The sequence below is a fragment of the Pseudomonas sp. GL_091 genome (genome assembly GCF_057837725.1).
The window spans coordinates 4,376,233-4,491,575 of sequence record NZ_CM174451.1 but is presented as its reverse complement, the minus strand read 5'-3'; the positions used below and the strand labels follow the sequence as shown (position 1 = coordinate 4,491,575).

The window sequence follows — 115,343 nt, the reverse complement described above, 5'->3', positions numbered from 1 at the left end:
CCGGCCGCTCCAATGGGCGGCCGGGAACTCACTGGACATTGCGTTCGATACGGAGGTGACGACGCAACTCCAAGCGGAGGTGCATCATGCTGCTCAAAAAATGTTTGTTGGCTCTGGCAATAGGCGGGGTCCTGTCGGCATCGACTGTTCTGGTGCCCGATTACATCGGTAGTTTCTCCAGCGTGTATGCCAAAGATGGCGGCAGCGGCGGAGGCGGAGGCGGCCACGGTGGTGGCGGCAGCGGCGGAGGCGGCGGTGGTCACGGTGGTGACGGCGGAGGCGGTCACGGCGGCGGCAGCGGCGGTGGCGGTGGCGGCAGCGGCGGTGGTGGCGGTGGAGGTCACGGTGGCGGCGGTGGCTCCGGCAGTGGAGGCTCCGGAGGCGGTGGTCACGGTGGTGACGGCGGAGGCGGTAACGGTGGTAGCGGCCATGGAGATGGCGGCGGTCATGGTGGTGCAGGCCATGGCGCTGACGGCCGTGGAGGCCCAGGGCGCGGCGACGCTGACCATGGTGGTATGGCCGGGAACAGAGGCCCGGGCAATGCGCATGACAACGACGATGACCATGGTGGAATGGTCGGGAACAGAGGCCCAGGCAATGCGCGTGACAACGACGACGCGCGTGACAACGACGATGACAACGACGCGGATAACGCCGCAGATGCAGCCAGGGAAGCCGCGGAAGATGCTGGTGATGCTGCAAGGGAAGCCGCAGAAGACGCCAGGGACGCTGCCAGGGAAGCCGCGGAAGACAGAGGCGCTGTCAGAAATGACGCTGATGTAGCCAGAGACGTGGCCAAGGCTGATGCAGATGCAGCCCGGGACGCCGCCAGAGCTAAGGCGGATGCAGCTCGGGATGCCGCCAGAGCTAAGGCGGATGCAGCCCGGGATGCCGCAAGAGCTGCTGGCGTACCGCGCGCAGATGCAGATGCAGCCAGAGACGCTGCCCGGGCCGCTGCGGATGCAGCCAGGGACGCCGCCAAGGCCGACGCAGATGCTGCCAGGGACGCAGCCAAAGCCAAGGCGAACGTAGACAGAGAGGCTGACAAAGCCAAGGCGAACGCAGCCAGAGAGGCTGACAAAGCCAAGGCGAACGCAGCCAGAGAGGCTGATAAAGCCAAGGCGAAGGCGGCCAGAGAGGCTGACGAAGCCAAGGCGGAGGCGGCCAGAGAGGCTAACGAAGCCAAGGCGGAGGCGGCCAGAGAGGACGTGGCGGACGCGCCAGACGCGCCGGATTTCGACGCGGTTGAGGTAGAGAACTAGGCCTGCACGTTCGGCAATGAACAAGTCAGGCATACCCGTCGATGACGTCCCGGGAGTTTGAAGGACGTATCGGCAATGAGTCGCAAGCCCTGAAGAGTCACGGGGCTTGCGACTTTTTTTCGACTTCGTGTCTTTGAAATTTCCTGCCGCAATATCGCTCATCCATGGTGGTTTGTGCGAAAGCCCGCGCGTTTACCTGAGGTTTTTGCACGAATCTTCACGGCTGCCGCTCGTATCATTTCACCCGGAAACCACGGTGAGCATTGCGATGACAAAAAACACAACGTTGTGGGACATCAGCCCCCCCTTGAGTACCGAGACACCGACTTGGCCCGGTGACACGCCTTTCCAGGAGGAGCGCGTCTGGACTTACGGTCCCGAGTGCCCGGTGAATGTCGGACGCATCATCCTGTCGCCCCATACCGGCGCCCACGTCGATGCACCGTTGCACTACAGCGCTGACGGCGCGGCGATTGGCGATGTCGGGTTGGATGTCTATATCGGGCCTTGCCGCGTTTTGCATTGTCTGGACAGCGGCGAGCTGGTGCACCCTGGGCAATTGGAAGGGCGTTTGCACGATGTGCCCGAGCGTGTGCTGCTGCGAACCTATCGACAAGCACCGCTGACGACCTGGGATTCGAACTTCACGGCGGTTGCCAAGGAAACCATCGACCTGTTGGCGAGCCTTGGCGTGCGCTTGATCGGCATCGATACACCGTCGCTGGACCCCCAGCAATCCAAGACCATGGATTCCCACGGCACCGTGGCCCGCCATCACATGGCGATTCTTGAAGGTATCGTGCTGGATGAGGTCCCGGAAGGCGATTATGAATTGATCGCCTTGCCGCTGCGGTTTGCTCATCTGGACGCCAGTCCGGTCAGGGCGATTTTGCGGCCGTTGAGTACTTCACAACGCGTATAGCCCATTCAACAGATCCGAAGGGGGCACCACTCAGGCGCCCCCTTCGGGTGAGCGGTGTCAGGCATTACTCTCGGTGAATTTTTCGTAGTACAGCTGCACGCTGTCCAGTGCCTGTGCCTGCAGCCAGGTCTTGATCGACTCCACCATCGGCGGCGGCCCGCAGACGTACATGTCGACCTGGTCATCGCGCAGTTCAGCGATGTCGAAGTGTTCGGCAATGTAGCCGCGCTTGCCAGTCCAGTGTGGCGACGGTTCGCTGACCACCTCGGTGTAGCGAAACCCGGGTATGCGCTGTTCATATGCTTTGATGCGCGCCTGTTCGCACAGGTCGGCCGCATCGCGCACTCCGTAGTACAAGTGCACGGGCTGCTCGCAGCCGCGCTCGGCGAGTTCGTCGAGCATGCCCAGCAATGCCGAAAGACCGGTGCCACCGGCCACCAGGATCAGTGGCCTGGCGACGTGTCGCAGATAAAAAGCCCCCAGCGGTGCCTCCAAGGCGATTTCGTCGCCCACCTGGCAGCGTTCGCGGATGTAGTTGCTCATCACCCCGTCGGGAAGCAGGCGAATCAGGAATTGCAGCTCATTACTGACGCTCGGCCGATTGGCGAACGAGTAGGAACGCTTGTTCTCGGTCCCCGGAATCGACAGCCGGGCGTATTGTCCTGGCAGATAATCCAGCGACTGGCCCGCATTGCCCAGGTTCAGATGCAGGATCGCCGTGCTGGCCGACACCTGCTTGACATCGGTGACGGTTGCCCTGAGTTGATCGGGGCCGGCGGCGTTGCACAGGCTGGACGCGAAGTCGAAATAGAACGCGGCGTCGGATTTGACCCGTGTCTGGCAGGTGAGCATTTTGCGTTGTTGCAGGTCCTGGCTGGAGAGGGCTTCCTCATCCACATAGTCCTGGCTGTAATCGCCTGACTCGCAACGCCCCTGGCAGGTTCCGCAGACGCCTTCGCGGCAATCCAGGGGAATGTTGATGCCATTGCGCAGGGCGGCGTCGAGCAGAATTTCGTTGGGTTGCACGGGAAAGAACAGCGTTTTGCCGTCGGCAAAGCTGAACGCGACCTTATGGTTCATGCCCCGGTCTCCTTGGATTCACAGGTGGTAGAAATCGAGTACCGAGTTGATGGTGTCGTTGAGCAGCAACACGTGCTTGCGGGTGATCAGCCAACTATCGACGTGGGGCGTGAGGTGATAGGTCGCGCGGCCATAAAACTGCTCGGATGTCGCCAGGCGGTAGTACAGCGTGTGCCAGTTCAGGCGTACCTCCAGCTCGCCGTTTGCAAGGGCGCCGATCCGCACGTTGCTGATCTGATGCAGGGTGCGCGGCATCGGCGTCGAGGACGCGGACTTGCCGGTGCGCAGGCGGAACACGCGGTCTTCCAGGCCTGAACGGTTGGGGTAATAGATCAGCGACATTTCGCGCTTGGGGTCGCGGGTGTAGACGTGTTCGGAGTCCCATTGCGGCAAGTGGAACTCGCTGTACTCGGCGAACAGCTGGATGTAGGCATCCCAGTCCTGGGCGTCGCACAGTTCGGATTTGCGATAGAAAAACTGTTCGATCTGGTACTGCAATTGCGCATTCATCATTGCACCTCACGGAGTTTCAGGGATTTCGCGTCCAGGCCATCGAGCAGGAATTTCTGCCAGTTGCTGTGCTGATTGACGTAAAGCCCTTCGTGGGTGAATTCAGTGCCGGTCATGGCCGGGGCAATGCCGATCGCCTCGCTGTTGGGCGTGGCGCCGCTGGCCCAGCGGTGACTGCCGCGGGAGATGTCGCTCCAGCGCTCAAGGCGCGCCTGGAAACCACGCTGGGCTTCACGGAACTCCACCAGGTCATCCGGTGTGCCCAGGCCCGAGACGTTGAAGAAGTCCTCGAACTGGCGAATGCGGTTTTCGCGGTCGGCATCCGACTCGTTCTTGACCCCCAGGCACTGGCTGATGATTTCGGTCTTGTTCCACGCCACCGGACGGATGATGCGCAGTTGCGAGCTGATCTGATCGAGGAAAAACAGGCTCGGATAGATGTTCAGGTTGCGCAGGCGATGCATCATCCATTCGGCCTTTTGCTGGCCGTGTTCTTCGATCAGGCGCGGCATGATGGTCGCGTAGCCGGAGCGTACCGACGGGTTTGGCATGTCGCTGAACAACAGGCTGTGGCCGTTATCGAACGCGAACCAGCCGTCATCGGTATTGGCGTCGCCGGCGCCGAGCTTGCTGTAGTCGAGGGTGCCGCTGGCGGCGGTGCCGTTCTCGCTGTTGACGTGCTGGCGATGCTGCACCGTGGCCACATAGTTGTAGTGGACGGTGCTGACGTGATAACCGTCGAGGCCGTTTTCGTTTTGCAGTTTCCAGTTGCCGTCGTAGGTGTACGCCGACTTGCCGGGCAGCACTTCCAGCTCACCAGTCGGCGACTGGGCGACCATCATGTCGAAGAACACTTTGGCGTCGCCGAGGAAGTCTTCCAGGCTGTTGTCGGCCTGCACATCAAGGCTGATGAACACGAATCCCTTGTAGCTCTGGATGCGGGCTTTTTTCAGGCCGCGGGTGGCTTTGTCGAAGCCTTCCGGGTACTCGCCCGGTGCCTTGACCTTGACCAGGCGGCCATCGCTTTTGTAGCACCAGGCATGGAAGGGGCAGGTGAAGGTCGACTGGTTGCCCTTGCCGACGCGGGTCAGCGTCGTGCCGCGATGCTGACAGGCATTGATCAGTGCATTGAGCTTACCGTCACCGTCGCGGGTGATGATCATCGGCTGGCGGCCGGCGCGCATAGTCACGAAGTCGTGGTTGTTGGCCAGCTCGCTTTCGTGGCAGGCGTAGATCCAGTTCTTCTCGAAGATCAGTTCCATTTCCAGATCGAACAGCTGTGGTTCGGTGAAAATGTCCCGGGCGATGCGGAATACGCCTTCTGCAGGGCGGAAGTCCAGGCAGCTTTCGATAAACGTTTTCCATTGCTCGACGTTTTTTTCGCCACTCATGGTATGCACCTTTTTTTATTGGGCTAATCGGTGTGTTTATTAGAGAAGCGAGGAGGGGCGACGGTCTATCCGCTTAGTTGGCGAAGGCAGTCCATAAAGTTTGGGGGTAACACTCAGGGGGCGGGCTGGGCAGCGAATACCCAGCGGCCATGCAGCAGGCGATAAACGGCTGCTGCGGGTGGTGAGAATCAGATACTGTTCAAGCAGGCGTTGAATACCTATTGATGGCATTTTCCGGCTCGCGTTATCCACTTAATCGGCGATTGCTATCCACTGGGTCAGCGCCGTCGTCTTGTGGCTTTAAACTTGCCTTCGCAAGCCAGATACGCGCCATCAGAGCGCGCCGAAAAAAACCTTGAGTGCACCCTGATGAGCAGCAAAGTGGACCCGCAGTTTCGCGACATTCGTGTCGACAGCGATGACCTGGAGGCCGCCAGAAGCTGGATGTCCGGTATCTGCGGACCCCATCGGCTGGTGAGCGCGAACCCCGAACGGATCCGTTTTCATCACAACGCCAACATGTTCAAGTCGATGGCCACCACCCTGGGCACTATCGAATACGGTACCGATGTCACCATCGATATCGAGGACGCCGAACACTTCAGCAGCTACAGCCTGAGCTTGCCGCTGGTGGGTGAACAGGAGCTGAGCAAGGCTGGCAGCGTGGTCAGGTCCGACCGTGATCAAGGGGTCATCATTTCCCCCAATGAACACCAGCTGCTGGCGATTTCCGGTGACTGTCGCAAGGTTCAGGTGGTGATTACCCGAGTGGCGATGAGCGAGGCTCTGGAGGGGATGCTGCAACGGCCTCTGGATTCGCCGCTGCGCTTCGAACCGATGATGGATGCGATCGATGGGCCATCGGCGTCGTGGTGGCGCATGGCGCGTTACTTCATCGACGAGATGGAACGCAGCAGTGAACTCTTCGAGCAGGTGGCTTTCACCCGGGACATTGAAAGCTCGCTGATCAAAGGCTTGATCCTTGCCCAGCCAAACAACTACTCGCAGGAACTGCGGGACGCGCTGGGGGTGAAGTTGCCGCACTACCTGGTCAGGGCCCGGCAATACATTCACGACAACGCCCGGGAAGCGCTGCATCTGGAGGACATCGAAGCCGCTGCCGGCGTTTCGCGCTTCAAGTTGTTCGACGCGTTCAAGAAGTACTTCGCCCTGTCGCCGATGGCCTACCTGAAAAAGTATCGCTTGAACGCCGTCCGCCAGGAGATTCTCGAGCACGGCACGGCACGCAGTATTTCCGGGATAGCCATGGGCTGGGGGTTCATGCACCTGGGCCGTTTTTCCACCGAGTACCGCAAGCTGTTCGACGAAACCCCGAGCATGACCTTGCAGCGCAACGAAGCCCGGCGCCAGCAGGGACTTTGACGGGACGCCGCGGCCTTACTTGCGCACCACCAGATCAAGCAATTGCTCGCGCTCCTTGATTTTCTGCAGGACGATTTCCGAACGTATATCGGTGACGCCGGCGGTGCGGTTGAGGTGATTGACGATGAAATCCGAGAAGTGCTTGAGGTTGCGGGCCTGGACCCGCAACACATAGTTGCTCGCCCCGGTAACGACATACGCGGTGACCACCTCCGGCCACTGCTGCACCTTCTTGATGAAGGTCTCGTGCCAGTCCTCGACGTCCTGTCGCAACGACACATGGACGATGGCTTCCAGCTCAATGCCCAGCCGCTCGGCATTCAGCACCGCGCGATAGCCGGTGATGATCCCTTCGCTTTCCAGCAGGCGTAAACGTCGCAGACAAGCCGAGGGAGACAAGGCGACTTTCTCCGCCAATTCCTGATTGCTGATACGGCCATCCTGTTGCAATTGATGCAGGATTCTCAGGTCTGTCGAGTCAAGATTCATGGTTTGAATAAATCCGCGTTTATTGGGGTTTGCTTCGAATATTCTGCGAAATAACTACTACATGACTGGTTACTTTGCACGAAAATTCTTCAAGGGTTCGTTCATTATCTCTCCATCGAAAGGCAAGTGAATCGCCTTGAATCAGGGCGCCTGAACCGGCTGATGCAACCTGCCCGGATGGCGTCGCATAACAAAAAACAGGACACCCGATGACGACAAGAAACAGTTGCCTGGCGCTTGATGCCCAGGACGCGCTGGCGCCCCTGCGCCAGCAATTTGCGCTCCCCGAAGGGATTATCTATCTCGATGGCAATTCCCTGGGCGCGCGGCCGGTCGCTGCATTGGCGCGGGCGCAAGCGGTGGTCGCCGAGGAATGGGGCAATGGCTTGATCCGCAGCTGGAACAGCGCAGGCTGGTGCGAGCTGTCCGAGCGTTTGGGCAATCGCCTGGCGGGTTTGATCGGTGCGGGGGAGGGTGAAGTGGTGGTGACCGATACCACCTCGATCAACCTGTTCAAAGTGCTGAGCGCTGCCTTGCGCGTACAGGCTACAAGGTCGCCGCAGCGGCGAGTGATCGTCAGCGAGTCGAGCAATTTCCCCACCGACCTGTACATCGCCGAAGGCCTCGCGCAAATGCTGCAACAGGGGTACACCCTGCGTCTGGTCGACAGTCCTGAAGCTTTGCCGCAAGCGATTGACCAGGACACGGCAGTGGTCATGCTCACCCACGTCAATTATAAGACCGGCTACATGCACGACATGCAGGCCTTGACCGCGCTGACCCACGAATGTGGCGCGCTGGCCATCTGGGACCTGGCCCATTCCGCCGGCGCGGTACCGGTTGACCTGCACCAGGCGGGTGCCGACTACGCCATCGGCTGCACCTACAAGTACCTCAATGGCGGGCCAGGCTCGCAAGCATTTGTCTGGGTTTCGCCACAGTTGTGCGATCTGGTGCCGCAGCCCTTGTCCGGCTGGTTCGGCCATTCGCGCCAATTCGCCATGGAGTCGCATTACGAGCCGTGCAGCGGCATCGCCCGCTACCTGTGCGGCACCCAACCGATTACCTCATTGGCGATGGTCGAGTGCGGCCTGGATGTGTTCGCCCAGACCGACATGACCAGTTTGCGCCGCAAATCCCTGGCCCTGACGGACTTGTTCATCGAATTGGTCGAGCAGCGTTGCGCAGCTCATGAACTGAAGTTGATCACACCGCGTGAGCACGCCAAACGTGGCAGCCACGTCAGCTTCGAACACCCTGAAGGTTATGCGGTGATCCAGGCCCTGATCGAGCGGGGTGTGATTGGTGACTACCGCGAGCCGCGCATCATGCGTTTCGGTTTCACCCCGCTGTACACGACCTTCACCGAAGTCTGGGATGCGGTACAGATCCTCGGCGAGATCCTTGACCGGAACACCTGGTCGCAAGCGCAATTCCAGGTTCGCCACAGCGTGACCTGAACCCTCACACATCCGATTCCTGCCGCAGGATTTTCTCCGCGGCAGGGCTTCGGCCGCCGGCAATAACCAGTTCTGCAATCACAATAATAAGGAGCACGCAGAATGAAACTGTCCCTCTGGCCTGCCTTGCCGCTCGCCATCTCCAGTTGCCTTGGCCAAATGGCCTGTGCCGCTTCTGACAACGGATTTGTCGAAGACAGCAGCCTGACCCTGACTAACCGTAACTTCTATTTTTACCGCAATAACCTCAACAACCCGGGCGGCCAGAACTACCGGGACGAGTGGGCCCACGGGATCATGCTCGATTACCGCTCCGGCTACACCCAGGGAACCGTGGGTTTCGGGGTCGATGCCTATGCGCAGTTGGGTCTCAAGCTCGACAGTGGCAAGGGACGCACGGGCACGGGTTTGCTGCCGGTCGATTCCGATGGCCGTCCCGAGGATGAGTACTCCGAAGCGGGTGGCGCGGTGAAGGCGCGGATTTCGCAGACCGAGCTCAAGTACGGCAACCTGACCCCACTCAACCCGGTATTCGGCACCGGCAATGCGCGACTGTTCACCAGCGTTGCCACCGGCTTTCAGCTGACCAGCAATGAACTCAAGGCATTGCAACTGGACATTGGTCACTTCACCGCCGGCAACGACAGTAACTCGACCAATGCCAATGGCGCGCTTAAAGCGCTGTACGCCGGCGTGGAAACCCGCAGCGTCGATTATCTGGGCGGCAGTTACGCCCTGAGCGATCAACTGAGTGTCAGCCTGTATGGTTCGCAGTTCACCGACATCTGGCGCCAGTACTACGGCAATGCCAACTACACCTATGCCCTTGGTGAAGGCCAGTCGCTGAACCTGGATTTCAATCTCTACCGCACCAACGACAGCGGCCAGAGCCTGGCCGGCAAGATCGACAACACCACCTGGTCGCTGTCCACCGCGTACAGGTTCGGTGCCCATCGAGTGACCCTGGCGTACCAGCGGGTCGATGGCGATGAGCCGTTCGATTACCTGGGGTTCGATCAGCAACCGGGCACCTCGATCTTTCTCGCCAACTCGATTCAGGTCCTCGACTTCAACGCCCCCAACGAACGCTCCTGGCAACTGCGTTATGACCTGGACATGGCGCCTTTCGGCGTACCGGGCCTGAGCTTCATGTCGCGTTACGTCAGTGGTGACCACATCGATGACAGCCATTACGACGGCGGCCCCAATGGCGCCTATGGACGTTACGGCGATGACGGCAAGCGCTGGGAGCGCGACCTCGAGGCGCGCTATGTCGTGCAGTCGGGCAAGGCCAGGGACCTTTCAATACGCGTGCGTCAGGCCAGTGTGCGTTCCACCGCGCAGGTCGCCCGTGCCGACACCACCGACAACAACGAAGTGCGGGTGATCATCGAGTATCCACTGAGTATTTTCTGATCCGTGTCCTGCTGTGCGTGGCTGATCCCCACCGTTAAACCTACGACGTGCTCTTCAAGAAAGACAAAATCCAGAGGACATAAAAATGACCGATAACTCCGGTTTCGAAACGATATCCAAGCGTGAACACGGCCTGCGGCGTCAGCTGACGTCGGGGCAGATGAGCATGATCGCCATTGGCGGTGCAATCGGCACCGGGCTGTTCATGGGCAGCGCCTATGCCATCGGCTATGCCGGGCCGAGCGTGTTGCTCAGCTACGCCATCGGCGCAATCATCACCTTGCTGCTGATGGGCTGCCTGGCGGAAATGACCGTGGCCCATTCGACCTCGGGTTCGTTCGGTGCCTACGCCGAATTTTATGTCAGCCCGCTGGCCGGGTTCCTGGTGCGCTATGCCTATTGGGCGGCGATTGTGCTGGCGGTGGGCACGGAAGTGACGGCGGTGGCGATGTACATGAAGTACTGGTTTGCCAACGTGCCGGAGTGGATATGGATCCTCTCGTTCTCCAGCGTGCTGATCGTGCTCAATGCCATCAGCGTGAAGACCTTCGGCACCTTCGAGTACTGGTTCTCGACCATCAAGATCGGCGCGATTGTCGGCTTCATCATCCTGGCGGTGTATGTGGTGTTCGGTTCCGGCAATCCGCAATACGGCGTGCACAATTACACCGCTCACGGCGGTTTCTTCCCCAATGGTCTGCAAGGGATGTGGATAGCGGTGATCGTGTCGATCTTCAGCTACCTGAGCGTGGAGATGATCGCGGTGGCCGCCGGTGAGGCGAAAGACCCGGAACAAGCAGTGAAGAAAGCCTTTCGCGGGACTATCGTGCGCCTGGTGGTGTTCTACCTGCTGACCCTGGCGTTGATGCTGGCGATCGTGCCCTGGGTCCAGGCTGGCCATGCCCAGAGCCCGTTCGTCACGGTGATGCAAGCCATCGGCATTCCCGGCGCCACCGGCGTGATGAATTTCGTCATCCTGATTGCGGCGTTGTCAGCGATGAACAGCCAGTTGTACATCACCACGCGCATGATGTTCAGCCTGTCTCGTGCCGGTTACGCGCCAAAGTCGATGGGTGTGTTGAGCAAGACCGGGATCCCGCTGAACGCGCTGTTGCTCTCCAGCTCGGGTATCGCCCTGGCGACCTTGCTCAACATCCTGTACCCGGAAAGTTCGTTCACCCTGATGATGGCGATCTCGATGTTCGGCGCGATCTTTACCTGGTTCATGATCTTCCTCACGCACTTCTGTTTCCGTCGTTTTCACGAACGCAATGGCAACCGCAAACTGTCGTTCCGCATGCGCCTGTTCCCCTACAGCACATTGCTGGGGCTAGTACTGATGGGGGCGGTGATGATCACGACCTACTTCACTGAAGCCTTCAAGATGACCCTGGTATTCGGTGTGCCATTCCTGCTGGTGCTGTCGATTGTCTACGGTATTTTCTTCAGGAAAACCAGGGCGGTCACGGCGCTGAGTGCACAGCCCAAGCTATAGCCTGAAGGTCGTGCCGGGGCGGTGAAGTTCAGTCAGGTCGATGCCTGGGCAATGCCCGGAACCTGACGATGCGTCGCCCCGGGCTCGATCAGGTTTCGGATTGATACTCGGGTTGTTGTTGATTTTTCAGGGTGCATTTCAATGGCGGGTGTTGGCCGATTTCGGCCTGTCCCGACGGGACGTAATCGACCCAATATAGCTGCCCGTCAGGATCATTCTATGGTGTGAGCAATCCCAGTTCATGGGCTTCACGGCTGACGCTCATCTTTTCGTCAGCGAGTACGGGTGGGGGGGGCGCGTATCTAACCACGCAAGGTGTGTTGGGTACCCGCCGAAGAGGCGCGGGCTACTCGCTGCGCACGCTCTCAGTGTCAGGTGTTCGTATGTACGGGGCGCTGTATGTGCAGCACCAACCGGTCGATCTGCGGCACCAGCAGATTGGCGGCTAGCACGGCGAAGCAGAGACCATCGGCATAAAGCCCGAATTCGCGAATCAATTCAGTCAGCGCGCCAATGGCCGCGCCGAAGAGGATGCGACCGGCGCGTGTATCGGGACTGGTGACCGGATCGGTGGCGATGAAGAAGGCGGTGAAGAGATAGCCACCGAGACTGAGGCTGTACAGGCTTTCCTGTAGGCTATGGCCGGCTGCCATGCACAGCAATGCTGTGCTCGCGAGCATCGCCAGCGGAATCTCGATTCGGATCACCCGCAGGACTGCCAGTATCAAACCGCCGGCAATGTAGCCGTACCCCGACAGATTGGGGGTGATCAGTGTGAACTGGTTCTTGGCCAACTGAGTGGCGCCGGCGAACGCATCGAGGTTAAGGCGTGGCGCCAGCTGCAACTGTTGTAGAAGAACCGCCTTGGCGTCCAGGGTGAGAGTCCAGGGGGCATAGTTCGAAGGCGCTGGGTACAATTGCTGGTAGAAGCAGATAGCGATGATCCCCAGGCCAACCATGGCGGGGTTGAGGCGGTTGCGACCCAGGCCTCCACTGCCGTGTTTACACAGTGCGAGCGCGGCAAAACTGGCCAGGGCGATCATCCACAGCGGCACCAGCAGCGGCAATGCCCGAGCCAGTATCAGGCCTAGCACCAGCCAGCTCAGGTCGCTCAAACCCTCGCGGACATTACGTCCGCGCAGGCGCAGCAGGCCGGCTTCGAAGCCCAGGGCGAGCAGCACGCACCAGAAGGTCTGCAACCAGACCACGATGCCAAATTGCCAGGCGTACAGGGCGGTGCCCGGCAGGAGACACAGGCTGACCAACAGCATCATTGTGCGCAGTTGTCGGTGTGCGGTAGGACGGAGTATCAGGCTCATGCACGTAGCTCCGTCTTGCTCTGGCGGAAACGTTCGCGCAGCGGCAGATTGCTCGGGCAGGTGCTGCTGCAGCTGCCGCATTCGATACAGGCATCCAATCGCAGTTCCTGCAGGCTGGCCTTGTCAAGGCGTTCGGCAGCAGCGTAGAGATCCAGCGGTCTGAGCGACATCGGGCAGACATCCACACAGCGCGTACAGCGAATGCAACTGCCTGCGGGCTGAGGTGCCGGCAAGTAGCGCTCGGCGCCGAATATCAGGCAACTACTGGTCTTGCTGATGACGGCAGTGGGGTCCGGTAACGGCTGTCCCATCATCGGCCCGCCGACCTGGGTCAACTGGCCTTCGGGGGCCGCACCAGCAACTGCGCGCAGTGCGCTGACCGGGTAACCCACCGGCACCAGGACATTCCCGGGGCGCTCGCAGTCCCCGGTCAGCGTCAGCACGCGTCTTACCAGTGGTTCGCCGTGGAAGATGGCCCGGCCCAGTGCGTAGAGCGTCGCGACATTCAGCGCCAGTACGCCGATATCGGCGGGCAGGGTCCCTGGCGCCAGGTTGCGGCCACTAAGGCTCTTGATCATCAACGGCTGCCCCCCTGCCGGGTAACGCGCCGGTAGCGGACATATCTCGACCCGGGTGCGCGCCTGGCGAGCGGCGGCGCGTAACGCGGCCATCGCCTGAGGTTTGTTGGTTTCGATACCGAAGCGGGTCAGCGTTATCCCCATCAGTGCGGCGACATAGTCGGCGGCCTCGATCAGCGCCTCGGCACGTTCGCGCATGAGACGGTCATCGCAGGTAAGGAAGGGCTCGCATTCGGCACCGTTGATCAGCAGAAGATCGGGTTGCTGGGCGCCGGCCAGCTTGAGGGCCGTCGGGAAACCCGCCCCACCAAGGCCGACTATGCCCATCTGCAATGCTCGTTCGACCAGCGCCTCGGACGTTTGCGGTAGCCCCGGCACTGGGCATTCGATCCACTCATCCAGACCATCTGCGTTCAGAATGACGGCCATGACCGGCTCGGCCGAGTCGGCCGCGAAGGCGAGATCAATCCGTTCCACGATGCCGGAGGTGCTGGCATGCACCCAAGGGGTGTTGTCATCGCCAATACCGATCACCTCGCCCTTGCGCACATGCTGTCCCGGCTGCACGCAAGGCTGGACAGACCGGCGACCCCGCTCGAGCGGAATCGCCAGCTGTATGTTTTCGACCGCGACCGGGGCAACCGGCGTGGCGTTGGATAATTCTTTGTAGCCCCTGAGCTCGATCCCTCCGTGCCAACTACGCTGTGAGTGTGAGGCGATGGCCAGCAGGCTGCGCCAGAAGGGTTTCTGTTGCGGCTGACGCTGGGCGCGGACGCGGCTCTGCATGCGTTCGACGCTCTGCAGCGAATGGCTAGACATTTTCTGTCCTCCAATTTTTTGGCAAAAAACACCCCTATGCGCTAATGCACATAATGTTTTTTTTGCTTCCGGGACGTGGAGCGGAAAGGGAGGGGGACAATTGATCACCCGCGGAACTCAGAGTGCCGAATGGAGGTTTTGTTCATTTTTTGATCAGGCTTGCTGATGGACGGTTGGTCATCCCGTGCGGGAGCGTGGGAGCGGTCAGGCAGTGATCGGGGCGGGTAGCGCCAACGTGCGGGGCGTGCCGGGCGCTATTTCCGGCAATGCAGCTTTAATCTCTTGTAAGCAGTGGTGCCCGCAGCTTGGGTAAAAAAGCGCGCCGCGAAGGGGCAGCCGGGATCAGAGAGGTGTTGATTGATGCGCGTAAGCCTGCTGGTGATGCTGTTGACGTTGCTGTATGGCTGTGGCGAACGGATCGAGCGCGTTTCCGGACCGACCATGGGGAGCACTTATTCGATCCAGTACGTACCCGCCGCGCAGACGCCCGACTCGCAGCGAGTAAAGGCCGAAGTCGAGACGATACTCGGGGAGCTCGACCAGCAGTTTTCCAACTGGCGCGGCGACTCCGTGGTTTCCCGCTTCAACGATCTGCCGGCCGGCGCCTGTCAGGCGTTGCCGGAAGATATGCATCGCTTGCTGGCGTACGGTGAGTTTCTGTTCCGCGAGAGTGGTGGGGCTTTCGACCTGACGGTGCAGCCATTGATGAACCTCTGGGGCTTCGGTCCGCAGTCACGGGGGGAGCACTTGCCGGATGCTAGCGCGCTGGCACGGGAGCGGGCACGGGTAGGGCATCAGCACTTGCGCCTGGATGGCGAAAAGCTGTGCAAGGATGTGGCGGCGCAACTGGATTTCGACAGCATGGTCGCCGGCTATGCGGTGGATCGGGTCGGCGATAGGCTTTCGGCCCTGGGTATCCAGGCCTATCTGGTCGAGATCACCGGCGAACTCAAGGCGGTCGGCCGCAAGCCGGATGGCTCGCCCTGGCGCATCGCCCTGGAGGTGCCGAGCGGCGGACGCGAGCAGCAAGTGGAGCGCGCCATTGCACTGGATGGCTACAGCGTTTCCACCTCCGGCGATTATCGCAACTATTTCGAGGAAGGTGGCCAGCGCTATTCGCACACCTTCGATCCACGTGTAGGCAGGCCGGTGAAGCACGCGCTGGCGGCAGTGACGGTGGTCGACCCTTCGGGGCTGCATGCCGATGGCTTGTCTACGCTGTTGATGGTGCTCGGCCCGGAGGAAGGCTATGCCTTCGCCGAGCGGCATGACCTCGCTGCCTATTTCATCATGCGCCAGGGGCAGGGTTTCGTTGCCCGGGCGACGCCGCGATTCGAGTCGTTGTTTCCTGGGCAGGGCAAGACGAAGCAGTAGTTGAAGGAAGCCTCGCCTACCGGTCGACCAAGCGCTAATGCGCAGCGCTTCGCGGAGCGACCAGGATGGTGTCCACTTGAATAGGTGGACACCATCTTTTAGCTTGGCGGGGCCAGTGCAGACGGGATGCCCGGACGGTTACACTGATGAGGCCGGTATCACGGGTAGAAGATCTGGGGGCTTTCAGACGTTGTCGAACTGAATCGCCCCTGTTTCGTAGACACAACGGAATGGCTGTTTTTGGCCGATTACTGCCTATCGCAGAAGGGCTGCAGCCGACCGATTGTTGCCAGTCACGATCTATCCAAGTTGACTCCTTACAAAATCAGTTCGTTGCGTTCGTCTGCTGTTTACCAATCTGTCTGACCTGCAAGTGTCCTTCCTGCAATGAAACCGAACGTCATACCCGGCCCGAGGGTGATGCCACCACTGGGGTAGTAACCGTTCATGATGCTGTTCATGTCATTGCCCACGGCGAGCAATCCTGGAATCGGTGCTTCATCGTTGTCCAGTACCCGGGCACAGGCATCAGTCTTCAGTCCGGCGAAAGTACCGAGGCTGCCGGGAACCAGCTTCACGGCATAGAAAGGTCCCTGGCGCAGGCTGCCAAGGGAGGGGTTGGGACCATGGAGGGCTTCCCCCTGGTTTTTGTTGTACAGCGACTCACCGCGCCCAAATTCCGGATCGCAGCCTTTCTCTGCAAACTGATTGAAAGTATTGACCGTGGTTTCCAGTTGCGGGGCATCAATCCCGCACTGGCGTGCCAGTCCTGCCAGGGTCGCGTCCTTGAACAGATAGCCCCTGCGAACGTAGGACGCTGTCGGAAATGGAAAGGGTCTGGACCAGCCAAGGCCATAGCGCCGCTGGGCACGGTGGTCGCAAATCAGCCACGACACTGGGGGTTCTGCCGGTCCGCAGGCATCGAACAGTGCACACATATAGTCATGGTAGGAGTCAGCCTCGTTGACGAAGCGCCGACCATCCTGGCGTACCGCGAGAAAGCCCGGTTTCGCTCGCTCCATCAAATGTGGAAAGCCACTGAAGCCACCGTCCTCCCGCGACACGCGAGAGACCGGTGCCCACGCAGCGGCATGCGGCAGGTCGGATGCAATGCGAGCCCCGACGCTTTCACCCAGCCGCAGCCCATCGCCGGTATTGCCCTTGGGAGCAGCGCTCAAGTGACCGTTGCCATCAGGCGCATGGGCGAAGTGGCGGGCGATACGCTGCCGGTCATGGGGAAAACCGCCGCAAGCCAGCACCACACCCCGTCCCGCACGGATCTCGACCATGCGGCCGGCGCGTTCGATACGCGCGCCGACTACACGCTGATCTTCATGCAGCAGCTCATGTACCGGCGTATCGGTCAGCAGCCGGACGTTGCGATCCAGCGCGCTTTTCAGCAGTCGGGCGACCAGTGCATTGCCGTTCACCAGATGCATGCCCCGGCCGTGGCAGATCAGGTCACGGGCATGGCGCAGCAGGCGTTTGCCGGCGTACAGCATTGATCGTGCAGATCGGGTCGCATTGAGAAAATGATTGAGGTCGGCGCCACCGGCAATGCCCATGCCGGCGAGGCTGATGATGTCCAGCGGACGCCGCAGTTTTTTGATCCACGGCCCCAGGCGACGACCATCGAATGGCAGCGCGCAGACCGAGCGACCGCCTCTGGCGAAGCCTTCGCTGGCGTGAAAGTCAGGCATCTTGCTACCGGAAAAAAACCGCACTTCGGTATGGTGCTGAAAAAACTCGACCATCTTCGGGCCGTGTTCAAGGAACGTCTCCATGCGTGGGTCGAGCACATCGCTGTGCAGTTCATGACGCAGGTAGGTTCGCGCTTGTTCCAGTTCTTCAACGATCCCTTCGGCGACGGCCAACGGGTTGCGGGGAATCCACAGCCAGCCGCCGGACCAGGCGCTGGTGCCACCTAATACAGGTTCTTTTTCCACCACAATGACATTGAGGCCAAGCTCGGCGCAGGTTACGGCAGTCGCCAGGCCCGAAGCGCCGGAACCGATGACCAGGACATCACAGATAAGAGGGTCGACGTTCATCGACGGCAGGGCGCTCATGGCGACCTCCATAATTGTTTTTATCGGCGGTGCTGGCCGCTCCCCGATGGAAGCGGCGCAACGGGACAACGGTTATTTCAACGGTGAAAAATCGGTTGGGCGCAGCAGGCGTGATTCCAGGGTCACCACGGCGTCGAGTTCCTTATTCTGCCGGGCAAAGTCCTGCCAGCGCGGATCGGCGGCCATGGCATCGCGCCGGGCCATGCGATCGTCGAGGCTGGTGTAGGCCCAGATGTGCACCACCTGGTTGACCTCGCCGATTTCAGTGGTGAAGAAGCCGACCAGGTTGCCCAGGTGTTCCTGTTGCACGGCCAGCGCCGCGCTTTTGTACAGGCTCAGCCAGTCGCCGAGGCGGGTCGGTTTAATCGTGTAGGTGCGCAGTTCGTAATACATGCGGTTCTCCAGTGCGGGGTTCTTGAGTGGTGCTGTGGTCGAGGCGGGCGGCGATATCACTGGCGGCGAGGTAGCCGAATGTGATGCCCGGGCCGAGCGTGATGCCGGGGCCGGGGTAGGTGCCGTCCATGATTGAATTCATTTCGTTGCCGGCGGCGTACAAGCTAGGGATTGGTGCGCCGCTGCGGTCCAGGACATTGGCCTGGGCGTTGGTGACCAGCCCACGGGCGGAACCGAGGTCACCGGTAAACAGGCGAACGGCATAAAACGGCGCCTTGTGCAGCGGTTTCAGGCACGGGTTGGGACCGTGCTGCGGGTCGCCCATGTAGCGGTTGTAGGCGCTGCTGCCTTTGCCGAATTGATGATCGACGCCTTGGGCGGCATCGGCGTTGAATTGCTTCAGGGTCTGCTGCAGAGTCGTGGCGTCGATGCCCGCGATGAGGGCCAGTTCGTCGAGGCTATCTGCGCGCAACAGATAGCCGGCGTCGATCAATGCGCTGTTGTCGACCGGTCGCGGGCGGGCCAGGCCCATGCCGTAGCGGTTCAAGGCTTCGCTGTCACAGATCAGCCAGCAGGGCGCATTGGCGCCGCCGTTGGCGAACATGCCTTCGACAAAGCAGTGGTAGGAATCCGACTCATTGACGAAGCGCCGCCCGGCGCGGTTGACCGCGATCACGCCGGGTTTGGCGCGGTCGGTCACCAGATGCGGAAAGCGCTCGACGCTGCCGTCGGCCTTGTGCAACACCGAGACCGGCGCCCAGAAAAAGTTCGCCGAAAGGTTGTCGCCAATGGCGGCGTTGACCGAGGCGGCCAGCCGTTGTCCGTCACCGACGTTGGCGGGCGGCGACATGCTCCAGTGCTCCGACTCGCTGGCTGGCCGCTGTTCTGCGGCGTTTGCGCCGGCGGCAAAACCACCCATGGACAACACCACGCCACCCCGGGCGAACACCTTGCGGGTGTGTCCGCGCCAAGTGATCTGCACGCCTTTGATCGAACCCTGCTCAATCAGCAGCGCCTCGGGCGTCGCTTGCAGCCACACATCGACGCCATTGGCGAACGCGGTGGTGGCCAGCCGCGCGATCAAGGCATTGCCCACGGTCAGGCGGGTGCCGCGTGGATGGTTGAGACGGTCGACGGCATAGCGGCCCATCAGTCTCAGGCAGTGCCAGAGAGACTTCGGCGAGCGCTTGAAGCTGAGGAAGTGCTGGATGTCGACACGATTGACCATCATGCCGCCGAACAGCAGCATGCCGTCCGGTGGCCGTTTCAGGTCTTTGAAGTGTTCACCGAGCTTGCGCCCGTCGTACTCGTCGATTTCCAGTGCGCGGCCGGCCTGGGTGCCACCGGGCAAGTCCGGGTAATAGTCAGGCGACAGCGGCCGCAGGCTGTATTTGAGTTCGCTGTGGGTCTCCAGATAACGCAGGGCTTCGCGGCCGTTGTCGATGAAGGCATCGATCAACGCCGGGTTATAACCGGCGCCGATCACTTCCTTGAGATAGCGGCGCATCTGTTCGGCGCTCAACTGATGCCCGGCGGCCCGGGCCTGATCGGTGTCGTGCAGCCAGACCGCGCCGCCGGAGATCGCCGAGGTGCCGCCGAAGGCTTCGGTCTTTTCCACCAGCAAGACCTTGAGGCCGCGGCAACTGGCAGTCACCGCGGCGGCGAAACCGGCGGCGCCGCTGCCGAGGACGATAACGTCGTAGCCTGATTCGGCATCGGCGGGCTGGGTAGTCGTCATGTTCATTGTCTATCGCCTGTTGTGGACATGGCCGCAAGATCAGATCTGTAGCGGTGTCACGCCCATGAAGTGGCCGAGGTTGCCCAGTTGTGCCAAGGCCATTTCCGGCCCGGTCTGGATCGCGCAACCCCGGTGTCGGGCGAAGGCGAGAAACGGCGTCACGGCCGGCGAAGTCACGACATCGGCGACCAGCGTCGACCCTTGCAGGGTTTGCATCAGAGCTAGCGGCAACGGCATCGGGCCGTCATCGTTGGTGGCACCCATGCCCACCGGCGAGGCGTTGACGATCAAGTCGAAGTGTTCGAGCGAGGTGGGGTCGGTGCTGATCACGATCTCGGGAAAAGCCCCGCACAACAGTTCTCCAAGTACCTCGACACGCTCCGCGCTCAAGTCACTGATGACCAGATGACTGACCCCGGCCTGACACAGCGAGTAAGCAATCGCGCTGCCGACACCGCCGGTGCCGATCACCAGCGCCTGTTTGTCTTGCGGGATGAATCCCTGCTGGCGCGCAGCGCTCAGAAAGCCTTCACCGTCGACGATATCGCCGACCAGCCGGCCGTCGTTCTCGCGTCGGATCACATTGACCGAGCCCAGCGCTGCCGAGCGCTCGCTAAGGCCGTCGAGGCGACCGGCCAGCAGCTGTTTGTAGGGAACGGTGACTACGCAACCACGCAGGTTTTGCCAGCCGCGCAGGGTCTCAATGAAGTTCTGCAGGGCATTCGGCGCCAGGTCGATGGCCAGCATGGCAACGTTTTGCTGCTGGTCGGCGAACCAGCGATTGAAGTTTTCCGGTGATTTCACCTGGGCAACCGGTGAGCCGACGATGGCGACCAGTTCAGTCGAACCCTGAATCATTGTGATGTACCCGCTTATTGGCTGTGTTGTGCAGCCGATACTGCAAGCGTGGCGTGGGGTGAACAATCAAACGTAGGGGTGTTTACGTTGATAATCGCATCAATACTGCGATAATCGCACTCTTATCGGAAATCAGGCGCGAAACGATGAAGCAACCCACTATCCATCAACGGGATTTGATCGTCGGCCTGCAAAAGGGCTTGGCGCTGTTGCAGTTGTTTTCCCAGGAGCACCCGCGCCTGAGCGTGCCCGATGCGGCGCGCATGACCGGCATGACCCAGAGCGCCACGCGGCGTTTTTTGCTGACGCTGGTGCATGACGACTTCGCGCAGACCGATGGCCGCGATTACTGGTTGACCGCCAAGACCTTGCGCATCGGCCAGGCCTACGTCGATTCGGCGGTGTTGCCGCGCATGCTGCGACCGATCGTCGAACAGGTGGCTCGAACAACTCAAGAGCACGTATCGGTAGGCGTTCGCGATGGTGATGACATCGTGCATATAGTGCGCAGCCGCTACAGCCATATAACGTCGATGTCGATCCGCCCCGGCTCACGGGTGCCGATGTATTGTACGGGCAGCGGTCGCCTCTGGCTGGCGAGCCTCTCGGCGGATGCGCTCGACACCTATTTCGCCCGCAACCCACCACGGGCCATTACGCCTTACACCCTCACCGATGAAACACAGATCCGCAGCGAAGTCGCCTTGGCGGCGCAGCGTGGCTACGTGCTGGTGGATCAGGAATACGAAGTGGGCATGCGGGTTTTGAGTGTGCCGTTGATTGATCGGGCAGGGCAGTTGCAGGCGGCCTTGACGCTGACGACGCATGCGTCGCGCATGACCATCGAGGAAATGCGCGAGCGTTATCTGTCCGCATTGTATGAAGGTCAGGCATTGCTACGGCCAATCATGACACTCTAAGCGCTGGGTATTAGCATTACCTGCCGACGTTGGGTCGACATTTCCACAGAGCAATTTGGGCTGGATTTCTGCCATTCATGAAGGGCCGCAATTGGCCGATTCTGTTGAAAAAGTCGGATTTTCAGCTCACCTGAGCTCAGGCACGACCACCACCGGAGAACCTACTCACCACATTGAGTGGTTTCTCGGCCCTTCGTTGAGCTTTGTAGCTCGGTTATTGGGTTAGTTTGAGGTTTTTTGCTTCGTGCAGGCGCACCTATCCCGTAGAAGGTGGCCCTTGAGATGCAAGTTTGGCCAGACGTCGCAGGTTCTGTACCGCGGCCGCCAGCGTGAACTCATCGGACGCGCCACTCATGCCACGTAGTCGCAAGCGATCCAGTTTCAGGATGCGCTTGAGGTGGGCAAACAACATTTCGACCTTCTTACGTTCGTGGCGAGAACGCACGTACTCCGGCGTCGCCGCGATGCGTCGAGCCTCATCACGAGCGGCTTCATGGACGCTGCGGACGATCTTGCGAATCGAAGTGTTCGGGCAGCACTTGGCTTTCATCGGACATGTCGCGCAGTCGGTCTGTCTGGATCGGAAGATGATGGTGTTGGCTTTTGTGACGTGCGAACGCTCGTTCTTGAAGGCTCGCCATTCGCTGCGTAATACGTTGCCGGCTGGGCAGCGGTATTCCTCAGCCTCTTCATTCCAGTGGAAATCGTTACTCGAAAAGCTGTCGTTCTTGCGCTCAGTTTTGTCCCACACCGGCACATGCGGTTCGATGTCTTTTTCCTCCACCATCCAGGCCAGCATCGGCGCTGTGCCGTAAGCGGTGTCGCCAATGAGGCGCTCTGGCTTGATGTCGAACTGCGCTTCGACCCGATTAATCATCGTCTTGGTGCTCTCGACTTTTGCGGTTCGATGAGCCGGTGTGGGTTCCACATCCATGATCACGCCGTGCTCGGTATCGATCAGATAATTCGTGGAGTAAGCGTAGAAAGCTGGGCCGCCTGGAGCCGCGGTCCAGCGAGCCTGAGGATCCGTCAGCGACAGGCGCTTCGGTAGCGTTTCGGCCAAAGCCTCTTCATCGAGGCCTTCAAGGTACTCACGCACGGCGCGGGTGCTCAGGGCCGGATCGCTCCAGTTGATCGGTTCATCACCCGGTACGCCGCGCTGCCGACTCGCATCCGCTTTGATGATGCTGGCGTCCACGGCAAAGCCTTCGCCTTTAACCAGGCCGGCGTCCATGCAGCGACGCAGCACTTCATTGAACAACCAGCGAAACAGCTCACTGTCCCGAAAGCGGCCGTGTCGATTTTTGGAAAAGGTCGAGTGGTTGGGGACTTCATCTTCAAGGCTCAACCGGCAGAACCAGCGATACGCCAGGTTCAAATGGGCCTCTTCGCACAACCGCCGCTCGGAGCGAATGCCGTAGCAATAGCCCACGATCAGCATGCGGATCATCAGTTCAGGATCAATCGACGGACGCCCAATCGGGCTATAAAAATCGGCGAGGTAATGGCGCAGGTCGTTCAGATCAAGACACCGATCAATGCTGCGCAGAAGGTGATTGGCGGGAATGTGATCTTCAAGGTTGAACGAGTAAAACAGCCGCTCCTGCCCACTCGATAACTGTCCCATCATGCTGCGTGCTTCCCTGCTGGCCAATGCAGAGATTTTGCCGCAGGCCAGACAGGGGAGCTACTTTTTCAACAGAATCGGCCGGTTGCTGCCTGTCAACATTCAGCTAACCCCCATTGGCAAGTCGTGCCTATCGCTCGCCATCCGATTCCCAGCGCATGGTTTGCAATAACCTATTGCGAGAGCCTGGTCACCACCGATTGGAATGAAGTGGTGCGTCCCACTGTGGCCCTATGCAGGAGACTGGTGGGGTAGATCGGGTTCTTGATAGATCTGGAAAAAATCGGCGAATGACCTGCGCTGGAATTTCGGGACAAGGTCAGACTGCGGCAACACGCCGGGCATGTTGTTGCAGTCCTCAGTCGCCTGTGGAAAGCCCATGCTTGTGTGCGTAGGCGTACAGATCTACGCGGTTCGTCAGGCCCAGCTTGCTGTAGATCGATGTCAAATGGTTGCGTAGCGTGTGCTCGCTGATGTGCAGCTTCTCGGCCACCAACTTGCCGGGGGCAGAGGGGTCACTGGCCAGCGATGCAATGGTTTGCTGCTCGCGGCGCGTCAGCTTGGCGATTTTTTGTTGCTCCGGGTCTATATCGCGCTCGGTTTTCCTGCGCGCCAGTTCAAGGAAGATACGGCTGGTCGCATTGCGGTCAATCCAGAGTTCGCCTTCATGCACTTTTTCTATGGCTTTGAGCAATGTTGAAGCGGATGCCGACTCCCGCTTATCCACCACGCCACGTGCGCCCGCCAGCACCGCACTGTCATGCAGCGCCACGTCGCTCGACCCTGTCACTACCAGAATCTTGGCTTTGGTCCGGCTGTGCAGGTCGGCCAGCGACTCGATACAGTCCTCGCTGTCCAGGTCCAATACCACCACATCCGGCGCGTATTGGTGCAGCGAATGCAGGTATTGCGCCACCGACGCCACCGAACCCGCCAGCATCAACCTCGGTTGAGCGCTTTCCACCAGACGCTCAAGGCCCCAGGCCACGAGCGGTAGAGCTACTAACAGGACTTGAATTGGCATGCGGGTCGCTGCCTCTTTAGGCGGGTTGTGTTAGCTGATCATGATAGCAATCGTTGCAGCCTGTAGCTTTTTTCTATAGCGCTTCAGGCACCCCCTCCCATGACATTTGTCCCGTAAAGCCCTGTTTTCATGGGTGATTGACTCCCAGAAAAAAGGGATAGCGCTCCCATGTAAAAAACAGCGGTCGTTTTTAGACTGCAGCCATGAAAGACGCACACCGAATTGAGCCCCGTGAACAAGTCACCCTGTCGCTGCAACTGATCGGCGGGGGCAACGGTGTCACCCGTGACATCAGCGCCTCCGGTTTGTATTTCGAAACCGATAGTGAGCTGCAGGTGGGTAGTTTGATTGACTTCGAGATTGAGCTCGACACTCCCGGCGGCCCCATGAAGTTCAAGGCTCAAGGACAAATTGTGCGCATTGAGCCACAAGGCGGCAGGACCGGGGCGGGCGTGAAGCTGCTGGCCAGCCGGCTGGTGCCGGTGGAATGAGGTTTTCGTGGGTTGAGGAAGAAGCGGCTTGTGGCTGTTAGCGGCCCACGGCGGTTTTTTGCTCAGGGTGACATTCTTGGGAGAAAGACATGGCTAGCACTACAACTACCAGCGGCGGAACCGTTACCTCGTTTTCCAACACGCCGCAGGCGAAGGATGACATCTTCACCACCACTGAAAATCTGTTGGGGGTCGTGTATTGGGACGTCATGTCCAATGACCTCGGTGGCAACGCGAAGACACTCTGGTCACTCGACAACGCGGACAGTCTTTCTACTGCCACCAAGACTTATGCTCCGGCCGACCTCCTGACCCAGGATACGGCGAGGGCTGAGGCGACGAGTTCTGACACCAGCTTGAATGGTGCAAAGATCTGGATCACCTCGGACGGTAAGGTCGGCTACGACGCCGCTACTTTTTCAGATGCTTTCAAGGCACAACTCCAGGCGCTTGCTACGGGCGAGCTCCTGACGGACAGCTTTACCTATGCGATTCGTCTCGGCAACGGAACGCTCAGTTGGGCCACCGCGACAGTGCAGTTTTCGGGCGAGAATGATGGTGTGACGATCAGCCTCGGTGCGCAGGCCGGCACGGTGACCGAAGACGCCAACACCACTGCGAGCACGACCGATTCGCTAACGGCCAGCGGCACGATTACCTTCAACGACGTCGACCTGAGCGACACGCACATGGCGACGTTCGCGCCGGCGGGTGGCAACGCTACTCATCTTGGTACGTTCGTGCTCTCGCCGGTAAGCGAAGCCGCGAACGTGGTCAACGGTTCGGTGCAATGGACGTACAACCTGAACAATGCGGCGGCGCAGTACCTGGCCCAGGGACAGACAGTCACCGAAACTTACCTGGTCACCATCAGCGATGGTCATGGTTCGTCGGTAACGCAGAATGTGACCATTACCATCACCGGCACCAATGACGCGCCGACGGTGACGGCGGCGGAGGTCGAAAGCGGGGCGGTGACCGAAGACGGCACCCCGCTGGCCAGCGGCAGCTTCGCCTTCGGCGACGTGGACCTGGCCGATGACGCCCATGTGGCCAGCGTGAGCGCGCCGTCCGGTGCGCTGGGTACGCTGGTGGCCCATGTCAGCGACGAGAGCACCGGCGACGCGGCGGGCAGCGTGGGCTGGACCTATACGCTGAGCAACAGCGCGGCGCAGTACCTGGCCGCGGGCCAGACCAAGACCGAAGTGTTCACAGTGACACTGACCGACGACGTCGGGGCGGCGGTGACCAAGAATGTGACGATCACCCTGACCGGGACCAATGACGCGCCGACGGTGACGGCGGCAGAAGTCGAAAGCGGGGCGGTGACCGAAGACAGCACCACGGTGGCCAGCGGCAGCTTCGCCTTCGGCGACGTGGACCTGGCCGATGACGCCCATGTGGCCAGCGTGAGCGCGCCGGCCGGTGCGCTGGGTACGCTGGTGGCCCATGTCAGCGACGAGAGCACCGGCGACGCGGCGGGCAGCGTGGGCTGGACCTATACGTTGAACAACAGCGCGGCGCAGTACCTGGCCGCGGGCCAGATCAAGACCGAAGTGTTCACGGTGACGCTGACCGACGATTTCGGGGCGGCGGTGACTAAGAATGTGACGATCACCCTGACCGGCACCAATGACGCGCCGACGGTGACGGCGGCAGAAATCGAAAGCGGGGCGGTGACCGAAGACGGCACCCCGGTGGCCAGCGGCAGCTTCGCCTTCGGCGACGTGGACCTGGCCGATGACGCCCATGTGGCCAGCGTGAGCGCGCCATCCGGTGCGCTGGGTTCGCTGGTGGCCCATGTCAGCGACGAGAGCACCGGCGACGCAGCGGGCAGCGTGGGCTGGACCTATACGCTGAACAACAGCGCGGCGCAGTACCTGGCCGCGGGCCAGACCAAGACCGAAGTGTTCACGGTGACGCTGACCGACGACGTCGGGGCGGCGGTGACCAAGAATGTGACCATCACCCTGACCGGGACCAATGACGCGCCGACGGTGACGGCGGCAGAACTCGAAAGCGGTGCGGTGACCGAAGACGGCACCCCGGTGGCCAGCGGCAGCTTCGCCTTCGGCGACGTGGACCTGGCCGATGACGCCCATGTGGCCAGCGTGAGCGCGCCGTCCGGTGCGCTGGGTACGCTGGTGGCCACTGTCAGCGACGAGAGCACCGGCGACGCGGCGGGCAGCGTGGGTTGGACCTATACGCTGAACAACAGCGCGGCGCAGTACCTGGCCGCGGGCCAGACCAAGACCGAAGTGTTCACGGTGACGCTGACCGACGACGTCGGGGCGGCGGTGACCAAGAATGTGACCATCACCCTGACCGGGACCAATGACGCGCCGACGGTGACGGCGGCAGAACTCGAAAGCGGTGCGGTGACCGAAGACGGCACCCCGGTGGCCAGCGGCAGCTTCGCCTTCGGCGACGTGGACCTGGCCGATGACGCCCATGTGGCCAGCGTGAGCGCGCCGTCCGGTGCGCTGGGTACGCTGGTGGCCACTGTCAGCGACGAGAGCACCGGCGACGCGGCGGGCAGCGTGGGCTGGACCTATACGCTGAACAACAGCGCGGCGCAGTACCTGGCCGAGGGCCAGACCAAGACCGAAGTGTTCACAGTGACGCTGACCGACGATTTCGGGGCGGCGGTGACCAAGAATGTGACCATCACCCTGACCGGCACCAACGACCAACCGACGCTGACGATTGGCGACACGACCGGGGCGATGAACGAAGGCAACGGCGCAGCCACGCTGAGCGACAGCGGCGCACTGAGCTTCGCCGACCTGGACGTCAACGACGCGGTGACGGTCAGCCAGACCGCCAACCACGACCTCGTCTGGAGCGGCGGCACCCTCGGTGCGGCGCAGGCCGCCGCGCTGGTCGCTGGCTTCTCGGTCGATCAGGCCGGCTGGACCTACAGCAGCAACCAGAACCTGGACTTCCTGAGCGCCGGTGAAACCATCAGCTTCTCCTACACCGTGGTGGCCACCGACGACAGCGGTACGGGCAACGCGACCTCGGCACCGCAGATGGTGACGATCACCCTGACCGGCACCAATGACGCGCCAGTGCTCAGTTTCGCGACAGGCAATGATGCCGGCGCGGTGCAGGAAGACACCACGCTCAGCGTGACTGGCCAGTTCAGCTCGGCCGACATCGATCACGACGCCACGGCGACCTGGACCATCAATGGCTCGTCAACCGGCATCTACGGCGCGATCGCCGTGGACAACACCGGCCAGTGGATCTACACGCTGGCCAATGGCAGCGATGGGGTCGCCAGTGCGGTGCAGTCGCTGCAGGCGGGCGAGAGTCATGATGACGTATTTACGGTGCAGGTCAGCGACGGCCTGGGCGGCGTGGACACCCAGCTGGTGACCATCACCATTACCGGCACCAACGACGCGCCGACGGTGACGGCGGCGGAAGTCGAAAGCGGTGCGGTGACTGAAGACGGCACCACAGTGGCCGGCGGCAGCTTCGCCTTTGGCGACGTGGACCTGGCCGATGACGCCCATGTGGCCAGCGTGAGCGCGCCGTCCGGTGCGCTGGGTACGCTGGTGGCCACTGTCAGTGACGAGAGCACGGGTGACGCCGCAGGCAGCGTGGGCTGGACCTATACGCTGAACAACAGTGCGGCGCAGTACCTGGCCGAGGGCCAGACCAAGACCGAAGTGTTCACAGTGACGCTGACCGACGACTTTGGGGCGGCGGTGACCAAGAATGTGACAATCACCCTGACCGGCACCAACGACCAGCCAACGCTGACGATTGGCGACACGACTGGGGCGATGAACGAAGGCAACGGCGCAGCCACGCTGAGCGACAGCGGCGCACTGAGTTTCGCCGATCTGGACGTCAACGACGCGGTGACGGTCAGCCAGAGTGCCAACCACGATATCGCCTGGAGCGGCGGCACCCTCGGTTCGGCGCAGGCCGCCGCGCTGGTGGCCGGTTTCTCGGTCGATCAGGCCGGCTGGACCTACAGCAGCAGCGAGAACCTGGACTTCCTGAGCGCCGGTGAAACCATCAGCTTCTCCTACACCGTGGTGGCCAGCGACGACAGCGGCGCGGGCAACGCGACTTCGGCGACGCAGACCGTCACCATCTCCATCACCGGCAGCAACGACGCGCCCGTGCTCAGCTTCGCGACGGGCAATGCTGCCGGCGCGGTGCAGGAAGACACCACGCTCAGCGTGACTGGCCAGTTCAGCTCGGCCGACATCGACCACGATGCCACGGCGACCTGGACCATCAATGGCTCGTCCACCGGCACCTACGGCGCGATCGCCGTGGACACCACCGGCCAGTGGACCTACACGCTGGCCAATGGCACCGATGGCGTTGCCAGTGCCGTGCAATCGCTGAAGGCCGGCGAGAGTCACGATGACGTGTTTACGGTGCAGGTCAGCGACGGCCTGGGTGGCGTCGACACCCAGCTGGTGACCGTCACCATCAGCGGCAGCAACGACGCGCCCGTGCTCAGTTTCGCGACGGGCAATGCTGTCGGCGCGGTGCAGGAAGACAGCACGCTCAGTGTGACAGGCCAGTTCAGCTCGGCCGACATCGATCACGATGCCACCGCCACCTGGAGCATTGCGGGTACGGATACGGGCACCTACGGCGCGATCGCCGTGGACACCACCGGCCAGTGGACCTACACCCTGGCCAATGGCACCGATGGCGTTGCCAGTGCGGTGCAGGCGCTGAAGGCCGGCGAGAGCCATGAGGACGTGTTCACGGTGCAGGTCAGCGACGGCCTGGGTGGCGTCGACACCCAGCTGGTGACCGTCACCATCAGCGGCAGCAACGACGCGCCCGTGCTCAGTTTCGCGACCGGCAATGCTGCCGGCGCGGTGCAGGAAGACACCAAGCTCAGCGTAAATGGCCAGTTCAGCTCGACCGACATCGATCACGATGCCACGGCGACCTGGACCATCAATGGCTCGTCCACCGGCACCTACGGTTCGATCGCCGTGGACACCACCGGCCAGTGGACCTACACCCTGGCCAATGGCACCGATGGCGTTGCCAGTGCGGTGCAGGCGCTGAAGGCCGGCGAGAGCCATGAGGACGTGTTCACGGTGCAGGTCAGCGACGGCCTGGGTGGCGTCGACACCCAGCTGGTCACCGTCACCATCACCGGCAGCAACGATGCGCCCGTGCTCAGTTTTGCGACCGGCAATGCTGCGGGCGCGGTGCAGGAAGACACCGCACTCAGCGTGACTGGCCAGTTCATCTCGACCGACATCGATCACGATGCCACGGCGACCTGGACCATCAATGGCTCGTCCACCGGCACCTACGGTTCGATCGCCGTGGACACCACCGGCCAGTGGACTTACACGCTGGCCAATGGCACCGATGGGGTCGCCAGTGCGGTGCAGTCGCTGCAGGCCGGCGAGAGCCATGAGGACGTGTTCACGGTGCAGGTCAGCGACGGTCTGGGCGGCGAGGACACCCAGCTGGTCACCGTCACCATCACCGGCAGCAACGATGCGCCCGTGCTCAGTTTTGCGACCGGCAATGCTGCCGGCGCGGTGCAGGAAGACACCGCACTCAGCGTAAATGGCCAGTTCAGCTCGACCGACATCGATCACGATGCCACGGCGACCTGGACCATCAATGGCTCGTCCACCGGCACCTACGGTTCGATCGCCGTGGACACCACCGGCCAGTGGACCTACACGCTGGCCAATGGCACCGATGGGGTCGCCAGTGCGGTGCAGTCGCTGAAAGCGGGCGAGAGCCATGAGGACGTGTTCACGGTGCAGGTCAGCGACGGTCTGGGCGGCGAGGACACCCAGCTGGTCACCGTCACCATCACCGGCAGCAACGATGCGCCCGTGCTCAGTTTTGCGACCGGCAATGCTGCCGGCGCGGTGCAGGAAGACACCGCACTCAGCGTGACTGGCCAGTTCAGCTCGGCCGACATCGACCACGATGCCACGGCGACCTGGACCATCAATGGCTCGTCCACCGGCACCTACGGCGCGATCGCCGTGGACACCACCGGCCAGTGGACCTACACGCTGGCCAATGGCACCGATGGCGTTGCCAGTGCGGTGCAGTCGCTGCAGGCCGGCGAGAGCCATGAGGACGTGTTTACGGTGCAGGTCAGCGATGGCCTCGGTGGCGAGGACACCCAGCTGGTGACCGTCACCATCAGCGGCAGCAACGACGCGCCCGTGCTCAGTTTCGCGACCGGCAATGCTGCCGGCGCGGTGCAGGAAGACACCACGCTCAGCGTGACTGGCCAGTTCAGCTCGGCCGACATCGACCACGATGCCACGGCGACCTGGACCATCAATGGCTCGTCCACCGGCACCTACGGCGCGATCGCCGTGGACACCACCGGCCAGTGGACCTACACGCTGGCCAATGGCACCGATGGCGTTGCCAGTGCCGTGCAATCGCTGAAGGCCGGCGAGAGTCACGATGACGTGTTTACGGTGCAGGTCAGCGATGGCCTCGGTGGCGTCGACACCCAGCTGGTGACCGTCACCGTCAGCGGCAGCAACGACGCGCCCGTACTCAGTTTCGCGACGGGCAATGCTGTCGGCGCGGTGCAGGAAGACAGCACGCTCAGTGTGACAGGCCAGTTCAGCTCGGCCGACATCGATCACGATGCCACCGCCACTTGGAGTATTGCCGGGTCAAATACCGGCACCTTTGGCTCGATCGCCGTGGACAGCAGCGGCCAATGGACCTACACCCTGGCCAACGGTACCGATGGCGTTGCCAGTGCGGTGCAGTCGCTGCAGGCGGGCGAGAGTCATGATGATGTATTTACGGTGCAGGTCAGCGACGGCCTGGGCTGCGTCGACACCCAGCTGGTGACCGTCACCATCAGCGGCAGCAACGACGCGCCCGTGCTCAGTTTCGCGACCGGCAATGCTGCCGGCGCGGTGCAGGAAGACATCACGCTCAGCGTAAATGGCCAGTTCAGCTCGACCGACATCGACCACGACGCCACGGCGACCTGGAGCATCAATGGCTCGTCCACCGGCACCTACGGCGCGATCGCCGTGGACACCACCGGCCAGTGGACCTACACGCTGGCCAATGGCACCGATGGCGTTGCCAGTGCGGTGCAATCGCTGAAGGCCGGCGAGAGTCACGATGACGTGTTTACGGTGCAGGTCAGCGATGGCCTCGGTGGCGTCGACACCCAGCTGGTGACCGTCACCGTCAGCGGCAGCAACGACGCGCCCGTGCTCAGTTTCGCGACGGGCAATGCTGTCGGCGCGGTGCAGGAAGACAGCACGCTCAGTGTGACAGGCCAGTTCAGCTCGGCCGACATCGATCACGATGCCACCGCCACCTGGAGCATTGCGGGTACGGATACGGGCACCTACGGCGCGATCGCCGTGGACACCACCGGCCAGTGGACCTACACCCTGGCCAATGGCACCGATGGCGTTGCCAGTGCGGTGCAGGCGCTGAAGGCCGGCGAGAGCCATGAGGACGTGTTCACGGTGCAGGTCAGCGACGGCCTGGGTGGCGTCGACACCCAGCTGGTGACCGTCACCATCAGCGGCAGCAACGACGCGCCCGTGCTCAGTTTCGCGACCGGCAATGCTGCCGGCGCGGTGCAGGAAGACACCAAGCTCAGCGTCAGCGGCCAGTTCAGCTCGGCCGACATCGACCACGATGCCACGGCGACCTGGAGCATTGCGGGTACGGATACGGGCACCTACGGCGCGATCGCCGTGGACACCACCGGCCAGTGGACCTACACCCTGGCCAATGGCACCGATGGCGTTGCCAGTGCCGTGCAATCGCTGAAGGCCGGCGAGAGTCACGATGACGTGTTTACGGTGCAGGTCAGCGACGGCCTGGGTGGCGTCGACACCCAGCTGGTCACCGTCACCATCAGCGGCAGCAACGACGCGCCCGTGCTCAGTTTCGCGACCGGCAATGCTGCCGGCGCGGTGCAGGAAGACACCACGCTCAGCGTGACTGGCCAGTTCAGCTCGGCCGACATCGACCACGATGCCACGGCGACCTGGAGCATTGCGGGTACGGATACGGGCACCTACGGCGCGATCGCCGTCGATAACAGCGGCCAATGGACCTACACCCTGGCCAACGGCACCGATGGCGTTGCCAGTGCGGTGCAGTCGCTGCAGGCGGGCGAGAGTCATGATGACGTGTTTACGGTGCAGGTCAGCGACGGCCTGGGTGGTGTGGACACCCAGCTGGTGACCGTCACCATTACCGGTACCAATGACGCGCCGACGGTGACGGCGGCAGAAATCGAAAGCGGGGCGGTGACCGAAGACGGCACCACGACGGCCAGCGGCAGCTTCGCCTTCGGCGACGTGGACCTGGCCGATGACGCCCATGTGGCCAGCGTGAGCGCGCCATCCGGTGCGCTGGGTTCGCTGGTGGCCCATGTCAGCGACGAGAGCACCGGCGACGCAGCGGGCAGTGTGGGCTGGACCTATACGCTGAACAACAGCGCGGCGCAGTACCTGGCCGAGGGTCAAACCAAGACCGAAGTGTTCACGGTGACGCTGACCGACGACTTCGGGGCGGCGGTGACCAAGAATGTGACCATCACCCTGACCGGGACCAATGACGCGCCGACGGTGACGGCGGCAGAAATCGAAAGCGGTGCGGTGACCGAAGACGGCACCACGACGGCCAGCGGCAGCTTCGCCTTCGGCGACGTGGACCTGGCCGATGACGCCCATGTGGCCAGCGTGAGCGCGCCATCCGGTGCGCTGGGTTCGCTGGTGGCCCATGTCAGCGACGAGAGCACCGGCGACGCGGCGGGCAGCGTGGGCTGGACCTATACGCTGAACAACAGCGCGGCGCAGTACCTGGCCGAGGGCCAGACCAAGACCGAAGTGTTCACGGTGACGCTGACCGACGACTTCGGGGCGGCGGTGACCAAGAATGTGACCATCACCCTGACCGGGGCCAATGACGCGCCGACGGTGACGGCGGCAGAAATCGAAAGCGGTGCGGTGACCGAAGACAGCACCCCGGTGGCCAGCGGGAGCTTTGCCTTCGGCGACGTGGACCTGGCCGATGACGCCCATGTGGCCAGCGTGAGTGCGCCGTCCGGTGCGCTGGGTACGCTGGTGGCCACTGTCAGCGACGAGAGCACCGGCGACGCGGCGGGCAGCGTGGGCTGGACCTATACGCTGAACAACAGCGCGGCGCAGTACCTGGCCGCGGGTCAAACCAAGACCGAAGTGTTCACAGTGACGCTGACCGACGACTTCGGGGCGGCGGTGACCAAGGACGTGACGATCACCCTGACCGGGACCAACGACAGCCCAGACATCCATCTCGTCACAAGCGACAGCGCTGCGGCCTCGCTCACTGAAACCAATGCCGGCCTGAGCAGCAGCGGTACGCTGACCGTCACCGACGCCGACCTTGCCGACACGGTGAATTCGGCGGTCACGGTGGTGCTCGCTTCGGGCACCACCGCCGGCCTGAACCTGACCAACGCGCAGCTGCTGAGCATGCTCAGTGTGGCGCCAACCTCGGGGTTGGCGGCCAACAGTGGCGACACCCACAACTTGACCTGGAGTTTCAACTCCGGTTCGCAGGCGTTCGACTACCTCGCGGCGGGCCAGTCGCTGACACTGAGCTACACGCTGCAGAGCACCGATAACAATGCCACCTCGGACACGCAGACGGTGACGGTGACCATCAACGGCACCAACGACAGCCCAGACATCCATCTCGTCACAAGCGACAGCGCTGCGGCCTCGCTCACTGAAACCAATGCCGGCCTGAGCAGCAGCGGTACGCTGACCGTCACTGACGCCGACCTTGCCGACACGGTGAGTTCGGCGGTCACGGTGGTGCTCGCCTCGGGCACCACCGCCGGCCTGAACCTGACCAACGCGCAGTTGCTGAGCATGCTCAGCGTGGCGCCAACCTCGGGGTTGGCGGCCAACAGCGGCGACACCCACAACCTGAGCTGGAGTTTCAACTCCGGTTCGCAAGCGTTCGACTACCTCGCGGCGGGCCAGTCGCTGACACTGAGCTACACGCTGCAGAGCACCGATAACAATGCCGCCTCTGACACGCAGACGGTGACGGTGACCATCAACGGCACCAACGACAATCCGGACATCCATCTCGTCACAAGCGACAGCGCTGCGGCCTCGCTCACTGAAACCAATGCCGGCCTGAGCAGCAGCGGTACGCTGACCGTCACCGACGCCGACCTTGCCGACACGGTGAATTCGGCGGTCACGGTGGTGCTCGCTTCGGGCACCACCGCCGGCCTGAACCTGACCAACGCGCAGCTGCTGAGCATGCTCAGTGTGGCGCCAACCTCGGGGTTGGCGGCCAACAGTGGCGACACCCACAACTTGACCTGGAGTTTCAACTCCGGTTCGCAGGCGTTCGACTACCTCGCGGCGGGCCAGTCGCTGACACTGAGCTACACGCTGCAGAGCACCGATAACAATGCCGCCTCGGACATGCAGACGGTGACGGTGACCATCAACGGCACCAACGATGGCCCGGTCGCCGTGAACGACACCGGCAGCGCGACCGAGAAGGGCGGCACCAACAACGGCTCGGGCGGCAGCAACGCCAGCGGCAACGTGCTCAGCAACGATATCGGCAGCCTGGTGGTCAGCGCCATCCGCCTGGGCGGCACCGAAGGCGCCGGCACCGTCGGTACGCTCGGCAGCGGCCTCACCGGCGCGCACGGTACGCTCACGCTCAACGCCAATGGCAGCTACACCTATATGGTGAACGACAGCGAAGCTGCGGTACAGGCACTCAACGTCGGCGGTACGCTGACCGATAGTTTCAATTACACCGTCTCCGACGGCAGCCAGAGCGACACCGCCGTACTCACCATTACCATCCAGGGTGCCAACGATGCGCCAGTCGCGAACGATGCCATGATCTGGATCGGAACCAACTGGGCGGGAGGTAGCTCATCCGGGACCGCATCGGCCTCGGACGCTGAACAGCTGCCAGGTACCCTGAACTATTCCTTGGTCAGTGGCCTGTCCGGGTTGTCATTCGGACCACTGTCCACGTTCAACTCAAACGGAAGCTACTTCTTTGGGTTCGGCTCGTCGACGACAGGGACCACTGACCATTTTACGTTCCGGGCAACCGACTCCGGGGGGCTCAGCGACGATGCAACAGTAACCTTCCTGCGCCTGAACAGCGGTGCCACGTACAACCTTACCGGACTGGATGGAAACGACATCCTGTTCGCGCCAGCATCGGGCGGGACCGCAAATGGCGGAGCCGGCGATGACTACCTGCAGGGTGGCGCGGGCAACGATACGTTTATCGGCGGGGAGGGAGTCGACACGCTCCTCGGCGGGGCTGGTAACGACATCATCAACGGAACGCAAAACGACGCACTGCTGGACGGCGGAGCCAATACCGATACGCTCAACGTCAGCGAGAACTTCATCAGCAGCAGCGATGGCCAGATCACGAATATCGAAAATGTGACGCTGACGACTGGGGGGCTGACGCTCAACCTTGGCAACCAGTCCGAAGCCTTCAACATCAATGGCTCATCCGGCGTCGATACCATCAGCGGCGGCAGCGCAGCCGACACCCTCAACGGTCAGGCGGGCAACGACACGCTGACCGGGAATGGCGGGGTTGACCAGTTCCGGCTGCGCACCAACGGTGGCATGGACACGATCACCGACTACACGGACAACAGCGACAAGATTGGCTTGCTCGGTGGTGCCGTGACGGGCGGTGTCGGCTTCCAAACCGTTGGGAGTTCGGCCGGTACGACGCTTCTCGCCGCCGACTTTCAAACCCGGAACACGATCAGCACCATCAATAACCCGGACGACAATAGCGTTGTTGTCATTCAAAACGCGCAAACGACAAGCGACATCACAACCTCCAACCCCGGGAATGCAACGAACACCTACGCAATCGTATTCAACTCGACGACCGGCAAGGGCGAAATCTGGTTTGACTCCGACTGGAACGATGTGGGGAGCCGGGTACAAGTGGCGACGCTGAACAATGTCACATCGTTGGCGGGTATCACTGCAATCACCGCCTCAGACATCGTTGTCTACGACAGTACCTTCGGTCCCGCCGGTGTTGCTGGCAGCCCGATTAACCTGGGCCTGGCCGATGCGGTGACTCGCGCGGACGTCGCGACAGTGACCATTTCCGGTCTTCCCGCAGACTGGACCCTGAACCAGGGCGCCCACAATGACGACGGCAGCTGGACCGTGGACAAACACAGCCTGGACACGCTGACGGTCACAACACCAGCGGATTTCGTGGGGGCAATGGTTTTGCCGGTCACGATGACCTGGACCAATGCCGATGGCACGGTGGATAGCGAAGTGATTCGCGACAACGTCGAAGCCTACGCCCCCGGCTCGCCGATCTTCGCCTTGTCGGCGGACGACAACCTGACCGGCTCCAGCGGCGCCGACCTGTTCGTGTTCGCCCAGCCGATCGGCAACAACGTCATTCACAGCTTCGATGCGGCGGCGGACAAGATCGACTTGATCGGCTTCACGGGCGTCAACGATTTTGCGGATGTGAGTATCGCCAACGACGCGAGCGGCAATGCCGTGCTCAGCATCAGCGCCGACCAGACGATCACTGTCAACGGTGTGGATGCGGCGGCGTTGAGCGCGGCCAACTTACTGTTCGATGCGGACCCGGTCACGACCAATAGGGGCACTATCACCATTGCCGACGGCGCGATCATGCCGTTCGGTGGCAGCATCGACAACAGCGGCACCATAGAGCTCGGCTCCACCGGCAGCGGGACCGATCTTGAGATTCTGTTCCGTGGCGCGACGTTGACCGGTGGCGGGCAAGTGGTGCTGTCCGACAGCGCGCAGAACGTGATCTTTGGTGGCAGTGCGGACACGGTGCTCACCAATGCCGACAACACCCTCTCGGGTGCCGGCCAGTTGGGAGCGGGGCAGATGATGCTGGTCAACTCGGGCCTGATCCTTGCCAGCGGCGTCAATGCGCTGGTGATCGATACCGGTAGCAGCGCCGTCACCAACACGGGTGTGCTGCAAGCCAGCGGCAGCGGCGGATTGGTGATTGAAAGTGCGCTCCTCAACAGCGGTAGCCTGTGGGCGAACGATGGCAATATCATCATCCACGCAGATGCCAGTGGCGCGGGAAGCGCGACTATCAGCGGTTCGGCGACGCTGGAATTCGCTGCTGCCTCCGATCAGCATGTAACGTTTGACAGCGGCGCGGCAGGCACGCTCAAGCTCGATGTGTCGGCGGCATTCAGTGGCAGCGTCAGCGGTTTTGCCGCAGGTGACACGCTGGAATTTGGCGATGTTGCGTTCGGCGCCAATACGCAGATCACCTATGCCGCGAATGACACAGGCACCGGCGGCATGCTGAGCGTGAGCGACGGTGCGCATGTGGCGCAGGTCGCGCTGAATGGCCAATACGCGGCGGCGGGTTTGCAGGCGAACGCCGAGAGCAGCGGCAGTGAGCTGGCCTACGATGCCGCGGCGGCAAACCACACGATGCTGGGCGGCCTGGCCAACGACATTCTGATCGGTGGTGCGGGTGACGATCTGTTCCTCGGCGGGCTGGGCAACGACACGCTCAACGGCGGCCTCGGCAACGACACCTTCGTGTTTGCTGCGGCAGGCTTTGGCAACGACTCGATCCAGGGCTTCGATGTCAATCCGACCGGAGGGCAGGACTTGCTCAATATCGCGGGGCTGGGAATCAGCAGCGAGACGTTCGCTGCCAACGTGAGCATTGCGGCTGACGGGGCAGACACAGTGATTGGGATCGGAGTGGACTCTATTCGCCTTGTCGGTGTTAACAGTGCAGGTATCGATCAGACGGACTTTATCCTGACGGCATGATGCTTTTGCTGCTGGCCGCACGTTGCTACTCGGTTGCAGACCCCATCGCGGATAAATCCGCGACGGGGTCTGTGCGAGGTGTTTTTCTCGTCACTCCACCCGGAGCGAGGGGGCGCCCCCCGGAATCCATGCAGTCTCCTTTCTCGGATGTTGCACTAGCGGGGCGAGTGCGGGGTAATGGGGTGAGTTGAGCCAGGCGCATATAAAAAACTGGGGGGCGAATGGTTGCTCTGGAACGTTTTCTGCCGGCCACGACCGGCTGAAGCCAACCCTTTGCTGCCGGTCAGCATCGGCAGAAATTGGCCGTTATCTGCCTGATGTAGATGCAGTTAGCCATAGCGTTATGTGGGGTGCACAACATCAAAGGTGAACGGGAGCCGCGGTCCGGAAAAGAAACCGCGGCGACCGATCAATCAGGCGGCGGGGAGCAGGCCTTTCTGTTTGGCGACATGAGTCGCCAGTGCGTCCATCAAGTCCGGGGACAGGCAGTCATAGGGTTTCAGGCCGATCGAGCGCAGGCGCTCGCGGATAGCCTTCATTTGCGCTGGCGGTGTGCCGGTTTCGATGATGGAGGATACGAACGCTGCGAATCCCGGCGCAGCCCATCCGCTCTGTGGCGAAAGCTCGGTGTGGACGAAGTCCAGGCCATAAAACGCATGGTCCTTGTTCTCGATGCGTCCAAAGAGATGGGCGTGACACTGCTTGCAGGCGTGGCGCTGGATGGTGGCGGTTTCGTCGACAATCGCCAGTTTTTCGCCGTGGGCAATGACGCTGACCTTATCTCGAGGCACCACGGCGATGACGGCGAATGTCGCGTTTTGTGGTTTCCAGCATTTGCTGCAGCCGCACGCGTGGTTATGCAGAGTTTGTGCGTCGATCTTGACCTCGACCTTGTCGGTCGCACACAGGCATTGCAGGGTGCCACCTGTGAAATTCGCGGCGGCGGGTTGGATACCATTGTCCAGTGCAGGGTGAAGTTGCAAGGTGCTCATGCTGGCGTCTCCGTTTCAGGGTGTCAGACAAAAGTGCCTGGGGCCGTGCCCCAGACCAGTAGTTCATCGGAACTCGATGACGGCGCGGATTGATTTGCCTTCATGCATCCGATCGAACCGCGGCGGATTTCGAAAAGGACACAGTGCATAAACGAGTGACCTCCTTCGGTGCGACCGGTCGGTTACCCAGATCAAGAATAGTCTGCGATGACGCCTCGAGCGCACGGGCGAGTGTGCCGAGTTCAGAACGCCAGCGAGAGCCAGGCGCGGTACCCCACTTGACGCATCAATGGTCACACAGTGGATCGTTTGTAGGGACGGACTTCATTACCGTGGTGTCTGTTATCAGCATCCCTGCCTAAGGCGGATAATCGGGGAGGCGTATCAGTCAAAAAGCGTCACGGTAGATCCTCACTGTTGCCGCTGACGCGGCCCCCAACAGCCAAATGCGCGCCGATGTTGGCCGCACGGACCAATCCATGCTTTCTACTACCGACTGCGCAGGCAATCCAAAAAAATCTCAACGTTGAACGTATCAAGTGTGTTTTCACACAGCCTGGACCCATAGCTGACATTCAAGACAGGCGCCAAATGGCCGGAGTTGTGCCCCTTGGGAGACAACGATGGCCAATCGAAGAGAAAAAAAACGGTCGCTGCCGACGAAGATCCAAGCTACTTGCCATTCCTGGCATGCGCTACCTTCGTTCGAATACCATCAAAATACTGGGACTTCAGCTCTGTCGTTAACGGCCCAAGGATGGGGTTTGCTTTGAACCGGGCCAACAGATGCTCAATCACCCGATCTACCTTGGCGTAGGCAGCAGTGACGCTTGAAGGCACCAGTGGATCAAACTGAATCCCTTCCATCTCGATATCGAGTCGTTTCAACACGGGTTCGGCGTCCAGGATCTGGTGGCGTATTTCATCCGGCGAGCATTGCATCGTTGACCTCCTTGTATTGCCGTAAGTACAGACACACCTCTCGTTAACTGCATGTCGGGTGATGCAGTCAGGGTATGGCAGCCGCTGTCTTAAAAATGAAACAAAATTGTCGCGTAGAAATATTACTGAAATGTTTCAACCCTATGATCGAGGGAGATCTTTTTCAGGTTACCTCTCTTATGCGTCGAGCTGTGTTCAATCAAAAAGGGGGCGCTGGCAAATCAAGCATCGCCTGCAATCTCGCGGCTGTCAGTGCTGTCGAAGGCTACAGGACGCTTCTGGTGGATCTCGATCCTCAGGCTAACTCGACCCAATACCTGACAGGACTGACAGGCGATGATATCCCCATGGGGATTGCCGATTTCTTCAAGCAAACCCTATCCAGCGGCCCGGCCAGCAAAAAGAGTCGAGTGGCTATCACTGATACTCGATACGACAATCTTCATCTGGTCACGGCCAGCCACGAGCTTGCTGACCTGCAGTCAAAGCTTGAGTCCAAATTCAAGATCAACAAGCTGCGCCGCTTGTTGGTGGAGCTTTCCGAAGATTACGAACGTATTTATATCGATACGCCGCCGTCCCTGAATTTCTACACGTTCAGTGCACTAATCGCCGCCGACCGCGTACTGATCCCTTTCGATTGCGACAGCTTTTCTCGTCAGGCGCTCTACAGCGTCATCGCGCAAGTGGCCGAGTTGCAAGCTGACCATAATGAGTCGTTGATTGTGGAAGGCGTGGTGGTCAACCAATTTGTGGCGCGTGCCAGCTTGCACCAAATGCTGATCGACGAGTTGGTGGCCGAAGGCTTGCCCGTGTTGCCGGATTATTTGAGTAGCACGGTCAAAATGCGGGAGTCCCATGAAGCGTCGGTGCCCATGATCCACCTGGCGCCACGCCATAAGCTTTCATTGGAATTCGTCAGCCTGTTTTCCGCTTTGGAGCGGGCCAGTTGATCGCAAAAGTAATGTTGACGTTTCAGTATCTAGCGATGGGATAGCACGCCTTGGCTCCCCATCTGATCCGTGCGCTGAACATAAAATTGAAATTGAAATGCCGGTACGATGCTCGCGCGCAATCGATAGCTCCTGCTTCGAATCAACTCCTGTTTTCCTGGCCGTCTTTGGGACGGCCATTTTTTTGCCAGAGATTTTTGGAAGCAGCATTTTCAGTTTTTGCATTTCGTCCTCGGCTTGTCGAAGTTCACAGGCGGAAGCCTCCGCCCACAGGTACTCCAGTGGCTTAAGGTCAGACTGCTCATCGTCCAAAGCGCGATGGAGCTTATCGATTTGCTTGGTCAGCGCCTTGAAGATGACCTGTTTCATTACCCTCGAATCATTGCTTGGCTCTGATGCCCTGAATGCAGAAGGCCATTACTTCCAGATCCCGCGCCGGTGTCGTCAGCCGACCCACCTCGGTGGCAGCCTCGTGAAGTACGGTCATTCCCTTCAATGAGCGCAATGGCGTTAGCAGACTTCGGATTCGTCTGACGGCGATCCTTAAATCGTGCAAGGCCTCGCTGTCTGTCTCTGCTTCCAGACGACTACGCGCATGGAACAGAAAGACCTCAAGACCGAGAATTTCTTTCTCGTATGTGTCGATGAATGCCATCAGATTCGCCTGTGCCCACGTTCGTAATCAGTACAGAGCGTAGATCTTTATCGGGAGTCGATGATGCAGATTGTTACTGCCATATTGCTGAAGTGAGTCAGAGTGTATCCATTACAATTTTTTGAATGTATTGGTTGTCAGGTTTTACGATGAGCCACAGGATTTCTCTGGTACGAGGCTCAAAATGCACATTGCCATCCTTACCTTCGAAGGTTTCAACGAACTTGATTCGCTCATCTCGTTCGGCATCCTCAACCGGGTTCAACAGCCTGGTTGGCGAGTGTCTATCGCCAGCCCCACGGACAAGGTGCTGTCGATGAACGGCCTGATGATCGAAGCGCAGATGTCGCTGGAAGACGCATGCGGCGCGGACGCTGTGCTGGTGGGTAGTGGGAGAATGACCCGGGACGTCGTCGCGAATGCCGCACTGATGTCTCGCCTGAAGCTTGATCCTGTGCGCCAACTCCTGGGCGCCCAGTGCTCGGGCACGCTCATACTTGCAAAGCTGGGCCTGCTGGACGACGTTCCGGCCTGCACGGATCTGATCACCAGGCCATGGGTTGAGGAGGCCGGCGTGGCGGTACTCAATCAACCGTTCGTGGCCAAGGGCAATGTCGCAACCGCTGGCGGGTGCTTGTCGTCGCAGTATCTGGCCGCTTGGTGCATCTCACGTCTTGCAGGTATCGAGGCCGCACGCAGTGCGCTTCATTACGTTGCCCCGGTGGGTGAGAAGGACATTTACATAACGCGTGCGATGGCGAATATTTCGCGGTTTCTTTAAGGCGAGCAATGACTGCTATTGGCTGTGGATTCAACCGGTCGAATCAGCTTTAGCTTAGCTTGAGTGAACACGCAGCCACATTAAACAAGCTCTCCAAAGCACCCCCAAGGAGCAGCCATTGGCAGCTCCTTGGGGATCTCCTTCGTCATTCAGATTGTGCCAGGCATAAAAAACTACCCTCAGGCCTGCGGAACTCATCGAAATGAGCCTCGTAGGTGCTTATCGATGATAATCACTCCTCTGAAACCCCTGGGTGCTAAGCAGGACGCGGTGCTTCAACAGGCGGGGTTCCGTCGTGAAACATCGTCTTCAGTTGAGCACGCAGTTCTGGTGAGTCGGTGTGCTTGTGAACACTGACCGCATGCTGCGCGGCGGCCTCGAGCAGTTCGTTTTCAGAGTCTGCGGACAGTGCGATTGAGCAGTGGGAATCGCTCGGAAACTCGCGGCAGTCGATGTATTTACGCGCCATGAATGTTTTCCTCCCTACGACGAAGGCAGGCCGTGGCCTGCGTGAACGATCGCTCGACGCGTCTCCCATACATCAAACACGACTGCATGCCACATCGAGTGTGTCGATCGTTAAAGTATAGGCCCACCGATGTCAGGGTAGTTGTGCCAGACATAGAAAACGGCCGCGCGGAAACAGGGAACAGATCACGACGGCTCGGCATTTACCTGAAATCGTGGTCTGTCCCTTTTTATGCTGGTTACGTGGCAACTACTAATGACTTCACATGGCCGATTGCTGCCCGTCGCGACAGGCAAAAAACGACCCTTTGCTGTCGTTGGCGGAAGGTTCTGGCGGTTTTCCACCATCCGGATATCCAGGCTACCTGGCCGTATTGCAATTACCTTGATAAGACACGATGCGGTCAGCGGCATCGAAGTCGAAAATAGAGCGCCAGGGCTCGACGTCTGTATAGGTGACTAGTTTGCCCATATTAATTGGATCGACTCGGCTAGGACCGGCGCCAATGAGGGCTTGATCATCAGTGGTGCTGGGGTCGCTGTCGCGATCAAAGAGCAAAAATCCCAGCGAACTCTCGCCCTTGTATGCTTCGGTCCTAGGACGTTGCATCCGATATATCGACGCCTTTTTTCCTTCTTCCGCAAACTTCGGAATGATCTTCTTTGGATTGCCGTGCGGGAAAACAATATTTCCGTTTACGTATGCTTGGCGCAATTGATCACTGCCGTCGTAATCGAACGAGATATTCCACCGCCAAATATAGTAATGGCATAAATCAATATCGTAGATATATTTCTCGGCGCTAGAGTCATCTTTCTTGATCTTTAGCGTTGCGTGCCCCTCTTCTACGAAAATTTTTCGGACATTTTCGCGAGAAGATCCAAGCGGTGTTTTCGATTTGATCAGAGATGACATGTCATCGAGCGTTGCCGCTGACTCAAAGGAGAATGTTGATTCAGCGCTGGCCATCCTAACTCCACATAAAACAATTAACAGCGCGAAACTTGCAGCCTGAATTTTCCTCATAGCAACTCCGATATGCGATGTAGCAGGAAAAAAATGACAAAAAAAGGATAGATTCATTTCTACCTCTGTGTCTGCTTTTTGCCGTAGCGCGATGGTCGCCCTTGGCTGCGTCGTCTGCTCATCAAGCAAAAAATCGCTGATCAAATCGTATTTGAGAAATCAGTTCCACAAAAATTCCGAACTGAAACATAAAGTGCGGCTTACGCATATTGGAAATTGCCGACATGAGGAATAGCTATTTATGGATATTCAAGTGCTTTCTTTTTTCTCTTTTCTCATGCCAATGTAAGACCAGCCAAGAAAGAAACAGATAACAATTGCCACCAGTAGTCCAATAAATGCGACGGTAGATAAGTTGGCTTTACTGGTTGTTGCAATAACCCTAAATACAGCAGTAAATATGACGCCACTATAAACGCTATATTGAAGGGTTTTTCTTGGGTTTGATGGTTGTTTTATTGTGTAAAATAGCGCTCCCGCCAGCATTGAAATGACGATTGAGCAAATAATTATGAGTGGCGTCATGTGAGGTCATCCTAATTAAAGTAATCATTGTCTGGTCTGGTAGAGTTGTCATGGGCAAAAGGGAACTGCCTCCTTTTTTTGAAGTTGGTTAGCAAACGAGCGCCATTGCCTATTAGTGTTATTTCAGTTGAGCTTACAGGTGATAAAGCATAGATCCAGTTGTTGAGGATAAATTTCACGCTGGTAATTTTAACATCGCTAATGCCGTAGAAGGATTTGTCACTCATGGACTACACCTATTACTTCTAACGTTTAATCTAACGACGGTCGCGGTAACTACATCAATCTGAGGAATGCTAGTGCAGAGCCATCATTCTGTCCAATGGCTGCTCTTGGCCGATAGCTACCCGTCACGAAGGGCTGCAATCAACTGTGGATTCAACCGGTCGATGCAACAGATTGGCTAAATCGTTCAGCGGGTGTTTCGTAGTTCAGTGTTTTCCGAGGGCGGCGATTTATGCCACGGATAGCCCTTCGCGCTGAGTTGAAAGGCGTAATCGAATAAACGCTTCATGTACTCGCCATCGAATTTCTGATTGTGCGGAAAGTAAAAGTCGGAGCCAATGTACGCAAGATTGAAATCCGCTCCATCCTGCTGCGCCATGCGGTAAATTCGCTCCAGGTCGCTGATCCCCTGAGTTTGAATTAATGCACTGATAGCTCGACCACCGATGCTCAATGTACGGCGTTTCGTCCCGGACCACTGCGGCTCCAGTGTCCCATTACGAATGACATAGAAATGACGTTCGAGTCGCAAAGGTGCTCCGGTGGCTCTGTTCAGCGCCATCTTGGTGCCAGGTGGGTAAAGGAACACCTGAGTGATTACCCCTCCGTCCACGTGCATTTCCTGAAACTGTTTGCCGTCTACGTCCACATCGATCATGACGGGTGAGACTGCGCCGGGAATACTCATCGACGCGATCATGATGTTGCGGAAGAGGTCGAGCGCTCCCGGTGCTTCGCTAGAGGCAATAGTGCCCATGTTCCAGGTGACTGGCCGCCCTGAATCAAGGTCGGTTGTGCCTATCAGCAGGATTCGTCCTTTGGCGTATTCCGACGCAATCGCCGCAAGAATCTGCGCAGTGACGTACTTCGTAATGAGCCGCGACAGTGGCTTGCTGTCCGCTATACCGTCGCTGGCAAGACGGGTTAACACGTTTCGCGAACGAAAAACGTCTTTTGGACCGATGACGTTGGCGATATGCCGAATCACGTCGTCGTACCCGGATCCCAGGTAAGCGAACGGGGCGACCAGGGCGCCCGCGCTAATGCCCGTGACGACCTTGAACATGGGTCGAGTCCCATGCGTGGTCCACCCCGTAATGAGTCCTGCTGCGAATGTGCCTGCGTCACCGCCTCCCGAAACTGCCAGCATATTTGCCAGCGGCAGGATGTTGTTCGGTTTCCCTGCCTTGGCGAGAGCCTCGCTCTCGCGTTTGTTGCCCTCGGTTGCATCCTGAATGAACAGAGTCAGGTCGTGGTCCAACCAGTAGCGAGCATTGGGAATGCCTGGGATGATCGCTTTTTCCGTTAACGTTTGCGGCACAGCATCACGGCGTGGCAAGCCCCCTTGCAGGAACATGTTCAGAGTTGAGGTGCCAGATCTGAGCGGGAATGGTTTCAAAACGCCTCCTCCGGCCCCTGCAGTCGACAGCAAGCGCGCTCATCGTACCCGAGAAAGTCCTTACCCATGGTGCCCGAGATGACTACACGCCAGCCGACTGCGACACGTCATTCGAACGCCAGGCAGCTCATTTTGCGCTCCTTTACATGATAAAAAAACTCATTGGCCGCGCGCTCCAGGTTCTATACGAAAGCCCTTGAAATCACCAGGTTAAGGGGCAGAACGTGATATTCAGGACGGGTCACATCTCAAAAGGAACAGTGGTTGCACAAAATTTTCGGAGTTTCCCTGACGAGTTTCTCCATCAACTCGCGCGCGCTGTCGTGATGAATCAGCGCCGACACATCAGCTGATCTCCAAGGATGCGATCTTGCCGTTGTCGAGTACAAAGGTGTAGGTGAGCTCGACGGGGCTACCAGGAAAGTTCCCGCTCAGCCGAGCGAGCAGGGTGACGGTCTGTCCTTCCTGCGAGCTGCTCAAAGGTTCGATACTGTATTGGTACTTGGCCTGCGAGGCTTGCTTCCAGGCTTTGATAGCCTCCAGTCCCTTGTAGGTGTGGCTTTCGTCGCGCACGGTGGCGTCTGTGGCGAAACAGCGCTCTAACACCTCGATGTCGGTACCCTTTTCGCCCGCAAGGTAGCTGGCGAGCGGGTCAGGCAATTCGATGTTCATGGCGCATTACCTCGCTGATGTGAGAGTTGCTTCACCCAAATACTCGCTACAGGGTTACCAAATGGCAAGAACGCACGAAAAAGTAAGTCAGGTAAATATGAGAGCGATTTACACCCCGTCGACCGGTTGAATCCACAACCCAAAGCTGTCGGTCGTACAGGCAATTCAATCGCGACCTGAGCAAACACGGCTAGGCGCGGGCACGCCGATATAGTCGACTCTATTGCCTACCGTGTTTCCCGGAGCCTCCATCCAGTGTCTGACTTGCTCAGCAACGCCGCCTACACAAAACGCTTCGACCTGGTACTCGCCTACATCGACGCCAATCTCGAAGGTGACTTGTCCGTGAAGACGTTGAGCCAAGTCGCGAATTTTTCGGCGTTTCACTTCCATCGACAATTTACCGCGTTCGTGGGCGTGCCTGTTTCACGTTATGTACAACTGATGCGACTACGACGCGCGGCGCATTGCTTGTCTTCCCTCGCGGATTACTCGGTGCTGGACGCCGCTTTCGGTGCGGGTTTCGAAAGCCCCGAAGCATTTTCCAGGGCGTTCAGGCGGGCGTTCGGTATGACGCCGAGTGCATTCAGGAAGCAACCGAATTGGCAGGTCTGGAGTGCGGTGTTCACCATCCCTCATTTTTCCAGGAGCATCATCATGCAGATACGAATTGTGGAGTTTCGCGAAGTCAGGGTTGCAGCACTAGAGCATTGCGGAGCGCCCGGGCTCATTAATGAGAGCGTGCGTAAATTTATCGAGTGGCGCATGCAGAGCGGACAGTCTCCGGTGGCATCAAGTCGCAGCTTTGGTATTCCTTTCGGCAACCCCGATACGACCCCGGCCGAAGAGTTCCGGTTTGCAGTCTGCGGCGAGATTCACGAGGCGGTAGCAGCGAATGAGTTCGGCGTAACCGAGAGGGTTATCCCTGGCGGGCGCTGCGTCGTGGTGCGTCACGTGGGCTCGACGGATCACATCGGCGAATCGATCTATCCGATCTATCGCGACTGGCTCCCTACCAGCGGCGAGGAGCTTCGAGACCAGCCGCTGTTCTTCGATTATCTAAGCATTTCCCCCGAGACACCGCAGGGTCAATGGCAGACCGATATTTATGTGCCTTTGCAATAACGGACAGGTCGCTGCTGGTTTGAAATGATCGTCGTTGAGTTCATCGTTGTAAGCTGCCTCTCGCCAAGGGGCAGCTATTGGCCGATTGCTGTCCGTCACCACAGGCAGTTATGGGGCGGATCGGCCTTTCAATCTAGAAACGACAGTTGAGCGATGCCCCAAACAAAGAAAGACAAGTACTGGCGCGGGTTTTCGGCCTTTTTTGACAACTGCGGAGCAGTTCCAAATGGGTGAGTCGGCGAATCGGCAGATCCCACGGCGCGACAAGCATTTGCTTTGGTTTGCTTTGGGCTCATCAACTGCCGTTTTTAGGTTCAATGGTCGTCCGAGAAGAGGATAGCGTCCCTCAAGCAGGCTGCAACCATCGCAAGGTCAGGCTCGATCCAGTCAAAGTCTGGGGCAGGAACCAATCGCTTGGGTACGCCACGATCCGCAAGATGGCGGATGAGGTCCTGCGAATCTTGAACGACGACCGGGTTGTTGTGCGCCTCAATGAAGAGGGCCAAGGGTATCCGGACAGTTTTGTCGTCCGCGATGTCCTGGGGCGGTTTCGCAATGTATTGCGTCATCAACGAATCGGTCAGGGGTATTGCCCCCAACAAGTCGTCGTCGGTATTAGGGACCAGCGCGACATACCCTTTACGAAGTTGGCTCGACAAATCCTCTGTCCGGCCGCTGAACGTAATGCAGGTCCTTTTGGAATCCCTATCGACAGCGGCGGCAAGGTCGTTCCGTTTACCGGCAACCGCGGCGCTCGGCTCGACTAACTTGATGCCGATGGATTCCACCATGGACAAATCAAGATTCCAGGCCAGCTCTTCGGGTTTTCGCGTTTTCCGCTCACGCAAGTGTGAAGAAAACTCTTCTTTGGTCCATCCGGTGACTTCGCGAATGTGTGCTCCGACCTCCTCGGCAAATCCAATGTTCCCGGCGAGTCCCCAGTGCGTCCCGAGGTGACATAACTTGCATAGGCACATGATGCGGGCGAGCTTCTGCGTCTTGGTACTCGCATCGAACGACCAACATTCATGCGCTTCAGGCCGTCGCTCCGACGAACAAATCTCGCATTTCCCGTCCACCCGGTCCCTCACGTACTGACTGATCGCCTTCCAATGCGCTTGCGACATCGAGGTCCGGAGGTTCTTGAACCAAGCACTCGCAGGAAGCGTGTCCACATAAAAAACGTTGCCGCCGAACGACCGATCCTCGCCGGGCAGGCAGTCGCCGTACTTCGTCAGGTCAAGTGTTTGAGCTTTCATAGTCGGGGTAATCATCCCTTCGATTTGTGAGCACTAAGTTCGGCCGTCACCCTTGAACGAGGTGCCGGTGACATCGATCGTTGAGCCGTTGGACGCTGAAAGGACTCCATTTGGTCGAGTGTAGTCGCTCGCTTCGCGCCGTGTTCGACCCATTGCTGTCGGTGGCGACAGGCAGCAATTGGCCGTTAACTGCCTGCTAAGAACTGCCATAAGCGCCCCATTCATGGCTTGAAGGTCGCCTGTTGCTCACGTCCCCAGGGCCTGATCCGCGCTTTTTCGCCCCACCTGCCACTTTCGCCACAATCGGCGTGGATCTAAAGTCAGGGGCGCACCTTCAGGGGACTTCCAGTCATGTACAGCTCGCTTGCCATACCGAGCACCGCTCGCCAATTGCATGACCGGATCTATGCTGGCGAGATCATTCGCTTCGCTGACCGGCAGCCCATGACGGCGCTGGTGGAATATACGCGTGCGTTCCTCGAAGACGCGCTGCATCCCTGGTCGCCGCAACAGATCCATCGCCATTTGAGCCACCCTGAGCAGATTGAGCGCTTTGCGAAAATTCAGAACGACTTCGCAGGCTCGGCTGAGGTCCATCAGCGCTGGCAGGACGTCGTGCAAAGCCTTGGCATCGCCCCCGATACCCTGGCGTGCGATCGCCTGCATTTGCGTTTTCAGCCGCATTGCGAGCCAGGGCAGTCGACGCCGCGTGCCCGCACGACGGCCACCATCGCGTTTCACCGCGATACCTGGGGGTCGAATATCTATGCACAAACCAACTGGTGGGCGCCCATCTATCCCATCGCGGCGGGGCGTACCGTCGCCTTGTATCCAGGCCTCTGGCAGCGACCGCTGGGTAATTCGAGCGCAGATTTCGATATGCGCGCCATTTTGCAGCGATCCCATCGAGACGGCCGCAATGCCGTGGATGCCGACGAAGCCATTCCGCATCTGCTGGAAGCGATCGGCCCGCAGGAGGGGATTGCCGTCGATATCGCTCCGGGGAGCCTTATCGCCTTTTCCGGGGCTCATGCCCATGCCGGCGTCGGCAATAGCACCGGGCTGACACGCATATCTTTCGAGACCCGATCAATACTGATCGCCGACCTGTTGACCGGATTGGGAGCGCCCAATGTCGATGGTCACGCGCCGTGGAAGACTATTGGACTGTTTCGCCGAATGAACGATGCGCAACGGCTGAACGAGATCCTTGGCTGCGGCTTTATCGAGCCCTATCTGCGGCCAGCAGAGCCCTAACGCTGGCGCCGGTAGTCGCTTGGGGAAAGACCGGTGTGCTTGCGAAATACAGGGGCGAAGTGACTGGGGTTGGAGTAGCCGACTTCATTGGCGAAAGTGATCACGCTCAGTTGTGTTTCGCGCAATTAGCGCCGCAACGCCTTGAACGAACAGGCGGCTGGCCACGGGCCGTTCGGCTTCTTCGCGCAGGCATTGCAGCAATGCGACCAGCTGCGGATCCTCGAAGCCGGACACATCCCGAAGCGTGGCGTGTGCGGCGTTTGCCCCGAAGACGTCCTGCAGTGCCTCGTCGAATAGCGACAGGCCCAGCAGCACCATGACCACTTCGAAAGGTTCGGGGCTTAACCGTCTCCAGCGAAAGTCATAGGGCGCACCGGCGGCGTTGAGGAAAAGCGAGCTCTGCTTTACCAGGCTCGTGACCCATGGCCCGTCATCAGCAGGATTGCAGGGTGCATGTCTGGTTGGTGAACGCTACAGGTGGGCGCTTACGGCCTGAAACGGCCGGTACGCCGCAGGCCTGTGGGAGTGGGCTTGCCCGCGATGCAGGCGACGTGATTGTCTGAAGCTCCGCGGTGAAGCCATTGCGGCGGTCCGGCGATCCGGCAAGTCCGCTCCCACAGAACTGCGGTGCTATTCCAACGACAGCTTCTGGCCCATAGTGTGTAAAAACGTTTCACCAAAATTGAAGTATGCGCATCTACGTTAAATCTGAAATTTATCGGCACGTCAGCAGATGTGGGTTTCGCGTAGAAACGCGATTTCCAGTCCGATTTTGAGTACCTGTCGCGCTCAAAAACGTTTTTACACAGCCTCGGCCGATAGCAGTCTGTCGTAAGCAGCTCCTTTGGCCATCAGCATTTCCTGTGAGCCGCGAGGGGGCGAAAGAGCGTAACGTTCGCAGAGCCTCGCGGCAGACCTCGGTTGTTTTCAGAAACGGCGCTGAGCAAGCCTTTCCAATAGCGGTGAGGTCGGGAGCACAGTGCCACGGCACTCATCCCTCAGAAGCGAGCTCGGCGTCCCCCATCACCTGTTGGGTGCCAGCGGCCGTCTGGCGACCGACCTTGAACCATGCAGCGTACAACGCCGGGACGAAGAAAATCGTCAGCAGCGTCGCCACGGTCAGGCCGCCCATGATCGCTATTGCCATCGGCCCCCAGAACACACTGCGCGTTAGCGGGATCATGGCGAGGACGGTAGCCAGCGCCGTCAGCATCACCGGACGAGCCCGGTGAATGGCAGCATCCAGCACAGCATTCCACGGGTCGCGCCCTTCGGCGATCTCGATTTGTACCTGATCGATCAGGATCACCGCGTTGCGCATGATCATGCCACCCAGTGCGATGATGCCCAGGATCGCGACGAAGCCCAGTGGCGACTGGAACACCAGTAGAGCCGGCACCACACCGATCAGGCCCAGCGGTGCGGTCAGCATCACCATCCACATGCGGGAGAAGTTCTGCAGTTGCAGCATGAGTAACAGCAGGATGGTGATCAGCATCAACGGGGCCACCGCGAGTAGCGCCTTGTTCGCCTTGTCACTTTCCTCCACCGCGCCGCCCACGTCGATGCGGTAGCCCGACGGCAACTTCGCTTCGACATCCTTGAGCAACAGCTGGATCTCCTGCGTCACCGATACACCTTGCTCGCCATCCTTCACGTCGGCACGCACCGTGATCGCCATGTCGCGGTTACGGCGCCACAGTACCGGCTCTTCCAGTTCTGAGCGCACCTGTGCGACTTGCGACAGCGGCACTACCGTACCCTGGCGTGTGTAAAGGTTGATGTCTTTCAGTGTGTCGAGGTTCAAGCGTTCCTCTGGCACGGCACGGGCCACGATGTCGATCAGGTCCTCGCGCTCACGCAGCTGCGACAGGGTTGCGCCGTTCATCACGGTCTGGGTCGCCAGCGACACGTCGGCCGGTGCGAGGCCAAGCGCGCTCGCTTTGTCCTGATCAAGCTCCACTTTCAGCGTACGCACCGGGTCGTTCCAGTCGAGCTGGAGGTCACGCACCTTTTGGTTGGACGCAACCACCTTCTCCACGTCGCGGGCGATCTTGCGCACCACTTGGGTATCGGGGCCTACGACGCGGAACTGCACCGGGTAGCCGACAGGTGGCCCCAACTCGAGCCGGGTCACGCGCACCCACGCCTGTGGGAATTGTTGGTCAGCCGAGGCCACTAGCCGCGCACGTACTCGCTCGCGTGCATCCAGCTCCTTGGTCATCACAACGAACTGGGCAAAGCCCGGATTCGGCAGCTCGGGGTTGAGCGAGAGATAGAAGCGCGGTGCTCCGGCGCCGGTGTAGGCGGTAAAGAAACGCACGTCCTCGTCCTTCGCCAGAATCTCCTCCATGTGCTTGACCTGCTCGGTCGTCGCGGCGAACGAGGAGCCTTCCTTGACGCGCAGGTCAATGACCAGTTCAGGACGCGAACTGTTGGGGAAGAATTGCTGTGGCACTAGCTTGATACAGGCCAGAGCAAGCACCAGAGCGCCAAACGTCGCACCGATGACCACCCAGCGGCGCTCGATGGCGGCGTCGATCAGGCGGCGCAGGCTGCGGTAGAGCTTCGTGTCGTACGGATCACCATGCTGGTGCTTGCCCAAGTCGTTGGGCAGCATCTTGACCGCCAGGTACGGCGTGAAGATGCCGGAGCAGATCCACGAGAACAGCACCGCGGCACCGACGATCCAGAAGATGCCGCACGCGTACTCGCCGGTGGTGGATCTCGAGAGGCCGATCGGCAGGAAGCCCACGACGGTGATCAGCGCGCCGGTCAGGCGCGGCATGGCAGTAGACTGATAGGAGAAGGCGGCTGCCTTCACGCGGTCCATGCCGGTTTCCATCTTCGCCACCATCATCTCGATGGCGATGATGGCGTCATCCACCAGCAGTCCCAACGCGATAATCAGCGAGCCGAGCGAGATGCGCTCGAGGTTCCAGCCCATCGCCAGCATCACCAGCGCCACGCCGCCCAGCACCAGCGGCACCGTGGTCGCGACAACGAGGCCGGCGCGCCAGCCCAGGCTGGCCAGGCTCACCGCGATCACAATGATCAGCGCCTCGGCCAGCGCGCGCCCGAAGTCGTGAATAGCATCCTTCACCGTGGTGGGTTGGTCGGCCACGAACTCCAACTCCACGCCGTGCGCAAGTTCCGACTGGATCTTGGCGACTGCCGTGTCCATCGCCTTGCCAAGGTCCACGATGTTGCCGTCGCTGGTCATCGTGATACCGAGCATCAGCACTGGCTGGCCGTTGTGGCGTACCGTGTAGGTCGGCGGATCCTCGAAACCGCGCGTGACGGTCGCAATGTCGCCGAGCTTGATCAGCCGGCCGCCCGCGGCGATGGGTACGTTGCGAATAGCCTCTTCGCTGGCGAACTGGCCGCTTACGCGCACCATGACGCGGTCGCCGCGGGTGTCGATCTGGCCTGCGGGCAACAGGGCGTTATGGCTCTTGAGGCTTTCGGCGATGGCCAACGGTGTAATGCCCAGCGCTGCCAGGCGTTCGTGCGAGAATTCGACGTAGACACGCTTGGCCTGCTTGCCGATGAGATCGATCTTCTTGACCATCGGCACCTTAAGCATCTGGCGCTTGATGTCCTCGACCGCGTCCGACAGGTCGGCGTGGCCGACGCCGTCGCCCTTGACTGCGTACATCAGGCCGTACACGTCGCCGTACTCGTCGTTCAGGATCGGGCCGATCACGCCGTCAGGCATCTCGAGGCTCAGGTCGTTGAGTTTCTTGCGCGCCTGGTACCAGGCCTCGCGCTGGTCAGCCTTGGAGGTTCCGCCGCGCACGGTGAGCGTCATGCCTGCGTAGCCTTGCCGCGCGTAGGTGACCACTTTCTCGAAGTTGTCGATCTGCTCGAATTTCTTCTCCATGCGGTTGAGGACCTGGTCCTGCAACTGCTGGGCGGTGGCACCCGGCCAGATGACCATGGCGGTCATGGAGGGCACGGAAAAGTTCGGATCCTCGAGTTGACCGAGCCTGGTGAAACTGAAGGCACCGGCCACCGCGACAATGAGGAGCAAGAACAGGACGATGGCGCGATGGCGCAGCGCCCAGTCGGTGAGGTTGAAGTTGTTCATCGGGCGGCCTGCTGCGTGATGTTCGCGTCAATGATCTCTGTACCGGGGAGCGCGACCTTCAGGCCGGATGCCATCTTCTGGACGCCGGCGGTGACGACCAACACGCCGGCCTGCGGCCCGGAGACGAGCACCTCGTCATTGCGGTAGCCCCACACCGCCACACGCTCCAGTTCGACGATGCCTACCGGATCCTTGCCCGCGGGCGTGACCACCCACAGCGCCGGCTGGCCGCCGCTCTGCGTCAATGCAGTGGCTGGCACCGCCGCCACAGTGACACTTGTCATGACTCGCTCGGCCATCACCGTGGCGGTGGCGCCCAGCGGCAGCGCCTGCATTGGCTTAAGCCGCGCGCGATAGGTGCGCGTCTGCGCCGCAGCCTGCGGCGATAGCTCGCGCAGCGTGACATCGAAGGTCTCGTTCGGCGCACTGGCCAGCGAGGCCTTGAACTGCGCGTCCTTGAAGACGGCTAGCTGATCCTCGGGCACGTCGATAACGATCTCGGATTCATCCGGATTCGCAACCGAGACAACCGATTGGCCCTCCGCCACGACCTGCCCGGCCTCAAAGCGCACAGCCGTGATGACGCCACTGCGCGAGGCACGCAGCACGGTGTACTTGAGCCGGTTGCGCGCGAGCTCAAGTTTTCGCGCCTCGGCCTCGGCGGTCGCATGCGTGGTTTGGGCATTGGTCTGCGCGCGCTCGTTGTCGGCCGCACTGACCGAGCCGTCAGCCTTCAACGCAGTCAGGCGCTGGCGGTCCGAGTCGGCCTGGCGCGTCTGCTCGACAGCAACCGTCCACTGTTGTCGCGACGCTTGCTCAGCGAGGCGGTAGTCGGCGTCATCCAGTACAGCCAGTATGTCGCCTTCGCGCACAAACTGGCCTACCTCAACCTTGCGCTGCGCGACCTTGCCGCCTACGCGGAAGGCTTGGTCGACTTCATGCCGCGATTGCACGGTGCCCACGTATCGACTGATGTCGCGAGCATTGTCGTAGCTGATTTCAGTGGTACGCACCGGTCGGGGTGCCTGCACGGCAGGCTGGTCTGGGCTACACGCGCAAAGCATGACGGCTACAGCCAGGGCGCCGGCCGCAGTAAGGGAGGTTTTCAAGGCGGTTCCTCTTTGTAAAACGAAAATTCTCAGGAAAGTGGTGGCCGGTCAGCTGCGGTGGCTGCTGTGGACATGGCGGGTTGTTCGAACACTTGCCAGCCTCCGCCCAGTGCCTTGTAGAGCTGTACGCTATCGAGAAGCAGACGGGTGTTGCTGTCGTTGGCACTCAGGCGCACCGCCAGGCGCGCCCGTTGCGCGTCCAGCAGCGGCAACAGGTCGATCTGTCCCCTGTCGTAGAGGGACTGCGCGTGGCTCAGCGCAGCCTCCGCGGACTCGGCGGCCGACTGCAGCGACGCAGCGCGCTGGCGTTCTTGCGCTTGTGTGATGAGCGAGTTCTCCACGTCCTCGAGCGCACGCACAATGCCGTCTTCGGCGCGCAGTAGCGCTTCACGCTGGCCGCTCTCGGCGACCTCGTTGATCGCGCGCGTGCGCCCGGCGTTGAAGAGCGGCATGGTGAGCAGAGCTGCCACATTGGTGAAGCGTGCGGTGCCCAGATCCAGACCGTTCAGCTCAAGGCCCTGGCGGCCGTAGGATGCACCGAGGAACAGCTGCGGAAACCACTCGGCCGCGGCTTGTTTACGGCGCGCATTGGCGGCATCGAGCTGCGCCATCAGCGCCAATACATCAGGCCGACGTTGCAGCAAGGTGGCGGGCTGCCCCTGCCGAGCCTCGGGTGCAACCACGTTGACAGGGGAGGGCTGGATACTCGCGGCGTTAAAAGCCTGGTCACCGATCAAGACTGCGATGCGGTGTCGCGCCACAGCCGCCAGGGTTTCCAACGGAGGGATCTGCGCGCGCGCCGAAGCGGCATCGGTCTGCGCGCGCTCGACGTCGAAGGAGGTTGCCAGCCCTGCGCGGTGGCGGGCATTCACCAGGCGCAGTGTCTCGTCTTGCGCTGCGGAGATCGCGCGCAATGTTTCGGCCTGGCGCAGCGCACCCACCAGCGTGAAGTAGTTGCTGGCGACATCGCTCATCACCAGCAGACGCACGCCGCGTACGCCGTCCTCTGCGGCCAGTGCCTCGGCTTCGGCGGCTTGCGCACCAGCGTGCAGGCGTCCGCTCAGATCGAGTTCCCACGAAACGTCCAGGCCTGCACCCACAGTCCTGGTATCTGGATAACCCTGCTTCTTGGCAGTGCTGTAGCCGCTGCTACGGTCGGAGCCGGAGGCGGACACTCCGACACTCGGAAAGAGCCATGAGTTACTGATCGTCTCACCGGCGCGAGCGGCGCGCACGCGCTCGGCGGCTATCTTGACGTCACGGTTCTCGTTCATCGCGCGGCGCACCAGATCCGTCAACACCGGGTCGTTGAAAGTCTTCCACCACACGGCTTCGGGTTCCATCTCGGAGGCCGTGCTTGCGGCGAACCTGGTCGGCACGTCTACCGATGGCTTAAAAACCTCCGTGGAGCAACCGGTCAGGATCAGGGCGATGGACGCGGTGAGCGCCGCACCCTTTACGACACCGATTACGCGTTCGGCATGTTGCATGGGCGTCTGCCCGGCGTTGCGGGTTAACAGACGGAAAGTTGTAAGTCGCGGCATCGGATTGGACTCGTGAAGATTCGAGGTGGCATCAGCGTAGGGCCCGGGATGCGCGAAGTTGTCAGCGAAGGGTCGCCTTTCGGTCGCCATGTCGAGCGCTCGTTCGTGGTGGAGGCGTCACTCGCCGACGGCATCGGCCGTATGCTCGCCGGCTGCCAACGCGAGGTCCGAGGCAATCGACTCCAGCAGTTCTTCGGCTGTCGAAAACTCGCGCTGTCGTCCGGTGACCAGGTTTTCGAGGCGGCCCACCAGGGCCCCCGGCGTGGCGTCGCTACGCAGCTTCACTACGTACGAGCGGCGGCTCGGGTATTTGGATTCAGGGTTCAGGATCATCGCAGGCCAGGGGGCAGGAAAGTTCGACGACAGCGTAAGCGGTTCCCTGGGGCGAGTCGTAAGCGAAAGGTCAGACTTCGGTCGGGACAGTAACCCTTACCGCAGAGAAATCGCGTCGCTTCAAGCCGGCTTGGCAGCGTGAATCAGCGAGCGCGCACGTTTCGCCAGCTCGGTTCCGTCAGTTTCGGGTGACTGGTCAACCAGCGTGGCCAATGCCTGTTGGTCCACGGCCGTAGCGTCAGGGTGCTCGCACAGTTCGACCAGCGCTTGCAGCTCCAGCCACGGTGCTTCCTGGGCGCGAGCTTCTTCAACCGCGCGCCGCACCGCAGCGATACCGGCGTCGGGCTGACCCTGTGCTCGCGAGATCGCTGCCTCCAGCAGCAATAGCTGTGGCAGGTATACGCGCTCGCCCAGTTCCTCGCCCACCCGCAATGCTTCCTGCAGCTCGACTTGCGCTGCGGTGCAATCACCTGCGAGCAGCAGCGCCTCGGTGGCGTAGCCGAGCACCTCACTGGCACCGGAGCGCATTCCAAGCCCGGTGTGTTCTTCATAGGCCTCACGGATGCGACGGTAGCCGTCGTGCGGTGCACCGTTGCGCGCGTCGGCCCAGCCGCGCCACCAGCGACAAGCCGTTCGCCCCAGTGCGAGCGAATTCTCATCGACCAGCTTCTGCATGTCGTCAGCCAGCGCGGCTACACGCAGATGGTTCCCCAGCCGTACCTCGATCAGCACCTCCTGCCAGGCAGCGACAAGCCACGTCATAGGCTGGCGAAGCGCTTGCGCGCGGGTCCGCGCCCGCTGCATGTGGGCCCGGCCTTGCTCAACCAGGCCAGAACGCACGAGTTCTATGGCCAGCATACCGTGCAGCATGACCTGAGGATCGACCGCAAAGATCTCGTTCGTCCCGATGTCCAGCGGCTCGGCGATCGCGAGGGCGCGCTCTAGCCAACTGCGGGTTGTCTGCGTGCGACCCTGGAGATGATGCACCTCGCCTTGCACGATGCACGCCACCAGCATGAGCGCTGGATCGTTCGCCTCGCACGAGAGGGCTTCGGCGCGTTCCGCCACCTCCAGCGCCAGCGCATAGTCGCCGCGCAGACCGAGCAGATAGCCGAATCCGTGCAGCAGGCGACCGCGCATTGGATGCTCGGGTACATTCGTTAGCAGCGTGTACGCGCGTTCGAACGCATTCCTGGCTTCGCTGCCGACACCGAACGTGTGGAAAGCCGACACCCCCTGCAGTGTGGCCAAGGTAACTTCGAGCGCATCGCGTTCCATCCCTTCTGGTGTCTGCCGCAGCAGGGCCAATGCGCGCTCAGTGAGACCGATGCACAAGGCCGGGCTGAAGTGCAGCAGCGCGGCTTCTGCTGCCTCGGCGTAATAGCGCAGCGCGATCATCGGCTGCCGGGCCCGGTCGAAGTGCGTCGCCAGCTCCGAGGCAGCAACCGGCACGCCGGCCATTCGCTCGCGTTCGAGGGCAGTGCCAACCTGGCGATGGAGGTGGGTGCGCAATGAGCGCGGCGTGCGGTCGTACAGTACCTGGCGGAAGAGGGCATGCCGAAACGAGTAGGGTAGCTCCACCGTCTCCTCAGGTTCGGCGGCCCGCGACCGCGTGAGCCACACCTGCTCGCGCACCAGTTCCTCGCAGGTGTGGGCCACAGAGGCGAGGTCGCGTTCGAGGGCCAGCGAAACCGTCTCAACCCGGAATTCGACTCCGCATACCGCTGCCGCCGAGAGCAGCGCAAGCTGCTCCGGCCCGAGCCTGGTGATGTAGTGATCAATGATGGCCGCGAGGTTCTCGGGAACCGCCATCCCCGCCAGCCGGGCCTCGATGGTGGCGTCGTCGTCCGTGGTGTCCATCACTTCGCTGATGACTGACGACACGAACAGCGGCACACCGTCGGTGCGCTCGTGCAGGGCACGCACGAAGGCTTCATCGCGGGCCAGAGAGGCCGAACGCAGCGCGACATAGTCAGCGACCTCGGTTTCCGAGAATGGATCGAGCACCACTTCCTCGCACAGACGTTGCAGGCGCAGTTCGTGGCGCAACGAGTTGAGCGGATGATCGAGCGCCACCACCTCGGCGACGCGGAAGCTCGCCAGCCACATAAGTCGAGTGCGGCCACGTCGCCGCGCCACATAGTCGATGAGCTGGACCGTCGCCCGATCGCTCCAGTGCAGGTCTTCGGTTATCAGCAACAGCGGTCGCTGCTCGGTGTAGCGGTCCAGCAGTTCACCCATTTCCCGCAACATGCGATCCGGACCGATGCCGGCAAGCTCGCGCCGCAACGCGTCTCGCTCTTGCGCGGTGCTCAGCCACGGCAGTTGCAGCAACCAGGTCGGCGCCACGGCGCGCAGCAGAGCCGGCAGGGCGGGGTCACTGCGGCACAGATCGGCCAATGCCTCCAGCACCGGCAGGTACGGCTCGCCGGTGCCGTGGTGCTCCACGCAATGACCGCGTGCGCAAGCGATGCCGCCAAGGCTGGCGAGGAAATGCTCGATCAACGTGGTCTTGCCAATCCCCGGTTCTCCGGCAAGCCAGACCACCGCACGTTGCCCGTTGTAAGCCCGCTTCCACGCCTGTTGCAGTCTTGAGAGCTTGTCGGTGCGACCAATGAATGGCGGCGATAGATATGTATCCGCCGCTGACACCGGCGCGGGTGCCGACAGCATCGAAGGCGCAGGGGAGGGAGCGGCGATGAAGCGATAGCCGCGTCGCGACACAGTCTCAATGAAGCGGGGCTGCCTGGGGTCGTCGCCCAGCACCTTGCGCAGATCGCTGATGGCCGTCTTAAGCACCGAATCGCTGACGAACCGATGCCCCCACACGGCATCAAGCAAGGCATCCTTGGTCACCAGCGATCCCGGCTGGCGTGCAAGGACGCACAGCAGTGTGAAGGGAATTGGCGCCAACGCCACAGCTTCTCCGTTGCGTGACAGGCAGGCGTTGGCCTCGTCGAGTTCGAACTCGACGAAGCGGAGCTGGACTGGGTTCGGTTGGGGCTGCGGACGTGCCACGTTGGATTCCTGAAGACTAAAACATGGGTGTGCCCTCGTGGGACATGGCACGTGGTCACTCCAATAACAACGCTGATCGACTCAGAAGCCAAGCCTCACCGGTCGGAAACTGGCCCTGCGCATAGCTCACATGTCCTCATCACGGTACGGTAATGATCTCAAAAAATTAATGACAAAAACATCAATATTGAAATATCTCTCAATTTTGCATACCTTGACTCTGCCTGACGATGAGGCCTGTACGCCTCACGACTTCAATCACAACAAGGGCTCGAGATGAACAACAACAAGAAAGTTCCCGAATTGACTCCCTCCGCCGTCGATGTGCTGGTCGTCGGTTACGGTCCGGTAGGTGCAACAATCGCGGCGCTGCTCGGCCGCTATGGGGTTACGACCCTGGTGGTGGACAAGCTCCATGAAATCGTACTGATGCCTCGTGCCATTGCTCTGGACAACGAGGCCCTGCGCATCCTGCAACTCGCCGGGTTGTCGGAAGACGCTTTCGAGAAGATCGCTATTCCTGAAGTGAGGATGCACTCCCCGGTCCTCGGGCAATTCGGTCGAGCCAATACTGAGGGCTGTATCGACGGCCATCCCAAGCTTGTGACGTTCTATCAACCCGACCTCGAACGAGCGATGCGCGGCCAGGTTTCCCGGCTGAAGTCAGTGACCAGTCTGGGCGGTTTCGAGCTGGAGAATCTGGTCGAGGAGTCGGATTGCGTGGTTGCCACCGTCCGGGATCAAAATGGACACTCTCATTCCGTTTGCGCCCAGTATGTGATCGGTGCGGATGGCGCAAGCTCCAGGGTCAGGGCACTGATTGGCCAGGAGTTCGAAGGGCAAACCTATGCAGAGGATTGGCTGATTGTCGATGCCAGGAACCGGCATAAGTCAGCCATTGATCACATCGAGTTTATCTGTGATCCACGACGTCCAACACCGCACATGCCCGCACCCGGCGGAAGGGAGCGTTGGGAGTTCATGCTGCAACCCGGTGAATCCCGGGAGGAGCTGGAGAGCCCGGAAAGCATCGCCCGGCTCATCGCGCCATGGGTCAATCCGCAGGAGCTGGAAATCGAGCGCAAGGCGGTGTATCGATTCCACGCGCGCTGCTGCAACAGATTCAGCAAGGGACGTATCTTCCTCGCCGGCGACGCAGCCCACATCACCCCCCCTTTTGTCGGGCAAGGTCTCGTAGCGGGACTGCGCGATGCAGCCAATCTTGCCTGGAAACTGGCCTGGGTCCTTCGCGGCCAAGCCGCGCCTTCAGTACTCGAAACCTATGACGTAGAGCGTCGCCCCCATGCCCAGGCGATGATCAATCTGGCGAAACTCATGGGCCGCCTGGTGATGCCGAGAAACAAGGTCGCAGCGTTCTTCATCCACGGCCTGATGCGCACGCTGGCGTTGACTCCCGCTACCAGAAAGTACTTCGAGCAACTGGACATCAAGCCAAAGAACATCTTCAAACAGGGGCTGTTCGTGCAGCATCGTCGTGGCGACAAGCTGGTTCGTGGCAGTCTGTTTCCCCAAGCGTGGGTTCGCAACATGCAACAGCAGATCCAACTGAGCGACGATGCTCTTGGAGCCAACCTGACCCTGGTTGGATTCGGTGTTGACCCGTTGTCACTGCTGACCGCTGCTCAGGTCGTTTCCTGGGACAAAATGGGAGGCCACTTCTTGCAGATCGGACCCTGCGGCCAGCGCTCCGGCGGCGGTTGCGACTTCATCGAAGACCTGAACCATGGCATCCTGCCGCTGGCTGCCAAAGGCACGCTGGTTGCGGTTCGCCCCGACCGTATCATCATGCACCACGGCCCCGGCTTCGATGCAGGCAGTCTCGTTCGAGACTGTATGGGCCTGTTGGCTGGCGCCGACGCCACAACCGATAGCGTTTCCATTACCATAAACGAGCCCCCTCGATTAAGAGCCTGAAGATGCCTTCCCCCACTTTTCCTTCAGAAGCAACTACGCAAGAACCTCTCACTCGAGGTCACAAGAAGCGTGAACGCACCCGTCGCGGCCTGGTGGATGCGGCATTGCGTCTTGTCGCACGTAAGGAGGTGGGGGAGATTGCACTGCTCGATGTCGCCTCGGAGGCCGCGGTATCCAACGGCACCATCTACAACTATTTTCGAACGCGCGACGAAGTGCTCGAGGCGGTTGGCATCGCCATGGCGAGTGAGTTCTCCGATGCCATTTCCGCCCTGAGTTCGGGCGTGAACTGCGGTGCACAGCGGCTTTCGATTGGTGTGCGCATGTTCGTATGCCGGGCCGCGTACGACCATCAATGGGCCAACGCACTGCTGCGCATCATCCATTCCGATCAGGCCATGCGCTCGCGCTTGGCTGCTCATGTGCTGGGCGACCTGCGTGAAGGTCTGCGCGCGGGGGCTTTCGCTTATGAGGACGAGGGGATCGCCCTGGACATGGTCGTATCGTGCACAACCGGAGCCATGCGCTCGGTTGTCGAAGGGCGTGTAGTGGCGGAACACGACCAGCGGGTCGCCGAGATGATTCTCAAGGCTCTGGGCGTAACACCTGCCAGAGCCAAGAGAATCGCCGGTAAGCCGCTACCCTAGATGTCATCATCGGCCGGCTAAACCCGGCCAATCCATTGCCGATAGTTCTTCGCCTGACGACGAGACTTCAGCTGATTGCCGATCAATGCCATGAGTGGCGACGTCCTGGGTTTTGTCCGTTTTCCTTGACTCAGCAAGCCGAGCTGCTTCTTGATCACCGACGCCACTGCCAGCGATGCCAGCGCCTTGTTCTTCCAGCGGACGACGATGGGCTCCACTTCGGTGTCCTGACCTGCCATCCACTGGCTTGGCAGGGTCGGCTCGATTGCCAACGCAGTGGCAAGGCCCACCATCGACACCGAGCCGCTCACCACTCGCTCCGCCACCTCCTTTCTACGCACGCCGCCGGTGACCATCAGCGGCATGCGCGCTATTTCTCCTATTTTCTCCGCGAACTCGAGAAAATACGCCTCTCGAGCCAAGCGGCTGCCATCGCGGGTCTGCCCCTGCATTGCCGGGCTTTCGTAACTGCCACCAGACAACTCGACCAGGTCGACCGCCTTGGCGTTAAGCATTTCCACCACGCGAGCCGCATCCTCGGCATCGAAACCGCCGCGCTGAAAGTCCGCGGAGTTGAGCTTCACAGCAACGCAAAATATAGGTGCCACTCGCTGACGTATTGCATCGATGGTTCGCAGGAGAATTTGCGCACGATTTTCCAGGCTGCCACCCCAGCTGTCGCTACGCCGGTTGGTCAAGGGCGAAAGGAATTGGCTGAACAGGTAGCCATGCGCTGCATGAATCTCCACCCCGGTGAATCCGGCACGCTCGGCTAGCGCTGCGGCATGGGTATAGCGCTCAATCAGCTCTTCGATCTCCTGCTCATCCAAGGCCCTGGGCGGCACAAAAGCCTTTGATAGTCCGGGAATGTCAACGGCAACCGCGGAGGGCCCCCGTGCCGATTGCCCCATGGAAGCCAATAGCTGCCGTCCGGGATGATTGATTTGCATCCAGGCCTGGGCTCCACGACTGCGGCAAGCATCGGCCCATAGCCTGAACTCGCCCAGGTTGCGATCGTCCTCAAGCACTACGCCAGCGGGTCCGGTCAAGGCGTGGCGGTCAACCATGACGTTGCCAGTGATGATCAGACCGGCACCACCCTCTGCCCAACGCCGATAGAGCTTGACCAGCGCTTCTCCTGGCGCGTGGTCCTCATCGGCAAGGTTCTCCTCCATGGCAGCCTTGGCGATTCGGTTTGGAATCACCGTGCCGTTAGGCAATCGAAGCGGTTTGAAGAGCTTTGAGCCGGTCATGTTCTGTCCTTCAGCTAATGAAAAGTCGGCCAGCCATCGCTAGGGGTTCATACCGTTTGAGAGCTGTCTGCACAGTGCTTGCTCAGGGTGTTGAGGTACTGGTTTCCATCGATGGGCAGGGCTTGATGCTTGCCGAGAAGGCGAGCCTGAGATACGACATAATTGAACACTAGTGTTCAATTATGTCAATGTATAGGACTTTTATTGCCTCGGCGATATCAATCAAAGCATCCGAATTATCAGGTTTTAAGTGGGTTTTCAGACAGAAAAACCTACACGCTTAAAAATACTGTTGACGTAAAATGAACACGAGTGTTCAATCGGTCCATGAGGTAATCCTGGAGAGAGAACCGTGGAATCCCTGAATCCAACACAGCGCCGCATTCATCAAGCTGCCTTTCGCCTGTTCGCCGAGAGAGGCACCTCCCAAGTGAACATCCTTGACCTCGCGCAAGAGGCAGGCGTGGCGCGCGGAACGGTTTATAGCAACATCGACAGCATGGAAAGCCTGTTCGAGGCGGTCGCCAGTCATCTCGCGAGGGAGATGCATGAGCGCGTCAACAAGAGCTTCAATTCCCTCTCCGATCCGGCTCAGCGCCTTGCCAATGGCATTCGGTTCTTCATTCGTCGAGCTCATGAGGACTCCCAGTGGGGGGCGTTCATCCACAAATTCGCCATGAGCAATTCTTCGTTGCGCGAAATGTTCAGCAGCCAAGCGACTACGGATCTTCTGAACGGACTTTCCACTGGACGCTACACGTTTTCGCAGGAGCAATTGCTCTCGGTACTGACGCTGATATCGAGCAGCGTTCTTGGCTCGATTTTCCTGGTGCTGGAAGGTCACAGAACGTGGCGAGAGTCGGGCTCTGATACCGCCGAGCTGGTACTGCGGGCATTGGGTGTGCCGCCAGAGGAGGCGCGTGCGTTGGCGACCATAGAGTTGCCGGTACTTCCGTCTCTCGACTGAGTTCGTAACTGGCCCAACTAGACAAACCCCTGATTTTTCAGGGGTTCGGGACAGCTTTGCCCTAAAAACCCGGAAAACAAGAACAATGAACAACAGAAATGAATTGCACCGGTTAGCGACACAACAACCCGCCCGGCATCCGCAGCCGACGGTCAAGGCCCAGGCGCTGACTCACCTGATCTTTCAGAGACCGGATTTGAAGGAGGCAGCGCGTTTCCTGACCGATTTCGGCTTGACGGTAAGTCGGCAGGACGCCGATACGCTCTACCTGCGCGCCACCGAGCCCACTTCATACTGTTACCGTATCCATCTTGCAGAACAGGCACGTTTTATCGGATTTGGGCTGGCAGTGCAGTCTCGTGAGGATCTGGAAAAGCTCACCCGAATCCCAGGTGCTTCACCGGTAGCGAAATCGGACCATCCGGGTGGCGGGTACTGCGTCAGACTGACCGATCCTTCCGGTTTCACGGTGGAAGCTGTCTGCGACCAGACCCCAGGTAAAACGCTGGCACACCGGGCACCGCTTGCCTGGAATCTGGCGCACGAGCAACCGCGAATCAACGCCACGCAGCGTCCGCCGATTGCTCCCCCTGAAGTACTCAGGCTTGGCCACATCGTGATCGAAGTGGCTGATTACCAGGCGACTTGTGCCTGGTATACGCAGCATTTCGGGTTTATTCCCAGCGATGTGCAAGTACTCCCCGACGGCACGCCTATCGTCGCTTTCATGCGCCTTGATCTTGGTGACATTCCCGCGGCACACCATACGCTCGCGATAGCGCAAGGGTTCATGGCGACCTATAGCCATAGCGCCTATGAAGTCGTCGATGCAGACGCGGTGGGAATGGGGCAGCGCTTCCTGCGGGAGCGGGGTTGGGAGCATTCATGGGGAATCGGTCGACACATTCTGGGCAGTCAGATCTTCGATTACTGGCAGGACCCATGGGGCAATAAGCACGAGCATTACTGCGACGGGGATATTTTCACGGCCAGTCGGCCGACGGGGATTCATCCGGTAAGCCCCGAGGCCATGGCCCAGTGGGGGCAGCGCATGCCCAAGAGTTTTACAAAACCCAAGATAAGTTTAACCAGTCTGCGTGCGCTGATTCGCAACCTGCGACGCAGCCCGGACTTAACCATTCGCAAGTTGATAACACTCATGCGGATGTTCGGGTAGAGCTGCCGCCATGTCGGGCAACTCAACCCAGTATGGCCGGCGATACGTGCTCAAAGCCGGCGCTTTGATCGCCGGCGGTTCGTTTATCTACAACATCGCCAGCCCACCCACAGAACAACACCTCAGTTCTCGTGCCACCGAACGCGGGACAAACGCCGCTCCAGGAGTACCTTCAATGTCTGCTGTACACGTAGTCCGTTTTGAATTCGAGAACGGTATCCACTGGGGCGTGCTTCGCCAGGGCCGTATCACGGTCATCCCCGGTGTTTTTGAAACCACCGGTGACTTCATTCGCCAGAACAGTATCGACGACCTCGCTCAATTGAAAGGCCCTGAGCTGGAGGAGGGCGAAGTAAAGCTGCTGTCGCCGGTGACCCGTAACCAGCAGTTCCTCTGCCAGGGCGCCAACTATCGACAGCACATGATCGAGTCGGGCATGGACCCGGATGCGAAGAAATTCAACATGATCTTCACCAAGGCGACGAGTTGCCTGGTAGCGGCTGACAGCGACCTGGTCAAGCCGCGCACCGTGCGCTTCCTCGACTACGAAATTGAACTGGGGCTTGTGATGAAACGCGCGATCACCGGCGCTGTTTCTATCACCGACGCCAATCTGCATGAGTTCATTGCAGGCGTCGTCATTGTCAATGACTACTCGGCTCGTGACATTCAGATTCCCCAGATGCAGTTCTACAAGGGCAAGAGCTTCCGCACTTTTGGTCCGGTCGGTCCCTACCTCTGTCTTCTGGATGCCAAGGACATGCATTACTTGAAAGCACTGCAGCTGCGTCTGACGGTCAACGACCAGGTTCGCCAGAGCGACAGCACGGCCAACCTGGTTTACGGTCCGGCTGAAACCCTTACCGAGCTCTCCTCAGTGCAAGATCTCGCCGTTGGAGACCTGATCGCTACCGGTACTCCCGCGGGCTGTGCGCTAACGATCCCTTCACCTGCGAAACAGCGCATTGCGGCCCTGATGCCAGAAGCCACCAAGTGGAAACTTTTTCTCAAGGCGCAGGAGAGCCGGCCGCAATATCTCAAGCCCGGTGACGTGGTCGAGGCGCGCATTCGCAGCGCCGATGGTGTGGTCGACCTCGGTTTACAACGCAACCGAGTCGTGGGGCAAGCCTGATGATTGTGCAGACCCTGGACGACATCGAAAGTCTGGAACGAGTCCCCTTGTCGGAGCGTGACCTGGCTTCCAGTACTTATGAAGCGCTGCGACAGGCGGCCGAGTACACCCCCCAGGCACCGGCGCTAAGTTTCTTCGCCGATGCCGCCGATTTCAAACGCACCTACGAATGGAACTACTCTCAGCTATTCGCGGATATCACCCGCGCGGCAAATGCCTTCCATGACCTGGGCATAAAACCGGGTGAGGTGCTTGCCTTCATCCTGCCCAACCTGCCGGAAACCCATTTCACTATATGGGGCGGGGAGGCAGCCGGCATCGTCATGGCGATCAATCCTCTGCTCGAGGCCAGGCAGATGGCTGGCTTGCTGAATGCCGCGAAGGTATCCGTGGTGGTAACGCTTGCGCCGACGGCGGGCAGTGATCTGTGGCCCAAACTGGCTTCGCAGCTGGATCAGCTACCCACGGTCAGGTCTGTCGTTTGGGTCAGCATGGAGCCCTATGTCGCCGAACCTGTGCGTGGGGCTCTAAAGGCCATGGCGCTGAAGGTGCGAGGCTTACACAGGGGTATCGTGATCCACGATTGGCAATCGCTGATGAATACTCAGCCGCACACACACCTGAAAAGCGGTCGGCAAATCCGCCAGGATGACTGCTCCTCCTACATCTGTACTGGCGGCACCACCGGGCTCCCCAAGATCGCCGCGCGTACCCATGGTTCGGAAGTATTCAATGCATGGGCTGTGTCCGCTCATCTGCAGCCACGCAGTGGTGGTCAGGTTATCTTTTGTGGCCTGCCGCTATTTCATGTCAACGGACAACTGGTTACTGGACTGACGCCTTGGACTCAAGGCGACCATGTGATCCTCGGGACGCCTCAGGGGTATCGTGGCGAGGGGGTGATCCCACGATTCTGGGAGATGGTCGAGCACTTCGGTATCAACCTTTTCTCCGGCGTGCCAACTGTCTATGCAGCACTTCTGCAAAATGAATGGCAGGGCCGCGACCTGTCCAGTCTTCGCTTTGCAATGTGTGGCGCCGCACCCATGCCGGCTGAGCTTTTCCGTGAGTTCGAGCGCCGGACCGGGGTAAAGATCCTTGAAGGTTACGGTCTTACTGAGGGCGCCTGCGTCTCCTCAATCAATCCACCCCATGGCGAGCGCCGTATCGGCTCCATCGGGATACGGATTGCCTACCAGAATATGCGCGCGGTCCTGCTCGATGACTCTGGAGAGTACCTGCGCGACGCTGACGTGGATGAGATCGGCCTCATTACGATCAGTGGTCCGAATCTCTTCGAAGGCTATCTGGAGGAGCGTCATAACCAGGGACTCTGGATCGATATCGACGGTCAGCGCTGGCTGAATACGGGCGACTTGGGTCGCCAGGATGCACAGGGTTACTTCTGGCTGACCGGACGCAAGAAAGAGTTAATCATCCGCGGCGGCCACAATATCGATCCCAAGCAAATCGAGGAGGCACTGCAGGCACATCCCGCCGTCGCCCTGGCCGCTGCGATCGGCAGCCCCGACGCCTATTCGGGCGAGGTGCCGGTCGCCTACGTTCAACTGCGCCCCGGGCACACCTGCAACGCAGAAGAACTTGAGTCGTTCGCTCAACTCAACATCAGCGAGCGGGCTGCAGTTCCCAAGCGCATTGAAATCCTCGAAACGTTGCCACTGACTGCCGTGGGCAAGATATTCAAGCCCTCCTTGCAGCAGCGCGAGATTGCCAGGGTAGTCCAGCAGGAAGTGGAGCGCCTGTGTCTGCAGGAGATTGCGGTAGACGTGGTGCAGGATGGTCGTCGTGGGCTAGTCGCATGCATACGGGCCGGGGCCGATGAGGAGAACCTGGCCCGCCTTTTGGGTCGCTACAGCTTTCAAGTGGAATGGCTTAAATGAGCCCGGATTTGCCACCGTAAATCCAACAAACATGCCTTGGTGCTGTTCCGCCAGGGTCTTTACACAACTTCGGTCAACTTCAACTGGCACTGACAAGTGCACAGGAAGGCGAAGCCTGCCTGCGTGCAATCAAAAAAATAATAAAGAGGTGGAAAATGAAACTGAATAGCCGTGCGATTCCTTATTTCTCCGCTCCGCGAGCAAGTGTTGCCTGGATTAAGTTTACCGGCGCCATTGCAATACTCACCGCCTCAGCAACCGCGGGCGCCAATGGCATTGCCCTTAATGAACAGAGTGCAAGCAGTGCGGGTACTGCGTATGCGGGAAGGTCGTCTTCCGCGTTGGACGCCAGCACCATCTTTGGGAATCCTGCGGGCTTGACCAAGTTGAAGCGTAGTGAGATTTCCGGCGGAGCCGCGGTCGTCTCGGTGAGCGACGACATTAGTGATGCACAGAGCAGTGCCTCAGGAACGAATAAAGGGGACTCGGTACCTTTGGGGGGCGTGCCCTTCGCCTATATGTCGACGCCGCTTGACGAGCGTTTTTCGATTGGTCTGGGCCTGTATGCTCCGAGTGGCCTGATCAATGATTACGAGGGCTCTTTTCAGGGCCGCTACCATGGTTCCTATAGCACGACCAAAGAAATAACCCTGCAGCCCACCATTGCCTATCGGATCAATGATTACGTGTCCATTGGAGGCGGACCGACCATAAATCGTTTCAATGCAAAGCTTCAGAATTACCTGGCCACCGGCGCCCTGAACAACGGCGAGGACACACTGGTCACCATCAAAGGCGATGACACCGCGCTTGGCTACAACGTCGGCATCTTGGTTGACTTTACTGAGGCAACTAGTTGGGGGATTAACTATCACTCGAAGGTGAGCTATGAACTCGAAGGGCATACTGAGATTTCCGGCTCCCCGAGCGTTATCCCGCTGGACGGAAAGTATGACAACAAGATAGACATCACCATGCCCGAATCCGTGGACACGTCTATCACCCATCATTTCAATAGTCGCTGGACGGGATACCTGGGGACCACCTGGAAACGTTGGAGCCGGATCCAGAAGGTCGAGGCAGTCAACAGCGGTCTTTCCCCCCTCGGCCAGGCGGCTGGCCTGGGACGTGTGACCGAAGAAATGAACTGGCGCGACACTTGGGCCACCGCAATTGGCGCGTCCTATCAATTGAACCAACAATGGCTGCTGCGCGCAGGCTACGCCTATGATCCGTCGCCCATTAGAAATGCCGATCGCAGCGTGCGCGTTCCGGTTGGGAATCGCCAGGCCGTGACCTTGGGCGGTGCTTATTCGCCGAATCCCGATCTGACGATAGACTTTGCTTATGGTTATCTCTGGGATTCCAAAGTTTCCGTAAAACAGTCGAACGACTCCGGTCTTCAGCCTGAATACAGTGCCAAATATGACAATAGTGCGAATGGAGTTTCAGTGCAGGCAACCTATCGGTACTAATCGACAGAGCTCCATTTTTAATGGCGTCCATTTGCACAAGCCTTCCGCCTTTAATCGATAGGCAATTATCCTTATGGGCGTGATGCAGTTCCGCCTGTCAATCAGCACCAACTGCCGCGAATACTTTCGCAGTAGTTGGTGGGTTGTCGGCAATAACCCATTCGAGAATGTGCCGGTCGATTTGCACGTACCGCCACCTTCGATGAATCGCTCCCTGCGAAAGATACTCAAGGGTAAGAGACGGTTGTTGGCCCCGCTTTGCAATCGCCACCGGCAGCTTTTGGCCCAGAGTGTGTAAAAACACTTTCGTATCTGGGATGCCTAAGCCCAGCGCTCTCGGGCGAGGCGATTACCTAAACATTTGCCATGATTAGCACCGGTAGCGCTGCAAAGCGTTTATGAAGCGCTTTAGCGCCTCTTGGAGCAGCAAAAGCTGGGGCTTTTACGCCGCCATCGCCTTCAGCAAGCCTTCTGTACCGATGATTTTCAAGACTCGTTTCATGTTGTAGGCGAGCACATTGAGGCTCATCTCCGCGCTGACTCCGACCAACTTACGAGTCAGGAAGTGCGTCGAGCCCATCCATTGTTTGAGCGTCCCGAAGGGATGCTCAACAGTCCTTTTTCGGACTCGCATCATGTCAGGTGCATGGTTCATTCGACGCTGCATTTCCTCCAGCACGGCCTCGTGTTCCCAGCGACGGACTCGCCGCTCCGTACTCGGTGTGCACTGGGGTTTTAGCGCGCAACTCTGGCAACGTGAACTCCAGTAACAGTGCATATTCATGCCTTTCTCAACGCTTGAGAAGCGCAAGATCAGTGCTTCTCCCGCCGGGCAGACATATTCGTTTTTCGTCGGGTCATAAATGAAGGCATCTTTGTTGAATCGTCCTTCCGCCTTGGCACTGGAGGTCATTGGCTTTGGTACATAGGCGGTGATGTTGGCGTCGTGACAGGCAAGGATTTCCTCGCCCTTGAAGTAGCCTCGGTCAGCTACTACCGATAGCGTTTCTGAGGCCATCGCTTCCCGAGCCTGCTTCGCCATCGAGCTGAGTTGGTCTCGGTCAGAACCAGCATTGGTGACCTCGTGAGCCACGATCAAATGGTGCTGGGTATCGACCGCTGTTTGCACGTTGTAGCCAACGATTCCGTTGCCGCGTGTCTTCATCGAACGGGCGTCAGGATCGGTCAGTGAGACCTGTTTGTCAGGGGATTCGTTGAGCTGAACCTCGATCACCAGAAGCTCTTTCATTTGAGTTTTAAGTTTCGCGATTTTCTCTTCCAGACGCGTGGCATCTAGCTCGGAGGCAGTTGGAACCTTCCGATCAGCCGCATCAAGCGCAGTCAGGTAACGGTTGATGCTCGACTCAATTTCTTCCATTCGCCGCTTCAGTTTGGCGCTGGTGAAGTTGCGGTCACGATTGTTCACCGCCTTGAATTTACTGCCGTCGATAGCGATCAGGTTTTCCTCGAAAAGCCCCAACTGCTGGCACAGCACAACGAACTGGCGGCAGACCCCACGAATGCCTTTGCTGTTGTCTTTTCGGAAGTTGGCGATGGTTTTGAAGTCGGGCATCAAACGCCCGGTTAACCACATCAGCTCGACGTTGCGCTGGGCTTCTCGCTCAAGGCGTCGGCTCGACTGAATGCGGTTGAGGTAACCGTAGATATAGATCTTCAGCAGGATCGCAGGGTGGTATGCAGGTCTGCCGGTTTCGGCTGGAATGACGCCATCAAAACCCAGCTTGGCCAGGTTGAGTTCATCGACGAAAACGTCAACCACGCGTACCGGATTGGTATCGCTGACATAGTCGTCGAGGCATTCGGGAAGTAAGGTGCTTTGACCTCGGTGTTCACCCTGGATAAACCGTTTCATGGGTTTCCCTTGCGATGAAATTCTCAGAAATCATAGCAAGGGTTTGTCCGGGCGTTTTTACACACTCTGGGCCGGTTTCTGCCTTCCACGACCGGCTGAAACCGGCCAGAAGTGGTCACCTCTGCGCTTCACAAGCACGACTCTCAGGCGCGCTTGGGGAGCTTCCAGTTCGGGCGGATGAAGTGGCATGTGTAGCCATTCGGTATACGCTCGAGGTAATCCTGGTGCTCCGGCTCCGCTTCCCAAAAAGGTCCCGCCGGTTCGATTTCGGTGACAACCCGGCCTGGCCACAGGTGTGAAGCATCGACATCGGCAGCGGTGTCCTCGGCGATGTCGCGTTGCTGTTCGCTGAGGTAGTAGATCGCCGAACGGTAGCTGGGGCCCAGGTCATTACCCTGACGGTTGGGCGTGCTGGGGTCGTGTATCTGGAAGAAGAACTCAAGGATCTGCCGGTAGCTGATCACGGCAGGGTCGAAGACGATCTCGATGGCTTCGGCGTGGTTGCCATGGTTGCGGTAGGTGGCATTCGGCACATCGCCGCCGGTGTACCCGACCCGCGTGTGCAGCACACCGGAATAGCGCCGCAGCAGATCCTGCATGCCCCAGAAGCAACCTCCGGCGAGAATGGCAGTTTCGGTTTGTCTGGTCATGGTCTGTCGTTCCTCTCGGAGGAGTTGGGTATAGCCATTGTTATGAGGGCGTGTTGGCCAATTCCAAGGTTTCGCGCAAACAGAACGGGAAAGACTGTAGTTGGCCGATTGTTGCCTGTCGTGACGGGCACCAATCGGCCGAGACTGTGAAAAAACGTTTTTGAGCGCGACAGGTACTCAAAATCGGACTGGAAATCGCGTTTCTACGCGAAATCCACATATGCTGACGTGCCGATAAATTTCAGATTTAACGTAGATGCGCATACTTCAATTTTGGTGAAGCGTTTTTACACACTCTGGGCCGAGAGCCGCCTCTGGCCACGTAAAAAAAACAGTCAGAAGTGAACGCTTGGCTGCGGCACCTACGGCCAGATTCAACCCAAGACGTCCTGAGGTATCAAACATAAAACCGTAGGGTCACCTCACAGCCGCAGCCGTAAGGTTTCAAACAGCGCGCGGTCTTCCTTTTTGGCCGAGCGCGCATGGCGTCGAATGACCTGCAACAGGCATTCGGTGAAGCAGACCGCCGGATTGCTCAGTGCGCCACTGCGGCGCGTCACGATGCTCAGCTGTCGGGGCTCGAACTGCTCGGTCAGCCCCAGGGATACCACTCGCCCCAGAAATGGCGGGGCTGTGCTCACGATGGACGGCCCCCAGGTGCACATGTCGGCCCGCTCGACCATCATCTGCAAAATGGCCAGCGAATGAGCACGCACGATTCGATTCTCATCGATCTGCGCGCCGTGTTTCCAGAACAGTTCCTGCATCAGCCCATCGTGCCCATCCGGCGCGTAGTTCAAGGTCCAGTTTTCTTCCAGTAACTCGTGGATCGATCGCGCATGCTGTCGGGCGTGACCCTCGCGGACCAGCACCGAGGTCTGGTAATCGAGCAAGGTTTCGCAGGCGAATTCCTGGGTCGATTGTGTGGGGTGGAGTTGACCAATCGCGAAGTCCATGCTGCCGTCGCGCAGCAGCGGTTGGGCAACGGCCATCAGGCTTTCGAACAGTTCCAGCTTGATTTGTGGCATACGTTCGCGAAAAGCCAACACGACTTCAGGCAGGAAGGTCAGGGCGACCCATGGGGTGATCCCGACGCAGAGCCGGCCTTGAGCCTTCCCACGCATGTGATCAAGCTCGGTCTGTGCGTGTTCCAGTTGCTTGATCACCAGCCGGGCGTGAGTCAGCAGCACTTTGCCGTATTCAGTGAAGTTCAGACCGCTGGCGGTTCGGGTAAACAGCGGTAGCTGCTGGCTGGTTTCCAACTCGCGCAGCGCTTTGGTCACTGCGGCCTGGGAAATCTCCAGCGAACGAGCGGCCGCGCGGATACTGCCGGTTTCGGCGCTGGCAATCAGCGCCTGTAATTGATGCAGTTTCATCTGCTCACCATGGTGACAACTTATGGTTGTCATCATAACCAAACTGCGCCTCCCCAGCCCAGCGTCCGTTCCCTAAGATCGACCCCAACAGCGCTTTCGCTGCTGCACAGCCCCTGTCGAAGGAGAACACCCATGAATGCCGGCCTGGTCCTGCCTGGTATTGCCGCGATGCAAGATGAAATGATCGCGATACGTCACAGCATTCACGCGCACCCTGAACTGGGTTTTGAAGAATTCGCCACCAGTGAGCTGGTTGCAGCGTGTTTGACTCAGTGGGGCTTTGAGGTCAGCACTGGGGTGGGCAAGACCGGGGTCGTTGCCACCCTGAAAAATGGCGAGGGTCGGTCCATTGGCTTGCGCGCTGACATGGATGCGTTGCCGATACAGGAAACCTCCGCTTTGCCTTATGCCAGCCGGCTCGACGGAGTCATGCATGCCTGCGGTCACGACGGTCATACAGCAGTCCTGCTGGCAGCCGGTCAGTACCTGGCCCGGACACGGGCATTCAATGGCACCGTGCACCTGATTTTCCAACCGGCGGAAGAAGGGCTGGGCGGTGCCAGGAAAATGCTGGAGGAAGGGCTGCTCGAACGGTTTCCGTGTGACGCGATCTTCGCCATGCATAACGTGCCGGGTTATCCCGTCGGGCATTTGGGTTTTTACAGCGGACCGTTCATGGCGTCTGCCGACACGGTTAACATCAAAATCATCGGCAATGGTGGCCATGGTGCGGTGCCGCACAAAGCCGTCGACCCGGTGGTGGTCGGTGCCTCGATCGTGATGGCCCTGCAAAGCATCGTCTCGCGCAACGTCAACCCGCAGGAGATGGCGATTATCACGGTGGGCTCCCTGCATGCCGGGAGCGCCTCGAATGTCATCCCGTCCAGCGCCGACCTGAGCCTGAGCGTACGCGCCCTGACCCCCGAGATTCGCCACTTGCTGGAGGTCAGAATCACTGAGTTGGTCAAGGGCCAGGCCGAGAGTTTTGGCGCCCGGGTCCACATCGATTACCAGCATTGCCATCCGGTGTTGATCAACGATCCCGAACAGACAGCATTTGCCCATGAAGTCGCCCGCGACTGGCTGGGAGAGGAACACCTGATCGATGACTTGCGACCGTTCACGGCCAGCGAGGACTTTGCTTTTGTCCTGGAAAAATGCCCCGGCAGCTATCTGGTGATCGGCAACGGCGAGGGAGAAGGCGGGTGCCTGCTGCACAACCCCGGCTACGACTTTAATGACGGCTGCCTGCCGGTGGGCGCGAGCTATTGGGTCAAGTTGGTCGAACGATTTCTGTGTTGAGACGGTGCATTTTCGCCCGTTGTGCTGGTAAAAAATCTGCGGCCTGAAGAGGAATAAAAATGAACAAGATAATTGCAGCCGTTTCCCTGGTGTTCCTGACGGCCTCGAGCCTGGCGGGGGCGGCCGACTGGTCTGGAAAAGTGTTGAAGCTGGGGGTGGACCCGACGTATCCACCGCTGGAATACAAGAACCAGGATGGCACCCTGACCGGCTTCGGGGTCGACATCGCCGAGGCGTTGTGCGCCGAACTGAAAGCCCGATGTGTCTGGGTGGAAAGCAGCTGGGACGGGATGATCCCGGGACTGCTGGCGCGCAAGTTCGATGCGGTGGCGTCTTCGATGACCATCACACCCAAACGCCTGGAGCAGATTGCGTTTACCGACAAGGTGTCCAATGCACCGGCACGGTTAGTGGTCAAGCGTGGATCGGGATTACAGCCGACCCTCGAATCGCTCAAGGGCAAGCGCATTGGTGTGGAGCAGGGCTCGACCCAGGAGTCCTATGCCAAAGCGGTTTGGGGTTCCAAAGGCGTGGACGTTCTTTCCTATCAAAATCAGGACCAAGTGTACGCCGACCTGGTAGTGGGGCGACTTGATGCCTCGTTGCAGGGATCCATTCAAGCCAGTTACGGCTTCTTGAAAACAGCGGCGGGTAAGGACTATGAATTTGCCGGTGCCACTCTGGATGCCCCGGGCTTCTTCGGCGTCGGTGATGGCCTTGGTCTGCGCAAGGACGATGTCGCGTTGCGCGAAGACTTGAACAAAGCGCTGGCAACCATTCTCGCCAACGGTACTTACGCGCGGATCAACAACAAGTACTTCGATTTTGACGTCTACGGCGCCAAGTAGCGCGTCGTCGTTAGCTTGAACAGGGCGCTCGTTCGAGCGCTCTACCCCGGGCGGTTACGGAGCCTGCGCAGCTGATTGTCGATGGTGTTTCAGCACTTCAATTTGTGGAGCCACAAGACTGTGCTGGAAAACATCATCGAGTGCCCGATGCGCGCGGCTATCGGTTCAGCAGAGGTGCCAGCAATGCACACATGCCGCGCCAGTGCGAACCCTCCCAGTAAACCCGTTGGCAGGCGTCACAGCGCAGGAAGTGCGAATAGAGGGCGCCAATGCGTGGCGGCACCTGCGTCCGGGCCAGTTCCAGGCTTATCTCGTGCAGCGGCAGGTTGCAATGAAGGCACAGACTGAATGGCCGCGCGCTACGCGCCAGGTCGAGGCGCTCGTACAATTCGCGCAGCTGCAGCGACGGTTTCAGGGCATGCACATAACAGCCGTGGCTGATGATTCGCCGCTTGAGCAGTTCGCGGTCGCGGGTCAGCACGATACGTCCTTGCTGCGCAGCGATCTCGGCGATCTCGCCATCCTCGAAGCCATTGTCGTAGAGGGTGTCGAAGCCGCTCATGCGCAGCAGGCTGGCCAGCCCGCCAAGGTGCGCATCAGCGACGAAGCGCAGCACCCGTAAAGGTTGCGCACGAACCTTGAGCAGCGGGCTGATGTCCAGCGCTTCGAACTTGGGATACACCGCCAGCCGGTCACTGTCGAGGATCACCCGCTCCAAACCCACCGACTCGCCGTTGAGCAGTACCAGTTCGACCTCGGTGTGCGGCACCCCGAGCGCCTCGATCATGTGCTTGACCGTTGCCCCTTGCGCGCACTGGCAGGTGAAGGTTTGCCGCCGCCGTTCGGCCGGCAGGAAATCGTTGAGCTCATCAAAGAAGCGGAAAGTTGCACTGGTCATGTTGAACAGTATGGCAGGGCTGCGGGATGTGCGAGTCTGGTCCGGACATCACCCATCTCGTTTGGGAGTGACGACTTACCTGCTTATCACGATTTAGCCACTACAAAGCTTGTAGCAGGGCGCCCGAAATTATTCCCGAAAAAGTCGTCCCTACCGGACCGATCAGGACGACAGGTCCCACTCCATCCCATTGAACCGTTACAGTTCCGCCATCACATTCAACCTCAACGCAATTGTCTAACAAGCCACGACGAATGCCGTTTACAGCAGCGCCACAAGAACAGGAACCTGAACCAAGCGGAATCGCTCCCCCGCGCTCCCAAATGCGCAAACGAATGTGCTTTCGGTCAATGATCTGGACGAAATGCACGTTCGTCCTGAGGGGGAAAAGGGGGTTGGTTTCAATGGTCGGTCCGATTGTAGCTATATCCACAGCGGTAAGATCATCCACAAAATAGGTGCAGTGCGGATTTCCCATGCTGCAAGCTGTTGGGCTACCCGCAAGTGGTAAATCAACAGTATCCATTTCCACAGCCAGAGGAATAACCGACCAGTCGAAAAGTGGTACTCCCATGTCGACGGAAATTGCGCCGGTTGAGGTCCGTTCGCAAGTGAGCAGGCCACGGTTGGTTCGCAGCGTTATCGACGCAGTATTGGATTCGCGCATCAACATATCCGCGGCACCCCGCGTTGCGCTGCCACAAACGTCCAGTGTGGAGCCATCTGCATTCCAAAACATCAAGCGCGCATCTGCATCATCGTCATCGAGCACCACCGCGAGTTGGTTGAACCCGACTCCTCGGTTGCGGTCACCCATTCGCCGAGCCATGCTGTCTGTCATTGGATTGAACGAGTTACGCGAGTCCACGATAACGAAGTCATCGCCATTGGCGTGCATTTTATGAAACCTCAGCGGCATAAATTGACCCTGGCAATGAGAAATGGGATGAGTTGATGTTTAAAGTCGATCTATCCCCATTCACATGGTTTTTGCAAGCTGTGTGGACGCTCAAGAGGGGGAGGTGCCTGGCAGACAATTGCGTTGCGCAGTTAACCTTCAGGTACAAACAGTCCGTATATGGACTCCTCCTCATTGCAAGCCTCCGTTGCTTTGGCGCCCGTGCCGACTGCACACGTATATTCGGCCTCTTACTGCGGCATCGTTTCGATGCAGGGCCATGATGGGCTATTCGCGCGTCGGCTCCCGATCGCTTTTACGTGCTTTATGCACCTGGACGTTAAAGGGTTTTGCCGACGCCGGTTCGACCGGTTTGCCATTGCTCGGGTTGCTTCGCAATCGTGGTGTTTGGGGCTTCTTCCGGGATGAATGGGTCAGGCCGCTGCCCGATCCGGTTGGTAATCAGTACCGTTGCGCAGCATCGCCCAAGCCATGCGTGCAGTTTTGTTCGCCAAAGCGATAGCGGCGACATTGGGATGTGAGCGCTCGGCTAAACGGACAGCCCACTGGCTGAGTCGGTCATCTTTAAATTTGGCCGTGCGTAGTGCCGATCGTGCACCATGGATCATCAGCGTTCGCAGATAAGCATCGCCACGTTTGCTGATGCCCAGCAGTCGATCCTTGCCGCCGGAGCTGTGTTGCCTCGGCGTCAGCCCTAACGAGGCGGCCAACTGCCGGCCATTGGCAAACTGTCGGGCATCACCAATGGCAGCAACGAGTGCGGTGGCTATCATCGGGCCGACCCCGCGCAGCTGCTGCAAACGAACGGCCGTTGGTTCACTTGCCGCGATTGCCGATATCTCGCTGTCGAGTTCGCCCACGCGTTCATCCAGTGTGCGAAGGTCGCCCCACAAGCCATCCAGCAGACGACGAAAACGTACCGTCAAACCGTTATCCGCCTCTTCCAACCAGCACGGTATGGCGCGACGCAGCATCAGCAACTCCTTCGGAGCAACGAGGCCGTACTCGGCGATCAGCCCACGAATCTGATTGGCTTTGGCCGTCCGCTGTTCGATTAAGCCGGCCCGGATGCGATGCGTCGCCTGGATATCCTGTTGTTCGATGGTCTTGACGGCGACGAAGCGCATGCTGGGGCGGCTCATTGCCTCACAGATTGCTTCGGCATCGTTGGCGTCATTCTTGTTGCTCTTGACGTACGGTTTGACGAACTGCGGCGCAATCAGCCTCACCCGAAATCCACGTGCTTGTAGTTGCCGCGCCCAATGGTGCGCACCGCTACAACTTTCCATGCCGATCTCACAGCCGGGTTCGATCTTCTCCAGCACCGTTTGCAGCCAGCGTTCGCGAGACAGACGCTGCCGCCAGACTGGCTGCTCATGACGATCCACGCCGTGGATCTGAAACACGTTCTTGGCCAGGTCGACCCCAATGCGCATAAGCTTCATGTGTGGACTCCTTCTCACGGTTGACTGCGGTTCGCACCTTCAGTCTGGCACTCAAGATGCCGAAGTGAGGAGGGGTCCATCCCATTGCTTTTGGCCGATTGTTGCCTGATGCCAAGGGCAAAAAAGCCCGCTCAATGGCGGGCTTCGTAATCGGTTTTTCCTATGGCGCGTGGCCCAAACTATTGCGGAATTCGACCTCAAGCTTTCGACAAACTTCTGCGATAACGTTTTTCCCGACTGCCGGGCCGGAGTAGCTGTTTACTTCCTCGCGGCATCGTTCGGCGGCCTCTCGGGCCTGCGTTCTTTCCTTGCCTTCCGATGTGTTGCTGACATAAAAGCCGAAAGCGAGGTACAAGGTGATGGCGATAATGATTCCGACGACGATCTTGCTGTCCAGGCCCATACCCTTTTCTGACGGTAGTGGCCACCCAGGTGGGATTCGTGTTTTTTGCCTGAGGTCAGATTGGCAGTGTTTGCATAAGATGGCTTCAGCCATGATGACTTCCGCGCAATATGGGCAACTCTTTTTTCCAGCCTCCACAGATGAAACTCCTTTTTCAAAACGGGATTCTATCATTGGGCCTGAGGGGCGTTGAGGGAGCGTCGCTGTTTTCCACTAAAAGATCTTCTGGGCTCGCAATGTAACGCCAGCCTGAATCGCTCCCAGTTTGTCTGGCAAAACAAAATCCGATATTGAATGAGTGCTTTTGGCCGATTCTGTTGAAAAAGTCGACCATGGTTTGCGCAGCAGAAAAGTATGCGTCCGAGATTGAATTCTTTACTTTCGGCAGAGGCTTCCGGACTCGGATTTCACGTAGCAGTGTGCAAAAAAGGCGTTTTAACCAGTCAATGACCAGGCTGTTTGGGCGAGCCGACTTTTTCAACAGAATCGGCCGTTTTCTGTCGGTCGAGATCGGCAGCAATGGGTTGATCAGGGCTGATCGCTATAAGGACTGTTTGAAGTGCTCTGTAGGTGTTGCGCCTGGCACAGAGCGACCAAGGCGGACGTTCACGGGGACATCGCTCTGACCGCAGGCAACGGCCGTACTATAATTAATTTCTGTCAATGTTTGCGTGGCGAGCGCTCCAAAACGAATCAGGTATCCATAGCGTTCACCTGACAGGCGGAGGGCGGCACAGCAAATGGGATGGACAGTACGTCTGATTACGCGAGAGAGGGTTCAGCCATGAAAATTCACTCCTTCCAGCATTACTCTCATGGTCTGGAAATGGCCGTTCACGATGCATGGATTACCGCCAGGGTGAAGTCGGCCCTGGCATTTTCCGATCCGACCCTTAGCCTGCATATCAATGTCAAAACCCATGCGGGCATAGTGGGGTTAAGCGGCCGCGTCAACACTCATAGACAGTGTGAACAGGCCATTGGTCTGGCCCGTTCGGTTCATGGTGTCGCCGAAGTCGATGCCAGCGACTTGCAGACCCATGTGTTCACGCCAGGGAGTTTTCCAGAAGCGCCCAACGCCGAAGAGAGCACTGAGCGCCGGCCACAATCGTCAACAAAGATGGACGACAAATGATAATGGCAACTTTGTAGACGCCGCGCTCCCAGTCGGGAACCGAGGGCGGAGGGAAGCTTTATGCCTGTGTGCCCCAGAGTGAATCGCACATGGTTTCGTGGACATTTCCGACTGGCTGCTCTTGGCCCAGAGTGTGTGAAAACGCCCGGACAAACCCTTGCTATGATTTCTGAGAATTTCATCGCAAGGGAAACCCATGAAACGGTTTATCCAAGGTGAACACCGAGGTCAAAGCACCTTACTTCCCGAATGCCTCGACGACTATGTCAGCGATACCAATCCGGTACGCGTGGTTGACGTTTTCGTCGATGAACTCAACCTGGCCAAGCTGGGTTTTGATGGCGTCATTCCAGCCGAAACCGGCAGACCTGCATACCACCCTGCGATCCTGCTGAAGATCTATATCTACGGTTACCTCAACCGCATTCAGTCGAGCCGACGCCTTGAGCGAGAAGCCCAGCGCAACGTCGAGCTGATGTGGTTAACCGGGCGTTTGATGCCCGACTTCAAAACCATCGCCAACTTCCGAAAAGACAACAGCAAAGGCATTCGTGGGGTCTGCCGCCAGTTCGTTGTGCTGTGCCAGCAGTTGGGGCTTTTCGAGGAAAACCTGATCGCTATCGACGGCAGTAAATTCAAGGCGGTGAACAATCGTGACCGCAACTTCACCAGCGCCAAACTGAAGCGGCGAATGGAAGAAATTGAGTCGAGCATCAACCGTTACCTGACTGCGCTTGATGCGGCTGATCGGAAGGTTCCAACTGCCTCCGAGCTAGATGCCACGCGTCTGGAAGAGAAAATCGCGAAACTTAAAACTCAAATGAAAGAGCTTCTGGTGATCGAGGTTCAGCTCAACGAATCCCCTGACAAACAGGTCTCACTGACCGATCCTGACGCCCGTTCGATGAAGACACGCGGCAACGGAATCGTTGGCTACAACGTGCAAACAGCGGTCGATACCCAGCACCATTTGATCGTGGCTCACGAGGTCACCAATGCTGGTTCTGACCGAGACCAACTCAGCTCGATGGCGAAGCAGGCTCGGGAAGCGATGGCCTCAGAAACGCTATCGGTAGTAGCTGACCGAGGCTACTTCAAGGGCGAGGAAATCCTTGCCTGTCACGACGCCAACATCACCGCCTATGTACCAAAGCCAATGACCTCCAGTGCCAAGGCGGAAGGACGATTCAACAAAGATGCCTTCATTTATGACCCGACGAAAAACGAATATGTCTGCCCGGCGGGAGAAGCACTGATCTTGCGCTTCTCAAGCGTTGAGAAAGGCATGAATATGCACTGTTACTGGAGTTCACGTTGCCAGAGTTGCGCGCTAAAACCCCAGTGCACACCGAGTACGGAGCGGCGAGTCCGTCGCTGGGAACACGAGGCCGTGCTGGAGGAAATGCAGCGTCGAATGAACCATGCACCTGACATGATGCGAGTCCGAAAAAGGACTGTTGAGCATCCCTTCGGGACGCTCAAACAATGGATGGGCTCGACGCACTTCCTGACTCGTAAGTTGGTCGGAGTCAGCGCGGAGATGAGCCTCAATGTGCTCGCCTACAACATGAAACGAGTCTTGAAAATCATCGGTACAGAAGGCTTGCTGAAGGCGATGGCGGCGTAAAAGCCCCAGCTTTTGCTGCTCCAAGAGGCGCTAAAGCGCTTCATAAACGCTTTGCAGCGCTACCGGTGCTAATCATGGCAAATGTTTAGGTAATCGCCTCGCCCGAGAGCGCTGGGCTTAGGCATCCCAGATACGAAAGTGTTTTTACACACTCTGGGCCGATTGGTGCCCGTCACGACAGGCAACAATCGGCCAAGAGCAGCCGATCAAGGCCTACAAAATCAGGGGCGATGCAGTTCCCTGCCTGCAATGCCCCTTGTGGATCGAAGCTACGTCCACTTGATCGTCACTACGCCACTTCCCTCACAGCCCTATACGCCTCATCAATCGCCGCGTGAGCATAGGCGCTCCAGGCCGCGTCCGAGTTGGCGATGCTGACGTGGCCAACCGGCTGACGGGCCAGGTTCATCAGCTTTTCGCTCTCGTCGGAGTCGTCGTACAGGCTGTTGGAGAAGCACGCGTAGCCGTGCGACCAGCGGTTGACCGTGATGTCGAGGATGTCGGTCTGGTGGTTGAAGCCGCCTGGGCCGAGCATGCGTTGCAGTTGGTCGCGCAGTTGCGCTTCAAGGACATCGAAGGATTGCCCGTACAGGCGGCCACGGCCGGCGCGAGCCTGATCGCGGGCATTCATGCCGCTGTTGGGGCTAGTGGGCACGTAGACCATGTGCAAGCCGATGGGCTGGGTCGGGTCTTTCGGATGCTCATAACCGCCCATGCTAACTGGGTAGTCGAGCTTGACCACGCTGTAGGGTCGGGTCGCGGCATAAGCCTCGTTCACCCCCAGCTTCTGGAACGACTGCCAGTTGCGGATCACCACCTTGGTGTACACCAACGGGAACTTCACGTTCTGGCTCAGCGCATGGGCCTGCTCGGTGGAAAGGTCACGCAGCAGGTACGGGATGATCATGTTGTAGCAGGCCATGATGCAGCGCTTGCCGCGCACTTGGTTCAGTTGTCCGCCACGGCTGTAGCCGACGTTCACTCCATTGCCGACGTTGCGCACGCTGACTGCCGTGCTATTGAGGCGTATGCGCACCTGGGTCTTGGGCTGGTCGAGTTTGGCGTAGTCGAACGGGGCCAGGACGATATCGTCCATGGTGTGTCCCGGTGCCACGGCTGGGATCAAGCTGCGCACCAGCAGACGAGCCAGCGAGGCGTTGCCATCGGGGAAGTGGTAGATGTAGGGCTCTTCTATCTCTGCCAGGGCTTCTTCGGTGAGCGGCTCCAGACTCATCGCGCCAAAGCCTGGGTAACCGACGTAGTAGGCGTCGTACGCGGCCACGGCATCGATGCTCAAGCCCATGAAGTCATTGGTACGGTTCTGGAAGTACTTCACCGCCTGCTCCGAGAGCCCTACATCCCTGAGCAGGAAGTCGCGGTAGCTGGTGGTTTCCAGGTGCGCGGTCTTTTCCTCAGTGGACTTGCCTGGCAGGTAGTCCTTGGGCGCGTTGTGCAAGGAGATCAACGCTTGACGATCGGCCAGTGGCAGCGGGAAGTCGTTGATGAAGTCTTCAAAGGAGCGAACGTGCAGTTGGTTCGAGGCGATGTCGTCGGCCGCCATGGACGTCGGGTCACCGATCACCAGTTTGTCTTCGCCGAAGTTTTCTTTGTCGAAAAACACCGCGTGCGATAGGCCTAGACTTGGGTAGAACTGGCGGTCGAAAGCGGTTTCAAAACGCGTGATGTCCACCCCGAGCTTTTTCAGCAGGCCGTTCACTTCTTTGCTGAACAAGTGGTTGGGCGACTGGAAGGATTCACTGCCGCCATAGCCGAGGATCATCTGGCCACCAGCAGAGAATTCGTTGCGCTTGGCGTGGCCGCCGAAGTCGTCGTGGTTTTCCAGGATCAGGATGCGTGCCTTGGGGTGTTTCTCACGGTAGAACCAGGCGGCGGACAAGCCGCTCAGTCCGCCGCCGACCACCACTAGGTCATACTCTTCGCTGATCGGCAGCTTGTCGGTATCAAAGACCGTTTTCTCCTGCCCCATCTGGTGTGCCAGCTCGAACGAGCCGACGTGGCTGCCGCGCAAGCCGGTAAGGGCGGGTGGATAGTAGCGGCCATCGGGGGCAGCCTGGAGGATCTGCAGCGGAGTCATGCCGGCAGCGATGGTGATGGCGACGCCGTTGAGGAAGTCGCGGCGGGTGATATCCATGATCAGTCCTTTGTTTGTTGTTATGAGTGTTCATTTGGGACATCGAATGCAGGCTGAGGAACACCACGCAGCCTCACGATAGCCTGGCCGTCAGGGCCAGGGCTGGACAGGAAACGACGAAACGAATTCACATTGGGTCGAACAGCAGCAGGGCTGTGGGATTGTATTTGTGCCCCCCGCTCCGGCGGCTCAGTTCTTTGCTTCTAAGAGAGAGTGCAATGGAAAGGAGGCGGGCTTCTATCCGATTTGCGCATGCTTGAGCGCCCTATATTGGTGCGTTGATGACCAGTGCCACGGTTCGCCAAGGAAGTTGAATCGTCCCTGATTTCTCAGACAAGGTGATATGCCGTAATGGGTCGATTGCTACCGGTCGCAACAGTCACCTGTTGGCCGATATCCACCGCCCGCGAAAGGCAGCAATGGGTCGGATAGCGACGGTCTAGCATCGACCGTCACTATGGATGATCAGACTTCCGTCTGTTCTGCCATTTCCAGGGCATCATCGACCTCGATTCCCAGGTATCTGACAGTGCTTTCAAGCTTCGTATGACCAAGCAGGAGTTAGACAGCTCTCAGATTCTTCGTCCTGCGATAGATCAATGATGCCTTGGTTCTCCGTAGCGTGTGGGTACCGTACATGGTTGGGTCAAGGCCAATGGCTGTCACCCACGCTTTGACTATTCGAGCGTATTGCCCGGTGGATAGATGCTCTGAGGCGTGCAACCGGCTCGGGAACGAGCAGTCCTCGCTGCGGAGATGCGCCTGATGCATCCACGCCTCCAGAACCGTTCGGGTTTGCTCAGTGATTTCAAATTGCACTGGGTGCTGAGTTTTCTGCTGCATCACGATGGCCCGTGACGACACATGCTCCCCATGGGCAATGTCTCGGACTCGCAACTTGGTTAAGTCACAGGCACGCAGCTTGCTATCGATGGCCAAGTTGAAAAGCGCCAAATCACGTGTCTTCTCAGCAAGCTGAAGTCTCACGCGGATGGCCCAGATATCTCTGACTCGAAGCGGAGCTTTCTGCCCGACAAGCTTTCCCTTGTTCCAAGGCTGATGGCTGTATCTAGCAATAGTGTTCATGGCTCGTCCTCCACGTTGAGGGGAGGACAAGGGTGGATCAGTCACAATGGCTGGTGGTCGCTATCCGACCCAAAGCGGCCCTTCATTTCTGCATGCCTTGACGATGTACCGTTGCTCGTCTGTGAACACGATTGACTCATTGAAAACCCTCTGACGTACGCAGTCTGGGGAATTGCCAGTAGAAATTTTTACGTAAAATTTACGGGGCCTTGAGGTTGAGTATCTAATACTGCCCGGTGCTAATCTGGAAGGCTCTGTTATGTCCCTCGCAGCAATTCGACTTATCGGCTTCATCCTAGGCATTTTTCTGATCACGCTGGCCATAAGCATGGCTATTCCCATGATCACACTGGTGGCCTATGAGCGTAGCGACGATCTGTCGGCCTTTCTCTGGTCGAGTTTGATTACCTTCATCTGTGGCTTGTTGTTGATTGTGCGAGGGCGCCCGGATGCTGCCCAGCTTCGCCCTAGGGATATGTACTTGCTGACGACTGGCAGTTGGGTGGTTGTGTGCACCTTCGCAGCATTACCAATGGTGTTCATCAGCCATATCAGCTACACCGACGCATTCTTTGAAACGATGTCTGGCATCACAACCACTGGCTCGACCGTACTCACCGGTTTGGATACCTCATCTCCCGGTTTGTTGATCTGGCGCTCCATGCTGCATTGGCTGGGAGGCATCGGTTTTATCGGCATGGCTGTGGCGATCCTTCCACTGTTGCGAGTAGGCGGCATGCGTCTGTTCCAGACAGAGTCCTCAGACTGGTCGGAGAAAGTCACGCCGCGTTCCCATGTGGCAGCCAAGTACATTCTTTTTCTCTATCTGGGGCTTACCGGCATCGGAGCTCTGGCGCTCTGGCTCGCTGGAATGACGCCATTTGAAGCGGTCAATCATGCAATGTCGTTGATCTCTACCGGGGGGTTCTCAACGTCGGACGCCTCACTTGGGCATTGGGCGCAACCAGCGATTCACTGGGTGGCGGTGGCCATCATGATTCTGGGCAGCCTGCCGTTCACCTTGTACGTCGCGACATTGCGGGGCAATCGGCGTGCGCTGATCAAGGATCACCAGGTACGCGGATTCATTGGATTCTTGCTCGTCACTTCGCTGGCTGTGGGTACCTGGCTGTGCTTTCACAGCGATTACGGATGGTGGGATGCGTTTCGTATCGTGGCAGTCAATGTGACCTCGGTCGTCACGACCACCGGAATTGCGGTTGGCGATTACACTTTGTGGGGCAGCTTCGCTGTCTTGCTGTTTTTCTATTTGACCTTCGTGGGTGGATGTTCCGGCTCCACTGCAGGCGGTCTCAAAATTTTCCGTTTTCAGGTTGCTGCCGCTCTACTGGTCAGTAGTTTGAAGCAGTTGATCCATCCTCGAGCCGTGATTCAGAAGAAGTACAACGGTCATCCCATTGATGAGGAGATCGTGCGCTCGCTTTTGACCTTCTCGTTTTTCTTCACCATCACTATTGCTGCCATCGCCCTGGGCCTGGCCCTCATTGGGCTTGATTGGACAACAGCGTTGAGCGGTGCCGCTACGGCGGTGTGTAACGTCGGGCCGGGGCTTGGCACGATCATTGGGCCGGCCGGTAATTTCTCCTCATTACCGGATGCCGCCAAATGGCTACTGACCGTTGGCATGCTTCTAGGGAGACTGGAAATCCTGACTGTGTTGGTGCTCGTCACTCCCGTTTTCTGGAGATATTGACCCACTTTGTCGGGCTCTGAGTCTAAGAGGTGCATGGGTGGCAGTCGAATGGCTTGCCGCTGGTTTACGTAATCGCCAGCGACAATGTTGCGTCTTAGAAACGCGGCGAAGACAAAGTCACGACTGACCGCTATTGGCCGATGGCTGTCCGTCACCACAGGCAGTTATGGGGCGGATCGGCCTTTCAATCTAGAAACGACAGTTGAGCGATGCCCCAAACAAAGAAAGACAAGTACTGGCGCGGGTTTTCGGCCTTTTTTGACAACTGCGGAGCAGTTCCAAATGGGTGAGTCGGCGAATCGGCAGATCCCACGGCGCGACAAGCATTTGCTTTGGTTTGCTTTGGGCTCATCAACTGCCGTTTTTAGGTTCAATGGTCGTCCGAGAAGAGGATAGCGTCCCTCAAGCAGGCTGCAACCATCGCAAGGTCAGGCTCGATCCAGTCAAAGTCTGGGGCAGGAACCAATCGCTTGGGTACGCCACGATCCGCAAGATGGCGGATGAGGTCCTGCGAATCTTGAACGACGACCGGGTTGTTGTGCGCCTCAATGAAGAGGGCCAAGGGTATCCGGACAGTTTTGTCGTCCGCGATGTCCTGGGGCGGTTTCGCAATGTATTGCGTCATCAACGAATCGGTCAGGGGTATTGCCCCCAACAAGTCGTCGTCGGTATTAGGGACCAGCGCGACATACCCTTTACGAAGTTGGCTCGACAAATCCTCTGTCCGGCCGCTGAACGTAATGCAGGTCCTTTTGGAATCCCTATCGACAGCGGCGGCAAGGTCGTTCCGTTTACCGGCAACCGCGGCGCTCGGCTCGACTAACTTGATGCCGATGGATTCCACCATGGACAAATCAAGATTCCAGGCCAGCTCTTCGGGTCTTCGGGTCTTCGCGTTTTCCGCTCACGCAAGTGTGAAGAAAACTCTTCTTTGGTCCATCCGGTGACTTCGCGAATGTGTGCTCCGACCTCCTCGGCAAATCCAATGTCCCCGGCGAGTCCCCAGTGCGTCCCGAGGTGACATAACTTGCATAGGCACATGATGCGGGCGAGCTTCTGCGTCTTGGTACTCGCATCGAACGACCAACGTTCATGCGCTTCAGGCCGTCGCTCCGACGAACAAATCTCGCATTTCCCGTCCACCCGGTCCCTCACGTACTGACTGATCGCCTTCCAATGCGCTGGCGACATCGAGGTCCGGAGGTTCTTGAACCAAGCACTCGCAGGAAGCGTGTCCACATAAAAAACGTTGCCGCCGAACGACCGATCCTCGCCGGGCAGGCAGTCGCCGTACTTCGTCAGGTCAAGTGTTTGAGCTTTCATAGTCGGGATAATCATCCCTTCGATTTGTGAGCACTAAGTTCGGCCGTCACCCTTGAACGGGGTGCCGGTGACATCGATCGTTGAGCCGTTGGACGCTGAAGGACTCCATTTGGTCGAGTGTAGTCGCTCGCTTCGCGCCGTGTTCGACCCATTGCTGTCGGTGGCGACAGGCAGCAATTGGCCGATTTCTGCCTGTCGCGAAGGGCGACAATCGACCCATTGCAGACATTTACCGGCGCAACAATCAGCCGAATGACGATCACTGTCACTCATGTAGAAAGCCCAGCGCCAGGCTGGGCTTCGGTGAGCCTGTCTCCTCACATCTGCGGAGGCCAGTTATGTGATTCACCTTGGCATTCCTTGCACCAGGCGTAGAGCGCGTCATACATGATCAGACCGTGTGCCAGCATTTCATGGTCGTCGGCAAAGCACCGTGATAACCCTAGTGACATCGCGTACAGCCCAGCCGATTGTGGGGTCATCTCCAAGTGTGAGGTGTCGGCGCCACGCACGATTTTGGCCAGATACTGCAAGGCTGGTTCACTGAGTTGGTACTTTTTCAGGAACGCATCGAAACTGCACAATTCGCCCTCATGAGTCAGCTCTACGCCGGGAATATCGTAGGGTGCAGCGTCTTTCTCCGCTGCAACCCGCAGCACATCAGCGCTGGGCACGTACAGAAACTCGGGCTGTGGATCTATGAAACGGCTGATTAGCCAAGGACAGGCAATACGGTCAATCTTGGGTCGTTCACGGGTAACCCACCTCATAAGACACCTCCTGCCTAGCTCAGTAGGCTGGGTGATCGGGCGAGCCCAATGCCCGCCAGAGATTGCTGATCAACGGGTGTTCTCTAGCGCAGCAGATGCACTGCCAAGCCGACGAGCGCACAGCCCATCAACACCTGGATGACGCCCCGCTTGAAGCGAAACAGGGCAATCGCGGCGGCAATCGCGATCAACGCTGAAGGCCAGTCGAGGTTGCCGCCCAAGTCCTTTGGCCAAAGTACGTGATAGCCGAAGAAGCAAGCCAGATTGAGGATCACTCCAACCACTGCGGCGGTAATGGCGGTGAGTGGCGCAGTGAATTTGAGTTCGTTGTGGGTCGACTCCACCAGCGGGCCACCCGCGAGGATGAACAGGAACGAAGGCAGGAACGTAAACCAGGTCACCAAGGCGGCCGCGACAGCGCCAGCCAGAAACACCTGATCGGCCCCGAAAACTTGCGAGACATAGGCTCCGACAAAACCCACGAAGGCCACCACCATGATTAGCGGCCCAGGTGTGGTTTCCCCTAGAGCCAAGCCGTCGATCATCTGAGTTGGGGTTAGCCAACCATAGTGACCGACCGCGCCTTGGTAGACATACGGGAGCACAGCGTAGGCTCCACCAAAGGTCAGCAATGCCGACTTGGTAAAGAACCAGCCCATTTGGGTCAAGGTGCCTTCCCAACCAAAAACAACGGTCAAAACTCCCATCGGTAATGCCCATAGCCCGACGCCTATCAGTGCCAGCATTGCCAGTTTTAACCAACTGAACCGGGCATGTTCCGGGGACGGGGTGTCATCATCAATCAAGGCCGGGCCGAAGGACTTTTTCGTAGCGCTATGGCCACCGGCTCTGAACTTCTCGGGCGCCAGACGTCCGCCGACATAACCGATCAATGCAGCACCCAGCACAATCAACGGGAACGGAACATTGAACGCGAAGATTGCGGTGAATGACGCCGCCGCTATCGCCCACAACCAATTATTTTTCAAAGCCCGAGAGCCGATCCTATGGGCCGCCTGCACCACAATGGCCGTCACGGCGGGCTTGATCCCATAGAAGAGCCCGGCCACCACAGGTACTTCGCCGAACGCGATATACATCCACGACAGAGCGATCAGGATGAACAATGAGGGCAGCACAAACAGTGCCCCCGCAATCACTCCACCCCAGGTTCTATGCATCAGCCAACCGATGTAGGTTGCCAACTGCTGGGCCTCCGGTCCAGGCAGCAACATGCAGTAGTTGAGGGCATGCAGGAATCGGCGCTCGGATATCCAGCGCCGCCGCTCTACCAGCTCCTGGTGCATGATCGAAATTTGCCCCGCTGGCCCACCGAAGCTAATAAAGCCGAGCTTCAGCCAAAACCAAAACGCCTCACGCAAACTGACCGCTTCCGGCCTCGACAGATCCTCTTCAACCATTGATGCCAAAGCCTTATTCATTAGGTTGTTCCTCTTTCACAAACCCGGCGAGCAGGCCGTCGAAGATGGCGCTCGCAGCAGCCAGCAAATGGTCGTCGTGGCTAATGGTTTCACGTAGCCCTGCGAGCACGCGCTCAATGCCGGCAGCCTCCACCGGTTGAAGGCCTCCGACATCGAGGTAATGCACCAAAGCTGCAATGCGGTTCAGGCCGGACTCTTGAAGCTCAAAACTGGCTTGCAAAGTTTCGAAGCTCACGCGGTTGCCGACATGACTGAAAGCCGCGTCATCGAAGTCGAAGCCCAAGGCATCGGCCGGACAGTCCTGTGGCGTGTCCAGCCAGAGGATTTGAGCGTTAGGGTCAATGAAGCGGCGGATTAACCAGGCACAGGCCAGGCGGTCAACCCAAGGACGCTTACGAGTTGCCCAAACACGCCCCTGATAATCGCTACGGTTGAGTGCCGTTATGGGTTGGTTGCGGCTGTGTGGCTCGTCTGAAGACAGGGCTCTGCTGACGGCGATCTCAAGCTCTTGCAAGGCTACGTCAATCTGCTGCTTCGGCTTACCTGGGAAGTAATCGATGTTGGTCAGCTGGTCGTAGGTTTTACGCAGTTTGCGAACCTGTTTGGTGAAGGCCAAAGCGTTTTCAGGATTGAGCTGCCCACGGCACTCTTCGATCTCTGTGTGTAGCTTGCTGTAGTCATCGCTACGGTCGAACAACTCGACAAAACGCTCTCCGTTAGGATCTATGACAGGCAGGATAAATGCGGTGCCATTGATGGCCAGGATGTCGCGCTCGACAGCTACGAGCGCTTCACGACAGACATCGGTATCAGGCAACAGGTAGGCACCATCACGCAGAACTGCCGCACCAGCAGCTTTCAAAGCACGCCAGGCTCGCATGCGTTCGGTGGCATTGGCGGTTGGTAAACCAAGAATCAGAGTTAACCAATTTTTCATGTAGAGTTAGCTACTTATTATGTAGTAATAAGTACATTACTCTTGATTTTGGCGATTGGAAAGCTGCCCTTCGGAACCAGGCCGGCAACACTGATTGCTCAGGTTGAACGCGGGTGTTTTGAGGGTTGAGCCAGCGCCTTCGAGCGACCCTGCGGTCGCTCGAAGGCGCTCCGGTTACTTCAGGTTGCCGCTGAGGAACTGCTGCAGGCGCTCGCTTTTGGGGTTGCCCAATACGTCCTCGGGCGCACCCTGCTCTTCGACCCGCCCCTGGTGCAGGAACAGCACCTGGTTCGACACTTTGCGCGCAAAGCTCATTTCGTGGGTCACCATGATCATGGTGCGGCCTTCTTCGGCCAGCCCCTGGATCACCTTGAGCACTTCTCCCACCAGCTCCGGGTCCAGGGCCGAAGTCGGCTCGTCGAACAGCATGATCTCCGGTTCCATGCTCAGGGCGCGGGCAATGGCGACCCGTTGCTGCTGACCACCCGAGAGAAACGCCGGGTATTGATCTGCAACCCGTGCCGGCAAACCGACCTTGTCCAGGTAGCGCCGGGCGCGATCCTCTGCGTCCTTCTTGCTGACGCCCAGCACCCGGCGTGGGGCCATGGTGATGTTGTCGAGCACGGTCATGTGGCTCCACAGGTTGAAGTGCTGGAACACCATCGCCAGGCGAGTACGGATGCGTTGCAGTTCATTGGCGTCGGCCACGCGCATGCCGTGGTGGTCATGGACCATTTGAATCGGCTGGTTGTCCAGGCTCATGGCGCCGTCGTTGGGCGTTTCCAGGAAGTTGATGCAACGCAGAAAGGTGCTCTTGCCCGAACCACTGGCGCCAATCAGGCTGATCACATCGCCGGTCTTGGCGTTTAGCGAAACGCCCTTGAGGACTTCATGGTTGCCATAACTTTTGTGCAGGTTTTCAACGGTCAGTTTGTACATGAACAAGCATCCTGAATTAGTGAGCCGGGCCGAGGAAAGACAACCAACGGCGTTCAGCCAGGCGGAACAGGCCGACCAGCGCAAAAGTGACTGCCAGGTAGATCAACGCGGCGATGCCGAAGGACTGGAAGGTCAGGAAGGTCGCCGAGTTGGCGTCCCGCGCGACTTTCAGGATGTCCGGGATGGTCGCGGTGAAGGCCACGGTGGTCGAGTGCAGCATCAGAATCACTTCGTTGCTGTAGTAAGGCAGCGAGCGACGCAGGGCGGACGGCATGATCACGTAGGTGTACAGCTTCCAGCCGGTCAGGCCGTAGGCTTTGGCTGCTTCGACTTCACCGTGGTTCATGCTGCGAATGGCCCCGGCGAAGATCTCCGTGGTGTAGGCGCAGGTGTTCAGGGCGAAGGCCAGGATGGTGCAGTTCATCGCATCGCGAAAGAACGCATCCAGTACTGGCTGAGCACGCACCGCAGCCAGGCTGTAAATGCCGGTGTAACAAATCAGCAGCTGAATATAGAGAGGCGTACCCCGAAACAGATAGGTGTAGAACTGCACCGGCCAGCGCACCCAGACATTGGTCGAGACCCGCGCAATCGACAGCGGGATCGACATCACGAAGCCGAAGAAGATCGAGGCACTGAGCAGCCAGAGGGTCATGGCCAGCCCGGTGATGTGATTGCCGTCCTGGAACAGGAAAGGTTTCCAGTATTCCTGCAGTAGCTCGATCATCGCACGGCCTCCCGGGTGCCTGCGGCGTAGAAGATTTCCATCCGGCGCAAGACGTAGTTCGAAACGGTGGTTATCACCAGATAGATCAAGGCGGCCAGAATCAGGAAGAAGAACAGCTGATAGGAGCTCTTGCCCGCGTCCTGGGCCACCTTGACCAGATCGGCCAAGCCAATGATCGACACCAGCGCGGTGGCCTTGAGAATCACCATCCAGTTATTACCGATGCCCGGTAGGGCAAAGCGCATCATTTGCGGAAACACCACTAAGCGAAAGCGCTGAGCGCGGGTCAGGCCGTAGGCGGTAGCCGCTTCCATCTGCCCTCGCGGTACGGCAAGGATGGCGCCACGGAAGGTTTCGGTGAAATAAGCCCCGTAGATGAAGCCCAGGGTAATGACCCCGGCGCTAAAGGGGTTGATTTCGATATAGTCCCAGCCCAGTGCTTCGGTCAGGCTGGTCAGCCAGGTTTGCAGGCTGTAGAAGATCAACAGCATCAGCACCAAGTCCGGCACCCCGCGGATCAGCGTGGTGTAGGCCTGCGCAGGGACGCGCAGCAGTGCCGACTTCGAAAGCTTGGCGCTGGCGCCGATCAGGCCCAGGCCAACGCTCACCAGCAAGCACAGAAAGGATAATTTGACAGTCATCCAGGAGCCTTGCAGCAACAGCGGGCCGAAACCCTTAAGGCTAAAGCCTGACAGCCCAAGAATCTGCAATAGGTTTTCTAGCATTGAGTAGCCCTACGTCAATCAAAAAAGTGCCCATCCGCAAATGGGCGCAGGGTCATTATTTGCCGCTGTAGAGATTCAGATCGCCAAAGTGCTTCTGTTGGACGGCCGCATAGGTGCCATTGTCGTGCAGTGCCTGGATACCTTTGTTCAGCAAGGCCTGGAGCTCGGCGTTGCCTTTGGTCAGACCCACGGCGGTTTTGGCTGGCAGCAGGGGGCTTTCGACCGGCTCGCTGACTTGGAAGTCGGCGCCTGGTGGCGACTTCAGGAAGCCCAGTTCGGCTTGCAGCATGTCCTGGATCGAGGCATCGAGGCGTCCGGAGATCAGGTCAGCGTACACCTGGTCCTGGTTGGCGTAGGCCTGCGTCTCTACCCCAGCCTTGTCCAGCACGGCCTTGGCGTAGGCTTCCTGGATGGTGCCTTGCTCGTAGCCGACTTTCTTGCCCTTGAGGGAGACCGGATCGGTGCCGATGGCCGCGCCTTTCTTGAATACCAGCGCGGTCGGGCCAGAGAACAGCTCGCTTGAGAAATCGATAACTTTCTCACGCGCTGGCGTGGCGGTCATGGAAGAGATCACGCCGTCGAACTTGTTGGCCTTGAGGCCGGGAATCATGCCGTCGAAGTCACTTTCGACCCATTTACACTTGACCTTCAGCTCAGCGCAGATCGCGTTGCCCAAGTCGATATCGAAGCCCACCAGGCTGCCATCGGCGGCCTTGGATTCGAACGGCGCATAAGAGGGGTCGACGCCAAAACGCAACTCCTTGTACTCCTTGGCCAGCGCAGAACCGGCAGCCATGCACAAAGCCAATGCAGAAAGGGTGAGAAATGCTTTTTTCATTGTTTTATTCCCAAGGACCATCGAAAGCGCTTGTGCCGCAAGAGCGCGTGTACTGCGTGGCGAAATGTCTTATGCACACGCAAATACTTGTACAGACAAGCATATGCAATCACCCGGCCAATTCGCGGATTGGGCGTTTGAGAAAGCGCGTACAGCGCTCTGGGACGGGCTTCGCAGGCAGGTGAGCGCAGGGGGGAGGCAGCCTGCGAGGTTGTTACCAAAGCAGGTTTTTACACCCGGCTGGGGTATGCGGTAACAAAGTGTGAGATTAAGGGCGCCGACTTTTGGATACGTGGACGACGTGATTATTTTTCCACTTGGCATTCTGCTTGCCATTCGGCTGATGCCAATAGCAGTGCTGCAGGAGTGTCAGCTCAAAGCGGCTGAGCGGGAGGCTAGAAATTTGAAGCGCCCAGTGTAGCGGTCAGGAAAGACTGCTTCAGCCGATTGTTGCCTGTCGCGACTGACGGAAATCGACCCAACGCGAACCTCCATCGATGACTGCTTTCGGTAACACTGCCCCTTCAAGTATCAATGCCTGGATAAGTACATTGGGGCCGATTCGCGAACAGCTTTCTTTCTGAGCTACGGCAATATCGGTTCGCGTCAATCTGCCAGTACCGATGTATGCAGAACATCGGCGCTGGCTTCGGCGCTACTTGACCTCCTCAACCTCATAATTCACATAGCCGAATTCGTTGCTGCGAGCGGCCATGTATTTGCCGTTTTGCTCGAATACTGTGGCCTCGAAGGGTGTGCCGCCGAGTGTTGTCACTAGATGTCCGTCCTTGATTTCATATTTGGCCGGCACGCCAAACTGGCCGTCATGCAGCATGTTCAGGTATTCCCCTTGCGTAGGCGGCTTGCCATCGACGCTGGTGACCAGGCGTTGGCCTTCGGTGCCATAGACGATCTCGAACGTCTGGCCGGTGACGGTATTGCGCACCTTGATCGTTTTGCCCACCACGTAGGCTTGCAACTGCTCGTTAGTGAGCGCTTTGGCGCCTTCGGTTTTCAGCTGGTCGATGGTTTTGCCGGCAGCGACAAGTTTGCTGTCCTCAACTGTCGGCGTGTACCAGATCGGCGAAGTCCACGCACGTTCCTGGACGGTGGCCGAGACATCGGCCGGTGGTGGCACTTGCAACTTGGCCGCGTCATAGGTGCTCCAGCGCGGGGTTGGAATCTGTAGCACGCGGGCGTAGTAGAACGCGTGCAGGGCCGGATCGAAATCCGGATCGACCCAGACTTTTTTCAGCTCGGTGGCACCAATGGTATTGGTGTAGGTCGCCTTGGAAACATCGACCGTCGAGCCCACCGGTGGGATTTTGCCGGTGGCCTGGTCCAGTTGGCGATCACCGGACCAGGCGACGTCGTAGACCTTCTCGAAGGTCTGGCCGTTTTTGGTCCAGCCCTTGATGATCTGGATTCGGTCGAGGTTGCCATCGTCGACATCCTTGACCGCCCACACCACGAAGGACGGCGTCTGTTTGCCCTGTTTTGCCGGCAAGTCGCCGCCCATGGGAACGCCCTTGGCGTAGGCAGCATGCACCCAGTTTTTTTCATTCCACAAACCGCTGTCGAAGCCCCAGCCACCAAACATGCGCACGGGGATGCGCACGCCGCTGGTGCCATAGACTTCTTTGCGCTTCATGGCATCGAAGATCGATTCACGGGTGTTCTCTTCAGACCAGACACCGGCCAGACCGGAGGTGCTGGTTTGCAAGGCAATCAACCCCGAATTCTGTTTGCCGGAAAGACGCGCCGCCGGGGTGCTGTCGGTAAAGCCGTGGGAGCCGAAGTTGTAGCTCTGGGAATAAGGAATCACCCCATTGTGCGAGTCACTGGCGCCGACCACGCCCATTTTGTAAGGGTTGTATCCACGAGCTTGCTGCAAAGCCATGCCGTTTTGCCAGGCTTGCCTTACGTAACTGCCATTGATTTTCGACGTGCTGTTGTCGATGCCGAGCAGGAAACTCATGACTTCATAATTGGCAAATTCGTCTGTCGGCGACAGTTCGGGGTGGGTTTCCGAGGTGCCCTTTACCTGGTGAATTTCGGTAAGGGATTCATTGCGCATCCGCGACTCGGCCCAGGCGGCATCGATGGGGCGGCCACGGTCATCGACGTCCACCGGAAACATCAGGCCGTTGCTGAGGTTGGCGTTGTGGGAGATCGCCAGCACCTCGTTGCCTTTTTTGCGTTGGTCGTCCATCCAGCCCCACAAATCCTCCGGTTTGTCCGAATCGAGGGCCGTGAAGGGCATGTCCGGCACCTTCTTCGAGTCGCGGAAAAACACATTGCGGTGCATGTTTTGATTGTTGGGGGCTGAGGTCCATTCATAGGCGACAAACGTGGTGAACTTGCCGGGCTTGTAGTACTTGTCGGCGATGGCGATGTTCTGCTGCCAGATACTGCCGGCAACCTTCGGATCAATCAGCTCCTTGATCGGGTGGCTCAAGCTGCCGGCGATCCATTTGAACACCCGGTTGAAATCTTCCGGGGTTTTGACAATCAGCTTTTGCGCGATGGGCAGCTTGCTGAAGTCTGACTTCGGATCGTTGGCCAGGGCGATCACGCCCACGTATTCCGAGTGGTCGGTCACGCCATGGAAATCCAGCGGGCGACCCTTGAGTTGCACTTCAAACCCCATTGGATGCTTGATCGGCATCCCAAGTGAGTATTGGTACGTCTGCTCGGGATCGACCTGGTGATTGCCGATCAGGTAGGCATCAATCGACCAGGAGCTGTGCGAGTGCGTCTGACCAAAGTAAACCTCGCGATCCGGGTTGCCCTCCGCCAATGCCAGCGTGCTGACAGTTAACACGGCGCAACCGAGCAGTGTTGGCGCGGTGAAGTGTGTAGGGGTTTTCATATTCCACGTCTCCGGAATACGGCAATGACAGGGTGCAACTCAGGACAAGAAACTCGAGACTCTTTGGAAAAACCAGAAGGCAGCCAGCGTACCCAACCCGTAAGAAGCAATCGGTCGGGCATACAGGACTGCGGGCCGTGGCAGTCGACAACGCAGCAACAGTGCGCGCAGGCTCAACACGACGGCGACGAACATCAGCTGGCCGATCTCGACACCGACATTGAAGGTGAACAGCGCCAGCGGCAGGTCGCGCTGCGGCAATCCGATTTCCGCCAGCGCACCGGCAAAACCGAAGCCATGCAACAAGCCAAAACAGAACGCAACCACCCATGGCCACTGGAGGGTGAAACTGGTTTCGTCACGGTTCTTGCGGGCGACTTCCACTGCCAGCAACAGAATGCTTAGCGCAATCGTCGCTTCCACAGGAGGGCCGGGCAGCCGCACCGCACCCAGTGTAGCGAGTGCCAGAGTGACGGAATGGGCGAGGGTGAATGCGGTGATGGTCTTCACCAGCATCCAGCCATTACCCACCAGCAGCAGGAGACCGAAGACGAACAGCAGGTGATCGAAGCCCCCCAGGATGTGTTGGATGCCATGAGCCAGAAATGCACCGGCCACCGAGAACACTCCCGGCGTGGCAGCGATCTCTATCCAGGGCTGCGCAGGGTGGACGAGGGTGGTCGTCAGGCTGCCGTCCAGGCGCGAGACACGCACCAGCACATCGGTGATGCTCGCTTGCAGGCCGATGAATTCAATACGTTGCCCGACCAGTCCTGCGGGACCGGCTTCAATGACCCGACGCTCGATCAGTGAATCGTTGAGTTCGCTTTCCACGGGCTCAACGACAGTGCGCACACCTTTGGCAAACCGGAGCGCAATCGGCAATCGCATGCCCGAAAGCACCGGCGTGCGCCACAGTACGTCATAGCGCCCGGCAGCCGTTTCGTTGAGTTCCAGGTAAGCGGGGCGCGACTCATGGGCGATGGCCGTTAGCCCCACGAACCAGAGCACCAACAGTAGCCATACCGTGCACCGCATCACGGCCGCTCCGTGTGTGTGGCAGCAATCACACCGGCGGAAGCAGGTATCATCAGCACGACCTCATAGCGTGCTTTCAGTGCATCGAAATTCGCGCGTTTCGATGCGCTGCGTTGTTCGGACATCCAATCGGACTTGACCTGCTGGGCCACGGCTTCGAAGGGCGGAGGAGGTGATTTGGCCAGCGCATCGATCCACACCAGATGCCAGCCAAAACCCGACTCCACAGGCCCCACCCAGCTACCAGGCGTGTGCTTGAACAATGAAATGGCGAACGTTGAACCAAAGACCCGCGCCACCTGATCCTGGGATTGTTCCGAGTAGGCGTTTTTAAACATAAAGGCATCGCCTTCGCCACTGTTCTTGTCAGACAGCCCACTGAGTGCGGACTGAGCCTGCGCTTGCGCATCCGCACCACGTTTGTCCAAGGCGAAAAACAAATGATGGAAGGTCAAAAGTGGCGGCGGGGCATATTGGTCCTGATGCTGGTTGTACCAGGCCTCAAGTACACCGGGTGCCGGCTCGCGAAGTGACGCTACATCTTCGGCGAGGAAATCCATTTTTTGCGCCAGTCGGCGGCGAATAATAGTGTCGTCTTTATCCAGGCCAAGTTTCAGTGCTTCGCGATAGAGGATTTCCTCTTTCACATATTCATCAATCAGGCCCTGCAACTGTTGCTCCGATGCGGGTCGTTGCCATCGCGCCAGCCAGGAAATCGCGATTTGCTGAACTACTTCAGGGGTGATTTCGATGCGTTGCGGATCTTGATCAAGGGTTGAACGGTGTAAACCTCCGTACAGCGCAAAGAGTGCAAAACCGGCGATTAGAAAGTGCAATAGCGGCTGGCGGAGGCATCGCTTGATTAACGAAAATCGAGATTCTTTCGCTTCGCAGACGCTTAAGTTCATGACTTATTGCCCCACGCTATACTGCGAATGGTTTTCGCAGCAGGGTGGAGTATTGCTGCTGTACCGGAACTTTCCACCAAGGCTAATCACGATAAGCACTAAGGCTTAGTAGCAATCGGGTTAACCAATTCCCCAGGGCCGTCCAGTCTTGCACCTATACAGCCCGGGACGGAGCGCCCATGTGATGAAAGGACTGCTTGTTTTCGCCGCGATCATCGAGGCAGCCACTGGCGTGACGCTGATACTTGTCCCGTCGCTGGTCGGGCAACTTCTGCTTGGCATCGAACTGACGGGCGTCATCGTCCCCCTGGCCGGCATTGCCCTCATCGCATTGGCCATCGCCTGCTGGCCCGGACCAGCAATGCTCGGGATGTTGATCTATAACGCAGCCGTTACGCTTTATCTCGCCTACGTTGGTATCTCGGGGGAATCGAGTGGGGTTTTGTTGTGGCCGGTGGTCGTATTGCACGGGATCATGACGGTACTTTTGATTCGAGCAATGACAAGCCAGACGAGGAACTCACAGACGTAGTCAACGAATGGTCCCGCGCTGGATCATCCCGTCGAGATCGCCTTTCCACGGTTTCATCACCTCTTGGGGCGATATAGTGAGTTCCTCGCGCGGTGGTGTCTGAGGGGAGGACCTGGCTTCGGCTGCGGCATGGACGGGGCCGGCAAACAGCGCGAACGTGAGGGCCGCAACCGCGAAGGCGACCAACCTGGAGCGGGTTGGCAAATAACATGGACGCCATGTTTGCAGGATGCGATTCCCAAACATTATCAGCGCTCCACAAGTTGATTTGCTCTAACCGGCTCCAACTGTGCCCTCCCCAGATACAGCGGTGGTACGCCGGGCACGAACTTTACGCCAGAAGGATATTTCGGAGTCTAGTCTATTGATGACAGAGTTCTTGGTTCCGGAGATCAATGCCCGAAAACGGTTGGTGCACAATTCGCGACTGATGCAGATTGCAGCCTGCCTCTGGGCGTGAAGCTGCCGGTCAGCACGGGCATGAATCGGCCAACAGCTGCCTGTCAATTTCGTCTGAGGAAACCCAGACGACCTGTCTCTTGCTGCGCCTTGTTATAAGACTTCAAATTATCCACGAAACCAGGTGAGGGCAAACCTCATCCAATGAACAGTATGCCCAAGAACTGATTGGCCAGGAGTATCCGATCAAACAGTCAGTGCTGCCACACAGTGCTGATGGCCGCTGTAAGTGCCAAACGAATGCAGATGCGCTACAACAATACATAGAGCTCTGGGACCCTGACAGGAAGCGAGCGAATGTGGATGAAACACAAACTCTGCGTCGTCAGGCTGGTTCGGTTCGCATCCGTTTCGCTCATCATCGTAGCCCCCGGTGCAGGCGCAGAAGATCTCGAACCGAGGTCCTACGCCAATACGCCGGTCGGTATCAATTTCCTGCTCATGGGCTACAGCGATCTCCATGGCAGTGTGACGGCCAACCCCTCAGTCCCGCTCCAGGATGCCAAGCTCAACATCAAGACTGTGGTGTTTGCCTTTGCCAGATCCCTGGACGTCTGGGGCCGCTCCGGTAAGTTCGATATCGTCGTACCTGAGGCAAGACTGAAGGGCTCTGCCCTGTTCGACGGTGAACCCAAGGAGCGAAATGTTACGGGGTTGATCGATCCAAGATTCCGCTTCTCGGTCAACTTGTATGGCGCCCCGGCGATGTCCCTGGCTGAATTCCCCAGCTATCAACAGGATGTGATTATCGGCACCAGCCTGGCGATCACGGCGCCAATAGGCCAATACGACGCGAGTAAGCTGGTAAATCTCGGCAACAACCGCTGGTCATTCAAGCCCGAACTTGGGATTTCCAAGCGTCTGGGGCCAGTGACCCTGGAATTATCCGGCGCGGGAACCTTTTACACCGACAATGACGAGTTCCTCGGCGACCACACACTTTCCCAGAACCCGATTTACCAGGTACAGGGACATCTTATCTATGCCTTTAGCAACGGTGTTTGGGTTGCGCTGGATACGACCTACTTCGCTGGCGGGAGTAGCTCAGTCGATGGGGCCGGCAACCACGATTTTCAGGAGAACACACGCTACGGATGTACCCTAACGCTGCCGTTGAACCGGAACCATTCGCTAAAGCTGAATGCGAGTAAGGGCGGCCATACCCGCACGGGCAGCGAATACGATGCCATTGGCATGGTCTGGCAGTATCGCTTCGGCGCAGGGCTTTGAAACATAGGATTTACGCTACGTTCCATTCATGCGTTCGTGAGACATTTGTCCGATGCTGGTTGCTTACCAATGCCCGGAGACGGCTCAGGCAAATCGAGAGTCACCTGGCCTGATTCGACGGATAAAGACCCGCAAGCCGCGCGATCACAACACCAACGTAAAAGACGCCTGAAAACTCTTCGACCATCACAAGTGAGCGGGCGTGATTGGTCAACGGGATGACATCACCGTAACCGGTGGTTGTGAGCGTCGTGAGGCTGAAATAGATCAGTTTGAAGAAAGTGCCGGGCTGTCTGAAGTCGAGTTGGCCAGGGCCGAATGAGCCAGCGGCGGATATCTCGACCAGGGCATAGATGAAGGACCAAACGAAGGCCAGCATGATGTAACCCGCAAGCGCGCCATGCAGCTTGTCGGCTGTAATTGGCCCGCGCTTGAGGATATAGCGAAGCACTCCGCTAAACGAAACTGCAAGAGACGCCACATAGGAAATCCCGGCAAGCTCAAGAATCGCGATACTCCCAGCCCACAAGGCCGCCCATTGAAGGCCAATCCCAAGCAGCGCCAGGCACAGTTTGAGGATGAACCCCCGCCGATTCTGCCTGGTGGCGAAAGCGCCCACGAGCAGCACCGTTGAAAACAAAATGCCGAGCGACATGCGAGCAATTAAACCCTCCTCAAGGAAGGGAAACAGGAGGATCAATCCAAGTAAGAGCAGCAACAGACAAGTGCAGGGCCCCAGCCCTATAACCATCTGAGCTAAATCCGCGTCGGACTCGGCTTTATCTTGCGGATTTGTCATACCGGTTTCCCTGAGGCCGAAGTAACGCTCGATACCTGACGTTGCACGGGTGAATTCTGATCTTGCTTCAGAATAGTTGGCAGTGAAACTCTAGTCGCGAATACATGTGAGAGGATTCAGCCTGACAGGCAGCCTGGGTCGATAGCTACCGGTGAGCGTGGAAGTTCGGTTGAGCCATTCCCCGCCCGGCGTATTACCTGTTCCGGGTTATGCGCCCTACGGTACTAGCGATGGTTGCGATAGCGTTCGGTCAAGGACTGCACGAGGGTAACGTAGGATTGCGTCTCGGCGTAGGGAGGCACCCCGTTGTACTCGACCACGGACGCTTCGCCGGCGTTGTAACCTGCCAACGCCAGCACCTGGTTGCCGTTGAAGCGCTTGAGCAGCCAGGCCAGGTAGCGCACGCCGCCACGAATGTTCTGTCGTGCGTCGAACGGATTGTCCACGTCGAATCGCTGGGCGGTGGCGGGCATCAACTGCATCAGCCCCTGGGCGCCGGCTTCGGAAATGGCGTTGGGGCGAAACGCCGATTCGGCATGTATCACTGCGCGGACCAGCGCCCTGTCGACACCATAATGATCCGAAGCGGCTTCGATCTCCCGCTGATAGGAATGGGGGTCCAGGCGCAGTGAGGCGACCTTGAAATCCTTCGGCGCCATGCACAGATAGCAGCCCTTGATGTAATAGAGCTCAAGGACATCGACCCGTGCGGAGATCCCGACGGGGCGCCGGCTCACAAATTGACGAATACCCTTGTGGATGAAGGTGTACACCCGAATCCGCACCGCGCCTGAGTTGTCGTCCCGCACAAGCCGTGGCAGGGCCGTTGCCTTGGCGCCGACACCGGCGCCCGCCATGCCATTCAGGCGAGTGCAGCGGGCGCTGGCGATGGCTTGGCTGGTGTAGCTGATGGCTCCGTCCCTGGCTTGGCACTTGAACATGGCGCTGGCGCACAGTGGAGCGACCAGCAAGGCCAGCTCGATGCAGCCAAGAAGGCTCTTGCGAGCCCATCGCCATGCTCTGGAACTCATCACATCGCTCCGCGCCGCAGGCGCCGATCAGGCCTGGGGCGCTTGGCCCGGGCGCTGCCTTTGGAGGGCCTATTCTGGGTGACCCGCCTTTTGTTCTGATAGTTATACCCCTTGTAACCGGCCTTGGAACTTGCGTTGACGTACGGGCTGCCGGCGTTCCCAGGCGAGGCGCAGGCCTGATTGCTCGCACGTCGCGTCGTCCCGGCTTGCCAGGGCCGGGCGCAAGTCCGATCCACGGGTGACGGACCCGGACCGAAACACGGCTGCTTCCTGCGAAGACCCAGCGGTTCATCGAGTTCATACGCGACCATCTCAACAGTGCTTAATGCCTGACGACTGGATAGGGGCATCCCGACGCAAACGAATGTCTCCTTCTGGCCGATTATTGCCTGTCCCGGAGGGCTGCAATCGACCCAGGCCGTGTGAAAACGCACTGAATACGTCGAAAGTTGAGAGCTATGGGCGTTGCCTGCGAAACCAGCAGACTGAAGCGCGAATTGCCCTCGTCAGCTACATAGGCGTTCGTAAATTCTGTTTGGGCCGCGTCAGCGGCCCAAACAGCCACTCACGGTCGATCAAACGGCTGGATTCACGCCCTGACCGCTTCAAGCAGTCCTGAGATACCGAAGATGCTCATCATCCGTTTGAGGTTGTAGGCGAGCACGTGAAGGCTCATTTCGGTGCTTACCCTTGGTAGGGTTTTGGTCAGGAAGTGGGTACTTCCCATCCAGTATTTGAGCGTTCCAAAAGGATGTTCAACGGTCTGTCGGCGACGCCTCATCATCGCTGGATCATTTTCCAGCCGTACCTGCATCGCATCGATTACGGCTTCATGTTCCCAGCGCTTTACCCGGCGCTCCTTACCGGTCGTACATTGCTTGTGCATTGCGCAGGACTGGCAGCCCGAGAACCAATAACAGTGCAGTAGCATGCCGTCTTCCACCGAAGAATGCCGCCGGGTCAGTAACTGTCCCGCAGGGCATCGATACTCGTCCGATGCAGCAAGGTAGATGAAGTCCTGCTTACCAAATCGGCCTTCGGCTTTGCTGCCTGATGTCAGGGGTTTCGGCACGAAAGTAGTGATGCCGGCTTGCTCGCAAGCAAGGATTTCCAGACCTTTGTAATAGCCTCGGTCGGCCACCACCGTTAGCGACTCAGCCTCGATTTCTTCACGCGCCTGGCTCGCCATATTGCTCAGTTGCCCACGATCATTACCAACGTTGGTCACCTCATGGGCAACGATCAGATGGTGTTTGTCGTCGACCGCTGTTTGTACGTTGTAGCCGACCGTTCCGGTGCCTCGGCCGCTCGTGGCCATTGAACGTGCATCAGGATCTGTGAGGGAGATCTGCTGGTCTGGACTTTCGTGGAGCTGCGCCTCGATTTCCTTGAGTTTCTGCATCTGCTTTTTCAGTGTTTCGATCTTTTCTTTAAGCCGCTCTGCTTTGGCCTCGGCCACTTCGGGCGTTGCCCGATCCGCCGAATCCATCGCCGCCAAATATCGATCAATGCTCTGCTCGATCTGCTGCATGCGTGCCTTCACTTTTCCCTGGGTGAAGTTACGGTCACGGTTGTTGACGGCTTTGAATTTGCTGCCGTCGATGGCGATGATCGACTGAGAGAAGAGATTGAGGTTGCGGCAAAGCACTACGAACTGGCGGCATACGCTGCGAATGGCTTTGCCGTTGTCTTTGCGAAAGTCGGCAATGGTTTTGAAGTCCGGAGCCAAACGCCCCGTTAGCCACATCAACTCGACGTTGCGCTCGGCCTCACGCTCAAGCCGGCGGCTGGACTGAATCCGATTGAGGTAGCCGTAGATATAGATCTTCAGCAACACCGCTGGGTGGTAGGCCGGACGACCCGTTGCGGCAGGATCGACGCCCTCAAAACCAAGTGCGCCCAGGTCGAGTTCGTCGACGAAAACATCGACCACGCGCACTGGATTTTCTTCGGCTACGTAATCGTCCAGACACTCTGGCAGCAGCGTCACTTGCGTCCGAGCCTCACCTTCAATAAATCGCTTCATGATCGCCCCCGATACGATCTAGACGATCAGAAGGTTAGACAATCACTGGCGTTTTCACACAGCCTGGACCCATAACGGACCCGCCCTAAGTGCTTCAATTCCAGCTTGGTATTACCTTGAAACCTTTAGCGGGGCTGATAGGATGGCTGAAGGAGATGGCATTCCTCCTTTAACCGCCTTCGTGCTGATGATGCCTACGTGAACCCTGGACAGGGTGCGTAGGTGTGTCGCCCTGTCCTCCTACTTAGGACAGGATCGTGATTTCAATCTCTCCGTTCATCCCCCATCTGTTCATCCAGTTGTCAGAGATTTCTCGCCTATTCATGCCGATAGGAGACGCGCAGCTATGCTGAAGTCATTGCTCGTTATCGCTATCGGCGCATCACTTGGGGCCTGGTTACGCTGGTTGCTGGGTATCAAACTCAATGCCCTGTTCCCAACTGTTCCGCCGGGCACCCTGATTGCCAACATGGTTGGGGGATACATCATCGGTTTAGCGATTGCCTTCCTAGCCGCAACGCCATCGCTGAGTCCCGAATGGCGACTACTGATCATCACCGGCTTCTGTGGGGGGCTGACAACCTTCTCTACGTTCTCAGCTGAAACTGTCACCTTGATTCAGGAGGGCAGATTGTTTTGGGCGATTGGTGCCATATCGCTCCACGTCGCTGGCTCACTGGCGATGACTGCCGCAGGGCTTCTCTCGTTTCAATTTGGCACACGCTAAAGAGGTGATCAGTCATGAAAGGGTTTCTGGTGATTTTCTTTACCCAACAGAACCGCCGTCATCATGGAAAAATGCTCGGTGACTGGCTTGTCGATCTGGCCAAAGAAATGGGGCTACGTGGAGCCACTCTGGCAACCGGTATTGAAGGCTTCGGACATTCGGGAAAACTGCATTCCTCGCATTTTTTTGAGCTGGCTGATCAGCCAACCGAGATCCGTCTGGCAATTACTGAAGAAGAGTTCGCTCGCTTGTTTGAGCGCCTCGCGTCCGAGGAAATTTCCTTGTTCTACATAAAAACCTCAATTGAATTTGGAGCCGTTGGCATGCGGGCTGATCCAGCCGATCGCGTAGGTTGAAATGTGAGCATGTGGATTGCTGCAAGGAGATGCCTGCTTTTGGCCGAAATCTGCCTGTCGAGAGAGGCAGTTAACGACCGATTCTGTTGAAAAAGTCGGTTCGCCCAAACGGCTTGCTCATTGACTGGTTAAAACGCCTTTTTTGCACACTGCTACGTGAGATCCGAGTCCGGAAGCCTCTACCGAAAGTAAAGATTTCAATCTCGGACGCATACTTTTCTGCTGCGCAAACCATGGTCGATTTTTTCTACAGAATCGACCCATTGCAGCGACTCCCCAACGACTGTGATCGGGACAAAGCTACCTGCCGAAAACGGCACCAAATGCGGACCGACCGATCGTCACCAATTGGATCAAAGCCAATACAGGAGAGCAATGGTAAACAACCAGCCGATGCAGAGGGCGATAGTCAGGTAGACAACCACGAGCATCAGGGAGCGACTCCACATGATACTGACCTCCCATAACCACGGTTTGAGGCGCTTCAGGGGCGTCTGACAAACCGAACAAACACAGGTCAATCCGTACTACAGCATCCGAGTTGCTCCTGGAGCGGCGGGCACTTCACCGTTCCAAACGAACAGAACACACAGCAGTCACCGGGGTTCGGGCGTAGCAGGGTCTTACAATTGCCACACTCGTAGAAGAACTGGCAGGCGTCCGTGGGCATGGCTTCCTGCTTGGCGAAACCGCAATGTGGGCAGGTCAACACGGATTCGAGGATGACGGCGCTCATGGTTGCCTCATTTGTGCACGGTGGAGGGATAACCGCATTGATCGTCGCCTTGGTCAACGCCTCAGGATCTGCCGATCTGTTGAGCCATCGTGTTCTCCATTGAATCGATCTAACCTAGAGTCACTCTACACTCCGTACCCGGGTACAGAATCAAGGGGCGTGTGATGGCGACAGGGCTGAGTATCGGCAAGTTGGCGCAAGCTGCCGGGGTGAATATCGAGACTATTCGCTATTACCAGCGACGCGGCTTGCTGGATGAGCCGCCAAAGCCGCTCAGCGGTTATCGGTGTTATCTACCGGAGCAGGTCAAACGGTTGTGCTTCATCAAGAGGGCGCAGGCGCTGGGATTCACGCTGGATGAGGTGGGCGCACTGCTGACACTTGATGCGGCCTGCACTTGTCGCGAGACTCGAGCACTGGCCGTGCGCAAACTGGCTCTGATCGAGTAAAAGATGGCCGACCTTGCCGCAATGCAGCAGGTGCTGGGCGGACTGGTGCAGCAATGCGATGTAGGCGGCGGGGCCGCATGCCCTATCATCGATGCGCTGGACAGGGAGTGATGCCTGGTTGCAGCCCCTCCCGACTGCCAGAAATCAACCAAAAGCAGACGGCCAGCCGTGTCCGTCCAGTCAACACTCTCCGTAAAACAAGGCCGTGATTGTCAGCTGCTGCCGCATCAAAGTGCGGACCTGAAGAGTATTCCTACTGATCTACTTGCCCCTTTATTGCCAAAACATTGCAGGGCACCTGATACAGGACGTGCTCTGTAGTACTGCCAATCAGCTTGTGCAGCCCTTTTCGATGTGTACTTCCCATTACGATCACATCGGTTCGGCTATAGGCTGCGAAGTCGGACATCACTTTGGTTGGCGAACCTTCAATGAAGTGTTGTCGTTCAGAGGGTATTTGGTAGCTGTCAGCCAAAGTAATGAAGGACTTATGCAGTGACCGACGTACGTCGTTGCTGAAGCCTGGCATCGTCACGGCGCCGGCCCCAGCGTCAGAGATATGTGTTTGCGATGGATCGAAGGCGTGCAGCAGGTGCAACTCTGCATTGCACTGCATTGCCATCCGCTGTGCAGCCAGGATGATGCGATCGTTGATGTCAGTGATCTGGTGCTCTGGATGCGACAAATCCACTGCTGCCACTATCATCCGTGGAAGTGGACACCTGACCTCGCTGACCAGATGAACAGCAACCGGGAGATCGCGCACCAGATGCCAATCCAGAGGCGTGACGAATACGCGTTTGATTGCTGATTCGTAGTGTACGTCCTTGATAACCAGGTCCGGTTGCAAGTCCGTCACATGCTGAAGGATTTCTTGCAGTACGTCCCGAGCCAATGCAACTTCGGTGGTCACCGTAATACCATTGCCGCGTATCAGTTGGGCTTCATCTTGCAGCCACTTCTGGTTCTCTTGCTGACAGATCTCGCGAAATTGCTCATTCCCGCTCATCAACCCCAAGATGTCGACGTCTTCGATAAACACCGTGATATGCAGTACTGCGCCAGTGGCTTTGGCAAGTGCGACTGCCCGCTCTAGCGCCGGCGTGTGACGCATGGCTGGACCGACAATCAGAAAGAGGCGTTGATATTGGCTCATGTCGCACCTCCAGCATTCTGGGTTATCCGTTAGTTTCCGCCGGCACTCTTGTCCGCCACACTATTGGCGACCTCCTACCGCCTCAACTTCCCGGATCGACAATACCAATATACGCCCGCATTCAGTGAACGCGCACGGGACGAGTCGCCCTGCGCACATATCTACCCCACCACCCTGGATGTGCGCATGGCACCCCTACGCAAGGCAATCCCCGAAGACGATTTTCTGGAAACTCAGGCCTGGCTGAGTCTGTCGACGACCTCCTGAACCGGCGCGGCATCGAAGCGTCAAATATTGTTGGCAAGAACAAGGTGCTGGTCGGCCCTCCTATGACTTTCGACTTCTGAGAATGACCGGTTTTGGTCGATTGCTGCCTGCTACGAAGCGCAGCTATCGGCCCAAGATCCAAAATGCGGTCAGCACAACGACTTCTGGTAATAGAGCCGGGTATGTCCCGGTGGATAATCTGCCAGGCGTCCGAATTCGGAGTAACCAAGTTTTCGATAAAACCCGGGTGCCTGAAAGCTGAAAGTCTCCAGCCAGATACCAATGCAGTGCTTTTTCTGCGCGACTTCTTCGGCCATGCGCATTAGCCGTTCTCCGATACCCTGGCCACGCATCGACTCGGGAACGCTGACAAGATCGATGAGCAGCCATCGATAAGAGACCTTGCCGTACAGTCCGCCAATGACTTCGTTACTGTCAGGGTCTCGTAGCAACAGAGCAAATGTTTCATGTGCGTCGTCTCCACCGTTGACCAGATTATGGGCCAGCAACGGGGTTAAAATTCCCAGCCGTTCTGCTTCAGTAGCATTTTCAGAAAACTGGATTTCTACAGACATGGCGCCCTCCCTGAGCGGTGAGTAACTGGGTCGACAAGGTATCCCATCCCTGTCACCCCATGGTGGATCAGTGAATACATCAAGTTGTCGGTTTTTTCAGATGGCCTGACTGGCCGCCTCTGGCTGTGTATTCAACCTGCCGAGCTTCTGCTGCGCGTCATGTGTATGAGGGCCGATCGGCCGTTTCCCAAAGAAGGTCGCTCCTCAATGGCATAAGGCACAAACCCAAGCTTGGGGTAGAGCAGCAGCCCTGCCGTGTTTTCGTTGAAGCAGGAAATCTGCACCTCGTTGGCTCCGTAACGCTCGAATGCCAAGCCGGTCATGGTCTCTACGATAAACGTGGCCACTCCTTTGCCCCGAGCGCTCGGCGAGACGATGACATTGCCGATACAGCAAACGCCATGGCGTTCAGTTCGATAGAAATTGGCAAACCCAACGACAGTCCCATTGATCTCCACGACGGTAGAATCGAAGCGTTGGGAGATCGCGGTAATCAACTGCGTTTCCGTTAGCGGGAAACGTGCCTTCGGAAACATGAAAAACAACTCTTGAGCGTTCTGAGGAAAGCCGCAGATCATTTTTACGTCGCTAGCCTTCACTGGCCTGTGGTTCAGTTTCATTGCTCGTCTCTAAGCTCCATGAATCAGTACTTTAGCTGAATCCCAAGGCTAGCGGCGCTGATGGAAGGGGGATCGGTCTGGAAGAACGTGACGCTGGTGGAACGGCGGCGGCAGTGCTCAGGCGGTCTGCATCAGGCTGCGCAATTGGAGAATCGCCTGCGCAATCGGGGAGGTTGGCGGGCAGTGCAATCGCTAGTTTAGGGCCCAACCAACAACAAGACCTCGCTAAAGGAAGGCTTATGCAATACAGGCTTGCCATCTCCCACTGTGTGCCCTGCGCTTTTGAGTCGACTAAGGGAAACCTTTAGCCGGGTTGAAGTTTTCCCCCCAACGGATGCTGTTCATCTCGATATCGGCGTGGCGCCCGCTGGCTTACCTTGGGTAGACAAGAGGCGTGTCGTCGTGGCGGACTGTTCCATTGAGCCCGCCTGGCGTTTTACCCCATAACAACAATAGGCCTGACAATGCTCGAACCGATCGTCCTTTATATCCCTGATGCAATCCGCCTTCCTGGGCAAGAAGGCTCGGTGTTCGGCTGCCGGCATTTTTAGTTTTTGGTTTGAATCTGCTCCTATAAATACAGTGCCCAAGCACATACAGATGTGGAGAAGTTAGATGTATCAGGTAAAACAATCTTGCCGTGGGCTCGGTATTGCCGGCGTGTTGGGAATTATCTGTTCGCCATTGGCAGCCTATGCCGATGTTATTGATGACAGTCACTTTAAAGTGGATACGCGCAACTTCTACTTGCACCGCAACTACACCAATACCAATGCGCCGTTTTCGCAAGTGCATAGTTGGTCTCAGGGTTTCGATGCGCAGTTTACTTCCGGTTACACCGACACGGCACTGGCAATCGGTCTTGATGTGGATGCGCAATACGCCGTGCGCCTGGATTCGTCGGGCAACGACGGTTCGCTGCCCTTCAGCGTCCACGACCAGCAGACGGCCGATGACTACAGTCGTGCCGGTGCAACCTTCAAGATGCGCTACAGCAAGACCGAGTTGAAGGTCGGTGACCTTCGCCCACAACTGCCGGTGGCGTACGATGACACCAGTCGGCAATTGGATACCATCTACCAGGGGGCTGTGGTCGAGTCCAAGGAAGTCGATGGGTTGACGATGACCGGTGGCCGGTTCTGGTCTGCCGTGACGCGGGAATCTTCCAACCACGAGAAGCTGTACAAGTTTGGCTCCACCGATAATCTCGACAGTGACGGCCTGGACTTTGGCGGCGCAACTTACGACATTACCAAAAACCTGCAAGCCAGTTATTTCTACGGCGTGTTGCACGATATTTATCAGCAACACTATTTTGGCCTGATGCATATGGCTGATTTGGGTAATGGCTACAAACTTAAAACCGACTTGCGCTACTTCAATAACAATGAAGATGGCAATGCGTTGAACGGTGAAATCGACAACCGTTCCTACGGTGGCTTGTTCTCCTTGCTTAAAGGCGCCCACATGTTTGGCCTCAGTTACCAGCGCATGCTCGGTGACAGCGTGTTCCCGACGATGAACGGTTTTATCCCGCAACCTTACCTGGTGCACTGGTCGTCCCTGGGGTTTGTCCGCCCGGGTGAAAAGTCCTGGGGCGCGCGCTACAGCTATGACTTTGCCGGGATGGGCATGCCGGGGCTGAAGCTCTACACCCGCTACATCAAGGGTACCAACTGGAACCGTGGCAACAACCTGAGCGACAACCAGGAAAGCGAACGTTTTCTGGGGCTCAGCTACGTGGTGCAGAGCGGGGCGCTGCAAGGCCTGGGGCTGGACCTGCGCAACATCGACGTGAAACAGAAGTACGGCTACGACTACAACGAATTCCGTGTCGCCACGACCTACACCTGGAAGTTCTGGTAAGCCCAGTCCATCCGGGGTTTGACCCCATAACAATAAGAGGCCTGACCATGTTCGAACCCTTTGTCCTTTACATCTGCCCCGCAACTTCCCAGTCGGTGCGCTGTGCACCGTCACCCGGCGCGCTGCGCGCATGAGCGGATTCCAAGAGGAGCAAACACTAGTGAATATCCAGGTCGATAACGCGGTCCTGCAACAGCAGAAGAAGAAAACCTACATTTACGAGTGGTACGTGGTCGGCTTGTGCATGATCGCCTACATCTTTTCATTTGTGGATCGGCAGATCCTGGCGCTGATGATCGAACCGATCAAAGCCGACCTGCAGATCAGCGACACTCAGTTCAGTTTGCTGCACGGGCTGGCCTTTTCGTTGTTCTACGCGTTCATGGGCATGCCCATCGCCTACCTGGCCGACCGCTTTTCCCGGCCGAAGATCATCGCCGTCGGCGTCGTGTTCTGGAGCCTGGCGACTGCCGCCTGCGGCATGAGCAAGAACTTCCTGCACATGTTCCTCGCCCGCATTGGCGTCGGTGTCGGCGAAGCGGCCCTGTCGCCCTCGGCCTACTCGATGTTCAGCGACATGTTCCCCAAGGAAAAACTCGGCCGCGCAGTGGGCATCTACTCGATCGGCTCGTTCGTCGGTGGTGGCCTGGCCTTCCTGGTGGGCGGCTATGTGATCGCGATGCTCAAGGACATGAACACCATCGAGGTCGCCGTTCTCGGTGCGATGAAGGCCTGGCAGCTGGCGTTCTTCATTGTCGGCCTGCCCGGCCTCGTGGTCGGCCTGTTGATCTGGCTCACCGTACGCGACCCGGCGCGCAAAGGCCTGCAGGTCGATGCGCAGGGTCGGGCGAAGAAGGTTGCGATGAGCGATGGCTTGCGCTTCCTCGGCCGCCACCGTGCCACCTTCGCCTGTCATTACCTGGGCTTTTCGTTCTACGCCATGGCCCTGTTCTGCTTGATGAGCTGGAGCCCTGCGCTGTACATCCGCAAGTTCGGCCTGTCGCCAATGGAGGCGGGCTACATGCTCGGCACCGTGCTGTTGGTGGCCAACACCGCCGGGGTGCTGTGCGGTGGATGGCTCACCGACTATCTGGGCAAGAAAGGTCATCAGGACGCTGCCATGCGCACTGGCGTCATCGGTGCCCTCGGCATGGCGGTACCTGCCGTGCTGTTCCCTCAAGTCGATCAACTGTGGCTGTCGGTGACCCTGTTGGTGCCAGCGATGTTCTTCGCTTCGTTCCCGA

At 58.7% G+C, this 115,343-nt stretch carries 88 protein-coding genes, 7 pseudogenes and 1 riboswitch (1 of these 96 running past the window's edge); of the genes and pseudogenes, 35 read left to right on the top strand and 60 right to left on the bottom strand.

From position 1 onward, the window contains the following. Positions 1–193: 193 nt before the first annotated feature. Positions 194–379 (bottom strand): annotated as a pseudogene (locus tag AC3ITY_RS20350) (hypothetical protein); the annotation flags it as partial. A 193-nt stretch (positions 380–572) separates the two neighbouring features. On the opposite strand from AC3ITY_RS20350, the gene AC3ITY_RS20345 reads away from it, so the two are divergent. Continuing rightward, positions 573–1,262 carry a hypothetical protein gene (locus AC3ITY_RS20345; protein WP_489304570.1) on the top strand — a complete coding sequence of 230 codons (690 nt, stop codon included), beginning with the start codon at positions 573–575 and terminating at the stop codon, positions 1,260–1,262. Between the two features lie 268 nt (positions 1,263–1,530). After that, the gene (gene kynB, locus AC3ITY_RS20340) at positions 1,531–2,184 is read left to right on the top strand and encodes an arylformamidase (RefSeq protein WP_489304569.1); all 654 of its coding nucleotides are present in this window, start codon (positions 1,531–1,533) and stop codon (positions 2,182–2,184) included. A gap of 57 nt (positions 2,185–2,241) precedes the next feature. Here kynB and antC read toward each other — a convergent pair whose 3' ends face one another. From antC to antA, 3 genes are read right to left on the bottom strand one after another with little or no spacing between them, the layout of a single operon-like run. Then, positions 2,242–3,264, bottom strand: a complete 1,023-nt coding sequence (antC, locus tag AC3ITY_RS20335; RefSeq protein ID WP_489304568.1) for an anthranilate 1,2-dioxygenase electron transfer component AntC — start codon at positions 3,262–3,264, stop codon at positions 2,242–2,244. Between the two features lie 18 nt (positions 3,265–3,282). After that, positions 3,283–3,774: an anthranilate 1,2-dioxygenase small subunit gene (gene antB / locus AC3ITY_RS20330; protein ID WP_489310957.1), complete on the bottom strand. Its 492-nt coding sequence runs from the start codon at positions 3,772–3,774 to the stop codon at positions 3,283–3,285. Continuing rightward, a complete protein-coding gene (gene antA, locus AC3ITY_RS20325; protein WP_489304567.1) occupies positions 3,774–5,165 on the bottom strand; it encodes an anthranilate 1,2-dioxygenase large subunit in 1,392 nt (463 codons plus the stop codon). Before antA ends, antB begins: the two co-directional genes overlap by 1 nt. Positions 5,166–5,534: 369 nt before the next feature. On the opposite strand from antA, the gene AC3ITY_RS20320 reads away from it, so the two are divergent. Further along, entirely contained in the window at positions 5,535–6,548 is a 1,014-nt protein-coding gene (locus tag AC3ITY_RS20320) for an AraC family transcriptional regulator (RefSeq protein ID WP_489304566.1), read from the top strand. Between the two features lie 15 nt (positions 6,549–6,563). On the opposite strand, the gene AC3ITY_RS20315 is transcribed toward AC3ITY_RS20320, so the two are convergent. Further along, the gene (locus AC3ITY_RS20315; protein WP_108218106.1) at positions 6,564–7,037 is read right to left on the bottom strand and encodes an Lrp/AsnC family transcriptional regulator; all 474 of its coding nucleotides are present in this window, start codon (positions 7,035–7,037) and stop codon (positions 6,564–6,566) included. Positions 7,038–7,246: 209 nt separating this feature from the next. Here AC3ITY_RS20315 and kynU point away from each other — a divergent pair, with 209 nt between their 5' ends. The 3 genes from kynU to AC3ITY_RS20300 all read left to right on the top strand — a co-directional run bounded on the left by kynU (position 7,247) and on the right by AC3ITY_RS20300 (position 11,408). Continuing rightward, a complete protein-coding gene (gene kynU, locus AC3ITY_RS20310) occupies positions 7,247–8,497 on the top strand; it encodes a kynureninase (protein WP_489304565.1) in 1,251 nt (416 codons plus the stop codon). Between the two features lie 102 nt (positions 8,498–8,599). Beyond that, a complete protein-coding gene (locus AC3ITY_RS20305; protein ID WP_489304564.1) occupies positions 8,600–9,913 on the top strand; it encodes an OprD family porin in 1,314 nt (437 codons plus the stop codon). Between the two features lie 85 nt (positions 9,914–9,998). Continuing rightward, positions 9,999–11,408: an amino acid permease gene (locus AC3ITY_RS20300; protein ID WP_489304563.1), complete on the top strand. Its 1,410-nt coding sequence runs from the start codon at positions 9,999–10,001 to the stop codon at positions 11,406–11,408. A gap of 371 nt (positions 11,409–11,779) precedes the next feature. Here the strand turns inward: AC3ITY_RS20300 and AC3ITY_RS20295 are convergent, their stop codons facing one another. Both AC3ITY_RS20295 and rsxC read right to left on the bottom strand, forming a co-directional pair. After that, positions 11,780–12,727, bottom strand: a complete 948-nt coding sequence (locus tag AC3ITY_RS20295) for an RnfABCDGE type electron transport complex subunit D (RefSeq protein WP_489304562.1) — start codon at positions 12,725–12,727, stop codon at positions 11,780–11,782. After that, the gene (gene rsxC, locus AC3ITY_RS20290; RefSeq protein ID WP_489304561.1) at positions 12,724–14,124 is read right to left on the bottom strand and encodes an electron transport complex subunit RsxC; all 1,401 of its coding nucleotides are present in this window, start codon (positions 14,122–14,124) and stop codon (positions 12,724–12,726) included. The genes AC3ITY_RS20295 and rsxC overlap by 4 nt, the downstream gene beginning before the upstream one ends. Before the next feature lie 360 nt (positions 14,125–14,484). On the opposite strand from rsxC, the gene AC3ITY_RS20285 reads away from it, so the two are divergent. Then, a complete protein-coding gene (locus AC3ITY_RS20285) occupies positions 14,485–15,498 on the top strand; it encodes an FAD:protein FMN transferase (protein WP_489304560.1) in 1,014 nt (337 codons plus the stop codon). 350 nt (positions 15,499–15,848) lie between these two features. Here AC3ITY_RS20285 and AC3ITY_RS20280 read toward each other — a convergent pair whose 3' ends face one another. The 4 genes from AC3ITY_RS20280 to AC3ITY_RS20265 form a co-directional block, all read right to left on the bottom strand. Beyond that, entirely contained in the window at positions 15,849–17,567 is a 1,719-nt protein-coding gene (locus AC3ITY_RS20280; RefSeq protein WP_489304559.1) for an FAD-dependent oxidoreductase, read from the bottom strand. A gap of 72 nt (positions 17,568–17,639) precedes the next feature. Continuing rightward, on the bottom strand, positions 17,640–17,960 hold the full coding sequence (locus AC3ITY_RS20275) for an NIPSNAP family protein (RefSeq protein WP_489304558.1): 321 nt from the start codon (positions 17,958–17,960) through the stop codon (positions 17,640–17,642). Further along, a complete protein-coding gene (locus AC3ITY_RS20270; protein WP_489304557.1) occupies positions 17,929–19,704 on the bottom strand; it encodes an FAD-dependent oxidoreductase in 1,776 nt (591 codons plus the stop codon). Before AC3ITY_RS20270 ends, AC3ITY_RS20275 begins: the two co-directional genes overlap by 32 nt. Before the next feature lie 33 nt (positions 19,705–19,737). Continuing rightward, on the bottom strand, positions 19,738–20,556 hold the full coding sequence (locus AC3ITY_RS20265; RefSeq protein WP_489304556.1) for a shikimate dehydrogenase family protein: 819 nt from the start codon (positions 20,554–20,556) through the stop codon (positions 19,738–19,740). Positions 20,557–20,702: 146 nt separating this feature from the next. On the opposite strand from AC3ITY_RS20265, the gene AC3ITY_RS20260 reads away from it, so the two are divergent. Beyond that, complete coding sequence (locus AC3ITY_RS20260) at positions 20,703–21,476, top strand: IclR family transcriptional regulator domain-containing protein (protein ID WP_489304555.1); 774 nt, start codon at positions 20,703–20,705, stop codon at positions 21,474–21,476. Positions 21,477–21,732: 256 nt separating this feature from the next. Here AC3ITY_RS20260 and AC3ITY_RS20255 read toward each other — a convergent pair whose 3' ends face one another. Together AC3ITY_RS20255 and AC3ITY_RS20250 are read right to left on the bottom strand one after the other, a co-directional pair. Further along, complete coding sequence (locus AC3ITY_RS20255; RefSeq protein WP_489304554.1) at positions 21,733–23,106, bottom strand: transposase; 1,374 nt, start codon at positions 23,104–23,106, stop codon at positions 21,733–21,735. 355 nt (positions 23,107–23,461) lie between these two features. Then, the gene (locus AC3ITY_RS20250; RefSeq protein ID WP_489304553.1) at positions 23,462–24,127 is read right to left on the bottom strand and encodes a LuxR C-terminal-related transcriptional regulator; all 666 of its coding nucleotides are present in this window, start codon (positions 24,125–24,127) and stop codon (positions 23,462–23,464) included. A gap of 203 nt (positions 24,128–24,330) precedes the next feature. Between AC3ITY_RS20250 and AC3ITY_RS20245 the strand changes: the two genes are divergently transcribed. The 3 genes and pseudogenes from AC3ITY_RS20245 (at position 24,331) to AC3ITY_RS20235 (ending at position 38,462) form a co-directional block, all read left to right on the top strand. Next, positions 24,331–24,618 carry a PilZ domain-containing protein gene (locus AC3ITY_RS20245; RefSeq protein ID WP_489304552.1) on the top strand — a complete coding sequence of 96 codons (288 nt, stop codon included), beginning with the start codon at positions 24,331–24,333 and terminating at the stop codon, positions 24,616–24,618. An 89-nt stretch (positions 24,619–24,707) separates the two neighbouring features. Next, a pseudogene (locus AC3ITY_RS20240) lies at positions 24,708–33,599 on the top strand (VCBS domain-containing protein); the annotation flags it as partial. A 72-nt stretch (positions 33,600–33,671) separates the two neighbouring features. Beyond that, positions 33,672–38,462 (top strand): beta strand repeat-containing protein, encoded by a 4,791-nt coding sequence (locus AC3ITY_RS20235; RefSeq protein ID WP_489310955.1) that lies wholly within the window; start codon positions 33,672–33,674, stop codon positions 38,460–38,462. A 413-nt stretch (positions 38,463–38,875) separates the two neighbouring features. On the opposite strand, the gene gfa is transcribed toward AC3ITY_RS20235, so the two are convergent. Next, entirely contained in the window at positions 38,876–39,454 is a 579-nt protein-coding gene (gene gfa, locus AC3ITY_RS20230; protein ID WP_489304551.1) for an S-(hydroxymethyl)glutathione synthase, read from the bottom strand. 672 nt (positions 39,455–40,126) lie between these two features. Beyond that, a complete protein-coding gene (locus tag AC3ITY_RS20225; protein WP_489304550.1) occupies positions 40,127–40,396 on the bottom strand; it encodes a hypothetical protein in 270 nt (89 codons plus the stop codon). 179 nt (positions 40,397–40,575) lie between these two features. Between AC3ITY_RS20225 and AC3ITY_RS20220 the strand changes: the two genes are divergently transcribed. After that, positions 40,576–41,349, top strand: coding sequence for a ParA family protein (locus tag AC3ITY_RS20220; RefSeq protein ID WP_489310953.1), 774 nt, complete (start codon positions 40,576–40,578; stop codon positions 41,347–41,349). On the opposite strand, the gene AC3ITY_RS20215 is transcribed toward AC3ITY_RS20220, so the two are convergent. Beyond that, positions 41,302–41,718: a hypothetical protein gene (locus tag AC3ITY_RS20215; protein ID WP_489304549.1), complete on the bottom strand. Its 417-nt coding sequence runs from the start codon at positions 41,716–41,718 to the stop codon at positions 41,302–41,304. The genes AC3ITY_RS20220 and AC3ITY_RS20215 overlap by 48 nt on opposite strands. A 10-nt stretch (positions 41,719–41,728) precedes the next feature. Then, positions 41,729–42,004, bottom strand: coding sequence for a CHAD domain-containing protein (locus AC3ITY_RS20210; RefSeq protein ID WP_489304548.1), 276 nt, complete (start codon positions 42,002–42,004; stop codon positions 41,729–41,731). Between the two features lie 184 nt (positions 42,005–42,188). On the opposite strand from AC3ITY_RS20210, the gene AC3ITY_RS20205 reads away from it, so the two are divergent. Beyond that, on the top strand, positions 42,189–42,785 hold the full coding sequence (locus AC3ITY_RS20205; protein ID WP_489304547.1) for a DJ-1/PfpI family protein: 597 nt from the start codon (positions 42,189–42,191) through the stop codon (positions 42,783–42,785). 256 nt (positions 42,786–43,041) lie between these two features. Here the strand turns inward: AC3ITY_RS20205 and AC3ITY_RS20200 are convergent, their stop codons facing one another. The 7 genes and pseudogenes from AC3ITY_RS20200 to AC3ITY_RS20170 all read right to left on the bottom strand — a co-directional run bounded on the left by AC3ITY_RS20200 (position 43,042) and on the right by AC3ITY_RS20170 (position 47,101). After that, positions 43,042–43,254: a DUF1059 domain-containing protein gene (locus tag AC3ITY_RS20200; RefSeq protein WP_008001113.1), complete on the bottom strand. Its 213-nt coding sequence runs from the start codon at positions 43,252–43,254 to the stop codon at positions 43,042–43,044. Between the two features lie 360 nt (positions 43,255–43,614). Beyond that, positions 43,615–44,223: a hypothetical protein gene (locus AC3ITY_RS20195; RefSeq protein ID WP_489304546.1), complete on the bottom strand. Its 609-nt coding sequence runs from the start codon at positions 44,221–44,223 to the stop codon at positions 43,615–43,617. A 306-nt stretch (positions 44,224–44,529) separates the two neighbouring features. After that, positions 44,530–44,805, bottom strand: coding sequence for a hypothetical protein (locus AC3ITY_RS20190; RefSeq protein WP_489304545.1), 276 nt, complete (start codon positions 44,803–44,805; stop codon positions 44,530–44,532). Between the two features lie 11 nt (positions 44,806–44,816). Then, positions 44,817–45,032 carry a hypothetical protein gene (locus AC3ITY_RS20185; RefSeq protein WP_489304544.1) on the bottom strand — a complete coding sequence of 72 codons (216 nt, stop codon included), beginning with the start codon at positions 45,030–45,032 and terminating at the stop codon, positions 44,817–44,819. 151 nt (positions 45,033–45,183) lie between these two features. After that, positions 45,184–45,315: pseudogene (locus AC3ITY_RS20180) on the bottom strand (IS30 family transposase); the annotation flags it as partial. A 322-nt stretch (positions 45,316–45,637) separates the two neighbouring features. After that, positions 45,638–46,180, bottom strand: a pseudogene (locus AC3ITY_RS20175) (patatin-like phospholipase family protein); the annotation flags it as partial. 594 nt (positions 46,181–46,774) lie between these two features. After that, a complete protein-coding gene (locus AC3ITY_RS20170) occupies positions 46,775–47,101 on the bottom strand; it encodes a nuclear transport factor 2 family protein (RefSeq protein WP_489304543.1) in 327 nt (108 codons plus the stop codon). A gap of 255 nt (positions 47,102–47,356) precedes the next feature. On the opposite strand from AC3ITY_RS20170, the gene AC3ITY_RS20165 reads away from it, so the two are divergent. Further along, positions 47,357–48,226: an AraC family transcriptional regulator gene (locus tag AC3ITY_RS20165; RefSeq protein ID WP_489304542.1), complete on the top strand. Its 870-nt coding sequence runs from the start codon at positions 47,357–47,359 to the stop codon at positions 48,224–48,226. Positions 48,227–48,540: 314 nt separating this feature from the next. Here AC3ITY_RS20165 and AC3ITY_RS20160 read toward each other — a convergent pair whose 3' ends face one another. Then, complete coding sequence (locus AC3ITY_RS20160) at positions 48,541–49,485, bottom strand: hypothetical protein (RefSeq protein WP_489304541.1); 945 nt, start codon at positions 49,483–49,485, stop codon at positions 48,541–48,543. A gap of 351 nt (positions 49,486–49,836) precedes the next feature. On the opposite strand from AC3ITY_RS20160, the gene AC3ITY_RS20155 reads away from it, so the two are divergent. Then, on the top strand, positions 49,837–50,742 hold the full coding sequence (locus AC3ITY_RS20155; RefSeq protein WP_223538079.1) for a hypothetical protein: 906 nt from the start codon (positions 49,837–49,839) through the stop codon (positions 50,740–50,742). On the opposite strand, the gene AC3ITY_RS20150 is transcribed toward AC3ITY_RS20155, so the two are convergent. From AC3ITY_RS20150 to AC3ITY_RS20120, 7 genes are all read right to left on the bottom strand, one after another. After that, positions 50,739–50,846, bottom strand: coding sequence for a helix-turn-helix domain-containing protein (locus AC3ITY_RS20150; protein ID WP_411741689.1), 108 nt, complete (start codon positions 50,844–50,846; stop codon positions 50,739–50,741). The two genes, AC3ITY_RS20155 and AC3ITY_RS20150, sit on opposite strands and share 4 nt — an antisense overlap. After that, positions 50,827–51,060 (bottom strand): hypothetical protein, encoded by a 234-nt coding sequence (locus AC3ITY_RS20145; RefSeq protein WP_223538074.1) that lies wholly within the window; start codon positions 51,058–51,060, stop codon positions 50,827–50,829. Before AC3ITY_RS20145 ends, AC3ITY_RS20150 begins: the two co-directional genes overlap by 20 nt. 673 nt (positions 51,061–51,733) lie before the next feature. Next, complete coding sequence (locus tag AC3ITY_RS20140; RefSeq protein ID WP_489304540.1) at positions 51,734–54,832, bottom strand: efflux RND transporter permease subunit; 3,099 nt, start codon at positions 54,830–54,832, stop codon at positions 51,734–51,736. Then, positions 54,829–55,845: an efflux RND transporter periplasmic adaptor subunit gene (locus tag AC3ITY_RS20135; protein WP_489304539.1), complete on the bottom strand. Its 1,017-nt coding sequence runs from the start codon at positions 55,843–55,845 to the stop codon at positions 54,829–54,831. Before AC3ITY_RS20135 ends, AC3ITY_RS20140 begins: the two co-directional genes overlap by 4 nt. A 125-nt stretch (positions 55,846–55,970) precedes the next feature. Continuing rightward, the gene (locus AC3ITY_RS20130) at positions 55,971–57,431 is read right to left on the bottom strand and encodes a TolC family protein (RefSeq protein ID WP_489304538.1); all 1,461 of its coding nucleotides are present in this window, start codon (positions 57,429–57,431) and stop codon (positions 55,971–55,973) included. A 171-nt stretch (positions 57,432–57,602) separates the two neighbouring features. Next, positions 57,603–57,818: a hypothetical protein gene (locus AC3ITY_RS20125; RefSeq protein WP_489304537.1), complete on the bottom strand. Its 216-nt coding sequence runs from the start codon at positions 57,816–57,818 to the stop codon at positions 57,603–57,605. 120 nt (positions 57,819–57,938) lie between these two features. Next, positions 57,939–60,836, bottom strand: coding sequence for an AAA family ATPase (locus tag AC3ITY_RS20120; protein WP_489304536.1), 2,898 nt, complete (start codon positions 60,834–60,836; stop codon positions 57,939–57,941). A 276-nt stretch (positions 60,837–61,112) separates the two neighbouring features. Between AC3ITY_RS20120 and mhpA the strand changes: the two genes are divergently transcribed. Together mhpA and AC3ITY_RS20110 are read left to right on the top strand one after the other, a co-directional pair. Beyond that, positions 61,113–62,771, top strand: a complete 1,659-nt coding sequence (gene mhpA, locus AC3ITY_RS20115) for a bifunctional 3-(3-hydroxy-phenyl)propionate/3-hydroxycinnamic acid hydroxylase MhpA (RefSeq protein ID WP_489304535.1) — start codon at positions 61,113–61,115, stop codon at positions 62,769–62,771. A 2-nt stretch (positions 62,772–62,773) separates the two neighbouring features. After that, entirely contained in the window at positions 62,774–63,418 is a 645-nt protein-coding gene (locus AC3ITY_RS20110) for a TetR/AcrR family transcriptional regulator (RefSeq protein WP_489304534.1), read from the top strand. Between the two features lie 17 nt (positions 63,419–63,435). Here the strand turns inward: AC3ITY_RS20110 and AC3ITY_RS20105 are convergent, their stop codons facing one another. Further along, the gene (locus AC3ITY_RS20105) at positions 63,436–64,671 is read right to left on the bottom strand and encodes an NADH:flavin oxidoreductase/NADH oxidase family protein (RefSeq protein ID WP_489304533.1); all 1,236 of its coding nucleotides are present in this window, start codon (positions 64,669–64,671) and stop codon (positions 63,436–63,438) included. A gap of 352 nt (positions 64,672–65,023) precedes the next feature. Here AC3ITY_RS20105 and AC3ITY_RS20100 point away from each other — a divergent pair, with 352 nt between their 5' ends. From AC3ITY_RS20100 to AC3ITY_RS20080, 5 genes are all read left to right on the top strand, one after another. Further along, positions 65,024–65,638 (top strand): TetR/AcrR family transcriptional regulator, encoded by a 615-nt coding sequence (locus AC3ITY_RS20100; protein ID WP_489304532.1) that lies wholly within the window; start codon positions 65,024–65,026, stop codon positions 65,636–65,638. Between the two features lie 85 nt (positions 65,639–65,723). Continuing rightward, complete coding sequence (locus tag AC3ITY_RS20095; protein WP_489304531.1) at positions 65,724–66,815, top strand: VOC family protein; 1,092 nt, start codon at positions 65,724–65,726, stop codon at positions 66,813–66,815. A gap of 175 nt (positions 66,816–66,990) precedes the next feature. Then, positions 66,991–67,947, top strand: coding sequence for a fumarylacetoacetate hydrolase family protein (locus AC3ITY_RS20090; protein WP_489310951.1), 957 nt, complete (start codon positions 66,991–66,993; stop codon positions 67,945–67,947). Further along, entirely contained in the window at positions 67,947–69,848 is a 1,902-nt protein-coding gene (locus AC3ITY_RS20085; protein WP_489304530.1) for an acyl-CoA synthetase, read from the top strand. The genes AC3ITY_RS20090 and AC3ITY_RS20085 overlap by 1 nt, the downstream gene beginning before the upstream one ends. Before the next feature lie 155 nt (positions 69,849–70,003). Beyond that, the gene (locus AC3ITY_RS20080; RefSeq protein ID WP_489304529.1) at positions 70,004–71,323 is read left to right on the top strand and encodes an outer membrane protein transport protein; all 1,320 of its coding nucleotides are present in this window, start codon (positions 70,004–70,006) and stop codon (positions 71,321–71,323) included. A 442-nt stretch (positions 71,324–71,765) separates the two neighbouring features. Here AC3ITY_RS20080 and AC3ITY_RS20075 read toward each other — a convergent pair whose 3' ends face one another. From AC3ITY_RS20075 to AC3ITY_RS20065, 3 genes are all read right to left on the bottom strand, one after another. Beyond that, positions 71,766–73,196, bottom strand: coding sequence for an IS1182 family transposase (locus AC3ITY_RS20075; protein WP_489304407.1), 1,431 nt, complete (start codon positions 73,194–73,196; stop codon positions 71,766–71,768). A 143-nt stretch (positions 73,197–73,339) separates the two neighbouring features. Continuing rightward, positions 73,340–73,846, bottom strand: coding sequence for a peptide-methionine (S)-S-oxide reductase MsrA (gene msrA / locus AC3ITY_RS20070; protein WP_489304528.1), 507 nt, complete (start codon positions 73,844–73,846; stop codon positions 73,340–73,342). 422 nt (positions 73,847–74,268) lie between these two features. Beyond that, on the bottom strand, positions 74,269–75,258 hold the full coding sequence (locus tag AC3ITY_RS20065; RefSeq protein WP_489304527.1) for a LysR substrate-binding domain-containing protein: 990 nt from the start codon (positions 75,256–75,258) through the stop codon (positions 74,269–74,271). A gap of 96 nt (positions 75,259–75,354) precedes the next feature. On the opposite strand from AC3ITY_RS20065, the gene AC3ITY_RS20060 reads away from it, so the two are divergent. From AC3ITY_RS20060 to AC3ITY_RS20050, 3 genes and pseudogenes are all read left to right on the top strand, one after another. Continuing rightward, positions 75,355–76,524, top strand: a complete 1,170-nt coding sequence (locus tag AC3ITY_RS20060; protein ID WP_489304526.1) for a M20 aminoacylase family protein — start codon at positions 75,355–75,357, stop codon at positions 76,522–76,524. A 59-nt stretch (positions 76,525–76,583) separates the two neighbouring features. Then, positions 76,584–77,372 (top strand): ABC transporter substrate-binding protein, encoded by a 789-nt coding sequence (locus AC3ITY_RS20055; protein WP_489304525.1) that lies wholly within the window; start codon positions 76,584–76,586, stop codon positions 77,370–77,372. Between the two features lie 60 nt (positions 77,373–77,432). Then, positions 77,433–77,522 (top strand): annotated as a pseudogene (locus AC3ITY_RS20050) (histidine/lysine/arginine/ornithine ABC transporter ATP-binding protein); the annotation flags it as partial. A 7-nt stretch (positions 77,523–77,529) separates the two neighbouring features. Here the strand turns inward: AC3ITY_RS20050 and AC3ITY_RS20045 are convergent. The 4 genes from AC3ITY_RS20045 to AC3ITY_RS20030 form a co-directional block, all read right to left on the bottom strand. Further along, positions 77,530–78,270: a Mut7-C RNAse domain-containing protein gene (locus tag AC3ITY_RS20045; RefSeq protein ID WP_489304524.1), complete on the bottom strand. Its 741-nt coding sequence runs from the start codon at positions 78,268–78,270 to the stop codon at positions 77,530–77,532. A 100-nt stretch (positions 78,271–78,370) separates the two neighbouring features. After that, positions 78,371–79,189 (bottom strand): diaminopimelate epimerase, encoded by an 819-nt coding sequence (gene dapF, locus AC3ITY_RS20040; protein ID WP_489304523.1) that lies wholly within the window; start codon positions 79,187–79,189, stop codon positions 78,371–78,373. A gap of 413 nt (positions 79,190–79,602) precedes the next feature. Further along, a complete protein-coding gene (locus AC3ITY_RS20035; protein ID WP_465802548.1) occupies positions 79,603–80,634 on the bottom strand; it encodes an IS110 family RNA-guided transposase in 1,032 nt (343 codons plus the stop codon). 160 nt (positions 80,635–80,794) lie between these two features. Next, positions 80,795–81,130, bottom strand: coding sequence for a hypothetical protein (locus tag AC3ITY_RS20030; protein WP_489304522.1), 336 nt, complete (start codon positions 81,128–81,130; stop codon positions 80,795–80,797). 691 nt (positions 81,131–81,821) lie between these two features. On the opposite strand from AC3ITY_RS20030, the gene AC3ITY_RS20025 reads away from it, so the two are divergent. Next, the gene (locus tag AC3ITY_RS20025) at positions 81,822–82,172 is read left to right on the top strand and encodes a BON domain-containing protein (RefSeq protein ID WP_046042568.1); all 351 of its coding nucleotides are present in this window, start codon (positions 81,822–81,824) and stop codon (positions 82,170–82,172) included. A gap of 196 nt (positions 82,173–82,368) precedes the next feature. Further along, the gene (locus AC3ITY_RS20020) at positions 82,369–83,799 is read left to right on the top strand and encodes an IS1182 family transposase (RefSeq protein ID WP_489304407.1); all 1,431 of its coding nucleotides are present in this window, start codon (positions 82,369–82,371) and stop codon (positions 83,797–83,799) included. 289 nt (positions 83,800–84,088) lie between these two features. Here the strand turns inward: AC3ITY_RS20020 and AC3ITY_RS20015 are convergent, their stop codons facing one another. Both AC3ITY_RS20015 and AC3ITY_RS20010 read right to left on the bottom strand, forming a co-directional pair. Further along, positions 84,089–85,951 (bottom strand): NAD(P)-binding protein, encoded by a 1,863-nt coding sequence (locus tag AC3ITY_RS20015; protein ID WP_489304521.1) that lies wholly within the window; start codon positions 85,949–85,951, stop codon positions 84,089–84,091. A 465-nt stretch (positions 85,952–86,416) separates the two neighbouring features. Next, positions 86,417–87,037 (bottom strand): annotated as a pseudogene (locus tag AC3ITY_RS20010) (tyrosine-type recombinase/integrase). A 259-nt stretch (positions 87,038–87,296) separates the two neighbouring features. Between AC3ITY_RS20010 and AC3ITY_RS20005 the strand changes: the two are divergent. Continuing rightward, positions 87,297–88,751, top strand: a complete 1,455-nt coding sequence (locus AC3ITY_RS20005; RefSeq protein WP_489304520.1) for a TrkH family potassium uptake protein — start codon at positions 87,297–87,299, stop codon at positions 88,749–88,751. Positions 88,752–89,121: 370 nt separating this feature from the next. Here the strand turns inward: AC3ITY_RS20005 and AC3ITY_RS20000 are convergent, their stop codons facing one another. The 11 genes from AC3ITY_RS20000 to AC3ITY_RS19950 form a co-directional block, all read right to left on the bottom strand. Beyond that, on the bottom strand, positions 89,122–89,598 hold the full coding sequence (locus AC3ITY_RS20000) for a hypothetical protein (RefSeq protein WP_489304519.1): 477 nt from the start codon (positions 89,596–89,598) through the stop codon (positions 89,122–89,124). Positions 89,599–90,391: 793 nt separating this feature from the next. Then, positions 90,392–90,844: a chromate resistance protein ChrB domain-containing protein gene (locus AC3ITY_RS19995; protein ID WP_223459406.1), complete on the bottom strand. Its 453-nt coding sequence runs from the start codon at positions 90,842–90,844 to the stop codon at positions 90,392–90,394. A gap of 83 nt (positions 90,845–90,927) precedes the next feature. Next, complete coding sequence (gene chrA, locus AC3ITY_RS19990; RefSeq protein WP_489304518.1) at positions 90,928–92,286, bottom strand: chromate efflux transporter; 1,359 nt, start codon at positions 92,284–92,286, stop codon at positions 90,928–90,930. Beyond that, positions 92,279–93,223 (bottom strand): chromate resistance protein ChrB domain-containing protein, encoded by a 945-nt coding sequence (locus AC3ITY_RS19985; RefSeq protein ID WP_489304517.1) that lies wholly within the window; start codon positions 93,221–93,223, stop codon positions 92,279–92,281. The genes chrA and AC3ITY_RS19985 overlap by 8 nt, the downstream gene beginning before the upstream one ends. A 174-nt stretch (positions 93,224–93,397) precedes the next feature. After that, positions 93,398–94,162 (bottom strand): ABC transporter ATP-binding protein, encoded by a 765-nt coding sequence (locus tag AC3ITY_RS19980; RefSeq protein ID WP_046048975.1) that lies wholly within the window; start codon positions 94,160–94,162, stop codon positions 93,398–93,400. 16 nt (positions 94,163–94,178) lie between these two features. Further along, entirely contained in the window at positions 94,179–94,889 is a 711-nt protein-coding gene (locus AC3ITY_RS19975; RefSeq protein ID WP_489304516.1) for an ABC transporter permease, read from the bottom strand. Next, positions 94,886–95,614: an ABC transporter permease gene (locus tag AC3ITY_RS19970; RefSeq protein WP_223443181.1), complete on the bottom strand. Its 729-nt coding sequence runs from the start codon at positions 95,612–95,614 to the stop codon at positions 94,886–94,888. The genes AC3ITY_RS19975 and AC3ITY_RS19970 overlap by 4 nt, the downstream gene beginning before the upstream one ends. 55 nt (positions 95,615–95,669) lie before the next feature. Beyond that, positions 95,670–96,452 (bottom strand): transporter substrate-binding domain-containing protein, encoded by a 783-nt coding sequence (locus AC3ITY_RS19965; protein WP_489304515.1) that lies wholly within the window; start codon positions 96,450–96,452, stop codon positions 95,670–95,672. A 655-nt stretch (positions 96,453–97,107) separates the two neighbouring features. Further along, positions 97,108–99,324, bottom strand: coding sequence for a DUF3604 domain-containing protein (locus tag AC3ITY_RS19960; protein WP_489304514.1), 2,217 nt, complete (start codon positions 99,322–99,324; stop codon positions 97,108–97,110). Positions 99,325–99,363: 39 nt separating this feature from the next. Next, on the bottom strand, positions 99,364–100,362 hold the full coding sequence (locus AC3ITY_RS19955) for a HupE/UreJ family protein (RefSeq protein ID WP_489304513.1): 999 nt from the start codon (positions 100,360–100,362) through the stop codon (positions 99,364–99,366). Next, positions 100,362–101,270, bottom strand: a complete 909-nt coding sequence (locus AC3ITY_RS19950) for a peptidyl-prolyl cis-trans isomerase (RefSeq protein WP_489304512.1) — start codon at positions 101,268–101,270, stop codon at positions 100,362–100,364. Before AC3ITY_RS19950 ends, AC3ITY_RS19955 begins: the two co-directional genes overlap by 1 nt. 184 nt (positions 101,271–101,454) lie before the next feature. On the opposite strand from AC3ITY_RS19950, the gene AC3ITY_RS19945 reads away from it, so the two are divergent. Both AC3ITY_RS19945 and AC3ITY_RS19940 read left to right on the top strand, forming a co-directional pair. Continuing rightward, positions 101,455–101,802 carry a hypothetical protein gene (locus AC3ITY_RS19945; protein ID WP_489304511.1) on the top strand — a complete coding sequence of 116 codons (348 nt, stop codon included), beginning with the start codon at positions 101,455–101,457 and terminating at the stop codon, positions 101,800–101,802. A 756-nt stretch (positions 101,803–102,558) separates the two neighbouring features. After that, the gene (locus AC3ITY_RS19940) at positions 102,559–103,491 is read left to right on the top strand and encodes a transporter (RefSeq protein ID WP_489304510.1); all 933 of its coding nucleotides are present in this window, start codon (positions 102,559–102,561) and stop codon (positions 103,489–103,491) included. 100 nt (positions 103,492–103,591) lie between these two features. Here the strand turns inward: AC3ITY_RS19940 and AC3ITY_RS19935 are convergent, their stop codons facing one another. The 3 genes from AC3ITY_RS19935 to AC3ITY_RS19925 form a co-directional block, all read right to left on the bottom strand. Then, positions 103,592–104,290: an ion channel gene (locus AC3ITY_RS19935; protein ID WP_489304509.1), complete on the bottom strand. Its 699-nt coding sequence runs from the start codon at positions 104,288–104,290 to the stop codon at positions 103,592–103,594. 224 nt (positions 104,291–104,514) lie between these two features. Further along, positions 104,515–105,321 carry a lytic transglycosylase domain-containing protein gene (locus AC3ITY_RS19930; RefSeq protein WP_489304508.1) on the bottom strand — a complete coding sequence of 269 codons (807 nt, stop codon included), beginning with the start codon at positions 105,319–105,321 and terminating at the stop codon, positions 104,515–104,517. Positions 105,322–105,910: 589 nt separating this feature from the next. Continuing rightward, on the bottom strand, positions 105,911–107,347 hold the full coding sequence (locus AC3ITY_RS19925) for an IS1182 family transposase (protein WP_489304507.1): 1,437 nt from the start codon (positions 107,345–107,347) through the stop codon (positions 105,911–105,913). A 142-nt stretch (positions 107,348–107,489) separates the two neighbouring features. After that, positions 107,490–107,551: riboswitch (Fluoride riboswitch) on the top strand. A gap of 142 nt (positions 107,552–107,693) precedes the next feature. Here AC3ITY_RS19925 and crcB point away from each other — a divergent pair. After that, complete coding sequence (crcB, locus tag AC3ITY_RS19920) at positions 107,694–108,074, top strand: fluoride efflux transporter CrcB (protein WP_095964982.1); 381 nt, start codon at positions 107,694–107,696, stop codon at positions 108,072–108,074. A 14-nt stretch (positions 108,075–108,088) separates the two neighbouring features. Continuing rightward, the gene (locus tag AC3ITY_RS19915; RefSeq protein ID WP_489304506.1) at positions 108,089–108,430 is read left to right on the top strand and encodes a DUF190 domain-containing protein; all 342 of its coding nucleotides are present in this window, start codon (positions 108,089–108,091) and stop codon (positions 108,428–108,430) included. A 517-nt stretch (positions 108,431–108,947) separates the two neighbouring features. On the opposite strand, the gene AC3ITY_RS19910 is transcribed toward AC3ITY_RS19915, so the two are convergent. Then, a complete protein-coding gene (locus AC3ITY_RS19910) occupies positions 108,948–109,166 on the bottom strand; it encodes a GDCCVxC domain-containing (seleno)protein (RefSeq protein WP_477778501.1) in 219 nt (72 codons plus the stop codon). Positions 109,167–109,330: 164 nt separating this feature from the next. Between AC3ITY_RS19910 and merR the strand changes: the two are divergent. Beyond that, positions 109,331–109,726: pseudogene (gene merR / locus AC3ITY_RS19905) on the top strand (mercury resistance transcriptional regulator MerR). A 142-nt stretch (positions 109,727–109,868) separates the two neighbouring features. Here the strand turns inward: merR and AC3ITY_RS19900 are convergent. The 3 genes from AC3ITY_RS19900 to AC3ITY_RS19890 all read right to left on the bottom strand — a co-directional run bounded on the left by AC3ITY_RS19900 (position 109,869) and on the right by AC3ITY_RS19890 (position 112,233). Then, entirely contained in the window at positions 109,869–110,771 is a 903-nt protein-coding gene (locus tag AC3ITY_RS19900; RefSeq protein WP_489304505.1) for a universal stress protein, read from the bottom strand. A gap of 416 nt (positions 110,772–111,187) precedes the next feature. Continuing rightward, positions 111,188–111,613, bottom strand: a complete 426-nt coding sequence (locus AC3ITY_RS19895) for a GNAT family N-acetyltransferase (RefSeq protein ID WP_489304504.1) — start codon at positions 111,611–111,613, stop codon at positions 111,188–111,190. Positions 111,614–111,744: 131 nt separating this feature from the next. Then, entirely contained in the window at positions 111,745–112,233 is a 489-nt protein-coding gene (locus AC3ITY_RS19890) for a GNAT family N-acetyltransferase (RefSeq protein WP_489304503.1), read from the bottom strand. A 615-nt stretch (positions 112,234–112,848) separates the two neighbouring features. Here AC3ITY_RS19890 and AC3ITY_RS19885 point away from each other — a divergent pair. Both AC3ITY_RS19885 and AC3ITY_RS19880 read left to right on the top strand, forming a co-directional pair. After that, positions 112,849–114,099 carry an OprD family outer membrane porin gene (locus AC3ITY_RS19885; protein ID WP_489304502.1) on the top strand — a complete coding sequence of 417 codons (1,251 nt, stop codon included), beginning with the start codon at positions 112,849–112,851 and terminating at the stop codon, positions 114,097–114,099. 160 nt (positions 114,100–114,259) lie between these two features. Beyond that, on the top strand, positions 114,260–115,343 hold the 5' portion of the coding sequence (locus tag AC3ITY_RS19880) for a spinster family MFS transporter (RefSeq protein ID WP_489304501.1). The gene runs 278 nt beyond the window's last position; the window shows 1,084 of its 1,362 coding nt (coding positions 1–1,084); the start codon lies at positions 114,260–114,262; the stop codon falls past the right edge of the window.

Excerpts from the sequence above, each read along its gene's own strand:
- AC3ITY_RS19930 (WP_489304508.1), bottom strand. The coding sequence starts at position 105,321 with ATGAGTTCCAGAGCATGGCGATGGGCTCGCAAGAGCCTTCTTGGCTGC.
- AC3ITY_RS20095 (WP_489304531.1), top strand. The coding sequence starts at position 65,724 with ATGAACAACAGAAATGAATTGCACCGGTTAGCGACACAACAACCCGCC.
- gfa (WP_489304551.1), bottom strand. The coding sequence starts at position 39,454 with ATGAGCACCTTGCAACTTCACCCTGCACTGGACAATGGTATCCAACCC.
- AC3ITY_RS19915 (WP_489304506.1), top strand. The coding sequence starts at position 108,089 with ATGAAAGGGTTTCTGGTGATTTTCTTTACCCAACAGAACCGCCGTCAT.
- AC3ITY_RS19945 (WP_489304511.1), top strand. The coding sequence starts at position 101,455 with ATGAAAGGACTGCTTGTTTTCGCCGCGATCATCGAGGCAGCCACTGGC.
- AC3ITY_RS20020 (WP_489304407.1), top strand. The coding sequence starts at position 82,369 with ATGAAACGGTTTATCCAAGGTGAACACCGAGGTCAAAGCACCTTACTT.
- AC3ITY_RS20215 (WP_489304549.1), bottom strand. The coding sequence starts at position 41,718 with ATGAAACAGGTCATCTTCAAGGCGCTGACCAAGCAAATCGATAAGCTC.
- AC3ITY_RS19960 (WP_489304514.1), bottom strand. The coding sequence starts at position 99,324 with ATGAAAACCCCTACACACTTCACCGCGCCAACACTGCTCGGTTGCGCC.
- AC3ITY_RS19965 (WP_489304515.1), bottom strand. The coding sequence starts at position 96,452 with ATGAAAAAAGCATTTCTCACCCTTTCTGCATTGGCTTTGTGCATGGCT.
- AC3ITY_RS19910 (WP_477778501.1), bottom strand. The coding sequence starts at position 109,166 with ATGAGCGCCGTCATCCTCGAATCCGTGTTGACCTGCCCACATTGCGGT.
- AC3ITY_RS20030 (WP_489304522.1), bottom strand. The coding sequence starts at position 81,130 with ATGGCTGAAGCCATCTTATGCAAACACTGCCAATCTGACCTCAGGCAA.
- AC3ITY_RS19955 (WP_489304513.1), bottom strand. The coding sequence starts at position 100,362 with ATGCGGTGCACGGTATGGCTACTGTTGGTGCTCTGGTTCGTGGGGCTA.
- AC3ITY_RS20270 (WP_489304557.1), bottom strand. The coding sequence starts at position 19,704 with ATGAACATGACGACTACCCAGCCCGCCGATGCCGAATCAGGCTACGAC.
- chrA (WP_489304518.1), bottom strand. The coding sequence starts at position 92,286 with ATGAATAAGGCTTTGGCATCAATGGTTGAAGAGGATCTGTCGAGGCCG.
- AC3ITY_RS19940 (WP_489304510.1), top strand. The coding sequence starts at position 102,559 with ATGTGGATGAAACACAAACTCTGCGTCGTCAGGCTGGTTCGGTTCGCA.
- AC3ITY_RS19980 (WP_046048975.1), bottom strand. The coding sequence starts at position 94,162 with ATGTACAAACTGACCGTTGAAAACCTGCACAAAAGTTATGGCAACCAT.
- crcB (WP_095964982.1), top strand. The coding sequence starts at position 107,694 with ATGCTGAAGTCATTGCTCGTTATCGCTATCGGCGCATCACTTGGGGCC.
- AC3ITY_RS20075 (WP_489304407.1), bottom strand. The coding sequence starts at position 73,196 with ATGAAACGGTTTATCCAGGGTGAACACCGAGGTCAAAGCACCTTACTT.
- mhpA (WP_489304535.1), top strand. The coding sequence starts at position 61,113 with ATGAACAACAACAAGAAAGTTCCCGAATTGACTCCCTCCGCCGTCGAT.
- AC3ITY_RS20320 (WP_489304566.1), top strand. The coding sequence starts at position 5,535 with ATGAGCAGCAAAGTGGACCCGCAGTTTCGCGACATTCGTGTCGACAGC.
- AC3ITY_RS19895 (WP_489304504.1), bottom strand. The coding sequence starts at position 111,613 with ATGTCTGTAGAAATCCAGTTTTCTGAAAATGCTACTGAAGCAGAACGG.
- AC3ITY_RS19950 (WP_489304512.1), bottom strand. The coding sequence starts at position 101,270 with ATGAACTTAAGCGTCTGCGAAGCGAAAGAATCTCGATTTTCGTTAATC.
- AC3ITY_RS20195 (WP_489304546.1), bottom strand. The coding sequence starts at position 44,223 with ATGGCCAGCGCTGAATCAACATTCTCCTTTGAGTCAGCGGCAACGCTC.
- AC3ITY_RS19900 (WP_489304505.1), bottom strand. The coding sequence starts at position 110,771 with ATGAGCCAATATCAACGCCTCTTTCTGATTGTCGGTCCAGCCATGCGT.
- AC3ITY_RS20275 (WP_489304558.1), bottom strand. The coding sequence starts at position 17,960 with ATGTATTACGAACTGCGCACCTACACGATTAAACCGACCCGCCTCGGC.
- AC3ITY_RS20145 (WP_223538074.1), bottom strand. The coding sequence starts at position 51,060 with ATGGTGCTGCTGGGCCTGTCGCTATTCGACGAGGCACTGCAGGACGTC.
- AC3ITY_RS20125 (WP_489304537.1), bottom strand. The coding sequence starts at position 57,818 with ATGATCCTGAACCCTGAATCCAAATACCCGAGCCGCCGCTCGTACGTA.
- AC3ITY_RS20280 (WP_489304559.1), bottom strand. The coding sequence starts at position 17,567 with ATGAGCGCCCTGCCGTCGATGAACGTCGACCCTCTTATCTGTGATGTC.
- AC3ITY_RS20025 (WP_046042568.1), top strand. The coding sequence starts at position 81,822 with ATGAAAATTCACTCCTTCCAGCATTACTCTCATGGTCTGGAAATGGCC.
- AC3ITY_RS20245 (WP_489304552.1), top strand. The coding sequence starts at position 24,331 with ATGAAAGACGCACACCGAATTGAGCCCCGTGAACAAGTCACCCTGTCG.
- antA (WP_489304567.1), bottom strand. The coding sequence starts at position 5,165 with ATGAGTGGCGAAAAAAACGTCGAGCAATGGAAAACGTTTATCGAAAGC.
- AC3ITY_RS20170 (WP_489304543.1), bottom strand. The coding sequence starts at position 47,101 with ATGAACATCGAATTGCCTGACCCGCTCGCCAGCTACCTTGCGGGCGAA.
- AC3ITY_RS20130 (WP_489304538.1), bottom strand. The coding sequence starts at position 57,431 with ATGCAACATGCCGAACGCGTAATCGGTGTCGTAAAGGGTGCGGCGCTC.
- AC3ITY_RS20140 (WP_489304540.1), bottom strand. The coding sequence starts at position 54,832 with ATGAACAACTTCAACCTCACCGACTGGGCGCTGCGCCATCGCGCCATC.
- AC3ITY_RS20110 (WP_489304534.1), top strand. The coding sequence starts at position 62,774 with ATGCCTTCCCCCACTTTTCCTTCAGAAGCAACTACGCAAGAACCTCTC.
- AC3ITY_RS19975 (WP_489304516.1), bottom strand. The coding sequence starts at position 94,889 with ATGATCGAGCTACTGCAGGAATACTGGAAACCTTTCCTGTTCCAGGAC.
- AC3ITY_RS20300 (WP_489304563.1), top strand. The coding sequence starts at position 9,999 with ATGACCGATAACTCCGGTTTCGAAACGATATCCAAGCGTGAACACGGC.
- AC3ITY_RS20190 (WP_489304545.1), bottom strand. The coding sequence starts at position 44,805 with ATGACGCCACTCATAATTATTTGCTCAATCGTCATTTCAATGCTGGCG.
- AC3ITY_RS20090 (WP_489310951.1), top strand. The coding sequence starts at position 66,991 with ATGTCTGCTGTACACGTAGTCCGTTTTGAATTCGAGAACGGTATCCAC.
- AC3ITY_RS20085 (WP_489304530.1), top strand. The coding sequence starts at position 67,947 with ATGATTGTGCAGACCCTGGACGACATCGAAAGTCTGGAACGAGTCCCC.
- antB (WP_489310957.1), bottom strand. The coding sequence starts at position 3,774 with ATGAATGCGCAATTGCAGTACCAGATCGAACAGTTTTTCTATCGCAAA.
- kynB (WP_489304569.1), top strand. The coding sequence starts at position 1,531 with ATGACAAAAAACACAACGTTGTGGGACATCAGCCCCCCCTTGAGTACC.
- AC3ITY_RS20160 (WP_489304541.1), bottom strand. The coding sequence starts at position 49,485 with ATGAAAGCTCAAACACTTGACCTGACGAAGTACGGCGACTGCCTGCCC.
- antC (WP_489304568.1), bottom strand. The coding sequence starts at position 3,264 with ATGAACCATAAGGTCGCGTTCAGCTTTGCCGACGGCAAAACGCTGTTC.
- AC3ITY_RS20005 (WP_489304520.1), top strand. The coding sequence starts at position 87,297 with ATGTCCCTCGCAGCAATTCGACTTATCGGCTTCATCCTAGGCATTTTT.
- AC3ITY_RS20200 (WP_008001113.1), bottom strand. The coding sequence starts at position 43,254 with ATGGCGCGTAAATACATCGACTGCCGCGAGTTTCCGAGCGATTCCCAC.
- AC3ITY_RS20250 (WP_489304553.1), bottom strand. The coding sequence starts at position 24,127 with ATGCCAATTCAAGTCCTGTTAGTAGCTCTACCGCTCGTGGCCTGGGGC.
- AC3ITY_RS20295 (WP_489304562.1), bottom strand. The coding sequence starts at position 12,727 with ATGAGCCTGATACTCCGTCCTACCGCACACCGACAACTGCGCACAATG.
- AC3ITY_RS19995 (WP_223459406.1), bottom strand. The coding sequence starts at position 90,844 with ATGAGGTGGGTTACCCGTGAACGACCCAAGATTGACCGTATTGCCTGT.
- AC3ITY_RS20345 (WP_489304570.1), top strand. The coding sequence starts at position 573 with ATGGTCGGGAACAGAGGCCCAGGCAATGCGCGTGACAACGACGACGCG.
- msrA (WP_489304528.1), bottom strand. The coding sequence starts at position 73,846 with ATGACCAGACAAACCGAAACTGCCATTCTCGCCGGAGGTTGCTTCTGG.
- AC3ITY_RS19970 (WP_223443181.1), bottom strand. The coding sequence starts at position 95,614 with ATGCTAGAAAACCTATTGCAGATTCTTGGGCTGTCAGGCTTTAGCCTT.
- AC3ITY_RS20185 (WP_489304544.1), bottom strand. The coding sequence starts at position 45,032 with ATGAGTGACAAATCCTTCTACGGCATTAGCGATGTTAAAATTACCAGC.
- AC3ITY_RS20255 (WP_489304554.1), bottom strand. The coding sequence starts at position 23,106 with ATGATGGGACAGTTATCGAGTGGGCAGGAGCGGCTGTTTTACTCGTTC.
- AC3ITY_RS20045 (WP_489304524.1), bottom strand. The coding sequence starts at position 78,270 with ATGACCAGTGCAACTTTCCGCTTCTTTGATGAGCTCAACGATTTCCTG.
- AC3ITY_RS20285 (WP_489304560.1), top strand. The coding sequence starts at position 14,485 with ATGCGCGTAAGCCTGCTGGTGATGCTGTTGACGTTGCTGTATGGCTGT.
- AC3ITY_RS19890 (WP_489304503.1), bottom strand. The coding sequence starts at position 112,233 with ATGAAACTGAACCACAGGCCAGTGAAGGCTAGCGACGTAAAAATGATC.
- rsxC (WP_489304561.1), bottom strand. The coding sequence starts at position 14,124 with ATGTCTAGCCATTCGCTGCAGAGCGTCGAACGCATGCAGAGCCGCGTC.
- AC3ITY_RS19935 (WP_489304509.1), bottom strand. The coding sequence starts at position 104,290 with ATGACAAATCCGCAAGATAAAGCCGAGTCCGACGCGGATTTAGCTCAG.
- AC3ITY_RS20225 (WP_489304550.1), bottom strand. The coding sequence starts at position 40,396 with ATGCAATGCTCGCCGGATGAAATACGCCACCAGATCCTGGACGCCGAA.
- AC3ITY_RS19885 (WP_489304502.1), top strand. The coding sequence starts at position 112,849 with ATGTATCAGGTAAAACAATCTTGCCGTGGGCTCGGTATTGCCGGCGTG.
- AC3ITY_RS20260 (WP_489304555.1), top strand. The coding sequence starts at position 20,703 with ATGAAGCAACCCACTATCCATCAACGGGATTTGATCGTCGGCCTGCAA.
- AC3ITY_RS20055 (WP_489304525.1), top strand. The coding sequence starts at position 76,584 with ATGAACAAGATAATTGCAGCCGTTTCCCTGGTGTTCCTGACGGCCTCG.
- AC3ITY_RS20265 (WP_489304556.1), bottom strand. The coding sequence starts at position 20,556 with ATGATTCAGGGTTCGACTGAACTGGTCGCCATCGTCGGCTCACCGGTT.
- AC3ITY_RS20220 (WP_489310953.1), top strand. The coding sequence starts at position 40,576 with ATGCGTCGAGCTGTGTTCAATCAAAAAGGGGGCGCTGGCAAATCAAGC.
- AC3ITY_RS20080 (WP_489304529.1), top strand. The coding sequence starts at position 70,004 with ATGAAACTGAATAGCCGTGCGATTCCTTATTTCTCCGCTCCGCGAGCA.
- AC3ITY_RS20105 (WP_489304533.1), bottom strand. The coding sequence starts at position 64,671 with ATGACCGGCTCAAAGCTCTTCAAACCGCTTCGATTGCCTAACGGCACG.
- AC3ITY_RS20315 (WP_108218106.1), bottom strand. The coding sequence starts at position 7,037 with ATGAATCTTGACTCGACAGACCTGAGAATCCTGCATCAATTGCAACAG.
- dapF (WP_489304523.1), bottom strand. The coding sequence starts at position 79,189 with ATGCCGCTGAGGTTTCATAAAATGCACGCCAATGGCGATGACTTCGTT.
- AC3ITY_RS19985 (WP_489304517.1), bottom strand. The coding sequence starts at position 93,223 with ATGAAAAATTGGTTAACTCTGATTCTTGGTTTACCAACCGCCAATGCC.
- AC3ITY_RS20015 (WP_489304521.1), bottom strand. The coding sequence starts at position 85,951 with ATGGATATCACCCGCCGCGACTTCCTCAACGGCGTCGCCATCACCATC.
- AC3ITY_RS20060 (WP_489304526.1), top strand. The coding sequence starts at position 75,355 with ATGAATGCCGGCCTGGTCCTGCCTGGTATTGCCGCGATGCAAGATGAA.
- AC3ITY_RS20065 (WP_489304527.1), bottom strand. The coding sequence starts at position 75,258 with ATGATGACAACCATAAGTTGTCACCATGGTGAGCAGATGAAACTGCAT.
- AC3ITY_RS19925 (WP_489304507.1), bottom strand. The coding sequence starts at position 107,347 with ATGAAGCGATTTATTGAAGGTGAGGCTCGGACGCAAGTGACGCTGCTG.
- AC3ITY_RS20035 (WP_465802548.1), bottom strand. The coding sequence starts at position 80,634 with ATGAAGCTTATGCGCATTGGGGTCGACCTGGCCAAGAACGTGTTTCAG.
- AC3ITY_RS20305 (WP_489304564.1), top strand. The coding sequence starts at position 8,600 with ATGAAACTGTCCCTCTGGCCTGCCTTGCCGCTCGCCATCTCCAGTTGC.
- AC3ITY_RS20210 (WP_489304548.1), bottom strand. The coding sequence starts at position 42,004 with ATGGCATTCATCGACACATACGAGAAAGAAATTCTCGGTCTTGAGGTC.
- kynU (WP_489304565.1), top strand. The coding sequence starts at position 7,247 with ATGACGACAAGAAACAGTTGCCTGGCGCTTGATGCCCAGGACGCGCTG.
- AC3ITY_RS20155 (WP_223538079.1), top strand. The coding sequence starts at position 49,837 with ATGTACAGCTCGCTTGCCATACCGAGCACCGCTCGCCAATTGCATGAC.
- AC3ITY_RS20205 (WP_489304547.1), top strand. The coding sequence starts at position 42,189 with ATGCACATTGCCATCCTTACCTTCGAAGGTTTCAACGAACTTGATTCG.
- AC3ITY_RS20000 (WP_489304519.1), bottom strand. The coding sequence starts at position 89,598 with ATGGTGGAATCCATCGGCATCAAGTTAGTCGAGCCGAGCGCCGCGGTT.